The 115343-nt window shown below is 45.7% G+C and carries 110 protein-coding genes and 1 pseudogene (1 of these 111 running past the window's edge); 89 read left to right on the forward strand and 22 right to left on the reverse strand.

Annotated elements, in window-relative coordinates; genetic code table 11:
* Positions 1-626 precede the first annotated feature (626 nt).
* Complete coding sequence (locus D829_RS0103825) at positions 627-953, reverse strand: hypothetical protein (RefSeq protein ID WP_017687516.1); 327 nt, start codon at positions 951-953, stop codon at positions 627-629.
* A gap of 1140 nt (positions 954-2093) precedes the next feature.
* On the opposite strand from D829_RS0103825, the gene D829_RS0103840 reads away from it, so the two are divergent.
* The 11 genes from D829_RS0103840 to D829_RS0103885 all read left to right on the forward strand — a co-directional run bounded on the left by D829_RS0103840 (position 2094) and on the right by D829_RS0103885 (position 8526).
* A complete protein-coding gene (locus tag D829_RS0103840; RefSeq protein ID WP_017687519.1) occupies positions 2094-2522 on the forward strand; it encodes a hypothetical protein in 429 nt (142 codons plus the stop codon).
* 1 nt (position 2523) lies between these two features.
* A complete protein-coding gene (locus tag D829_RS0103845) occupies positions 2524-3261 on the forward strand; it encodes a DUF3800 domain-containing protein (RefSeq protein ID WP_017687520.1) in 738 nt (245 codons plus the stop codon).
* Between the two features lie 508 nt (positions 3262-3769).
* A complete protein-coding gene (locus D829_RS0103850; RefSeq protein ID WP_017687521.1) occupies positions 3770-4030 on the forward strand; it encodes a hypothetical protein in 261 nt (86 codons plus the stop codon).
* A 454-nt stretch (positions 4031-4484) separates the two neighbouring features.
* Positions 4485-4823: a hypothetical protein gene (locus D829_RS0103855; RefSeq protein WP_017687522.1), complete on the forward strand. Its 339-nt coding sequence runs from the start codon at positions 4485-4487 to the stop codon at positions 4821-4823.
* Positions 4824-4949: 126 nt separating this feature from the next.
* Complete coding sequence (locus D829_RS33625; protein WP_017687523.1) at positions 4950-5108, forward strand: hypothetical protein; 159 nt, start codon at positions 4950-4952, stop codon at positions 5106-5108.
* Between the two features lie 354 nt (positions 5109-5462).
* Positions 5463-5876 carry a hypothetical protein gene (locus D829_RS0103865; protein WP_017687524.1) on the forward strand — a complete coding sequence of 138 codons (414 nt, stop codon included), beginning with the start codon at positions 5463-5465 and terminating at the stop codon, positions 5874-5876.
* A 22-nt stretch (positions 5877-5898) separates the two neighbouring features.
* A complete protein-coding gene (locus D829_RS0103870; protein WP_017687525.1) occupies positions 5899-6432 on the forward strand; it encodes a hypothetical protein in 534 nt (177 codons plus the stop codon).
* Positions 6433-6562: 130 nt separating this feature from the next.
* Positions 6563-7024 (forward strand): ParB N-terminal domain-containing protein, encoded by a 462-nt coding sequence (locus tag D829_RS0103875; RefSeq protein ID WP_017687526.1) that lies wholly within the window; start codon positions 6563-6565, stop codon positions 7022-7024.
* 46 nt (positions 7025-7070) lie between these two features.
* Entirely contained in the window at positions 7071-7325 is a 255-nt protein-coding gene (locus tag D829_RS33970) for a hypothetical protein (RefSeq protein WP_241230732.1), read from the forward strand.
* 24 nt (positions 7326-7349) lie between these two features.
* Positions 7350-7673: a hypothetical protein gene (locus D829_RS33975; protein WP_241230733.1), complete on the forward strand. Its 324-nt coding sequence runs from the start codon at positions 7350-7352 to the stop codon at positions 7671-7673.
* Positions 7674-7962: 289 nt separating this feature from the next.
* Positions 7963-8526, forward strand: a complete 564-nt coding sequence (locus D829_RS0103885) for a GNAT family protein (protein WP_017687527.1) — start codon at positions 7963-7965, stop codon at positions 8524-8526.
* Positions 8527-8622: 96 nt separating this feature from the next.
* On the opposite strand, the pseudogene D829_RS32795 reads toward D829_RS0103885, so the two are convergent.
* Positions 8623-8769: pseudogene (locus D829_RS32795) on the reverse strand (IS3 family transposase); the annotation flags it as partial.
* Positions 8770-8858: 89 nt separating this feature from the next.
* Between D829_RS32795 and D829_RS0103890 the strand changes: the two are divergent.
* Positions 8859-9140, forward strand: a complete 282-nt coding sequence (locus tag D829_RS0103890; protein WP_017687528.1) for a DUF6809 family protein — start codon at positions 8859-8861, stop codon at positions 9138-9140.
* 139 nt (positions 9141-9279) lie between these two features.
* Here the strand turns inward: D829_RS0103890 and D829_RS0103895 are convergent, their stop codons facing one another.
* Positions 9280-10578, reverse strand: a complete 1299-nt coding sequence (locus D829_RS0103895) for a right-handed parallel beta-helix repeat-containing protein (RefSeq protein ID WP_081594939.1) — start codon at positions 10576-10578, stop codon at positions 9280-9282.
* A gap of 624 nt (positions 10579-11202) precedes the next feature.
* On the opposite strand from D829_RS0103895, the gene D829_RS0103905 reads away from it, so the two are divergent.
* Complete coding sequence (locus tag D829_RS0103905; protein WP_017687531.1) at positions 11203-13167, forward strand: ATP-dependent DNA helicase; 1965 nt, start codon at positions 11203-11205, stop codon at positions 13165-13167.
* A 511-nt stretch (positions 13168-13678) separates the two neighbouring features.
* Here D829_RS0103905 and cysK read toward each other — a convergent pair.
* Positions 13679-14635: a cysteine synthase A gene (gene cysK / locus D829_RS0103910; protein WP_017687532.1), complete on the reverse strand. Its 957-nt coding sequence runs from the start codon at positions 14633-14635 to the stop codon at positions 13679-13681.
* Positions 14636-14768: 133 nt separating this feature from the next.
* A complete protein-coding gene (locus D829_RS0103915) occupies positions 14769-15158 on the reverse strand; it encodes a hypothetical protein (protein WP_017687533.1) in 390 nt (129 codons plus the stop codon).
* A 442-nt stretch (positions 15159-15600) separates the two neighbouring features.
* Here D829_RS0103915 and D829_RS32320 point away from each other — a divergent pair, with 442 nt between their 5' ends.
* Positions 15601-19167: an S-layer homology domain-containing protein gene (locus D829_RS32320; RefSeq protein WP_017687535.1), complete on the forward strand. Its 3567-nt coding sequence runs from the start codon at positions 15601-15603 to the stop codon at positions 19165-19167.
* 604 nt (positions 19168-19771) lie between these two features.
* On the opposite strand, the gene D829_RS30370 is transcribed toward D829_RS32320, so the two are convergent.
* Both D829_RS30370 and D829_RS0103935 read right to left on the reverse strand, forming a co-directional pair.
* Complete coding sequence (locus tag D829_RS30370) at positions 19772-20005, reverse strand: hypothetical protein (protein WP_017687536.1); 234 nt, start codon at positions 20003-20005, stop codon at positions 19772-19774.
* A complete protein-coding gene (locus D829_RS0103935) occupies positions 20002-21039 on the reverse strand; it encodes a nucleotide-binding protein (RefSeq protein WP_017687537.1) in 1038 nt (345 codons plus the stop codon). Before D829_RS0103935 ends, D829_RS30370 begins: the two co-directional genes overlap by 4 nt.
* 949 nt (positions 21040-21988) lie before the next feature.
* Here D829_RS0103935 and D829_RS0103940 point away from each other — a divergent pair.
* Positions 21989-22723 (forward strand): YitT family protein, encoded by a 735-nt coding sequence (locus D829_RS0103940; RefSeq protein WP_017687538.1) that lies wholly within the window; start codon positions 21989-21991, stop codon positions 22721-22723.
* Positions 22724-22848: 125 nt separating this feature from the next.
* Here the strand turns inward: D829_RS0103940 and D829_RS0103950 are convergent, their stop codons facing one another.
* A complete protein-coding gene (locus D829_RS0103950) occupies positions 22849-23319 on the reverse strand; it encodes a DUF2188 domain-containing protein (RefSeq protein ID WP_017687540.1) in 471 nt (156 codons plus the stop codon).
* A 201-nt stretch (positions 23320-23520) separates the two neighbouring features.
* Here D829_RS0103950 and D829_RS0103955 point away from each other — a divergent pair, with 201 nt between their 5' ends.
* Positions 23521-24321 carry a lipid II flippase Amj family protein gene (locus D829_RS0103955; protein ID WP_017687541.1) on the forward strand — a complete coding sequence of 267 codons (801 nt, stop codon included), beginning with the start codon at positions 23521-23523 and terminating at the stop codon, positions 24319-24321.
* Positions 24322-24392: 71 nt separating this feature from the next.
* Here D829_RS0103955 and msrA read toward each other — a convergent pair whose 3' ends face one another.
* On the reverse strand, positions 24393-25355 hold the full coding sequence (msrA, locus tag D829_RS0103960; protein ID WP_017687542.1) for a peptide-methionine (S)-S-oxide reductase MsrA: 963 nt from the start codon (positions 25353-25355) through the stop codon (positions 24393-24395).
* Positions 25356-25537: 182 nt separating this feature from the next.
* Entirely contained in the window at positions 25538-26149 is a 612-nt protein-coding gene (locus tag D829_RS30375; RefSeq protein WP_017687543.1) for a VTT domain-containing protein, read from the reverse strand.
* Between the two features lie 199 nt (positions 26150-26348).
* On the opposite strand from D829_RS30375, the gene D829_RS0103970 reads away from it, so the two are divergent.
* Positions 26349-27287 carry a Gfo/Idh/MocA family oxidoreductase gene (locus D829_RS0103970; protein WP_017687544.1) on the forward strand — a complete coding sequence of 313 codons (939 nt, stop codon included), beginning with the start codon at positions 26349-26351 and terminating at the stop codon, positions 27285-27287.
* 32 nt (positions 27288-27319) lie between these two features.
* Positions 27320-27634, forward strand: coding sequence for a hypothetical protein (locus D829_RS0103975; RefSeq protein WP_017687545.1), 315 nt, complete (start codon positions 27320-27322; stop codon positions 27632-27634).
* 25 nt (positions 27635-27659) lie between these two features.
* Here D829_RS0103975 and D829_RS0103980 read toward each other — a convergent pair whose 3' ends face one another.
* Complete coding sequence (locus D829_RS0103980; RefSeq protein WP_017687546.1) at positions 27660-28478, reverse strand: AraC family transcriptional regulator; 819 nt, start codon at positions 28476-28478, stop codon at positions 27660-27662.
* A gap of 190 nt (positions 28479-28668) precedes the next feature.
* Here D829_RS0103980 and D829_RS0103985 point away from each other — a divergent pair, with 190 nt between their 5' ends.
* The 6 genes from D829_RS0103985 to D829_RS0104010 all read left to right on the forward strand — a co-directional run bounded on the left by D829_RS0103985 (position 28669) and on the right by D829_RS0104010 (position 34350).
* The gene (locus D829_RS0103985; RefSeq protein ID WP_017687547.1) at positions 28669-29781 is read left to right on the forward strand and encodes a Gfo/Idh/MocA family oxidoreductase; all 1113 of its coding nucleotides are present in this window, start codon (positions 28669-28671) and stop codon (positions 29779-29781) included.
* Positions 29782-29982: 201 nt separating this feature from the next.
* On the forward strand, positions 29983-30951 hold the full coding sequence (locus D829_RS0103990) for a sugar phosphate isomerase/epimerase (RefSeq protein ID WP_017687548.1): 969 nt from the start codon (positions 29983-29985) through the stop codon (positions 30949-30951).
* Between the two features lie 24 nt (positions 30952-30975).
* Entirely contained in the window at positions 30976-31704 is a 729-nt protein-coding gene (locus D829_RS0103995; RefSeq protein ID WP_017687549.1) for a trehalose utilization protein ThuA, read from the forward strand.
* A gap of 513 nt (positions 31705-32217) precedes the next feature.
* Positions 32218-32514: a helix-turn-helix domain-containing protein gene (locus tag D829_RS0104000; protein ID WP_074096966.1), complete on the forward strand. Its 297-nt coding sequence runs from the start codon at positions 32218-32220 to the stop codon at positions 32512-32514.
* A gap of 193 nt (positions 32515-32707) precedes the next feature.
* Positions 32708-33439, forward strand: a complete 732-nt coding sequence (locus tag D829_RS30380) for a hypothetical protein (protein WP_017687551.1) — start codon at positions 32708-32710, stop codon at positions 33437-33439.
* A gap of 197 nt (positions 33440-33636) precedes the next feature.
* Positions 33637-34350: a hypothetical protein gene (locus D829_RS0104010; protein ID WP_017687552.1), complete on the forward strand. Its 714-nt coding sequence runs from the start codon at positions 33637-33639 to the stop codon at positions 34348-34350.
* Between the two features lie 88 nt (positions 34351-34438).
* On the opposite strand, the gene D829_RS0104015 is transcribed toward D829_RS0104010, so the two are convergent.
* Positions 34439-35155, reverse strand: a complete 717-nt coding sequence (locus D829_RS0104015) for a Crp/Fnr family transcriptional regulator (protein WP_017687553.1) — start codon at positions 35153-35155, stop codon at positions 34439-34441.
* A 429-nt stretch (positions 35156-35584) separates the two neighbouring features.
* Between D829_RS0104015 and adhE the strand changes: the two genes are divergently transcribed.
* The 17 genes from adhE (at position 35585) to D829_RS0104100 (ending at position 60206) form a co-directional block, all read left to right on the forward strand.
* Entirely contained in the window at positions 35585-38197 is a 2613-nt protein-coding gene (gene adhE / locus D829_RS0104020; RefSeq protein WP_017687554.1) for a bifunctional acetaldehyde-CoA/alcohol dehydrogenase, read from the forward strand.
* Between the two features lie 639 nt (positions 38198-38836).
* Entirely contained in the window at positions 38837-41095 is a 2259-nt protein-coding gene (pflB, locus tag D829_RS0104025; RefSeq protein WP_017687555.1) for a formate C-acetyltransferase, read from the forward strand.
* 89 nt (positions 41096-41184) lie between these two features.
* Positions 41185-41937 carry a pyruvate formate-lyase-activating protein gene (gene pflA / locus D829_RS0104030; RefSeq protein WP_017687556.1) on the forward strand — a complete coding sequence of 251 codons (753 nt, stop codon included), beginning with the start codon at positions 41185-41187 and terminating at the stop codon, positions 41935-41937.
* A 191-nt stretch (positions 41938-42128) separates the two neighbouring features.
* Positions 42129-43496 carry an extracellular solute-binding protein gene (locus D829_RS0104035; RefSeq protein ID WP_017687557.1) on the forward strand — a complete coding sequence of 456 codons (1368 nt, stop codon included), beginning with the start codon at positions 42129-42131 and terminating at the stop codon, positions 43494-43496.
* 51 nt (positions 43497-43547) lie between these two features.
* Positions 43548-44432: a sugar ABC transporter permease gene (locus tag D829_RS0104040; RefSeq protein ID WP_017687558.1), complete on the forward strand. Its 885-nt coding sequence runs from the start codon at positions 43548-43550 to the stop codon at positions 44430-44432.
* Positions 44432-45262 carry a carbohydrate ABC transporter permease gene (locus D829_RS0104045; RefSeq protein WP_017687559.1) on the forward strand — a complete coding sequence of 277 codons (831 nt, stop codon included), beginning with the start codon at positions 44432-44434 and terminating at the stop codon, positions 45260-45262. Before D829_RS0104040 ends, D829_RS0104045 begins: the two co-directional genes overlap by 1 nt.
* Positions 45263-45294: 32 nt before the next feature.
* Entirely contained in the window at positions 45295-47130 is a 1836-nt protein-coding gene (locus D829_RS0104050) for a sensor histidine kinase (RefSeq protein WP_017687560.1), read from the forward strand.
* A complete protein-coding gene (locus tag D829_RS0104055) occupies positions 47127-48758 on the forward strand; it encodes a response regulator (protein ID WP_017687561.1) in 1632 nt (543 codons plus the stop codon). Before D829_RS0104050 ends, D829_RS0104055 begins: the two co-directional genes overlap by 4 nt.
* A 29-nt stretch (positions 48759-48787) precedes the next feature.
* Positions 48788-50434, forward strand: coding sequence for a beta-N-acetylhexosaminidase (gene nagZ / locus D829_RS0104060; RefSeq protein ID WP_017687562.1), 1647 nt, complete (start codon positions 48788-48790; stop codon positions 50432-50434).
* A 275-nt stretch (positions 50435-50709) separates the two neighbouring features.
* Positions 50710-52962 (forward strand): stalk domain-containing protein, encoded by a 2253-nt coding sequence (locus D829_RS0104065; RefSeq protein WP_017687563.1) that lies wholly within the window; start codon positions 50710-50712, stop codon positions 52960-52962.
* Between the two features lie 292 nt (positions 52963-53254).
* Complete coding sequence (locus D829_RS0104070) at positions 53255-53719, forward strand: Fur family transcriptional regulator (protein WP_017687564.1); 465 nt, start codon at positions 53255-53257, stop codon at positions 53717-53719.
* Between the two features lie 2 nt (positions 53720-53721).
* A complete protein-coding gene (yidD, locus tag D829_RS0104075) occupies positions 53722-53973 on the forward strand; it encodes a membrane protein insertion efficiency factor YidD (RefSeq protein ID WP_017687565.1) in 252 nt (83 codons plus the stop codon).
* A gap of 418 nt (positions 53974-54391) precedes the next feature.
* The gene (gene metG / locus D829_RS0104080) at positions 54392-56449 is read left to right on the forward strand and encodes a methionine--tRNA ligase (RefSeq protein WP_081594936.1); all 2058 of its coding nucleotides are present in this window, start codon (positions 54392-54394) and stop codon (positions 56447-56449) included.
* Positions 56450-56752: 303 nt separating this feature from the next.
* Positions 56753-57730, forward strand: a complete 978-nt coding sequence (locus D829_RS0104085) for a metal ABC transporter substrate-binding protein (RefSeq protein ID WP_026080989.1) — start codon at positions 56753-56755, stop codon at positions 57728-57730.
* 98 nt (positions 57731-57828) lie between these two features.
* A complete protein-coding gene (locus tag D829_RS0104090; RefSeq protein WP_026080990.1) occupies positions 57829-58587 on the forward strand; it encodes a metal ABC transporter ATP-binding protein in 759 nt (252 codons plus the stop codon).
* A 52-nt stretch (positions 58588-58639) separates the two neighbouring features.
* The gene (locus D829_RS0104095) at positions 58640-59443 is read left to right on the forward strand and encodes a metal ABC transporter permease (protein WP_017687569.1); all 804 of its coding nucleotides are present in this window, start codon (positions 58640-58642) and stop codon (positions 59441-59443) included.
* A 49-nt stretch (positions 59444-59492) separates the two neighbouring features.
* A complete protein-coding gene (locus D829_RS0104100; protein WP_017687570.1) occupies positions 59493-60206 on the forward strand; it encodes a cytochrome c biogenesis protein CcdA in 714 nt (237 codons plus the stop codon).
* Positions 60207-60355: 149 nt separating this feature from the next.
* Here the strand turns inward: D829_RS0104100 and splB are convergent, their stop codons facing one another.
* Entirely contained in the window at positions 60356-61426 is a 1071-nt protein-coding gene (splB, locus tag D829_RS0104105) for a spore photoproduct lyase (protein WP_017687571.1), read from the reverse strand.
* Positions 61427-61618: 192 nt separating this feature from the next.
* Here splB and mntR point away from each other — a divergent pair, with 192 nt between their 5' ends.
* From mntR to D829_RS0104120, 3 genes are all read left to right on the forward strand, one after another.
* Positions 61619-62047 carry a transcriptional regulator MntR gene (gene mntR / locus D829_RS0104110; protein ID WP_017687572.1) on the forward strand — a complete coding sequence of 143 codons (429 nt, stop codon included), beginning with the start codon at positions 61619-61621 and terminating at the stop codon, positions 62045-62047.
* A gap of 210 nt (positions 62048-62257) precedes the next feature.
* Positions 62258-63868, forward strand: a complete 1611-nt coding sequence (locus D829_RS0104115; RefSeq protein WP_017687573.1) for a family 10 glycosylhydrolase — start codon at positions 62258-62260, stop codon at positions 63866-63868.
* An 89-nt stretch (positions 63869-63957) separates the two neighbouring features.
* Complete coding sequence (locus D829_RS0104120) at positions 63958-64959, forward strand: patatin-like phospholipase family protein (RefSeq protein WP_017687574.1); 1002 nt, start codon at positions 63958-63960, stop codon at positions 64957-64959.
* Positions 64960-65021: 62 nt separating this feature from the next.
* Here D829_RS0104120 and D829_RS0104125 read toward each other — a convergent pair whose 3' ends face one another.
* Together D829_RS0104125 and D829_RS0104130 are read right to left on the reverse strand one after the other, a co-directional pair.
* On the reverse strand, positions 65022-65354 hold the full coding sequence (locus D829_RS0104125; protein ID WP_017687575.1) for a hypothetical protein: 333 nt from the start codon (positions 65352-65354) through the stop codon (positions 65022-65024).
* A 5-nt stretch (positions 65355-65359) separates the two neighbouring features.
* Positions 65360-66352, reverse strand: a complete 993-nt coding sequence (locus D829_RS0104130) for a DUF1385 domain-containing protein (RefSeq protein ID WP_017687576.1) — start codon at positions 66350-66352, stop codon at positions 65360-65362.
* A 213-nt stretch (positions 66353-66565) separates the two neighbouring features.
* Here D829_RS0104130 and D829_RS0104135 point away from each other — a divergent pair, with 213 nt between their 5' ends.
* From D829_RS0104135 to D829_RS0104155, 5 genes are all read left to right on the forward strand, one after another.
* The gene (locus D829_RS0104135; protein WP_017687577.1) at positions 66566-67144 is read left to right on the forward strand and encodes a YqhR family membrane protein; all 579 of its coding nucleotides are present in this window, start codon (positions 66566-66568) and stop codon (positions 67142-67144) included.
* A gap of 76 nt (positions 67145-67220) precedes the next feature.
* Positions 67221-67664, forward strand: a complete 444-nt coding sequence (gene aroQ, locus D829_RS0104140; protein WP_017687578.1) for a type II 3-dehydroquinate dehydratase — start codon at positions 67221-67223, stop codon at positions 67662-67664.
* Between the two features lie 39 nt (positions 67665-67703).
* Positions 67704-68777 (forward strand): Xaa-Pro peptidase family protein, encoded by a 1074-nt coding sequence (locus tag D829_RS0104145; RefSeq protein ID WP_017687579.1) that lies wholly within the window; start codon positions 67704-67706, stop codon positions 68775-68777.
* Between the two features lie 290 nt (positions 68778-69067).
* Entirely contained in the window at positions 69068-69625 is a 558-nt protein-coding gene (efp, locus tag D829_RS0104150; RefSeq protein ID WP_017687580.1) for an elongation factor P, read from the forward strand.
* 190 nt (positions 69626-69815) lie between these two features.
* A complete protein-coding gene (locus D829_RS0104155; RefSeq protein ID WP_017687581.1) occupies positions 69816-71069 on the forward strand; it encodes an aspartate kinase in 1254 nt (417 codons plus the stop codon).
* A gap of 86 nt (positions 71070-71155) precedes the next feature.
* Here D829_RS0104155 and D829_RS30385 read toward each other — a convergent pair whose 3' ends face one another.
* A complete protein-coding gene (locus D829_RS30385) occupies positions 71156-71905 on the reverse strand; it encodes a 2-phosphosulfolactate phosphatase (protein ID WP_017687582.1) in 750 nt (249 codons plus the stop codon).
* 263 nt (positions 71906-72168) lie between these two features.
* Between D829_RS30385 and spoIIIAA the strand changes: the two genes are divergently transcribed.
* From spoIIIAA to D829_RS0104290, 26 genes are all read left to right on the forward strand, one after another.
* A complete protein-coding gene (spoIIIAA, locus tag D829_RS0104165; protein WP_017687583.1) occupies positions 72169-73173 on the forward strand; it encodes a stage III sporulation protein AA in 1005 nt (334 codons plus the stop codon).
* Positions 73166-73684, forward strand: coding sequence for a stage III sporulation protein SpoIIIAB (gene spoIIIAB, locus D829_RS0104170; protein WP_017687584.1), 519 nt, complete (start codon positions 73166-73168; stop codon positions 73682-73684). The genes spoIIIAA and spoIIIAB overlap by 8 nt, the downstream gene beginning before the upstream one ends.
* A 29-nt stretch (positions 73685-73713) precedes the next feature.
* Positions 73714-73917, forward strand: coding sequence for a stage III sporulation protein AC (gene spoIIIAC / locus D829_RS0104175; protein WP_017687585.1), 204 nt, complete (start codon positions 73714-73716; stop codon positions 73915-73917).
* Between the two features lie 32 nt (positions 73918-73949).
* Positions 73950-74339 carry a stage III sporulation protein AD gene (gene spoIIIAD, locus D829_RS0104180; RefSeq protein ID WP_017687586.1) on the forward strand — a complete coding sequence of 130 codons (390 nt, stop codon included), beginning with the start codon at positions 73950-73952 and terminating at the stop codon, positions 74337-74339.
* A 20-nt stretch (positions 74340-74359) separates the two neighbouring features.
* A complete protein-coding gene (spoIIIAE, locus tag D829_RS0104185; protein ID WP_017687587.1) occupies positions 74360-75550 on the forward strand; it encodes a stage III sporulation protein AE in 1191 nt (396 codons plus the stop codon).
* A 31-nt stretch (positions 75551-75581) separates the two neighbouring features.
* On the forward strand, positions 75582-76412 hold the full coding sequence (gene spoIIIAF / locus D829_RS0104190) for a stage III sporulation protein AF (protein ID WP_017687588.1): 831 nt from the start codon (positions 75582-75584) through the stop codon (positions 76410-76412).
* 15 nt (positions 76413-76427) lie between these two features.
* Positions 76428-77066, forward strand: a complete 639-nt coding sequence (gene spoIIIAG / locus D829_RS0104195) for a stage III sporulation protein AG (RefSeq protein ID WP_017687589.1) — start codon at positions 76428-76430, stop codon at positions 77064-77066.
* Between the two features lie 66 nt (positions 77067-77132).
* Entirely contained in the window at positions 77133-77975 is an 843-nt protein-coding gene (locus tag D829_RS0104200; protein ID WP_017687590.1) for a SpoIIIAH-like family protein, read from the forward strand.
* A gap of 139 nt (positions 77976-78114) precedes the next feature.
* A complete protein-coding gene (accB, locus tag D829_RS0104205) occupies positions 78115-78579 on the forward strand; it encodes an acetyl-CoA carboxylase biotin carboxyl carrier protein (RefSeq protein ID WP_026080991.1) in 465 nt (154 codons plus the stop codon).
* A gap of 55 nt (positions 78580-78634) precedes the next feature.
* Positions 78635-79978 carry an acetyl-CoA carboxylase biotin carboxylase subunit gene (accC, locus tag D829_RS0104210; RefSeq protein WP_017687592.1) on the forward strand — a complete coding sequence of 448 codons (1344 nt, stop codon included), beginning with the start codon at positions 78635-78637 and terminating at the stop codon, positions 79976-79978.
* Positions 79979-80196: 218 nt separating this feature from the next.
* On the forward strand, positions 80197-80607 hold the full coding sequence (locus tag D829_RS0104215; protein ID WP_017687593.1) for an Asp23/Gls24 family envelope stress response protein: 411 nt from the start codon (positions 80197-80199) through the stop codon (positions 80605-80607).
* 146 nt (positions 80608-80753) lie between these two features.
* On the forward strand, positions 80754-81293 hold the full coding sequence (amaP, locus tag D829_RS0104220; RefSeq protein WP_017687594.1) for an alkaline shock response membrane anchor protein AmaP: 540 nt from the start codon (positions 80754-80756) through the stop codon (positions 81291-81293).
* Positions 81294-81307: 14 nt separating this feature from the next.
* A complete protein-coding gene (locus D829_RS0104225; RefSeq protein WP_017687595.1) occupies positions 81308-81541 on the forward strand; it encodes a DUF2273 domain-containing protein in 234 nt (77 codons plus the stop codon).
* A 223-nt stretch (positions 81542-81764) separates the two neighbouring features.
* Positions 81765-82217 carry a transcription antitermination factor NusB gene (gene nusB, locus D829_RS0104230; RefSeq protein ID WP_017687596.1) on the forward strand — a complete coding sequence of 151 codons (453 nt, stop codon included), beginning with the start codon at positions 81765-81767 and terminating at the stop codon, positions 82215-82217.
* 117 nt (positions 82218-82334) lie between these two features.
* The gene (folD, locus tag D829_RS0104235; protein WP_017687597.1) at positions 82335-83192 is read left to right on the forward strand and encodes a bifunctional methylenetetrahydrofolate dehydrogenase/methenyltetrahydrofolate cyclohydrolase FolD; all 858 of its coding nucleotides are present in this window, start codon (positions 82335-82337) and stop codon (positions 83190-83192) included.
* A 10-nt stretch (positions 83193-83202) separates the two neighbouring features.
* Positions 83203-84567, forward strand: a complete 1365-nt coding sequence (gene xseA, locus D829_RS0104240) for an exodeoxyribonuclease VII large subunit (protein WP_017687598.1) — start codon at positions 83203-83205, stop codon at positions 84565-84567.
* On the forward strand, positions 84557-84814 hold the full coding sequence (gene xseB / locus D829_RS0104245) for an exodeoxyribonuclease VII small subunit (RefSeq protein WP_017687599.1): 258 nt from the start codon (positions 84557-84559) through the stop codon (positions 84812-84814). Before xseA ends, xseB begins: the two co-directional genes overlap by 11 nt.
* Positions 84789-85712 (forward strand): polyprenyl synthetase family protein, encoded by a 924-nt coding sequence (locus tag D829_RS0104250; RefSeq protein ID WP_026080992.1) that lies wholly within the window; start codon positions 84789-84791, stop codon positions 85710-85712. The genes xseB and D829_RS0104250 overlap by 26 nt, the downstream gene beginning before the upstream one ends.
* A gap of 283 nt (positions 85713-85995) precedes the next feature.
* On the forward strand, positions 85996-87903 hold the full coding sequence (dxs, locus tag D829_RS0104255) for a 1-deoxy-D-xylulose-5-phosphate synthase (protein WP_017687601.1): 1908 nt from the start codon (positions 85996-85998) through the stop codon (positions 87901-87903).
* 22 nt (positions 87904-87925) lie between these two features.
* Positions 87926-88771 (forward strand): TlyA family RNA methyltransferase, encoded by an 846-nt coding sequence (locus D829_RS0104260; RefSeq protein ID WP_017687602.1) that lies wholly within the window; start codon positions 87926-87928, stop codon positions 88769-88771.
* Positions 88772-88855: 84 nt separating this feature from the next.
* Complete coding sequence (locus D829_RS0104265; RefSeq protein ID WP_017687603.1) at positions 88856-89341, forward strand: hypothetical protein; 486 nt, start codon at positions 88856-88858, stop codon at positions 89339-89341.
* A gap of 84 nt (positions 89342-89425) precedes the next feature.
* The gene (argR, locus tag D829_RS0104270) at positions 89426-89875 is read left to right on the forward strand and encodes a transcriptional regulator ArgR (RefSeq protein ID WP_017687604.1); all 450 of its coding nucleotides are present in this window, start codon (positions 89426-89428) and stop codon (positions 89873-89875) included.
* A gap of 238 nt (positions 89876-90113) precedes the next feature.
* Positions 90114-91832, forward strand: coding sequence for a DNA repair protein RecN (gene recN, locus D829_RS0104275; protein ID WP_017687605.1), 1719 nt, complete (start codon positions 90114-90116; stop codon positions 91830-91832).
* A 120-nt stretch (positions 91833-91952) separates the two neighbouring features.
* Positions 91953-93281: a SpoIVB peptidase gene (spoIVB, locus tag D829_RS0104280; protein ID WP_017687606.1), complete on the forward strand. Its 1329-nt coding sequence runs from the start codon at positions 91953-91955 to the stop codon at positions 93279-93281.
* 195 nt (positions 93282-93476) lie between these two features.
* Positions 93477-94283, forward strand: a complete 807-nt coding sequence (spo0A, locus tag D829_RS0104285) for a sporulation transcription factor Spo0A (protein WP_017687607.1) — start codon at positions 93477-93479, stop codon at positions 94281-94283.
* Between the two features lie 433 nt (positions 94284-94716).
* A complete protein-coding gene (locus tag D829_RS0104290; RefSeq protein WP_017687608.1) occupies positions 94717-95673 on the forward strand; it encodes a GGDEF domain-containing protein in 957 nt (318 codons plus the stop codon).
* Positions 95674-95858: 185 nt separating this feature from the next.
* Here the strand turns inward: D829_RS0104290 and D829_RS0104295 are convergent, their stop codons facing one another.
* Positions 95859-96662: a hypothetical protein gene (locus D829_RS0104295; protein WP_017687609.1), complete on the reverse strand. Its 804-nt coding sequence runs from the start codon at positions 96660-96662 to the stop codon at positions 95859-95861.
* Positions 96663-96866: 204 nt separating this feature from the next.
* Here D829_RS0104295 and D829_RS0104300 point away from each other — a divergent pair, with 204 nt between their 5' ends.
* From D829_RS0104300 to D829_RS0104320, 5 genes are all read left to right on the forward strand, one after another.
* Positions 96867-98828: an AraC family transcriptional regulator gene (locus tag D829_RS0104300; RefSeq protein WP_017687610.1), complete on the forward strand. Its 1962-nt coding sequence runs from the start codon at positions 96867-96869 to the stop codon at positions 98826-98828.
* A 195-nt stretch (positions 98829-99023) separates the two neighbouring features.
* Positions 99024-100997 (forward strand): AraC family transcriptional regulator, encoded by a 1974-nt coding sequence (locus D829_RS0104305; protein ID WP_017687611.1) that lies wholly within the window; start codon positions 99024-99026, stop codon positions 100995-100997.
* Between the two features lie 159 nt (positions 100998-101156).
* Positions 101157-102194 (forward strand): NAD(P)/FAD-dependent oxidoreductase, encoded by a 1038-nt coding sequence (locus D829_RS0104310; protein WP_017687612.1) that lies wholly within the window; start codon positions 101157-101159, stop codon positions 102192-102194.
* A 206-nt stretch (positions 102195-102400) separates the two neighbouring features.
* On the forward strand, positions 102401-103051 hold the full coding sequence (locus D829_RS0104315) for a hypothetical protein (RefSeq protein ID WP_017687613.1): 651 nt from the start codon (positions 102401-102403) through the stop codon (positions 103049-103051).
* 534 nt (positions 103052-103585) lie between these two features.
* The gene (locus D829_RS0104320; RefSeq protein ID WP_017687614.1) at positions 103586-104062 is read left to right on the forward strand and encodes a hypothetical protein; all 477 of its coding nucleotides are present in this window, start codon (positions 103586-103588) and stop codon (positions 104060-104062) included.
* 117 nt (positions 104063-104179) lie between these two features.
* Here the strand turns inward: D829_RS0104320 and D829_RS0104325 are convergent, their stop codons facing one another.
* A complete protein-coding gene (locus tag D829_RS0104325) occupies positions 104180-104779 on the reverse strand; it encodes a thymidine kinase (RefSeq protein WP_017687615.1) in 600 nt (199 codons plus the stop codon).
* A gap of 176 nt (positions 104780-104955) precedes the next feature.
* Between D829_RS0104325 and D829_RS0104330 the strand changes: the two genes are divergently transcribed.
* Positions 104956-105168 carry a hypothetical protein gene (locus tag D829_RS0104330; protein WP_017687616.1) on the forward strand — a complete coding sequence of 71 codons (213 nt, stop codon included), beginning with the start codon at positions 104956-104958 and terminating at the stop codon, positions 105166-105168.
* 8 nt (positions 105169-105176) lie between these two features.
* On the opposite strand, the gene D829_RS0104335 is transcribed toward D829_RS0104330, so the two are convergent.
* Together D829_RS0104335 and D829_RS0104340 are read right to left on the reverse strand one after the other, a co-directional pair.
* On the reverse strand, positions 105177-105524 hold the full coding sequence (locus D829_RS0104335; RefSeq protein WP_017687617.1) for a potassium channel family protein: 348 nt from the start codon (positions 105522-105524) through the stop codon (positions 105177-105179).
* Positions 105525-105587: 63 nt separating this feature from the next.
* Positions 105588-105899, reverse strand: coding sequence for a DUF2627 domain-containing protein (locus D829_RS0104340; protein WP_036607881.1), 312 nt, complete (start codon positions 105897-105899; stop codon positions 105588-105590).
* A gap of 230 nt (positions 105900-106129) precedes the next feature.
* Between D829_RS0104340 and lpdA the strand changes: the two genes are divergently transcribed.
* The 5 genes from lpdA (at position 106130) to lipB (ending at position 112023) form a co-directional block, all read left to right on the forward strand.
* Positions 106130-107554 carry a dihydrolipoyl dehydrogenase gene (gene lpdA / locus D829_RS0104345; RefSeq protein ID WP_017687619.1) on the forward strand — a complete coding sequence of 475 codons (1425 nt, stop codon included), beginning with the start codon at positions 106130-106132 and terminating at the stop codon, positions 107552-107554.
* Positions 107555-107693: 139 nt separating this feature from the next.
* Positions 107694-108722, forward strand: coding sequence for a thiamine pyrophosphate-dependent dehydrogenase E1 component subunit alpha (locus tag D829_RS0104350; protein WP_017687620.1), 1029 nt, complete (start codon positions 107694-107696; stop codon positions 108720-108722).
* Between the two features lie 2 nt (positions 108723-108724).
* A complete protein-coding gene (locus D829_RS0104355; protein ID WP_017687621.1) occupies positions 108725-109711 on the forward strand; it encodes an alpha-ketoacid dehydrogenase subunit beta in 987 nt (328 codons plus the stop codon).
* A gap of 47 nt (positions 109712-109758) precedes the next feature.
* Complete coding sequence (locus D829_RS0104360; protein ID WP_017687622.1) at positions 109759-111204, forward strand: dihydrolipoamide acetyltransferase family protein; 1446 nt, start codon at positions 109759-109761, stop codon at positions 111202-111204.
* A gap of 108 nt (positions 111205-111312) precedes the next feature.
* Positions 111313-112023: a lipoyl(octanoyl) transferase LipB gene (gene lipB / locus D829_RS0104365; protein ID WP_193748449.1), complete on the forward strand. Its 711-nt coding sequence runs from the start codon at positions 111313-111315 to the stop codon at positions 112021-112023.
* A 26-nt stretch (positions 112024-112049) separates the two neighbouring features.
* Here lipB and prli42 read toward each other — a convergent pair whose 3' ends face one another.
* Positions 112050-112151, reverse strand: a complete 102-nt coding sequence (gene prli42, locus D829_RS33200) for a stressosome-associated protein Prli42 (RefSeq protein WP_017687624.1) — start codon at positions 112149-112151, stop codon at positions 112050-112052.
* 82 nt (positions 112152-112233) lie between these two features.
* Here prli42 and D829_RS0104375 point away from each other — a divergent pair, with 82 nt between their 5' ends.
* Entirely contained in the window at positions 112234-113367 is a 1134-nt protein-coding gene (locus tag D829_RS0104375; RefSeq protein WP_017687625.1) for a M20/M25/M40 family metallo-hydrolase, read from the forward strand.
* Between the two features lie 144 nt (positions 113368-113511).
* Here D829_RS0104375 and mciZ read toward each other — a convergent pair whose 3' ends face one another.
* Complete coding sequence (gene mciZ, locus D829_RS32800) at positions 113512-113646, reverse strand: Z-ring formation inhibitor MciZ (RefSeq protein ID WP_017687626.1); 135 nt, start codon at positions 113644-113646, stop codon at positions 113512-113514.
* Positions 113647-113956: 310 nt separating this feature from the next.
* On the opposite strand from mciZ, the gene D829_RS0104385 reads away from it, so the two are divergent.
* Both D829_RS0104385 and D829_RS0104390 read left to right on the forward strand, forming a co-directional pair.
* Positions 113957-114550 carry an NUDIX hydrolase gene (locus D829_RS0104385; protein ID WP_017687627.1) on the forward strand — a complete coding sequence of 198 codons (594 nt, stop codon included), beginning with the start codon at positions 113957-113959 and terminating at the stop codon, positions 114548-114550.
* A gap of 2 nt (positions 114551-114552) precedes the next feature.
* On the forward strand, positions 114553-115343 hold the 5' portion of the coding sequence (locus D829_RS0104390; RefSeq protein ID WP_017687628.1) for an endonuclease Q family protein. Its footprint extends 430 nt past the window's final position; only the first 791 of its 1221 coding nucleotides appear in the window; its start codon is at positions 114553-114555; the stop codon falls past the right edge of the window.

The following is a 115343-nucleotide window of genomic DNA, read 5'->3' on the forward strand; positions in this document are numbered from 1 at the left end:
TATTTATTTCCAGTAGGTGTCGCACTTCATATTACAATCCGTCATATATTAAAAATATTGAATTTAAAGCAATTAAGTTTTTGTAAAGCAAGTATAACATTCCTGTTTCGTTATTTAACATTATGGGCGATTAATGGGTATTTGAAGTCCTGGTAAATTTGAGCAATTATTGGATGAACATTATGGAAACTTGGACGCTGGAATGTGGGCTTATATTAAGGGGCTTCTGGAACAAAACATGAGCAATTATATGAACGACGAATCTGCGGTTTTACAATTACCCGATGATGATGTACTGACTTCCCAATTCACTACAAGGAAATGGTCAATGACCAGTAAAGGGAAAATACTTCTTGAAAGCAAGAAGGACATGAAAAACGCGGTCTCAAGTCACCAGATAGAGCTGACGCGTATGTTCTGACTTTTGGCGAATATTTAACAGAAGTCCCTTAGTCTATAATGCTTTCGACCATAGCTGGATTGTCATTAAGAAGATAAAGTTCTTTGGATTCTTGAGTAGGGCGCTATAACTATAAAACAGAGATTGGTAGAAAAGCTGTCTTCTTACTAACCTAAAGAGAGGGCGGGGATTTTTCACATCCTCGCCCTTGCTGATCTTGTTAAATTTACATTTCCTTATAGATTGTTCCTTTGTACTGTGCCTCCCAGTATGACCCATCGGGATAATTTACTTTTATAACAGTACTAGATCTAGTAAGAACACCACCATAATCGCCTTCATAATAAGTAGCTCTAAGTGGAACCATATCTTTTGTATAACTAGAAGTTGGGAATTTGAGAAAAACTTCCACTTCTCTTTGGAGTAATCCTTGGATCTCGATTTTAGGATGCAGAGAATTAGTCGACACTGAGTTTCCAGTCTCTAAAGCAAAGGCTGACAAGGGTAAAGTGCAGAATGCGGCAATAGCGGCTAATAAGATTTTTTTCTTCATTTTTTTTATCTCCTCATTTATTTTGGATTACATTACAATTATATAATATATTTACATGTAAATATGTAACATATTTAACAATTTCATAGAATGGTATTTATTCTGATAAAAGTATTACTTCTACAGTATCCGGAAGTTGTTTATACGGGGATAAGGATACATGATACCGGTGAGTTGGGGTATGACAGATGGGTTGAATAAATTCATAGCAGAAGAAGGACTTCCATATAAAGACGTCGCTATAAACAATGGTTATCTTCGTTGGATGAGCATTACGGAAATTTGGGTGCAGAAATGTGGGCATCCATCAAAGGACAATTGGAACAGAGTATGAGCAATTTTGTGAACAGCGTCCCTTCTATACTGCAGTTGCCTGACGATGATGTACATCTTTCCCAATTGACTACAAGAAAATGGTCAATGACGAGCAAAGGCAAGATACTTCTTGAAGTAAGTAGGAGATGAAGAAGCTTGGATTAAAATCACCTGACCGAGCTGACGCATATGTTCTCACATTCGGTGAATATTTGATGGGAACCCCTCAGTCTATTATGCTTCCAACAATAGGCGGTGTATCAATAAAAAGATAACAAGAAACTTTGAAATCACATTAAGAGGGAGGGCGATTATAAATTAACTTGTATCTTCAATAAAAAAGATCTGCTACGGGCAAGACGACAAACGCTACGATTCTTATAGAGAAACAGCGTTGGGTGTACAAAAGATATGACTTCTGTACACACCAGTTGGAAAGAGCTCAGAGTTTAATCAAAGACGAGAATGCCCGCAAGGCGATTGATTACAGGTATATTAAAGGTTATTCTTACAAAGAAACCTTGTTGTATTTCCTACGTAGCCTCAGTGATAGTACAATTCGTCGAAAGCTTGTAGAGGGCACAGAAAGCATGGCCAATACCCTTAAACTAATGGTTTTTTTGAAAAAGATGAAATATAAAATAAAAAGACACACCTCCAGCTTTTTTTTAGCAGGTGTGTCTTTTTATTTGAGAAGCTAATGAAAATAACTATAAAAGTTATTAACAATTAGAACATTTGTTCTGATTGAAAGTTGTTGATAACTTTTATATTATATTCTCATAGGCAAATGGTTCCATTTGTCACATAGAAGGAGTGGAACATATGGGAACGAACTTTCCTCAAAATCAACAGCATGATGACACTATTCAATTAATTTCGGAAAGACTTCTTCATAGCGGATACTCAGTGTTAGCAGACCATATTAATTGGGCATATGGTAAACCATTGGCTGTTGAAGGAGTGGTTCCTGATATATTTGCTTTTAATCAACATGAAACAATTATATATGAAGTACAAACAAAAGACACTTTTCAAGATAGGTCATCGTTAGATAAATTGCGTGTATTCAGCAAGAAATCTGCGTATAAAACGATCTTAGTCATCCCGCTCTCTCTTTCAATTGGTTTGAACGAACACATTTCAAAAGCTCAAGAGTTGATAAAGAAATACAACTTAAATGTTCAGTTAGCTTCTTGTGACTTGAAACGTAAGGAAATTAACTTTATACAGAAGCTAGAGGGGGACATATAGAGTGAGGAGATTTACGCTTTACTTAGATGAGATTCATACAGGTGGACATTTTGATCATTTCAGCTTAATGGGCATTGTTATTGCCGAAGAAGAATATGAAAAAAATGTAATACCACATGTGAATAAATTGAAAATGAAATACTTTGGTGACGATAAAGTTATTATCCATGAAAAAGAAATACATGATCGAAAATCTGGAACTCCATTTAGTGTTTTTCAGAATAAGGATAAGCGAGAAGAGTTTTGGAAAGATATCTCGAAAACTTTTGAAGAGTTGCAGCTTCCTATCTTTGCAATAAGTATCCACGAGAATAACTGTGGAGAACTTTATAAAAACGGAAGAGATAAGTATTTCATAGCTCTACAAATGATTATAGAAAACTTTGTTCACTTTCTTGAGCAGAATGACGGTAAGGGGGCTATCTATTTAGAATCAACTGATTCAAACCCTGAGCAAAAAGATCAGCAACTTCAACATCATTTCCATTATCTTATGGCCCAAGGCACTCTCTTTTACAGTAATAAAATTCTACAAAAAAGGTTGAGTACTATTAGCTTCAGCATAAAGCCGGATAATGTTATCGGTCTTCAGTTGGCAGATCTTCTACCAAATTCATGGAATAGAAAGCTAAAGGGGAAACAGCAAAGGACTTTTGGTTTTATTAACGTTATCGAGAAACTAGCATACGATGGGGGTTGTGACAAGAAGGAAAGGTTCGGTTTAAAAGTTGTTCCATAAATTCGTTGATTTTCTCAAAGAAGAGAGATATACTATTTAGGTGGTGATTGTGAAAACCTTCATCACACCCGTTCTATATAAGAACTGCGAAAGCTCTTCTTACACTAAAAGACATGTATATTTTAAGCAAGTCAACAAATACTATTACTGTATGATACAAAAGACTGTGAAAACTCTCTTATGTATCAAAACTTGAAGAAACTGCGAAAGCTCTTTTTTCAAGACGAGGTGCCTCAACTGGGGCACCTTTTTTATGTTATAACTGTATATTTCATTTCTGAAATTCCCCTTTTTTTGAGTTCGAAATCTGACCGTTAACTGAATGTATTATGGACTTATATTGTACCACACATGACGATTTTTCCGTGATACATTAGGAGCATAGAAAAAGCGCAAATGAAACGTACGGCTGCACAATGCGGCATATGACCGGGGCGTTCCTCTTTTCGCTTTTTCTATTTGACCTTCTTCTAGTTTGAGATATATTTAAAACAAAGGAGATGGTCACATGACACTAGTGAGTTGGATAATTAATATGGTTGGAATATTGATTTCTGTAATAGGTTCCTGGTATGCCTATAGGGGAGCGCCGAGAGATACAATTGGATTAGAGAATAATTATTCATTTCCACATACCAGGGAAGAAGCAGGAGAAATGTTCAAAGATTTTAGTAATCGTCAGAAGTTCTCACAACGCGGATTTAAACTTTTGATTATAGGATTTGCACTTCTTGCAGTTGCTCAGTTATTTGTTTTCCCTTCTTACTGAAATTAATGAGTAAAACAGAGGATGGGGTAGAAAACGTTAAGAATTAGGGCAATGAGTTTAAGTTTTGAAGTTGACTACTGTTTGGAATGATAAGTAAAATGGTCTTGTTCTTCCTCTACAGTTACAAAGCACGTATGCATTTAAAGCAAAGAGCGCAGCGTTTTTGCGGCGACCGTTTCGGGCGCATGCTTTTAGGACGTAACACCAACTTCATACATAACACATAACACATTAAAGTCGTTCCTTCATTGGATCGGCTTTTTTTATTGGAGGAATTGAAGTGATCAGCAGAAGACGGAAGAAGATACGCATTCGCCCGAACAAGCAGCCAGAGAAGTGCAAAGGTTGTGTATGGGGGCGCTTCGACGGGGTTAAACAGTTCTGTAGTAGACCCATTTGTCCAAAAGAGGTAAAATATACCTGGAAGTCATCTTAGAGAGAGGGGGAAACTAGCATGAATACACCGCGTTTATTACCTGTTAGAGATTTGATTAAAGACGAGCTTGGAAATTATTACGATATTTTGTACGTTGATAATCAAAATAGCAAGGTTGTGCTTGTGAATGCAGTTGTTAAACTTTCGAGTAACCGTATTTTGACTGATGATTATTACCGAGAACATCAGCACGAGGTACTCACTCATGAAGCTACAAATATTCTTAAGGCAAAGATCAAAAACCTTAATGAAGGTAAAGTTCCAGGCGACATCTATTCGTTGGAAGAGTTGAAGTCAGATTTCGGTTTTGAATTCGTAGTTGAAGGACTGTACGATCCCAGTCCTAAAGTTAATTAAAAGTAAGCATCCTTCGGGGTGCTTTTTCTTTATCTCGAATGAATAAAAATAGTTTGCGACCAAAATGTTCCAAGGTCGTATATTATCTCTAGCACGTTTTAATAGTGTTAGAGGAGGTGTAAGCTGATGAAAAATAGCGTCAAAATTATTCACAATTCAAATATCGACTCACTTGAGAAGTTGGTTAATCAATGGCTTCACGCACACTTAATGGCTGATATCAAGTCTATTCAGTACCACAGAGAATCAAATAGTCATGTGGCAGTTATTTGGTATGAAGGATAGTTAAGAATTGCACCCATTGTGGTGCTTTTTCTTTTGCATTCATATGACGGAATGTGAGTCGTTCTGAGCTTCTTAACATGAGAACGTCCGTTTGCAGGGATCAGTCCATTGAAGAGCGGAGAACAGCAACTGAGTGAGCCTACGCATGCATATGATGATCACCCAAACGTTGAAACCAACTCAACACAAAAAAAATTAAAATCGTAAATTAAATAGTATAAAAGATATGTTTTGTTAAATAAGTGAATTAAATTCCATAAAGAAGGATTTATTACTTAAGAACTATATCAATAACCTAAAATATTCTATATGATTACAATATGTTACATAAAAGTGTTTGGGGAGGAATAAATAGTGATAATCAGAAAAAAATTATTTAAGGTATTCGGAGCTCTTGCTCTTGCGAGTACATGTATGTTAACTTCTGTAGCACCAGCATCTGCAGCAGGATTTGGTGCAAGCGCAAGCGCAGATATGGAGGTATGGAATGGTTATTTAGAAGGTGGACTTTATGTAAACGGAGGGCATAATTTTGTTTCATCTATAAGTGCTTATATGGAATTATACAGGGACGGTACTTATTTGGGATCAAAGCAAGGATACAGCGGAAATTGGTATCTTAGCCGATCTGCTACAGCATTGATTACAAGCAATACCCATAGTGCATCAGGATTGTACACTATGACATGGTCCGGACGAGTTACGGGATACACATTAACTGGTGGAGATTGGTCAGACGCTGGATCAACGACTTATTATAAAAATTAAATTTTAATAAGGAGAATTAACGATGAAAAAAATAAATAAAAAAGTTATTACCTTGGGGATTGCTTCCTTTATGCTGGTCGCTGGGGCAAGTGCTTATGCTAGTGGGACTATATCTGAGCTTTTTCCTACTGTAGAATCTGAACATCAGGTCCAAGCCAAACAAGTCGAAAATCGGTTAAATCAGTCTTGGGCTAAAGGTAAGGAAGTACTAGAAAGAAATACAAATGCTAATACATCTGCACTAAATAGTATGCGTGGCAGCGTTAATAATGATTTGTCTAATTGGACTTTCGGAGATATCACTAATCTTGATGAATTATTATCATCTTTCTCTGATCAAGAAAAATCTTCTTTCTTAGAAGCATTTTATGGTAAAGAAAGACAAGAAAATCTTGAACAAGGAGATTATATGTCTGCTGTCCTTTTGAGTCCCGATAAGGAGCAAGCCATAGTTTATTGGGAGAAAGCAAATGGGAATTTCATAACTCTCAATATGAAAGCTAAGTTTGATAAATCTTGGTTTGTTGATGAAGTCAAACTTCAACCAGCTCAATAAATATTAACAATTAAAACCCAACACCATCTGGTGTTGGGTTTTCTGTTGTACAAGATATTGCAAGCCATGCTAAAAGGAGAAAGAAACTAAAATTTTATTGATAACATTGTTTAAAGTGGAGGTAGAGAACATGAACATCAGAATCGTGCCAATCGATCAGATTAATGCAGCAGCCTACAACCCCCGTGTTGACCTTCAGCCTGGGGATCTTGAATACGAGAAGCTTCGCCGGAGCATAGAGGAATTCGGCTATGTTGAACCGATTGTCTGGAATGAACGCACAGGGCATATGGTCGGTGGCCATCAACGTTATAAGATCATGGTCAATGAGCTTGGCCACACTGAGCTGCAGGTTTCGGTTGTGGATCTCGACGATCAGCAGGAACGGCTCCTGAATATTGCTTTAAATAAGGTATCAGGTGATTGGAATGAAGATGCCCTATCGCAGTTGCTTGTTGAGCTGCAGCAGGAAGGAGTGGACATTTCCTTGTCCGGGTTTGACGATGTGGACCTGAAACAGATGCTTGATGATATTGAGATCCCGAACTTTGAAGCAGGTACTTTCGAAGACCAAGGCGATTTGGGGGTATAGAGCTCAAAGCTTGTGACTTGTCCACACTGTGGGGAGGGATTTGAGCATGATTGATTTAAAGGTGGATTGGGCGACGTATGCAGCCGCAAAGTTTGCTTGCGAGAACTTCCACTATAGCCGAAGCTTACCTGCTGGAAAGTCGGTGAAGGTGGGAGCATGGGAGGGTGGCCAGTTCGTCGGTGTTGTTATATTCAGCCGTGGAGCGACTCAGAATATCGGTTCTCCATATGGCCTGACGCAGCGTGAATGCTGTGAGTTGACACGGGTTGCCTTAACCATGCATCAATCATTTGTATCGTAGATCCTTGCCAAAGCGATCCGGTTCTTGAAGGAGCAATCCCCCAATGTGGAGTTGATCGTCAGTTATGCCGACTTTGAGCAAAAGCATCACGGTGGGATCTATCAGGCGACGAACTGGATCTATGAGGGAAAGACGGACGGGGAGCATTATTTCATCATACGGGGCAAGAAGACACATCCCAAATCGATTCACAGTAAGTGCGGTACCAGTGGTCAACGCATCGATTGGATCCTTGGATGCCAATGCCGAATTGTACCGGACAGAGGGGAAGCACAAGTACCTGATGCCGTTGAACAAGAAGATGTTGCCAAAGATCATGCCTTTGCACAAACCGTACCCAAAATATAAAAGGGAAGATTCCTGTTTTCCAGGACGATGGAGATTCATTCGAAGTTTTGCGAAGCGGCGAACCCATTTTAGTTAGATTGATCTTTTAGAGAGAAGGAAAAGTTATATAGATCGACTGATGAAAACTATTAACATGCATTTAAACTTGTGTTATAATTTACCAAATATCTGAAAGGAATGAGAACTATGTAGTCGCATTAATTTTTGGTCCTCGAGCAAGATCTCCACCTTCTTCTTTCTATTAATAATGTAAGAAGAAATCAGGATGAAAATTGAGGAGGATCAGTATATGAGTAATTACATTTGGGCTGGAATGAAAGTTAGATTGCGTCCGGTATCACCAACAGACGGGGAAAAGTTTCATTTCAATGATCAAGATTCGGAGAATGCAAGATTATGTGACGAGTTACAATTTCCAAGGTCAGAAGAAGGTACAATCAGTTGGGCAGAGCATCAATCCAAAAACACTTCTCATGGCGACAACGTTTTTTTGGCTATAGAAACGCTTGATGGAACACTTATCGGGAGCATTTCTACAAACAGTTGTAATCTTCGATGGGGTACATTTAAATATGGAGTTTCGATATTCCGTGAGCATTGGCGCAAAGGTTATGCATCTGATGCTATTAAAACTATACTTAAGTACTACTTTGAGGAATTAGGATATGTGAAGGTGAACGCTCATGTGTATGCATTTAATGAGGGTTCTGTAGCATTGCATGAAAATCTAGGCTTCATTCAAGAGGGAAGAATAAGAAACATGATTTTTACAAAAGGACGGCACTATGACGAATATATCTATGGTCTAACTAATAAAGAATTCGATGAAATTCACACGTTAGGGAAGATATAGCAGATTCTTTGTACAGTTTCGTCATATCATGAAACGATAGCTCACTAAAAACGACCTATCAATGAAATGCCCCGTAAAGTTATACAGATTATATCTTTAGGAAACTTGTTGGGCAAGAATCCGGTACCATACCGGACTCTTGTCTTTTAGTTTTGTCTTAATGCGTTTGTTGTTGTAATAATCAATGTATTTGGATAGCTCTTGTTTAGAATGTGAGATATTTTCAAATTCCTTTACTTTAATTTCGACTCAATAAAAAACTAGCGGATTTTCCGCTAAATTCCCATCTCACCTCATCCCTTGAGTTACAATCTCCCTGAGGTGACCATACCATGAAGGATAATATGTCAAACCTGATCGAAGATTTGTTTCACGGAAACCTGCGGTTGGACGAGTCGATTCATCCTGAACAAGCCGGATATCAAGAGATCAATCGCCAGATATCGGACCTGATGCAGGACTACAAAACACAGCTTACCAAGAACGAATACGATGCTTTGGAGCAACTGATAGACTTAATTGGACAATCCACATCTATGTATGTGGAAGCAGCGTTTGAGCAAGGTTTTCGCACAGGCGGCAGACTAATGATTGAGCTTCTAGTCAAACCGTGAGTATTTACCTACTTCATAAGCCAGCGGCAGACAATACACAGCAATTCAAAAGTCCCCTCCTCCATTACCACCGATTAGGCTGGCATTGGGGGAGGGGACTTGCTTTTAAATTATTCTTTTATCTTATTTACTCACATACCTACCGTGCCCCAATATTCTTACCCGCTGGCGTACCCGAGCCAATCAGATCACTACCACCCGCAAGCTTGAGGAAATTGCCCAGGACAGGCGTTCCGTCCGCGCTACGTGTTACCGAAGGCACGAGGGAGACAAAGTCGGCTGCGCTGGCGAGCAGGCCTTTGGCGTTCTCGCTTTTTTTGTTCTTCCACCAGACGTTGGTGCTGCTGACGTCGGTTCCACTTGTTTTGTCACTGGCGCCGCCTTGGAAGGACAGGTTGTTGGTGAAGATGTGAGTGCCTACATCAAAGGCAAAGTTGCTTTGCCCATTGTTCCAGGAGGTGTTATTTTTCATTTGGATCGAACCAGGATTGCTGTTGTAGGTGAAGCCGTGCTTTTTATTATTAAACGCGATGCTGTTCTCTACGATATGATTCACCGCAATTTTCTCGCCGCCCAGCTTGAAGCCGTTGCCATCGCTGTTGGAGGTGGAGGTACCGTCTGATGTTGCCCCGTTACCGTAGGCGATGCTGTTGCGGATCGTGACCGCACCAATGGCGCCTGTGTCCGTTTTGCTATACAGATCCCAGCCATCGTCCACGTTATAGGCCGCAATACAACCGTCGAAGACATTGCCCGGGCCAACGGTCAGTTTGGCTGCAAAACCGTCTGCATCCTCGCCGTCATCCGGGTCATAGTTGTTGTGGGAGTACGAACGAATGACTTCATTATATGCAGGCCATTCACTCTTGGCGGCTGTGGAAGCATAACGTCCCATTTGAATACCCGTATCCCGGTTGTGATGAGCCTCGATCTGCTCCAGGCGGTTGTAACTGCCTCCGATGAAGATGCCGTTGTCGCCCGCCCCCTTTACCTCAAGCCCTTTGACGAACCAGTAGTCACCGAACATTTGCAGTCCACGATTGGTGGAAGCGAAGGTTTGGGCTGAGAAATCCAAGACCGGTTTTTCCGATCCATACGCCACCAGGTTTTTACGTTGGCTCGATGTGCCGCTGTTTCCACGTTCAATGGTAATGGTCTGGGAGAAGTTATAGTTACCGCCGCGTAGATAGATCGTTTTGCCTGGTGCGATCTGGGTCAATGCGTTAGCCAGTGACGTTGGACTGTTGAGGGTGCCCGGATTGCTGGCTGAGCCGTTAGGGGCAACATAGAGATCACCCGCAGCAAGTGTCATACTTGAGGCAGCAGCGGCTTCTGATGGATTATTTTGCAAGCTACTCTCGATCAGTTCCGCCGCACTAACCGACCCACCACCAATCAATAATAGAGGGAACGCGGCACTCAGACAGATATGGGCCATTTTGGATTTGAGGGAGCGGTCCTTCAGAGAACGGGCAGATCGTGCAGATACATGAGTTGATGTGGATGGGAATAACTTCATTACGTAGACCTCCTTGGTTAATGGGAAATAGGATGCGTGAGCTGTTGTTGCTGTATGCCGGACAGGTGAATCAATGGGATGCGTCATTGCGGTTGGATGGAACCCATCTGTACAGCACAGATTTATGGTAAATGTTGTAAGAGTTATCATCAATAATCATTTGCTCAGATTGGTGCACAAGCTGGTGTGGCAGGCTTCTCCGGTTCTAACGCCATGCATTACACAGGTGGCACATAATCCTGCCATTGGTTCATCGCCCTCATTTAACAGTCCATCCTCCCAAATGAATGTACAAAGGCTTTGTTTTGTCCATAGATGACACCCAAACACACCCTTAATCCACCAAAATCAACCTCGGTATCAACCGATGACGATGGGGAAAAGGACATTGGTGACTGTAAAAATACGTCCTTCATCTATCGTGTCAAAAAAATGTTGTCATTCAGGTCATGACGTGAGATAATTAACTTTTGTCCAGCGGCCTTTTTGGAACGGAAAATTGAAATTGGACCGCTTTGTCTAAGAATGGAGGCTGACCTAGGATTGTCAACACAACGTTATCCTTTTGCATATGATCCGGCTGAACCTTTTGTATCCCGTCTCGGGGAATGGGTTGCCGATGTTTTTTACGATATTTTGCCAGAGTTCGGCTTCGAGGTACGGGATGAACAGATTTTTATGGCGTACCAGCTCGAACGGGCCTATGGAGATAAAAAGACCATTATGGCGGAGGCCGGTGTCGGAACAGGCAAGACGTTAGTCTATCTGCTCTACGCGGTCTGTTATGCACGTTATACGGGCAAACCGGCGGTGATCGCCTGTGCCGATGAGTCCTTGATTGAACAGCTTGTGAAGCCCGGTGGAGATATTGCGAAGCTGGCTGCACATCTGGACTTGGAAGTGGACGCACGTCTGGGCAAGTCGCCGGACCAATACCTCTGTCTGAACAAATTAAGTGCGATGCGATCCGCGGACGAGGACGCGCAGGTGATCGAAGAGGTGCATGAGAGCCTGCCGGATTTTGTGAATACGCCGGGTACACTTCAGGCTTTCCATCCGTATGGTGATCGCAAACAGTATCCACATCTCAATGATCGTCAGTGGAACAAAATTAACTGGGACCCGTTCCAGGATTGCTTTGTTTGTCCCAAAAGACAACGCTGTGGCCTGACGCTATCGCGTGACCATTACCGTCGTTCCAAAGACATCATCATCTGTTCCCATGATTACTACATGGAGCATGTGTGGACCTATGATGCGCGCAAACGCGAGGGACAATTGCCACTGCTGCCTGACCACAGCTCAGTTGTATTTGATGAAGGCCATTTGCTGGAAGAAGCAGCCCTGAACGCACTGAGCTACAAGCTGAAACACCGTATCTTTGAGGAACTCGTCACTCGCCTGTTAGAAGGAGAGATTCGTGAATCCCTCGCGGAGTGTGTGGATGAAGCGATTGAGAGCAGTGAGCGACTGTTTGCGTTGCTGGATACGTATACGGTGGCGATCCCTGGATCGGAACGGAAAGAAGTTCGGGTAGAGGCGCCACTGCTACGTGAGATTGAGCGCTTGACCAGTGTGCTGGATGCGATTGGTGAGGAATTGGTATTTGAGAGCGGATTGTTCTCGCTGGACGGTTACCAGATGCGTGTCGTGGAAGAACATCTCGATATGATTCAGTCTGCGCTTGCCTTGTTCCGCAAGGAAGATGGTTACATCTGTTGGGCGGAAGAGAGCGAGGATGAGACGACCTTATCGATCATGCCGCGCACCGTGAAGGAAATGCTGAACGAGCGTGTGTTCAACACAGGTATTCCAATTGTATTCTCCTCCGCCACGTTATCTGTGGACAGTTCATTCCGTTATGTGGCGGACAGCTTGGGCATTGAAGATTTTGTATCGTTCTCGGTGGCTTCCCCGTATGATTATGCGGACAAAATGAAGATGAAAATTACCAATGAAGCTATACCGGGTCACCCGGAGAACGAAAATCGCTTGCGTGATGCGGTGTCGTTGCTACAGGAGAGTGGAGGACGTGCGCTGATTCTGTTCCGTACGATGGAAGAACTACGCGCGTTCAAGCAGGACATTGTTCATGTACCTGAAGCAGAAGGTTTGCGCTTTATGTATGAGGGCGACCGGGAGATCAGTGATCTGATCGCGGCGTTCCAGCAGGATGAGGAAAGTGTGCTGTGCTCCGTTAATCTGTGGGAAGGACTGGACGTTCCAGGCCCGTCATTATCCAATGTCATGATCTGGTCGCTTCCGTATCCACCACAGGACCCTGTCTTTAATGCGAAACGCAGTGCGTCGGCAGCACCATACGAAGAGATCGATCTTCCGTATATGCTCTTGCGTGTGAAGCAAGGTCTCGGACGTCTGATTCGGACAAGCACGGACTCCGGTTCTGCGGTCATTCTCGATGAATCGCTGTATACCAAAAAGGAAGCCAAAGACCGCATTGCGGCCCTGCTTCCCGAAGGTGTGGAATGGACAACCCTGACACACTAACCAGCTTACGTTAAATGTTCTTGCTTTGTTTTTGATGATAAGGTTTCTTGCCAAAATAAGTTCTTGTTCTCTGCGGATTCACCATCCGTATGTGAGCAAGAGCTTATTTGTTTATTTTGATGGTTCCTCCAATGGACTTCTCTTCCCGTTTTTTCGAAGAATTTTCCCTCGCTCCCAATCGCTCCAAAATTCTAACGAACCTACCGCACCTTATTAGGGTGATAATGAAGTGATGTAAAGTCTAACGAATCTCAGTAACGTTATCCCGTCCTAAAATGCTTTTTAACCTGGAAATCGACCGAATTTGGAGAAATAACGTCGCTGTGATTCGTTACAAGTCAAACATGCGCAAATAGGAGCGAATAACGTGTGTCAGGTTCTTTAGAACAAATGAATGCTAAATGAACACTACATGAGCACTACATGAATGCTAATAAAGAAGAGCCTTTGTCATGCTCATGACTTATGGGACATGGAAGCCTCTTTTTGATGTGTACAGATTTTAGCTGTGTTAAAAAATACCCATGCTCAGATACCGTTCCCCGGTATCCGGCGCAATGCAGAGCACCCGGTGCCCCGGCCCCAGTTCCTTCGCGATGCGAAGGGAGGCCCACACCGAAGCGCCAGAGGAAGGGCCGAGCAACAGCCCTTCCCGGGCAGCAAGCTGCCGCATCGTATCCAGTGCGTCCTCATCGGACACCTGGATGATGGCATCCCACACGTCGGTATTCAGGATGTCCGGAATGAACCCCGGACTTGTACCGACGAGCTTGTGTGGTCCGGGCTCGCCACCGGACAACACCGGAGAACCTATGGGCTCCACCGCATAGATGCGGATATCAGGCAACTGCTTGCGCAGTTCTTCTCCCGTCCCGGTAATGGTTCCGCCAGTTCCCGCCGTAGCGATGAAGGCATCCAGCTTGCCATCCATCTGCTGCATAATCTCGGGAGCTGTCGTAATCCGGTGAATATCTGGGTTTGCCTGATTCTCGAACTGCTGCGGAATGAAACTTCCCGGAATGTCTGCCTGAAGTTCTTTCGCTTTGCGAATTGCACCAGGCATCCGCTCCGCAGCAGGGGTGAGCACCACATCTGCGCCGTAGGCTTTCAGAATGTTGATGCGTTCCTTGGACATATTGTCCGGCATGATCAGAATGGCTTTATATCCTTTGGCGGCGGCATTCATCGCAAGACCAATCCCGGTATTGCCACTGGTTGGTTCGATAATGGTTGCGCCGGGAAGTAAGTGTCCCGCAAGTTCAGCCTGAACGATCAGGTTGTAGGCGGCACGGTCTTTGACGCTGCCACTTGGGTTGAAGTATTCCAGTTTCACGTATACATCAGCGGAGTCGCTGCCTGTGAGTCGGTTCAGTTTAACGGCAGGTGTCTGGCCGATCAGTTCGGTTACATCTGCGACAATGCCTGTATGTGCGGGTGTTCGTTTAATCGAATGTGTATTCAAATCCATGAAGTACAGCTCCTTGATTGATAAGACGTTGAGAGTATATCCGGTTGAAATCATATCATGCCTTATTGGAATGGTTGGATATCTCTATTCCATCTTAATGAACACAGCTAGCGATGGTCAACCCGTTCAATTGTCAAACCTGTTGTGTCAGATCCATCTGCAGATGGCGACTCAGCTCTTTTTTGACCTCATTGCGTGCAAATGTCCAGAGCATATAGAACCGTTGCATGTATCCCCTGCACAAATAAACGGTCTCAATGCCATCCTTTCCCCGCGTTTCCTCCAGAACTTTTACTCCACGGGTTCTCATCTGTTTGCGCAGTCCCAGCATCTCCTTAAGTACTTCATTCTGAATGCGGGTGAGCGACAGGATATAGACCTCGGGCATTTTCAGAAGCAGCGTATCCAGAGTTCGAATATCCCGTTCCAGTACATCCAGCAAAAGCGTAAGCACAACCATCCCTTTGATCAGACGATGATCTTCATCCGCAGGAGTTGGGGCTGAAGTGGAAGAGGAGGCCATATGTTCACTTCCTTAGCCATAAATATATCGTTCTATTTAGGAACAAATGTTCCTGTTTATATTATAGTCAGCATAATCCTGAGCCATGCAGGTTTCAACCTGAAAATATTTACATTCTCTCTTAAAGGCAGCTTGAATCACTTGAAAACTCTTATGGGATAAGGAATATACGCAATTCCATATTGTCGAAATGCAGAACATGAAAGGAGAATTTACGCACAGTGTTTAGAGTTTGTTTATAGTAACTCGTTATAATATCTGTAAAATTTGAAACCACATCGAAAGGAGTTCTAACATTCAAGAATACATATTCCAATGAAGTACGTCTGATGGATATACGAGCATAGCAGTTGAGTAGCTCTGAAGTAGATTTGTAAGGTTGAGACGGAGATGAAGTCGCGAGGGACAAGGATTTTATATGATGAATGGAAGGGCGATAGTGATGAATAAAAGGTTACTGAGGTTTAAAAAAGTGATAACGATGCTGATTGTAGCTGCATTAATGTTTGGGGGAATTCCAGGATTTCAGGCGTTAGGTGTAGATCGTGCTTATGCGTCAAGTGGAACATGGGTAGATGTGGGTGGAGTTGGATTCACGGGTGGACAGGTAGAAAAAATTTCGTTAGTTTTCGATCGCCTAGGTACGGCTTACATCGTATATAAGGATAACGTTAATGGTAATAAAGCGACCGTGATGAAGCTAATTTCCGGGGAATGGCAACCTGTTGGGCTGCTCGGATTTACAACGGGACAAGCTGAGACTTTATCGCTCGCATTTGACTCTCAGAATACTCCATATGTAGCCTACCAAGATGTTGATAATGACAGCAAAGCTACTGTTATGAAATTCAACGGAAGTCATTGGGAAGTTGTGGGCAGTGCTGGTTTTACGGCTGGAGCTGCGGTGTACGTCACGCTTGCATTTAGCCCTAATGATACGCTCTATATTGGTTACCGGGATCACGCTGCCAATACTAAAGTGACGGTTAAAAGATTGAATGGAAACCAGTGGGAGACAGTTGGAACTGCCGGTTTTACGACAGGTGTTGCACTAGAGATGTCCAAACTGATTTTTGATGCTAATGGCATTCTTCATTTTGCTTTTAAAGATTCAACCAATAATAAATTGACTGTAATGCAGTATGCAGGTGGTTCATGGAAAAATGTAGGGAATGCGTCATTCACAACAGATGCAGCATCTTATCCGTCCCTAGCGTTTGGTCCGAACAATGTACCTTATGTTGCATTTCAAGACGGCTCCAATAGTTATAAAGCAACTGTAATGAAACTTAATGGCAGCCAGTGGAAAGTGGTAGGTAATGCTGGATTCTCATCAGGAACGTTAAATAGTATGTCTCTGGCCTTCGATCAGGAAGGGGTGCCTTACACGGCTTTTAAAAATCTTGTTAATTTTAGCATGGAACCACAAGGTGTAATGATGAAGCTGGATGGAAATCAATGGACTGTTGTCGGAGGAAAGCCATATTCTGCAGGTCAAATCAATGAATCTTCGCTTGCTTTTGGTCCGAACGGAATGCCTTATGTTGCTTATGCAGACAACACCAAAGGGAATAAAATGACTGTCATGACACTCTCTACGGAACATTCAGTGACTTACAATGCCAATGGTGCAACTACGGGTAGTGTTCCGGTAGATAATCAGAAATATGAAAAATATGCAACGGTGACAGTGCTAGATAACTCGGGAGTGCTTGAGAAAGAAGATTATCAGTTCATCGGATGGAATACATCCGCAGACGGCAGTGGAACCAGCTACAGCGCAGCAGATACATTCTCCATGAATGATAGTGATGCTACGTTGTATGCGCAGTGGCAACCGCTTTATGTAAATATTAGTTTTGAATCCAACGGTGGAACCGAGATTGACAATCAAAAGGTGAACTATAACAGCCCAGCAGTCGTTCCTGATGCTCCGCAAAAAGCAGGTTACACGTTCTCTGGCTGGTATCGGGATAGCCAGTTGCAACAGACTTTTGATTTTACGACGAATCTTACGCAAAATATTACACTGTACGCGAAGTGGAAATCATCGACAGCAACACTTTCCAGTCTGGTAGTGAGTTCGGGTCAGTTGACACCTGATTTCTCTGCAGATGAACTCGATTATCGCGTAGATGTGGAATCTGATGTGACAAGTCTAAACGTGTCCTTGGGCAAAGCAAATGACGGACAAGTAGTACAGGTAACAGGTGTTACAGATGAAACCGTCACGGATGGTATATACACATACACAGTTACGGATCTAGTATACGGCTCAAACCTTGTAAACATTAACGTTCAGGCGGAGGACGGCACTAGTAACGACTATAAACTTAACATCAATCGAATTGACATCACCAATGCCAAATTGAGTGAAATAGCTCTACCTTCGATCACATTATCTCCGAAATTCAGCCCGGAAGAAGAGATATATGAAGCGACAGTCAGCAGTTCTGTTAGCACGACTGAAATTAGCGTTAAACCGGATCAAACTGGAGCCGTAGTGAAAATTAATGGTATCAGCGGTAACAGTACAGTCGTACAATTAGTCAGTGGTATGAACACAATTACGATCGAAGTGACTGCACTGGATGGAGTAAGCAAGAAAACATATACGCTGAACATCAAGCGCAATACTGATAGTTCAGGCGGATCGGGTGGTAATGGAAACTCAGGTGGAGGATCTGGCAACTCTGGGGGAAGTAGTCCAGGTACACCAGTGACTAATCCCATCGTAACTCCGCCATCTACAGGTGCTCAGGTGCTAGTGAACGGTAAAGCCGAGAACGCTGGAAGCTTAGCCACTACTGAAGTGAACGGGCGAAAAGTTGTAACCCTTACAGTGAACGCAGTTCTCATTGCACAGAAACTTCAAATCGAGGGGAACAACGCCATTGTCACGATCCCTGTGACAGGTAATGGCCAAGGAGATCTGGTTATTGGTGAACTGACGGGCCAGACAGTCAAACTCATGGCTGACAAACAAGCCGTATTGGTGCTTCAAACGGATATTGCCTCTTACACGTTACCTGCACAGCAGGTTAATATTGAGAAGCTCGCGCAGCAACTGGGTGTGAATTCTGACAATTCCTTGGAGAACATCAAACTGCAAATCGAAATTTCACAGCCAACAGAAGCAGTGATACAGACAGCACAGTCAGCAGCTCAGCAAAATGGATATACTCTTCTGGGATCACCAGTTGATTTCAAAGTAACAGCCACTTTCGATGGCAAATCCGTTAGTGTGGATAAGTTCAATAGTTATGTATCACGTACGATTGCATTACCACCTACCGTTAATCCTAACCAAATCACCACAGGTGTTGTAGTGGATGCAGAAGGAACTGTGCGCCATGTACCCACAGAAATTACACAGGTTAATGGGGTATACCATGCACAGATTAACAGCTTGACCAACAGTGTGTATGCCGTTATCTGGCACCCTCATAGCTTCACTGATGTAGTCCAACACTGGGCCAAGACAGAAGTGAATGATATGGGTTCACGTATGGTTATCGAGGGAATCACGGACACAACCTTTGGACCGAACCGTGGAGTTACACGTGCAGAGTTCGCTGCTATTCTGGTACGTGGATTAGGATTAAAACCTGGAGAACGGGTTAACTTTTTCAAAGATGTGAATGGAAACGAATGGTACGCGGATGCTGTGAATACGGCAGCTAGCTATGGATTAATCGATGGTTATGAAGATGGAACATTCCGTCCACAGGCACAGATTACTCGTCAGGAAGCGATGGCGCTCATTGCACGAGCTACGACAGTGACTGGAATGGAAACAGTTGCTTCTGCCGGGAACGTTCAGCAATGGTCTGATTACGTAGACGCTGAGCAAGTAGCAAGTTGGGCGAAGGAAGCAGTAGCATCCAGCATCTCCATCGGACTGGTGTCAGGACGTGGAAAAGATACCATTGCTCCGAAACAATCGATTACCCGTGCCGAAACAGCTGTAATTATACGCAGATTGCTTCAACAGTCTGGTCTGATTTAGACAGCCGCAGCTTATAAGTACGAAATTACGAAATAATGACTAATGAAACAGGCAGCGCGAGGTTATGCGTTGCCTGTTTTGTTTTATGGAAGAAATTTAATTCTACTCAACTCTTATTGAACTTCTTATAGGTCAAAATATATTTTCCAAAAATGAATTTCAGAAAACTATATTTTTCTTTTTTTATTTACAGAACACATGTTCTTATATTATAATTGGAAATAGCAAGTAGTAGGGAAGAAGTAAGCTATAACGATCATTCCTCGTCTTCTTTCGTCTTCTTTAATTTACTGAAAGCAACAATCAGGACAAGCCTGCTCCAAAATAAGGTATAATTTATGGGTTTTGCAGGAAACCTAAGGCCATAAACCAAATAACCTTTATGCAATGCAGTCTGCTACAGAAGTAATTACAAGCAATGAATTGAAGCAGTGAATTACAATAAGGATTTCAGAATGACTTGCCGCAACACGATGATGCGAAGTCAACGAGAAGAAGCAGTAGTATTTTAGCGAAAATGAGCAACAAAAAAGCCCCTGCCTTGGGCGGCGGGGCCTATGGAATACTGCCGATTCAGCGGCAGGTTTGATGATATGTTTAGAAATTAAGCAAGATATTGAGGCTTTTCGTAGAACGCCTCTTTTTCAAGGATGACCTTATAAGGTCTTTCCTTGCCCTTCAGGGAGGGCCCAATGGTAGTTAGCGGTACGGCCGGCTTGTGGAAACGATCTTCTTCCTTGGGTTCCGGAACCGGTCGTGATGATTCGGGCGCAGAACTGAGGCGTACCTTTTTTTCGCTGCCCCAGCGCTTGCTTATTTTTTTCGTTTCCGGTTTCATTCCGGTTCGCCTCCTAACAAATCGTTGATGGCGTTGAACAGTTGACGATTCTGTAGGTCAATCTGCTGAAATACCGCCTCATCCGCTTCAATATGTCCAATAATGTGGACGGTGATTACATACCTCTTGGCTACAGGATAGCATAGCAGATACTCTTTCTCAAGGTAATCATCATACAGATTGATCTTGATTTTATTCTCCCGGTAAGAGTCAATCACCAGGATGCGCTTGGGATCATCCGGTTGTTTGTCGTCGTTAGCGGACAAGTCATACTTTCTCCCCGGTTCTCCAACATTACCACATAATTGCTCAATATAACCACTGTCATCTGTACGGTATATGGCTGTGCCACGTACAGCGAATGGAGGATGAGAGACAAAGGCAGTACGCAGGGCATCGCTCATTCGCTCCAATATCTTGGCATCTGCTTTGCGGGTACGCAGCAATTCCCTAAAGAACCGCAGCAACTTAAGCAGTTGTAACCTTGCTTCTCCTTCAGTGCGTTTATGCTTCTCAATGATGTTCTCCAATTCTGGATCACTCCAGCGTCCTTGTTCCTCAATACTGTCTGCGATTTTGGAACATGCCACGGACACGGCTGGTGCCCACTTTCCGTCAGAACGGATTTCATATACGAGTGGATTTAACCCCAGCAGATCTGTGGGCATACGCAATCCTTCAACCTTGGTTGTGTCCTTAATGTCTGTAATATCCTCAGGAAGAATGAAAAAAATACGTTTTCGTCCCAGACGACCCATAAACAGACCCATTTCCAGCATTGTATTATCCCGGACCGACGCGTAGTACTTCCCGCGAATTTTGGATATATCATCCGGATGAAAAATAAAAATGGCAAAGTCAGTCGTACGGACCTCTACTTCCAGATCGTCCATGGTATAGCTGCTTGGATTAAAAACCCCGGAATACCAAGGGGTAACTTCGGCTGAAAAACGTAAGTTTTCGTGTACTGCGGCTGCAATCGGCTTCGCTTCCAGCGAGCAGCCAATAAAGACTCTTGGCTTTAACGTTTTCATCAATCCGCCTCGCTTAAACGGTAGTGGGATTCAATTGTTATATTATACCATAAACAGCAGAGTAAGTCTGGAAACGTCTGAACTGGACAAAGAATAAGCCGATTACGTTTGCTATAGTGTATGTGTGAAAGGAAAATGATTCCTTTAAAAAGCGCAAGAAAATAAAAAAAGGCCCCAATTTGTCACAGTTGGGTGACTGACAGTTATTTTTGGAAGCTTTGGTCATAGAATAAAGGAGCAGGTTGCACCATTAGCAAGCATTGCTTATCCTGGTGTTGCCGTATGACTGCTGGAGCAGTCCAAAGGCTGCTTTATGCCTGTTTTTGAGGGATCTGCTGTTTAGACCCGGTCACGTTGGTGTTATATAATAGAAGAACAAGCAAGTTAGCTTTGGTGTTTAAACTGAATGAACTTGCAACTGCTGGAAGTTGGATTTACAATTTACACAGGAACGAAGAGTGCAGAACCCATCTGTAGAAGCGAAGCGTTCGCCTGAAAGCTTTTTGAATGAAAGCAGCTTCGGAAGCATAAGCTATCACCGGATTTTCCCCAGAGGGAAAATGGAATTCCAAAAATCCGGGGATAACCGCGATCGAAAGAGGGTACTGTAATCCAAGTGTAAGTGTATAATTAAATGTTCAAGCTTATGCATTGTAGTTATTTTTCAGTTTAACTGAGCACAGCTAACCACAACAGAACAGAAAGGATCAGGATACCATGAGTTCCCGAAGGACAATCTCCCCAAGGACGATCTGGAAACGTTACGATCTCTCATACACATAGCGCCCCTTGTAGAGTACACCAACCGGTTCAAAAAAACGGCTGACTCTGCGAAAGAGGGGATTGGAATGAATATTCGAAGGACGTACACGATGATTTCTTCCAGGCTTACCTTTTGCAGGGTACGGTCGGTCTAAAAAACCAACCTACAAACTGCGAGGGAACCTGAATGAAGAGAACATCGTTAACCTTACAACACGTTAAAACAGAGGCGATCAAATTCGCCATTATGCTACTCGGTACATTTATTTTAGCTTTTGCTTATTATCACATTAACTTTCAGAATCATTTATCGGAGGGCGGATTTGTTGGTCTGGCCCTGCTCGGAAAATACGCAACAGGCTTATCACCTGCTATCGGTATGTTGTTACTGGACATTCCGGTCATGATCCTGGCTTGGTTCCTCAAAGGCTGGAAATTCATGATTCAGGCATTGCTTGGCGTCGGTGCATTTTCCCTATTCTATGACGGCTTTGAACGATACTCCACACTGGTATTGTCGTTTAACGGAAATCTGTGGATTCCGGCAGTTCTATCCGGTATATTGACAGGGGTAGGCGCTGGGATCGTGCTTCGATTCGGTGGAGCGACAGGCGGAGACGATATTCTCGCCGTGCTGGTTAGCCGCTGGAAGGGATGGAAGCTGGGAACAGTTTTCTTTGTCAGTGATGCTTTTGTATTGGGATTGTCGCTTTTCTTTCTTCCGGTAAAAGAAACTTTATATACGATTCTGGCCGTATGGATTGCCAGTAAAGTCATCACGTACGTCGTCAGTGTTCCGGCTCGCGGAACCGTGGTTACAACTTCGGCTGTGAAATTGCCGATGCCATCGGTTGCAGCCAAGGCAGTTAACGCTGCTGCTATTTCACAACGGACTACGGTGGCTAGAGGGGTATCCAATTAACCATACGTTTCAGAACAACCATAACCTGTATGCATCATATTCAGGTCTTGATAGTTAAAGTTCATACAAAATCCCTTTTGACTGCTCTTCAGCAGCAAAAGGGATTTTGTTGTTTTGCGATTCATTCAGGGCTTGATCGAAGAAGCAATCTGACCATCCTGATTATGGATAATCGCTCGAATATTTTGTTTGCTACTCAGTTCTTTGGCCTTATCTACAGCTTCTGCCTTCGTATCAAATGTCGACAGATAGGTAGACTTTCCTTCTTCCTTGATCGCCCAGCCAGAGTCGGTAGGCACTACATGGATGTTGTCATGACTTTTGGACGAAGAAACGGGCTCGGAATGACGACGATCTGTGGAGGACGACTTTTTAGGGTTGGAATTATCGGAAGAAGATGTGGAGTCCGATTTCGAACTTTCCGGTGCGGGATGATTTTCATCCCATTCTTCCGCCTTAGCTGTCGCTATGGCAATCGAGCGGCCTTCCTCATACCCGTCATCGAGCATGGCATTGGCAATCTCAATTGCTTTATGTCTGACACGTGGTTCCAGGTTCTTCATGGATACCGGATAATCCTGTTTATTCCAAGGCATATGAACCCCTCCTGTACAATAATGGATTAGTTGTATATTACCCTGTGAGGGAAGGGATAAACGATAAACAGGTGAGGTCGTGAGTGTAATTAACGATGATCCAGAAGGATCCCGTTCCTATACTTTTGCAAGACAGAGGAGTATAATGCTGTCCATGAAAGAAATAAGTTCAATAACAGGAATATAAAGGAGTACATACATATGTTTAGTCTTAGCCTGGCAATCCCTATGCTGTTCACCATGCTGATTCATGCCGCAGATAGCTTGTCATACGCGCTCCGCCTTGGTGGTTTACGCACCCGCAGAATAGCGCTAGCCATTTCATTGGCAGGTATCTTGCTGCTGGTCTCTCGAACCTCGAATATGGCCCAGGGTCCGATGGTAGGTAATCTGGTGGATACTGCAACACGTGGAGCCAATCCACACTTTGCGGCGCAGCTACACTGGTTAATGGGTGCGGCAACAATAGGAACGGCATTAGCCATATTGTGTTTTCCAACCATGGTGAAGCTCTCATCGAGAATGGTTGTACATTTTGAAGCAGCCGGTTCCATCCCTGCGATGGTTCGCAGTATGCTGAAGCGAAGCAAGATTAGAAATGCAACGTATTACATCACCCCGCCATCCTGGAAGATGGCCAAACGATTGGTACAACATGGGATGCCAAGACGGTTAATGATGCTGAATGTAGCGGTAACCGCAATCTACACCACGGGTGTCCTGTCCAGCTTGTACGCAGCGTACCTTTACCCAGGGCAGGCTGTAGCTGCATCCCAATCGACCGGGTTAATTAACGGAATAGCGACTATTTTGCTAACCATCCTGATTGATCCACGGATTTCCCTGCTCAGTGACCGATCATTACGTGGCGAGATCCGTTTGGATCGCATGAATCAGATTTATGGTTGCATGCTCGTATCCCGTTTATTCGGTACACTGTTGGCACAGTTGTTATTAATTCCATTTGCGTATTGGATCGGTTGGATCGTAAGTATGATGTAATTGTAATGTGCAACAAAAAGAGCAGCGGGATCATCATCATCCCACTGCTTTTTTTGTATTTGTATTATAACTTATTGGAAAAGGACGGCGTACTCACCGTATCCTTCTTTTTGCAAGTCTTCTTTGGGTACAAAACGAAGTGCCGCAGAGTTGATGCAATAACGCATTCCACCTGCTTCGGCAGGACCATCGTTGAACAGGTGACCCAGATGGGAATCACCCTCACGACTTCTCACTTCGGTACGAATCATGAAGTGGCTGAGATCGGTTTTTTCCTTCACGTTGTGGTCACGCAATGGACGTGTGAAGCTCGGCCAGCCGCAACCGGAATCGTATTTGTCAGTAGAACTGAATAATGGTTCGCCGGATACGATATCTACATAGATGCCGTCACCGTGGTGATCCCAGAATTCGTTATGGAATGCAGGCTCTGTCGCGCTCTTCTGCGTAACTTCATATTGAAGCGGCGTCAGACGCTCTTTCAGCCCGTCTTTGTCCACGTTGCCAGACCAGTTGCGTTCGATGAAATCTACGCGTCCAGAACCTTTGCTGTACCGTTTGTAGTGGGCAGGGTTCTTACGGTGGTAGCCTTGGTGATGTTCTTCCGCTTCATAGAACGGTTTGGCTGGCAAGATCGGCGTAAAGATTGGTTTGTCAAAACGCCCGCTTTGTCCCAGCTCCGCTTTGGAAGCTTCCGCAATCTGGCGCTGCTCTTCGCTGTGATAGAAGATGGCCGTCTGATAGGAAGATCCGCGGTCATGGAATTGCCCGCCTGTATCCGTAGGGTCAATCTGCTGCCAGAACAGTTCAACCAGTTTCTTATAAGGGAAGATGGCAGGGTCGAACGTAATTTGTACAGCCTCTACATGTCCTGTTGTCTCCGAGCAGACCTCTTCATATGTTGGATTCTCGGTATGTCCTCCTGTATAACCCGATACGATCTTGTGAATACCGGGCAGTTCTTCAAAGGGGGATACCATACACCAGAAGCATCCGCCTGCAAAAGTTGCTAACTCACTTGAATGTTGTTCCATGCTATAGTCACTCCATTTCTGATGAAGATTTAGCGCTCGTGTTCGAGCTCCAGCAATCTACTGTTTTATTGAAACTTGTTACCACAAGCATTGTGCTTGCTCTTCTATTATATCCTGAATTGGCAAGCCAACCAAGCCGCAATGAAAACAAGCTAAATCTGAATGGCTTAAGAATTCTGAATTCAGGCTTTGTTGCGTGACCGAAAGCGAAATAAGAGCAATACAATGGTCATGAACACCAGATATCCGGCAAGGATTCCCAGGCTCAGCCAGATTGAGGTTTCAGCCTGTGCACCTGCATAGGCAAATACAAAAATCGCGGGCATTTTGCCAATTGCCGTGGCGACCATGAAGACCCAGAATGGCGTATACGTTATACCTGCGTAGATATTTACGGCCATCTGAGGCACGATCGGCAACAGTCGCATCGACATGACACCCATGAACGGATGTGCTTCCATCCATGTGGTAAAACGATTCAAACCCCGAATACGTTCGAGGTACGATCTCGCCTGATGTCTGAAGATGGTTCTTGCTCCGCCATAAACGAGCATGGCTGCAAGTGTGGTGCCAAGCCAGCATATCCAGGCTGCCGTGGTGGTACCGTAACTGTAACCAAAGGCGATAATAACAAACTTATAAGGGATCACAGGCACAAGAGCAAACAATGTTGCCATGGCGAGTAACAGCGGGATGGACTGATGAAGATCCGTCCAGGCCAGCAGTTCATATCTGTAAATAAACGTGACTCCTGCAAGTAAAACATATAACAGGAGCCATAACCATTTTCGCAAAATCCCAAACGCTCCTTTCAGATCAGGCAGGTCTAGTCGTGTCCCGATCTGTACTGCTATTCCTCATAAGTTTACCACGTTCGCCCATTGTCTGAACAATTCGTGCGAAGTCTGCTGCAATCACTGGCAAGTTGCTGTCCGAAGGGTTACACTATAGGACGTGGAAATATAGAACCGAACTGAAGGTGGAATGATCATCATGGAAACAACCCAACGTAAACGAGTTGCAATTATCGGCCTCGGCGATATTGCACGTAAAGTATATTTGCCGCTGTTAACAGCTCATCCGAACGTGGAGATTGTAGGCATTATGAACCGATCTCCGGAGCCGGTCAAAGCCGTTCAGGAGGCGTATCGATTAGAACGGGGAACAACGGATCTGAAAGAACTGTTGTCCTGGGACTTGGATGCGGTGTTTGTACATACAGCAACGGAAGCGCACTTTGACATTGTCATGCAATGTCTGGAACAGGGATTAGCCGTGTACGTAGACAAGCCGTTATCCTATACGATTCGGGAGTCGGAAGAGATGACTGCTTTTGCCGAGGCACAAGGGCTGCTACTGGCAGTGGGCTTCAACCGCAGATTCGCACCGATGTACCAAAAAGCGAAAGAATGGATGCAGGGTGGAAAAGGCTTCGAGTCCCTGACAGTGACCAAACATCGTACAGGCACTCAGGATCGTCCTGCGGCAGAAACCATCTATGATGATCTCATCCATATGCTGGATCTGGTGTTGTGGTACTCGGATCATAATGTGGAGTTGCTTCATCAATGGATTCGGAAGAATGATCTGGACAGACTGCTGCATGCAACCGGAACGGCCAAGCTGGGCAGAACAGCCTACGGTCGATTTGATATGGTGCGTGAAGCTGGGGCAGATCTGGAGAAGATCGAATTGCATGGTGGTGGACGATCTGTTGAAGTGGTGAACATGGACACGATCAGCTGCATGGAACAGGGGAGTCTGGAAACCAAAGAAACGTTCGGGAGCTGGGACACCGTGTTAGCACGCAGAGGTTTTAGCGGAGCAGTTGACAATTTCCTGGTTTGTCTGGACTCACCTGATGATTGCCTGATCAGTGCAAGTCTTGTCATGGACAGTCATGAACTGGCGGAACAATTGATTCGCAAATAATTGCAGAATACACATACGGAGGAATACAATTCATGGATGAATATGAAAAGGAACGTAATAAACAGATCGAGGAAACTGTTATTGAAACTTATAAACAGGAAGAAGAGATGATGATCCTCGTATTTGCCCAGTGGTGTGTCAATAATGGTTTGGACCCGGAAGAGATGTACCGGCAAGCCTACCCGGATCAGCAGAGCAACGAGCGTTTGCAGCAGGTGCAGAAGCTGATTGTATCCAAGGAGGAAGCCGGTGAGATCCCGGATGATACGGTACTTGGCGTGTTGTCCATGTTTGGCAATGAAGATCTGGCGATGGTTGTATCCGAGGCGATAGCCGCGCGCAAATAAGTTCAACTTACGTATACTGGTATGATTACATCTGTTCCCGGTGAATGACGCGGAATTCCTTCGGAGACATGCCGAACCGGGAACGGAATACCCGATGAAAATAGGTATAGTTATTAAAGCCGGAAGACTCAGACACTTGCTCCAGGGTCATTGGACTGAAAATAATCCGTTCCCTGGCCATGTTCAGCCGTACGTCAAGCGTGTATTGCATGATGCTTTTGCCAAACGCTTCTTTGAAGAGATGAACACCACGTGAGACACTGATGCCAATATGTGTTGCCACATCATCCAGCTTGAATAAAGAGGAAGCGTTCTCTTCAATGTAGTTTTTGATCTCATAAGCCACATAATTGGTGTTGGTTATCGTTGGATGCTCCGCGAGCAGACGATCCACTTCGAGACATAAAATTCGCATATAATAACTTGAAATTTCCGGATAAGGATTGGAGATGCGGCGTTGCTCCAGTACGAGCTGTCGAAACAGGACCAAGAGGCTTTCTGTCAGTTCGACTTTAATTCGGGTCGGCCGTTTGTGACGCTTCCACCACTCATCCACCCAGGAACCATTAAAGAAGATGTGATAGTCGCCACTCTCCACCAGTCGTTCTCCCATCGGATTGGTTTCATTGTCTATTCTCAGCTCATAGGGCTCGTCAGGATCAAAAAGAAGCAGATCGCCCGCATCCACCAGGGACATGTCCCCGTCAATACGTGCACGGCAACGTCCGTCTGTTTGCAGTCTTAACAGGTAGTTCTTCACACCTTCAGGCTGCACCATAGCGTAGGGTTTACGATGAAATGAAAAGCCTGCTGTAAGAACTTGGCAGGATTGATCTGTCGGCATGGGCATACTCCTTGCAATTTGAAAATTATGACCAGATAGTTCATGTTTCAATCATATTATTCATTTTAATTGAAGCTGAAACGGAATACCATAGTATTAGATTTAAGGAACAGGAAACATCCAACAAAACATATGTATCTCAACCATTCAAACGCGGATTTTCACCATGCGTAAGGAGATGAACGTCACAGTGGAGAAAATGAAAGCAGGCATCATCGGGTGTGGTAACATCAGCTCCATCTACTTGGAAAATCTCAAAAACAACCCGGTCATTGAAGTCGTGGCTGTTGCGGATTTGATTCGTGAACGCGCTCAGGAACGGGCAGATGAATTTAATATCGCAAACGTTTACAATGTAGATGAGTTGCTGCAAAATAACGAAATTGAACTTGTGTTGAACCTTACGGTTCCTGGCAGTCATGCCATGACCGATCTGGCCGCACTCGAAGCAGGCAAACATGTGTATGCCGAGAAGCCGCTGGCAATTTCTCTTGAGGATGGTCGCAAGGTTGTTGAGCTGGCTGAGGAAAAGGGATTGTATGTTGGTTCTGCACCGGATACCTTCCTTGGTTCAGGCATAAAGACAGCTCGTAAAGCCATTGAGGATGGGCTGATTGGCAAGCCGGTTGCAGCGACTTCATTCTTCATGGGTGGAGGACCAGAAGCTTGGCATCCTAATCCGGAGTTCTTTTATGTTGCAGGTGGCGGACCGATGTTTGATATGGGACCTTACTATCTGACCGCTCTGATTACGCTGCTTGGACCGATACGCAGAATCAGCGCCTCGGCTGGAATACAGATTGCAGATCGCAAGATTGGCTCTGGGCCAAAGGAAGGTACAGCACTGCAAGTAGAGACGCCTACCCACTTGGCAGGAACCATTGATTTTGCAGAAGGTGCCATTGCAACCATGATCACAAGTTTCGATATTCGCGGAGCTTCGGATCTGCCACGTATTGAAATCTATGGTACAGAAGGTACGCTTAGTGTACCGGACCCCAATTATTTTAACGGGGAAGTGAAGGTTCGCAGATACGGTCAAGACACTTGGGAGACGGTCAAACCAGTCTTCGAAAGTGGACAAAACGAACGAGGCATCGGCGTAACGGAAATGGTTGAATCCATTCGTGCCGGACGGGAACACAAGGCCAGTGGCAAGCTTGCTTATCACGTACTGGAAGCCATGCACTCATTCCAGCGTTCTTCACTTGAAGGCAAGCACATACATCTGGAGAGCAGCTATGATTCTTTTGCAGTAACTCGCACAGTTCAAACTGAGATTGAAACCGTGGAATCCCACTAGTCTGAGTAACAAGTGTTCGAAGCTTGATGCTCTTACGAGTGAAGCAGAATAACCAGTATTCTTACGTTCAATTTCAGGATAGAAACACTCTCGATTTTCCACACTAATCAAACAGGCATGTGATCTGAACGGTAATGGTATACAGTTCAATATTCATGAATTCAGCAATCATACGATATCTAATCCAGGGAGGAATCGCACTTGAAACTCGGCGTATTTTTGGTACTATTCGGAGGACGTAAATTGGAGGATGCTCTTGATTATGTAGCATCCAAGGGATTAAAAGCAGTAGAGATCGGAACAGGCGGACATCCAGGCAATGCACATTGTAAGCCAGATGAGTTGTTAAGCAATCCTACAGCATTGAAAAACTTTAAAAATGCAGTGGAATCACGCGGTTTGACGATCAGTGCACTCAGCTGTCACGGTAACCCGCTACATCCGCAAAAGGATATTGCCAAAGGATTTCACGATGATTTTGTTAAATCGGTAGAACTGGCTGAGAAGCTGGAAGTACCTGTAGTGAATACATTCTCCGGTTGTCCGGGAGACCATGAGGATGCCAAATATCCGAACTGGCCTGTTGCACCATGGCCAAATGACTTCCAGGAGATCCTGAAGTGGCAGTGGGAGAACAAAGTTATCCCTTACTGGACAGAGTGGGGTAAATTTGCAGCAGATCGTAACGTAAAAGTTGGATTGGAACTGCACGGTGGATTCTCCGTTCATACTCCAGCAACGTTGCTGAGACTGCGTGAAGCAGCAGGTGAAGTGATCGGAGCCAATCTGGACCCAAGTCACATGTGGTGGCAAGGTATTGATCCGGTTCAGGCAATTCACATCTTGGGACGTGAAGGAGCCATCCATCACTTCCACGCAAAAGATACAACGATTGATCCGGTAAACGTGAACAAACACGGTGTAACGGATATGCAGGACTATACCAATATGCTGGATCGGGCTTGGCAGTTCCGCTCGGTCGGTTATGGACATGATAACAAGACATGGGCAGACATTATGAGTGCCTTGCGTCTGGTCGGATATGATTATGTAGTAAGTATTGAGCACGAAGACGGTCTGATGTCGGTTGAAGAAGGATTCTCTAAAGCTGTGCAAAATCTCCAGCAAGTATTGATTGAAGAACCGCTGGGCGATATGTGGTGGGTTTAGAGCTACACTAGGGGGAAATTGAATATGATCAACGTCACCATTTGGAATGAATTTGTCCATGAGAAAATTCACGATGAAGTAAGGGAAGTCTACCCGGATGGTCTGCATCGAGCACTGGCTGACGGACTTGGCGGCGAAGGCTTTGCTATTCGTACAGCTACACTGGATCAGCCTGAACACGGATTAAGTGATGAAGTGCTGAATTCCACAGATGTGCTTATATGGTGGGGACATATGGCACATGATCGCGTAAGCGATGAGATCTCACAGAAGGTCGCGCAGCGAGTGCTGAACGGGATGGGAATGATTGTGCTCCATTCAGGTCATTTCTCCAAACCATTCAAAGCGCTGATGGGAACCAGCTGCGATCTGAAGTGGCGTGTAGCTGACGAGCAGGAAATTGTATGGTGTGTTAACCCATCTCATCCGATTGCGGATGGCATCGAAGGCAAGATTGTATTGGAAAAAGAAGAGATGTACGGCGAATTCTTCGATATTCCAGTACCGGATGAACTGGTGTTTGTGAGCAACTTCCAGGGTGGAGAAGTATTCCGGAGTGGATGCACGTTCCGGCGTGGTGAAGGTAAAATCTTTTATTTCCGACCAGGTCATGAGACGTATCCGACCTATTACAAACCGGAAATATTGAGAGTGATCAGCAACGCAGTGAAATGGGCATATCCTGCCCGCAGCTTTAAGCCGGAATTTGGCAAGAGTGAACCTGTAAGACCATTTGGTGGCGTGCTGGTTTAATTTACTAATTGCTTCGTGAAAGATATATAAGTTTAACTAACATTTACACATTAACGGAGAGGGCAGAAATAACTTGAAGAAGCGGAGCGTGCGCCTTTATCCCCGGATTTTCCCTTTTAGAAGGGAATTAAAAAAATCTGGGGATAACAGCGATCGGAAAGTTGTTCTGACGTCGGAGTGGTAGTGTAAATATGCTTTAGTTGAACTTATACAGATAATGTATACGAAGGAACCCTTCTGCAAGTCAATGATGACTGTGGCAGTTGGGTTCTTTTTGGGTAAGATAGTAGTACGGGGAAGTTATACGATATTTCCCATGGTTACGACGCAGCGTGTAATGTATACTGGGATGTATAATCCATTTTGGATGTTATGCTTCTAAATTTTAAACTTTTTAGTTGCAGGCGTTTTCTTTGAAGCTTAAATATGTTATTATGAAATATACTAACAAAATGTAAGTTGATTTGAGTGATCTCTAAAGAGGTGATTAATGTGGAAGGTCAAGAATTGCGGATGTGTCCGCGTTTTGAGACGGCGTTTTCTTTTTTGGGCAAGCGCTGGAATGGTTTAATTATTCAAACGTTGATGAGTGGTTCGAAGCGATTCAAGGATATCTCCAATCTCATTCCATCCATGAGTGATAAGATGTTATCCGAACGGATGAAAGATCTGGAGAGTGAAGGTATTCTGGTTCGTCACGTCTATCCCGAGACGCCGGTCCGTATTGAATATGAGCTGACGGATAAAGGTAGAGCGCTCCAGCCTGTCATGAATCAAATTCAAGACTGGGCTGAGCAGTGGGTTGACTAACGTATAAGCATATCACCCACTTTCGTTGCATGAATGACATAGACTCCTGATTTCCGTGGAAATCAGGAGTTTTTGTCTTAATTATTAGGTGGATCGGCGTTTTTCTCTTAGGCTATGCACATGTTGTCATGAGTTGTAGTATAATCTATAGAAAATGGCCACAGACGGCCGGAGCGAAGGAGGCCCACTTGTCATGAGAGAAGAAAGCTTATCCCGTGAAGTACGCTACGGCAAAAAAGATATTGCGGAACTTGAGAGCGCATCCATTCAGGTACATCTAATCTACAAAAAAGCTGCGGAGTTGTTTAAGCGCACAGCATATTCGCGTTCGGTTAAAGATGATTTTGCCGAAGTAAATACGCATTCTGTGAACAGCGATGGTCCGAAATTAGCTCCGGCGGTGCTGCAAAAATGGATTCAAACGTCCAGGGGCTGGAAGTGTATCGGATGTGAGCTGGGACAACCTGATTCAACGATGTCTCAGATGGAAGAAACCATCCATGGAAAGCAATTGGTTCTGGATGTGGGAGAAGGTCGATTGGTTCAGGCAGAAATGCTGATTCAGGCGGTTGTTTGGTCTCAATATGAGAAGATTCGAATGTTTGCACCATGGCTTGGTGATGAACCCTTTTATAGCGTTCAGGAACTGGATGTCATTGCCCGTTATATTGTGCCTACCTATTTCTCGGAACGGCCTTTGCATGAGCAAGGGAAGGTATTCAAGGTACATCAACAATATGGGCAGATTCCGTTGTATCAGGAGTATGTAGACGCACCTCCATGTTGCGTGCAGGTGGACGGTGGATTGCTTGAAGGGCGATTGCTGACAGGTGTATATGTATCTGAGGAGCAGTTCTTCGGGCTTAATCCATATCTGAAAGATGGAGATGGAGGACGGACATACATGCAGGCTAGTGTCCAATGATAACGTAACCAATTAGAACATAAAAATGATATAGATTGGAGAGCCTGTATGCAGGCTCTCTTTCTTGTACAAGCCCTATTTGGAGGGGAAACCCTATAAAAGTAACGGCTTTGACACTTTTTTTTGCCGAAAGTTGTGCCATAATAGAGGTTATGGACAACAGGGTGAATGATTTTACGCAGGGTGGTGTTACCTACATGATGAAGAAAATCCCCGGTTACATAGGTGTATGTTTGCTCCTACTGGCGATCTTGGCTGGTTGTAGTGAGACACAGCCTTCTGAGCAGCCAATTGTCAAAGAGACAGAAACAGCGAATACGATCACAGTGGCTGTAGATGGCAGTACGTTTTTGCCTGATGCAACAAAGTCCATTAAGCGAGATTTTAGTGAGGGCTTGACACTCAAAAAGGCATTACTCAATAGCGGACTGGTTGATTTTACGGCAGATGGCAAACGGATTCAATCCGTCGGTGAAGTTTCTCTGGATTCTTCGCTTAGCTGGGCTGTCAAATTGAATGGCAAGGATATTGAACAGGAAGATTGGGACATGGAGCTTCATGCCAAAGATGAAGTGATCATTTACGTGAAAGCCGCTGACAGTGGGGGGGATGGCGTTGCATATCAGACAACGTTACTCAAGGTTAGCGGTGGAAACATTATGCCAACCCTCAATCGTCAATATGCTGGCGTCTACGTTCAAGAGTGCACAGTTCGTGATGTGTTAAAGTCCAGCGGCATTGTAAGAATGTCGGAGAATAACAAATTTGTCGTTTCGGTCGAGAATGTCACGCCTCGTATGAATGAGCGGTGGGTCATTATGGTGAATGACAAAGAATTAATGGAAAATGGTCTGGACATGAAATTAAATCCACGTGATGCGGTAAAGCTTGAATTGACCAATGCATCCTAAGTATACCAAGAAGCCCAATCTCTTTTTAGAGAACTGGGCTTTTTTTCATTAATTTATATATAGCAATATCCGATTAGAATAGTAAACATTAAATACGACAGATCTCGTTCGGGCAAAGTTCACAATGACAGATCCCTTGCAGCATCTTCAGATCTTTGATGACGATCATGCCATTGTCATATTCAATCGCATCTTTCTTGCGCAGGTCGCTTAACATGCGGTTTACACTTTCACGAGTGGCTCCAATCATATTGGACAGGTCCGTGTGGGTAATTTTTTTGTGAATAATGACATGCTCTCCATGAGGCTCACCATACGAATTCGACAACCGAATGAGGGTGGAGCAAAGTGCACCCGGTTTGCCATATAACATGAGATCCCGGAATTTGGTCTGTGTCAACCGGTGGTGGATGCCCATCCATTTCATAAAATCGATCGCGAAGTCACAATGCTGGCAGATTAACATCTCCAGGTCTTTATGCTCCAGCACACCGATCTCACTATCCTCCAGCACTTCCGCTGAGAAGCTGTGTTTAGAGCCAAAAAAGGGATCAGCCTGCCCAATCATATCACCGGATTGATACATGTACATGATCAGTTCTTTGCCTTCATCCGTGGATTTGGTGATCTGGGCACGGCCCCGTTTCATATAATAAAGTTTGTCAGAGACGTCGCCTTCCCAGTACAGATGTGTACCTTCCGGATAGGTTCTATCTTTCATGGTAACCAGCAGATGGTTGAAATTTGCTTCCGTGAAACAATTGGTATTGCCGCGCTTTTCCAGTACAGTTGTTAGTTCTCTCATAAGTCTATCTCCCCTTTATGTCCATCGGACGACCTTCTGTAGTAAGCAGTAGCCTCCGAGGTTCGCCGCAAACCGTTGCCGTCCTGATCAGGGTCATCTCGGCCGGGAGGAAGGACGGTACAAATTGCGGTGGTTCAATTTTTAAGTTCAGTATATACCTTATCTTGCCGTTTGAGGGGCGTGGAAAGGGGGCAAAAATGGCGAAATTTCAAACATTGTGATTAAATTCACTTTTGATGGAGAGGATGAATTTTACAGCCCTATATTTTAAATAGGAAGTGAAATGGTCGTATGAAGGACACTACAAAACTTAAATTAAATTTGTTATACTTTGTGAAAAAAATCACATAATTAAGTTTATTGTCATGTTACGATGTGAATGTAAACGAGAGAGACAAACTAATACGAACCTTTAGGAGGATGAGGGAGATGGCTGTAAAGAACGAAGTCGCCCCAGCAAAAGAACCGACAGCAGGTCAGTATATCCAAACGTTAATTGACAAAGCGAATAAAGCACACGCTGCATTCATGAAGATGGACCAGAAGCAGATTGACCGGATTGTGCAAGCGATGGCGCTTGCGGGTCTGGATAAACACATGATGCTCGCCAAGATGGCCGTAGAAGAAACAGGCCGCGGAGTATATGAGGATAAAATCACCAAAAATATATTTGCAACTGAATATGTGTACCACAGCATCAAGTATGACAAAACCGTAGGTGTGATTGAAGATAACGAATATGAGAGCTTCCAGAAAATTGCGGAGCCGGTCGGCATTATTATGGGGATTACACCCGTCACGAATCCAACATCAACGACGATGTTTAAAGCACTGATCTCCATCAAGACGCGTAACCCGATCATCTTTGGTTTCCACCCATCTGCACAGAATTGTAGCCGGGAAGCTGCCAAAATCCTGCTGGAAGCGGCTGTGAAACATGGTGCACCAGCAGATTGTATCCAGTGGATCGATGATCCTTCCATGGATCGTACAAATGCGCTGATGAATCACAATGATGTAGCTCTCATTCTGGCAACAGGCGGATCAGGCATGGTACGAGCAGCGTACAGCTGTGGTAAACCTGCACTGGGCGTAGGACCGGGTAACGTACCTTGCTTTATCGAGAAAAGCGCGGATATCAATCAGGCAGTAACGGATTTGATCCTATCCAAGTCTTTCGATAACGGCATGATCTGTGCTTCCGAACAAGCGGTCATCATTGAAGAACCGATCTTTGATCAAGTGAAGAAAAAAATGATTGCAAATGGCTGTTACTTTGTTAACAAAGATGAAGCAGCAAAATTGACAGCAGGTGCGATTAATGCCGAGAAATGTGCAGTGAACCCGGCGATTGTTGGTCAATCTGCGGTGAGCATTGCGAAATTGTGCGGCATTGAAGTTCCAGCGGGAACCAAAATTCTCGTGGCCGAGATTGAAGGGGTAGGTACCAAATTCCCATTGTCGGCTGAGAAGTTAAGCCCGGTACTGGCTTGTTACAAAGTTAAAACAGCAGCAGAGGGAATTGAACGTGCAGCAGAAGTGGTTGCTTTTGGCGGCATGGGTCACTCCTCGGTTATCCACTCGAATAACGAAGAAGTGATCAGCAAGTTCGCAGATCGCCTGCAAACTGGACGTATTATTGTGAATTCCCCATCCACACACGGCGCAATCGGTGACATCTACAACACTAACATGCCTTCGTTGACACTGGGATGCGGATCATATGGACGTAACTCGACTTCTTCCAACGTAACCGCTGTGAACTTAATCAATGTGAAAAGGGTGGCTCGCCGTACCGTGAATATGCAATGGTTCAAAGTGCCGAACAAAGTCTACTTCGAAAAAGGCGCAACGCAGTATCTTGCCAAAATGCCTGACATCACACGTGTTGCGATTATTACGGATGCCATGATGGTGAAACTAGGTTATGTGGAAAAGGTAGAACATTATCTGCGTCAACGCCAAATTCCGGTAGCGATCGAAGTGTTCTCCGATGTAGAGCCTGATCCGTCCACAACGACAGTAGATCGCGGAACGGAAATGATGCGCCGCTTCCAACCAGACTGCATTATCGCACTCGGCGGTGGATCACCGATGGATGCTGCAAAAGCCATGTGGTTGTTCTATGAATATCCGGACACGGACTTCAACGATCTGAAACAAAAATTCATGGATATTCGCAAACGGATCTACAAATATCCACGTCTCGGCGTAAAAGCGAAATTTGTAGCGATTCCAACAACTTCTGGTACAGGTTCTGAAGTGACATCGTTCGCGGTTATCACAGATAAAAATCAAGGTAACACCAAATATCCATTGGCCGATTATGAGCTGACACCAGACGTAGCGATTGTCGATCCGGAGTTTGTATACTCCCTGCCTAAAACGGCTGTAGCGGATACAGGTATGGACGTACTGACTCATGCGATTGAAGCTTATGTGTCTGTTATGGCAAATGACTACACAGATGGACTTGCGATCAAAGCAATTCAACTGGTGTTCCAATACCTGGAGCAATCTGCACTGCAAGGCGACAAACTGGCACGTGAAAAAATGCATAATGCTTCCACGATTGCCGGTATGGCGTTTGCCAACGCATTCCTGGGCATTAACCACAGCTTGGCGCATAAATGGGGCGGTCAGTATCACACCGCACACGGACGCACCAATGCGATCCTGATGCCGCACGTTATTCGTTACAACGCGAAAAAACCGACCAAATTCGCATCGTTCCCGAAATATTCGCACTTTGTAGCCGATGAGCGATATGCCGAAATTGCCCGTATCTTGGGATTGCCTGCTCGCACAACAGAAGAAGGGGTAACCAGTCTCATCAATGCCATCCGTAATCTGAACAAAACACTGGGAATTGAAGAATCGTTCCAGGAAATCGGATTTGATGCCAAAGACTTTGAAGCACATGTCGATTATCTGGCAGACCGTGCCTTCGAAGACCAATGTACAACCGCTAATCCGAAGTTGCCTCTGGTAACTGAACTGGCTGATGTATACCGCAACGCTTTCTACGGAAAGTTTGAATAATAAATCTAGAACGAAGAGAATGCATTACGGCAAGAAGATCAGGGTTCCCCGAAAGGGGAGCCCCGATTGCCGTCTTTCACACAATAACGAGAGGGCAGAAAGACAGAAGAGCGAAGCATCTGTTTTTCAGGATTTATTCTAAGATTTGATGTGCTCCGAGCCTAGAGGAGCAATGGCTCTTAAAGAGGTTACACGGAATCCGTGATGTGGCCGATTGAGCCAGATGTTCACACAATAACGGAGTGGGCAGAAAAAACTGAAGAAGCGGAGCGTTCGCCTTTATCCCCGGATTTCACCCTTTGAAAAATAAAATTGAAAAAATCCGGGGATAACAGCGATCGGAAGTTGTTCTGCCCGCGCAGTGGCTAAGTGTGAATTTACAGGGTTCAATGGGACACAGCGCAGGTGGAGTGAGTTAGTTCACTGACTTTGTGACAAAAATCACAGATGATGAAAGCCCCAAGTCGTATACTGAAAATGTAAGAAAAACATTCATCCCGCGGTTCCGGTTCCCAAGTAGAGAGAACATGTTCCGGTTTATGTGAAACAATTCACATTAATCGCGGCTCTGGGCACACAATGCTACGAATGAAGCAAGATGTTATGTGTCCAGAAATCCAAATTAGTGGAGGGATTAAGATGTCGGTGATTGAAAAAGATGTCAAACAACAAACAGGCTGGAGAAACTTTACCAAAGGAACATGGACCAAATCCGTAGATGTGAATGATTTTCTGGCACACAACTTGTCTCCGTATTACGGCGACGAAGCATTTCTCGCAGGTGCAACCCAGAATACCAAAGAATTGTGGGATATCGTATCTGATCTGACCAAAAAAGAACGGGATAACGGCGGTGTCCTTGACGTTGACGTGAACACACCAGGGACTATTATTTCTCACCAACCCGGTTATCTGGATCAATCCAAAGAGCAGATTGTCGGCGTTCAGACCGATGCTCCGTTCAAACGTTCCATTCAACCAACAGGCGGAATCCGCATGATGATTGACGCATGTGAGGCATATGGCTTTGAAATGCCACAGGGCGTCATTGATATATTTACAAACATTCGCAAAACACACAACCAAGGTGTATTCGATGCTTATACTTCCGATATGCGTGCAGCGCGTAAAGCAGGGATTATTACAGGTCTTCCAGATGCTTACGGCCGTGGCCGGATCATCGGTGACTATCGTCGTGTAGCTTTGTACGGGGTAGATTTCCTGATTCGTAACAAAAAAGGTGAACTGAATGCACTCGAAGTTGATGTTATTGATGAAGATGTCATTCGTCTGCGGGAAGAATTGTCTGAACAGATTCGTGCATTGCAAGAATTGAAGCAATTGGGCGATATGCACGGGTTCGATATTTCCTTGCCAGCGACAACAGCAAAAGAAGCGTTCCAATGGTTGTACTTTGGTTATCTCGCTGCGATCAAAGAACAGAACGGTGCTGCGATGTCACTGGGACGTGTATCTTCTTTCCTGGATATCTACATTGAACGTGACCTGCAAGAAGGTATTTTGTCCGAAGAACAGGCTCAGGAATTGGTTGACCATTTCGTAATGAAACTGCGGATTGTCAAATTCCTGCGTACACCGGATTACAACGAACTGTTCAGTGGAGATCCAACATGGGTGACTGAGTCCATCGGTGGTATGTCTGTGAATGGTGAAACACGTGTAACCAAAAACAGCTTCCGTTTCCTGCATACGCTGCACAACTTGGGTCCTGCACCAGAACCGAACCTGACTGTTCTCTGGTCCACGAAACTTCCAGAAGCTTTCAAAGATTATTGCAGCAAAGTATCCATCGAAACCAGCTCAATCCAGTATGAAAATGATGATCTGATGCGTCCAATCTACGGTGACGATTACGGTATTGCATGCTGTGTGTCGGCTATGAAGATCGGGAAACAAATGCAATTCTTCGGCGCTCGTGCCAACCTGGCTAAAGCTCTCCTGTATGCGATCAACGGTGGTCGTGATGAGAAATCCGGAGCACAAGTTGGACCTGAGTATCCTGCCATCACTAGCGAAGTACTGGATTACAATGAGGTTATGAAACGCTTCAAACCAATGATGGAGTGGCTCGCGAAGCTGTATATGAACACCCTGAACGTCATTCACTACATGCACGATAAATACAGCTATGAGCGTATCGAAATGGCATTGCATGACCGTGACATTGTACGTACGATGGCTTGCGGTATCGCTGGTCTGTCGGTTACAGCAGATTCACTGAGTGCGATCAAATATGCCAAAGTAAAACCAATTCGTAACGAACAAGGCATCGCTGTTGATTTCGAAATCGAAGGAGACTTCCCTTGTTACGGTAACAATGAAGACAGCGTAGACAGCATTGCTGTTGAACTGGTCGAGAACTTCATGGGTATGATTCGCAAGCACAAAGCTTACCGTAACGCAGTGCCAACGCAATCCGTTCTGACGATCACTTCCAACGTGGTATATGGTAAGAAAACAGGGACTACACCGGATGGTCGTAAAGCAGGTGAACCATTTGCTCCAGGTGCGAACCCAATGCATGGTCGTGACAAAAAAGGTGCACTGGCATCCCTTGGCTCTGTAGCCAAATTGCCTTATGAACACAGTCTTGACGGTATTTCCAATACCTTCTCCATCGTGCCAAAAGCATTGGGTAAAGAGGAGACTACACGTAAATCCAATCTGACTGCGATGATGGATGGTTACTTCGGTCAAAACGCTCATCACCTGAACGTTAACGTATTTGATCGTCAGCAACTGATTGATGCGATGGATCACCCGGAAAACTATCCACAACTGACTATACGGGTATCCGGATATGCCGTTAACTTCATTAAATTGACTCGTGAACAACAGTTGGATGTCATCAACCGTACGTTCCATGGTTCGATGTAAGTAATTTGCAAGTATAAGACCGCTAGAGCAAGGCATTCCAAATCATATTAAACGCACAGCGGATGCGGATACAGAAAGGAAGAGGCAGCATGGTTAAAGGACATATTCATTCACTCGAAACTTTCGGGACGGTTGACGGCCCAGGCATCCGCTTCGTGCTTTTTATGCAAGGATGTCTACTCAAGTGTCAATATTGCCACAACCCTGATACATGGGCGCTGGATGGTGGAAAAGAAATGACGCTTGAGGAGGTACTGGCTGAAATTGAGCCTTACCTGTCTTACTACCGCAGCTCCGGAGGCGGGCTCACGATATCTGGTGGAGAACCAACGTTACAGGCTCACTTTGTAGCCGAAATCTTCAAGGAAGTGAAGCGGCGCTGGGGATTGCATACGACACTAGACAGCAACGGATTCAACGAACCGGAACGGATTCACGATCTGTTGGATCACACAGACCTGGTTCTGCTGGACCTCAAACATATTGATGATGAGAAACACATCAAGTTGACAGGAAAATCCAACGAGAGAACGTTGAAAACGGCCAAGTGGTTATCGGAGCAAGGTCGGAAAATGTGGATACGCCACGTGTATGTGCCTGGTATTCATAACGAGGAAGAGGATCTGCTTAACCTCGGACGGTTTATTGGAACATTAAATGGCGTCGAGAAGTTCGAAATTCTTCCATACCATCAGATGGGGATCTACAAATGGGAGGCGCTCGGCAAAGTATATCCACTGGATGGTGTTCCTTCGCCAAGTGAAGAAGAAGTGGAGCGGGCGTATCGCCTGATCGAACAAGGTCGCCAGGAAACGGCTGGCGTGGCTTGTTCCGGTAAGTGATCTAACCTTTATATATAGTAAAAACAATCAACCAAGCAGTCCTTGCGAACATGTTTCGCAGGGGCTGTTTTTTGTCCAGTGAAGGATTTTATCCCTCCATTGATGAATTGTCAGCCTTACAATGTAAGCTCCGGCTTTTTATAATCAGAGTGTAAAGCCAAATGCTCAATATCTTGAGGAGGGTCAACCAGATGAAAAAAGGAATGACATTACTGCTTTCATTATTGCTTATCACTTCATGGACTTTGGCGGGATGTGCAAGCTCAAGTAACGAGCCACAGCAAGGTGCAAGCAATACACCTGTGGAGGAAACAAGTAAGGAACCGGTTGAAATGCTTCTCCGCCACACACAGGTGGGAGCCGACAAACAGAAAAGACTGGCCATTCTCCAGGATGTAGTGGACAAAGTTGAGGGAGAGGTACCCAATCTGACCTTTACGCTGGATGGTGTCGAATCCGATGTGAATCGTAAGGAAAAGCTTCGGGGAGAGATGGCGGCAGGTAACCCGCCGGATATATTTGAACTGTTCGGTAGCCCGGATTCCAAAGTTTATGCCAAGGAAGGTATGCTGCTTGATCTGACCCCAATCCTGCAAGAGTTGGGCATTCAAGACCAGTTTACATCCCTTGAACCGTTTACGTATGAAGGCAAAGTATATGGACTGCCGATTGGCGGTTCGGGCGAAGGCTTTTTCTATAATAAAGAGTACTTCGAACAAAAAGGATGGAAAGCACCAACTACCATGGCTGAACTGGACAATATACTGGCAGAGATCAAGGCCGATGGCAAAGTGCCGCTTGCTTCCGCATCCAAGGCAGGCTGGGTGCCGCTCATGTTAACCAACCACCTGTGGTCCCGATATGCCGGGCCGGAGATTACCGCAAAGTTTGCAACAGGTGAAGCGAAGTGGACCGACCCGGGTGTTGTGCAAGGTTTTGCCAAACATAAGGAATGGGTTGATAAGGGTTATTTCAAAAAAGGTGAACTGGGCTTCGAGTATGCCGAATATACCACGCAATTTACAAGCGGAGAAGCGGTATTAATGTATGACGGAACATGGAAATCATCTGTATTCAAAGAAGGTCAGAGCGGTGAATCGCTCATTGGCAAGGTTGGATTCTTCAATATGCCTCCGGTAGAGAACGGCGCAGGTGATCAGACGTCTTTGATGCGGGATGTGAACAATGGATACGGATTCTCGGCAGCGGTGGCGGATGACCCGCAGAAGCTGGAAGCAGTTAAGGCCTTTATCAAAAATTTCTACAATGAAGATATGCAGATCCGTGGTCTTGTGGAAGATGGCGTGTTGCCTGCGATGAAGCTGGATGAGAAAGTGCTGACCGACAGTATTACCGATGATCTGATGAAAGAAATTGTGGCCGTGCTTAATGCGTCCAAGACATCGTTCCCGGCATTTGATGCACTCGTTCAGGCTTATGTGACGACAGAAATCAGCAATTTGCAAATCCAGAAGTTGATTGGTGGGCAGACCACGCCAGAGAAAATGGCAGAAGAGCTGCAAAAGGTGCAGGAGGAAGCAAACGCTTCCGTGGAATAAATCAATCCAAGTTGAAACTGCGATCGTTGAAGTGACTGAAGGAGGCTGACCATGAATACTTCACTCCGCAGCCCGTTAATCTATACGCTGTTTGTAATGCCGGCCCTAATTCTGTTTGTGATGTTCTTCCTATATCCTATTGGCAGCTCCTTATATTACAGTCTGACGAGTTGGAATGGGGTATCCGCTGAGCCACGTTTTGTGGGCTTATCCAACTATGTGAAGGCACTGACCGATGAACGATTTTGGATTTCCACACGGAATAACGGCTTTTTCATCGGATTTTCGGTACTGATTCAGGTACCCCTGATCGTCCTGTTCTCGCTTCTGATTGCCAATGTGAAAAGGCTAAAAGGTCTGTATAAAACCGCTGTTTTTTTACCATCCATCATGTCGACAGCCGTTATCGGTATTTTATGGGGATTCATCTATGAGCCCAATATCGGGCTATTAAACAAAATGCTTCATGTGCTGGGCATCGATCCAATCTACTGGTTATCGGATAATCGATTTGCCATGTTGTCCATTTTGGTGACCAATGCCTGGCAGTGGACGGGATTCTACATTGTCATGGTGCTGGCGGCCATACTGGCGATTCCCCGTGATCTGGATGAAGCGGCTGCGATTGATGGGGCAACGGCGGTACAACGTGCAATGCGAATTACGTTGCCGCTGATCCTACCGATCATTTCAGTGGTGATCATGTTGTCCATTGCAGGTGCCATGAAAGCAGCTGACATCGTGATTGTCATGACCAAAGGTGGGCCCGCTGGGTCCACCGAGGTTCTGGCCACATACATGATTAAATACGCGATTACCAACTTCAAATATGGCTATGGCAATACCATTGCAGTGCTGATCTTTGCTCTGACGCTTGTGCTCACTGCGGTGTATCAACTGCTGGTAGCGAGGCGGAGCGAGAAGGTGGAATATTGATGCCGAAAAGCATAAAAAGTAGTATACCTCATGTGTTGTTAATGTTGTACTTGATCGCGATTTTGTTTCCCTTTTTATTTGTAATTTTCTCTTCATTTAAGCAGGATAACAATGAAATCGCCTTGAATCCATTCGGTTTACCTACAACATGGGAGTTTAACAATTACGTGGAGGCTTGGGTGAATGCCAAGATTGGCACGTATTTCTGGAATAGCCTGTACATTTCGGTTCTATCCTCGGCGTGTACGATTGTGCTCGGTGCCATGTTTGCTTTTGCGGTAACCCGGATGAGACACCGGAGATGGAGCCTGTTTCTGTACAGCCTGATTCTGGCAGGCATGCTTATTCCCAACAATGCACTTATGCTGCCGATCTATCTGCTTGTACGCAAAATGGGCATATTGGATACACATCTGGCATTGATCGTGCCCTATGTGGCCAATGCGATCCCGTTTACAATTATTATACTGGCGGCTTTTATGCGTTCTCTGCCTGGAGAAATTGAGGAAGCGGCGGTCATGGACGGCTTGAGGGCCTCGGGTATCTTTGCTAAAATAGTGATACCTCTTACAGTTCCAGCCATCGTTACGGTTTTTATCGTTAATTTCCTCGGCAACTGGAACGAATTTTTACTCGCCAACTATTTCTTATCCACCGATAAATTGCGTACGCTGCCAGTGGGCATGGTCCAGTTTCGGGATCAATATCAGATGAACTATGCCCAGATGTCGGCAGGTATTGTATACAGTGTTGTACCTGTACTTGTGATCTACGCTATACTCCAGGAGAAAATTATAGAAGGAGTAACTGCAGGTGGTGTCAAAGGTTAATACCATGAACCAGTGAATAGGGAGAACGGGATATGAACTTGCGAATGAAGCTGGCCTTGGCATTTCTGTTGCTGATTATTGTACCGATGTGTGCGCTGGGCATTGGCATGTTTCTGGTCACATCACATACGATTGAGAAAAAATACAATCAACAGGCCGAGTATGCGCTTCAGGCCATCAGCTACAATATCGAGAATGTATTTCAGCAGATCAACAATGTGACCGACAACGGGATAGCTACATCGGTTTTTCAAATGGCGTTGAACGCCAAAGATCCGACCAAGCAGGATCTGGGAACCGGTAATCAGTTATCCCTGAATGCCAGCCAGCGCAATTTTCGTTCCCTTCTATATAACTATCCGTTCATCAGTTATGCCTTTTTATATGATTTGCGTTCGTCCGAGAACAACCAGATTGTCTCCATTTTCACCAAAGAAAACTTTCAAGCCCTTCCTTTTCAGCAATTCAAAGTGCATCCCTTGTTTAACGAAATTCAGCAACTCAATGGCGTGCCTAAATGGCTCGCACCTCTGGAATATCCCGAATTAACCGGGGTAGAACCTGTCTTTACCCAGATCAGACTGGTCAAAGAACTCAGTTATTTTCAAAATATCGGCGTGCTTGTTGTTCAGATCAAAAAAGGAGAGATCGACCGGATCTTCCGTCACCTGCAAATCAGCGATTCGGCACAGGATACGTCGTTCCTGTTAATTAACGAAGAAGGGCTGATCGTTTATGATCCTGCAGGGATATATAACGGTGAGAACATGCAAAATCTTGGTGCTGAATCGGGCAGGTACGGTCCCGGTTTTAGCAGTGTCAGAACGGTCTTTGACGGCAAAGAGAGCATCATTTCGCAATATCATCTAAAGAACTATAACTGGAGTCTCGTCAGTGTGACTTCATGGGAAGCCTTATCTGCGGAAACGAATGCCTTCGCGGGTTGGTCCGTCATTATTATTCTGTCATGCCTGCTCGCAGCGATGATCTTTAATCTTTTTTTCATGAATCGCATTACGGGTAACATTGCTGTACTTGTAAGGTTTATGCGTCGTGTGGATGATGGTGACTTTAATGCGAGGGTGGAAGGAAAAGGATTCGATGAAATGCAGCTGCTTGCGCAAGGGTTCAATGAACTATTGGATCGGATCGGGGGATTATTCCGTCGTGTTCGGGCAGAGCAAGAGCAGAAGGCCCAAGCGGAACTGCGTGTACTACAGGCCCAGATCAAACCTCATTTTCTGTTTAACACATTGGAATCCATTAATGGATTAGCGCTGCGAGGGGAGGGCCGCAAAGTAAGCGAGATGGTGACCAGACTTGGCAATATGCTTCGTATCAGCATTCAGGATCAGGAGGAGATTCCGCTGGGTGAGGAAATCAGGCATTTGCAGAGTTATCTGGAGATTCAACAGTACAGATTCAGTGATTTGTTCACCTATGAGATTGACATTGCACCCCATCTATACAGCTCAATTCTGCTTAAGCTTACCCTCCAGCCTCTGGTGGAAAATAGTATTCAACATGGGTTTGAGGCGATCACCTATCCAGGTGTACTGCGGATAAGCGCATATGCAGAACGGGATTATCTGGTGTTATGTGTTGAGGATAATGGGATCGGTATTCCCCAGGAAATGCTCGCACGATTTGAGTATATGGCAGAAGATCCGCCGGAAGATATGCTCGTTGAAGGGGCGGAATCATTATCGTCCATAACGGAACGCAGGGGATTGGGATTACGAAGTGTGGCAGATCGAATCCGTATTCAATACGGGGCCGGGTATGGCATATTTATATGTTCAGCACCGGGGTATGGCACAGTTATTCGATGCATCATTCCATTATATGAGCAGGAGGAAGTCGTATGAATCTGACTGCAATGCTGGTTGACGATGAGCTGCCGATTCTGGAGAATCTGAACTTCATTTTACCCTGGGAAGAGATGGGGATTGAAATCACAGGTACAGCGAGAAGCGGTGTAGAAGCGCTGGGGAAAGTAACAGAAAGTCATCCAGACATTCTCTTGTGCGATATTCGGATGCCGTCTATGGATGGATTGGAACTTATTCGTTTACTGCGTGAGCAGGGTGAAACGTGTGAAATTATTTTGCTGACCGGGTATCAGCAATTTGAATATGCTCGAACCGCTATCAAATATAATGTACATGAATACATATGTAAGCCAATTGATTATTTGAATCTGGAACATAAACTGCGTGAGCTTGCCGGGCAGATCCAGAAGAGACGTCTGGAAAACGAATCGCAACGTTATCGCAGCCAAGAGATGGAAAGCTGGATCAGACACAAACAGTTGATTGACCTGTTGCGAGGAGAAGCACCGTTGAAGATTGCCTATCCTGCCTCTATTCCTGAATTCATAACAACTTCTGCACCGTATACGTTGTGTCTGGTGGATGCGGTCGGTTATTTTCGCCATTCTATCGGCTGGGCCGAGCTTCAGCATCAACGATGGCATGAGACCGTAAGTTCCGGACTTAGGGAAGTGACAGAGAGAACTATGGATGACTGTCAGATTCTTTCGACCCGCAAAGGGGAGTGGTGCATCCTGCTGGAGGCATCAGGTGAGTGGAAACGTCGCTCAGAGGAACTGGCCCATCAACTGTGTCTCGAATTAAATGCGATATTGTCCTTGGATTCAAGTGTGAAGGTCAGGGTTGTTCAGGATGATGTGCCCGTGAACCTGGAAAGTCAAATTCTGGAGCGATACCGGCATTGTCAAAAAATACTGATGTCCCATTCGGAGAGTGAAGACAAGGTGCTGAAGGCGAGTTGTCCCGAAACCACCTTATCGCATGATCATACGGCCTCCAAAGGGGCTAACTCATGGATTACAAGAGAAGATCTGGAGCTTGTCACTCGGTGGATTCGGCAAGGGAACAAGCAGGGGTTACGCGATGTATTGGATCGGTTTAAACAGCAAATGGGGAATTCAGGGCAATCCTTCAGCAAGATAGATGAAACCAATCTTCGGTTTATGCTTGTACACATGCTTCGGGAACTGCGTGAAGTACAGGCCATCGCTGAAGAGCACGAAGTGAGTTATTGGAATGCACTGCAAGGGGCCGTATCCATGAGGGAACTCCTTGAACTTGCAGAGGTCGTTACCCATGCCTGTCAGGGCAAACAAACGCAGCCACGTCCTTCTGTATCGGAACTGATTCTGTCTGCATGTGAGTATATGGATGCACGACTGCAACAGGACTTGGGAATAGATGAAGTCTCCGATTGGCTCGGAATCAGCCCGGGATACTTCTGCCAGCTATTTAAAACTCAAATGGGTGTTACTTTTGTAGAATACATGACGCAGAAACGGATGGAAAGTGCCGCTTTATTGTTGAGTACAACCGAATGGAGCATTACAGCGATTGGGGAAGCAACAGGTTTCAAGGAGCGCCGTTACTTCTCCAAGGTGTTTCATAAACACTTCCACATGAAACCCTCCGAGTACAGGCAGAGTAAACGATTGGGTTCGTAGTGGCAAGGGAAACGGGGAGGAGAGGTCGAATGAAACCCTTGAATGATCTGACATTGGAGCAAAAGGTAGGCCAATTGTTGATGTGTGGATTTCACGGTCAGCACGCAGATGAACAGATTACTCGCTTAATCCGTGACTATCACGTCGGAGGTGTCATTTATTTCCGGCGCAATGTCGAAAGTGTAGATCAATTGACACGGCTGTCCGCCGAACTGCAAGATATGGCGGCTGAAGCGGGGGCCCTACCACTCATGATTTCGGTGGACCAGGAAGGTGGCATGGTTGCACGGATTGACCAAGAGGGAATGACCCAAGTGCCGGGTAATATGGCACTTGGTGCGACAGGCAATCCGGAATATACCCTGGAGTGTGCTCAAATTCTGGGTCGTGAGTTAAAAAGCATCGGTATTGATATGAACCTTGCGCCGGTAGTCGACGTGAATAACAACCCGCTTAACCCGGTGATCGGTGTGCGTTCGTATGGTGAACATGCTGAAAGTGTGGCCGCTCATGGCGTAGCAGCCATCACTGGATATCAATCACAGGGCATAGCTGCTACTGCCAAACATTTTCCGGGACACGGAGATACCGCCGTAGATTCTCATCTTGGTATGGTTACGGTACCTCATGATCGAAACAGGCTGGAACAGATGGAGTTGTTACCGTTCCGCAAGGCGATTGAGGCCGGAGTTGATGCTATTATGACAGCTCATGTGATGTTCCCTTCGATTGAGCCCGAGCCCATTCCGGCAACGTTGTCGCATAAGGTGTTAACGGGTCTGCTACGTGAGGAAATGGGTTTTGAAGGCATTATTATTACAGACTGTCTTGAAATGCATGCAATATCCAAGCCATATGGGGTAGCTGAAGCTGCCGTTCGTGCTGTGGAAGCAGGAGCAGATCTGATTCTGGTGAGTCATACCTTGCAAGATCAGGTTGCTGCGCTGGAAGCCATTGTGGATGCAGTTCGAACGGGGCGCATTCCGGAAGAGGTTATTCATCAAGCGGTGGAACGCATTATGACATGGAAAAGAAAGCGCTGCGGGCAGCAGAAAGATCATCTTGTTTCGCCAAAAACGAGTGAAACGGTCGAAGCAGGAGATGTTGAACCTGTTGATTGTACTGAATCCACTGAACCTAGTGATCCCGGTGAACCAAACGAATCGACGCTGTTCAAGATTGCATCAAGCAGTATTACCATCGTTCATAATGATGGGCTGCTGCCGTTGGACCCAGAGAAGGACGTGTATGTCATCTGGCCTGAGGTTGTGCAACGGACAGAGGTGGATGAACCGTGGTCTCATACAGAATCGCTGGGTATTGCGCTATCGCAGTTGCGAGGCAGAGTTCGTGAGCACATCATTACAACTCAGCCCACTTATGATGAAGCAGATCGGATATTGGCTGATGTGTCAGATAGTGAACAAGTTATCGTATGTACGTACACATCGGCAGGTCATCTTCCGAAAGGGCAACAGTATTTGGTTGAAAAGCTTAGTAAGAATCATTCGCTGATTGTAATTGCTCTGCGCAATCCATATGATCTGCTGGAGATTTCGAGGCCGGGAAGTTATGTGTGTACGTATGAGAATACACCTGCAGTTGTTCGGGTACTGTCCCATGTGTTAACCGGTGGACTGCAGCCAACCGGAAGTCTGCCTGTCCGTTTGCGCTAGACCTATTCAATCCTTACATCTCTCTGCGATATGGTGCTGATTGACCATCTCCCGGAGAGATTTTTTTGTTGGAATTTTCTATTGGTTAATTTTGGGATATGAATGCTAAAAAGATAATTGATAGATAACTATTTTCATAGTATTTTCCTTCTATTAAAAGTTTACAATTCTCCTCTTAACTTTTTAGCAACTTTTCCCGGTTCCAAGCGTCTAATAATATGACTTTTTGAGGGGGATATTTATAAAATGGGAGCAGAAGGAGCCAAAGACAAAGAATGAATTTGAAGAAGAAATTGTCCATACTTACCGCTTTTGCTGTGTTTCAGGCGTTTGCAGTGATTCCTGCCAATGCACAATCAGCAGATCAGAGCGATACTACATCAGTGAATACAGCCAAAGTTAAATCCGTGGAGGTTGTGAAGAAAGAACAGACCATCGCGGAATCCGAAGTGAAATCCGGAACAAACACTCCAACATCAAATAATGAAACAACTGAAGAAGTGAACCCTGAGACAGATGTTCCTACAGGAACAGACGCGACTCCTGTTGAGCCGGTAATTGAACCTACGGACGAAGAAGGTACGGCTGAGGAAACACCAGCACCTGCACCAGTAGAAGTGGAGCAACCATCTACAGGCGGTTCATCTGTTGCTGGAGGCAGGGGTGGAGACCTCACTCTTTATATGAACAGTAATAAAATGATGCAAGATGGCAAGACGTATCTTGCTGGACAGCCGATGGCTGTTAAAAATGGTGTATCCTATGTAGCGATCCGTGCTCTCGTTGATCGGGTTGGCTATGATGTCAAATATGATAACACAACTAAAGAAACGATCATTATTAGTGGTGAAGATGAGCTGCGTTTCAAAACAAACAGCAAGATCTATACCGTTAATGGTGTGTCCAGAACGATGAAGGGCGCGGCTTATCAACAAAAAAATACGTTCATGGTGCCGTTGACTTCAATTACACAGGCTCTGGACATTACGTATAAAGTAAATCAATCTGCCAAAACGGTTGTATTGAATCTGAGTACCAAACCGGTGGCAAGCTTCACGGTACAAAAAGAGGTCTTTGCCGGAGACCAGGTAACCTACACAACCAGATCCAGCTCTCCCAAGGGACTCAGCATTGTAGATGAGCGTTGGACAGGCCGTCAGGATTCATTCGACCAACCAGGTGTATACACAGTAACCTATGCGGTCCAGGATTCAAGTGGTCAGTGGAGCGATCCGTATTCGGTTACGATTAAGGTTGAAAGACCGAATCTGCCACCTGTCGCGATGTTTACGACAGATAAAGAAGAATACAAAATGGGTGAGAAAATCACTTATATTGATCAAAGCACAGATGATGAGAATGCAATTGTAAAAACAGAATGGGATAACAATGCACTTGCATTCTTTGTTCCAGGACCGAAGACCGTAACGATTACAGTTACCGATAAACATGGTGCTAGCGATAGCTATACCAAGATGATCAATATTACGGGAGAAACACTTTATAGTGTGACTGACTTCAATCAATTGTTCACACCAGTCGGTGAAAAGTTCACTTTTGACGGTGGTGGAGTACCGGCATTGGAGAAAGTACCTTTCACTTATTATGATGAACCAAGTCTGCTGATCCGCAGTAACAGCCCGGAAACCGTGAATACGGAAGGCATTGTGTACAAGGAATCTTCCTTTGGACAGACACGCTTCATGATTCACCATGTGAACAACACGGGCAAAAGCGTAAAAATGTATGTTGTAGCGACAAACAACAATGCATACACGGCGTCCATTGACCAGCAAAACATGGGTTTTGCAGGACCGTCTCCTTTTGCAACGGTAGCTGGAAAGTTGTCGATTGACCGTTGGTTCCAGTCCATGCAGAATGGTACCGGACAAAAGAAAGTGTACATCCAGCCAGGAGAAAGCAAGCTGATTCTTAATGATCTGAGCGTTCTTCCGATGAAACAGGGACAAGTCATTTCCTTGTATTCGGATGTATTCAGTGACTATGAATTGGATTACAACGTTATCATGATCGAAGAAAACAAGGACCCGATGGAAGTGTTATCGAGCCTGCCGGTTCTGGATCGTGATGGAGTTCACAACCGTGGTACCTATCCAAATGCAACACGGATCATTACGTATGATCAAGAAGTAGGGTCGAAACCTGCACGTCTTCCACTTGGAGACAATGCAAGTGATCCAAACCTTGTAGGAACGGACCCTATGGCTTTCACTGAAGCGTCCAACGCAGGTAACTTCGGTGTATTGTACAAAATTACATTGAATAATGTTGCTCCGCGCACGTTGATTTCATTCAACCCTCGTGGAGGCAGATATTCAGGTGTGGCACTCGTGAATGGACAGGTCGTTCAGATTTCCACAGGTAAATCTGTAACTGCACCTAATGAGCAAAGCGTAATGTATCGCACAGGTTCGTACGGCGAGAGTGTAACCATTCTCTTCTCGGCGGCACCAGGAAGTAACTTGCCTGTTAACCTGCTGTTCACGCCGCTTCCGGCTGAAAAGTAATACCATGAACATGCACGGACGGTTTGGAGTGAAAGCTTATATCATATATACCCGTTCACCCCAAAAGTCGCCCGAACGATTGATCATCTGAACCGTCAGGAAGGGACTCCATCAAAATGTAATGTCATTAGCTCAAGCTAGACTAATGGCAATGCATGTGCATGGAGTCCTTTTTATGTGATGTTGGAATGACCTAACCCGGTGTCTTCGTTGACTCTAATCGTAATTTGATGCATTATTAGATGTATACAGAAGAGGCAAAATGCTCGTATGACAGGAGGTGCTTTAGATCATGCTGTCGACAGAACAGATTATTTCGACCATGTCCTCACAGGGGCTTCGCATTACCGATCAGCGGAAAACACTGGCCCGGTTATTTGCCGAGTCTCCGGGGTATCTTACACCCAAGGACGTCTATGAATATATGGGTAAGACTTACAGCGGACTGAGTTTTGACACAGTATATCGGAATTTGCGGGTGATGCAGGAACTGGGTGTACTGGAACAGGTCATCTTCGAAGATGGCGTTAAATTCAAAGCGCACTGTAGTGAAGATCATCATCACCATCATATGATCTGTCTGAAGTGTCAGAAGACATATCCTATTATTTTTTGCCCGATGCAGCTTGCGGATGCGCCTGAGCAATTTCAGGTTGTAGACCACAAGTTCGAGGTGTTTGGATATTGTAAGGACTGTGCAGAGCATGCTCCGGCCAAAGCGGCATCGGGACATACACACGCTCATGGGAAGCACTGACCATGAAGTTATCGCGCAGAATTGCTCAGGCACCCATTCGGGTGTACCGCAACTATATCTCTCCATTAACACCGCCAACATGTCGGTTCTATCCGAGCTGTTCGGCTTACGCCATGGAGGCGATTGAAGTGCACGGTGCGCTCAAAGGTTCGTTGTTAACAGCGAAACGTATTGCCAAATGTCACCCGTTTCATCCAGGCGGTGTAGATCTGGTGCCACCAAAGGCGGAGAAATCCATGATGGTATCAGAGTAACCATGTAGCCTGAAGTATTCGGGTGGCCTGGAAGCAGGCCGGGATTGACTTGAGGATGCTGTCCACTTGACAAAGGGGTCCGCATTTCAGTATATTTTTCCTATATGATTTTCCAGTGAAGGGATAAGTACAGACACACCCCCAGTGCAGAGAGCCGGATGAGCTGAGAACCGGTCTGGGAGGAGGATGGAATATGGTCCCGGAGGAACCTCTTTCGAGCGTGCAGACAGTGATTTCAGAGCTGCTGTCGTAAGGCTGAGGCGTGATCCAGCGTTAATGGGCGGTCGAAGGACCGACAGAGCCTGTGTTTTGCGAAAAACATGGGGAATTTGGGTGGTAACACGTGAGAGCAACTCTCGTCCCATAGGGGCGGGAGTTTTTTGTGTTCTTTTTTAGTTGTTTTGGACGAAGGGATCACATGAAGCAGGAACATTTGAAGGAGGAGAAATCATTCATGGCTGACCAAAAAACATTTTATCTGACAACCCCGATTTATTATCCGAGTGACAAATTGCACATTGGGCATGCGTATACAACTGTGGCGGGAGATGCGATGGTTCGTTACAAGCGTCTACGCGGTTATGATGCTCATTATCTGACGGGAACCGATGAACATGGCCAGAAGATTGAGCGCAAGGCACAAGAGAAAGGACAGACACCGCAAGCGTTTATTGACGATATCGTTGTGGGGATCAAGGAACTGTGGAACAAGTTGGACATTTCCAATGACGACTTTATCCGTACAACCGAAGAACGTCACAAAACCATTGTTCAGGATATCTTTGACCGTTTGCTGAAACAGGGAGATATCTACAAAGGTGAGTACGAAGGCTGGTACAGCATTCCGGATGAGACGTATTACACAGAGACTCAACTGGTGGATGTGGAGAAGAATGAGAAGGGTGAGATTATCTCGGCCAAGAGCCCGGATAGCGGACACCCGGTTGAATTGGTCAAAGAAGAATCTTATTTCTTCCGTATGAGCAAATATGCAGATCGTTTGTTGAAATATTATGAAGAGAACCCGGGCTTTATTCAGCCGGAATCCCGTAAGAACGAGATGATCAACAACTTCATCAAGCCAGGTCTTGAAGATTTGGCCGTATCGCGGACTACATTTGAATGGGGCGTCAAAGTTAAAGGCGATCCAAAACATGTAGTTTACGTGTGGATTGATGCGTTGTCCAACTATATTACAGCACTGGGCTACGGTTCATCCGATGCATCCCTGTATAACAAGTTCTGGCCTGCGGATGTTCATCTGGTAGGGAAAGAAATTGTTCGTTTCCATACGATCTACTGGCCAATTATGTTGATGGCGCTGGACTTGCCTTTGCCGAAGAAAGTGTTTGCACACGGCTGGTTGTTGATGAAGGATGGCAAGATGTCCAAATCAAAAGGCAATGTCGTTGATCCGGTTACCCTGATTGACCGTTACGGTCTCGATGCACTGCGTTATTACCTGTTGCGTGAAGTGCCATTTGGTTCCGATGGTACATTCACACCGGAGAGCTTCGTAGAGCGTGTCAACTCTGACCTCGCGAACGATCTGGGTAACCTGTTGAACCGTACAGTTGCGATGGTAGACAAATATTTTGAAGGCAAAGCCCCGGCGTTTGCTTCGAATGTAACGGAGTTTGATGCTTTGCTGGAAGAAGCAGGCCATGCTACAGTGGAAAAAGTGGAACAGGCGATGGAAAACCTGCAGTTTTCCGTAGCACTGACAGCGATCAGCCAGTTTGTCAGCCGCACCAACAAATATATTGATGAGACGCAGCCATGGGCGCTGGCTCGTGATGAAGCAAAACGCGATGAATTGGCATCCGTTATGGCTCACCTGATCGAAAGTTTGCGAATTGCTTCCATCTTGTTGCAACCGTTCCTGACACGTGCTCCTCATAAAATCTGGGCACAACTCGGCATTCAGGAAGGCGAACTCACGGCTTGGGATTCAGCCAAGCAATGGGGTCTGGTTCCAGCTGGAAACGCCTTGCAAAAAGGTGATCCAATCTTCCCGCGTTTGGATTCCGAACAGGAAATTGCTTATATCTCCGAAGCCATGACTGGCGGCCAAAAAGCACAACCTGAAGCAAGTCAAGCAGATGCTGGAGCTTCGGCAGCTGTTGAACCGGTAACTGCACCTGAGGGCACGGAAGAGATCGGGATTGACGATTTTGCCAAAGTTGAACTGCGTGTCGCGCAAGTCATTGCCTGTGAACCGGTCAAAAAAGCGGATAAGTTGCTGAAATTGCAGCTCGATCTGGGTTATGAGCAGCGCCAGGTCGTATCTGGAATTGCGAAGTTCTATTCGCCAGAAGAGATGGTTGGACGCAAAGTCATCTGTGTGACCAACCTCAAACCGGTGAAACTTCGTGGTGAACTGTCCCAGGGTATGATCCTTGCAGCATCGCATGGCGACCAGCTTACACTTGCTACAGTACCAGACAACATGCCTAATGGCGCACAAGTGAAATAAAAATATAAATATATAAATACTGTCGTAATTATGACTCAAGGTGGCCCGATGTAATTCGGGTCCCTTTTTTTGTTGATATAAATCGCATCTTAAGGGAAGAGAACAAGCATATACTGTTATGAACTTCGTACTTCGGGAGAGAATGAATAGGACGAGATAGCTTGACAACTGGGTTCAGGTTACCTATAATTCTTTCAGTAATGTTTACGATTAAGAGATGCGGAGTGAATCATAATGACATTTTATAAAGTGCAACATCAAGTTCAGGATAACCGGAAAGAAAAGACGAGCAAAAGAGGCAACATGAAGTTACTGTGGATGGGTTTGCTTATTCTCACTTTGCTGGTATTGTCAGCGTGTGGGCAGGATAGTTCCAATAGTGCGAAGATTGTGGAAGGCAAGGTAAACGTTGTGACGACATTTTATCCTGTATATGCTTTTACGACTGCAATCGGTGGTGAGGATGCCAATGTTATTAACCTGCTGCCAACGGGAGTAGAGCCACATGACTGGACTCCGAAGAGTCAGGATATTGTTAATACGTCTAAGGCACAGCTGTTTTTCTATAATGGAGCTGGACTGGAAGGATGGGTGCCAAATTTCCTGAAGTCGCTGAATAGTGATACACAGGTAAAGTCTGTTGCTGTCAGTGAAGGTGTTAAGCTGTTAACCGCTGAGGGTGATGATGGGCATGGTCACGGCGAAGAGCATGCGGATGAACACACAGATGAGGCTACCAGTGAAGATGTGGCTGATCATCATATTGATCCACATACGTGGGTTAGTCCGAAATCAGCCATGATCATGGCTGAAAACATCAAAAATAGTCTGGTCGAGGCAGATCCTGATCACAAAGCAGGTTACGAACAACGTTATGAAGCGCTTCGTACGAAGCTTGAGACGCTGGATCAGCGTTTTACAGATGAGTTGGCTACCGTACCGAACAAGGAAATTGTTGTCTCGCACCAAGCGTTCGGCTACCTTGCGCGTGATTATGGACTAAGCCAGCATGCCATTATGGGACTCTCCCCGGATGCTGAACCGACAGGACAGGATATTGTGAAGCTTGCGAAACTGGTTAAAGATGAAGGCATTAAGTACATTTTCTTCGAAGAGCTGGTATCTGACAAATTGGCGAAAACACTGGCAAGTGAAGCAGGAGTGGAGACCATGGTCCTTAATCCGGTTGAGGGATTAACCAAGGAGCAGGCAACAAACGGGGATGATTATTTCACCCTGATGGAGAAAAATTTGCAAAATCTGCTGATCGCATTAAAATAAGATAGAATGAAGGATTCAGCTCGAAGAGTCTTTACCGTTCGCGGTGAAGGCTCTTAGGACCTATGCAATCCTTATATATAATGAAGGGCGGCTTTGCCATGCAGCAAATCATGCCACTATGTCATGATCCAATTATAGAGATCGAGAAACTATCATTTTCCTACGGGGACCAGCGAGTGATTGAGAATCTTGATTTTATGGCACAGGAACGGGACTTTGTCGGGATTATCGGTTCCAATGGGGCGGGTAAAACGACATTGCTGCGCATGCTGGTAGGACTTCTTCCTCCTGCGCAGGGAGATATCAAACTATTCGGACAGTCGATCCACAGGTTCAAGGACTGGGATCGAATCGGGTATGTTCCACAAAAGAATGCATTTAACCCATTGTTCCCTGCGACCGTTCGTGAAGTGGTCATGTCAGGCTTGTACAATAACAAAAACATGTTCCGTCGTATGTCTCGCAAATGTCAGCAACAGTGCACGGATGCGATGCAGGTCATGCGGATCGAGGATCTGGCGAACAAACGAATTGGTCAATTGTCCGGCGGACAGCAGCAGCGTGTATTTTTGGCACGAGCGCTTATCAATCACCCGGATCTGTTGATTCTGGATGAACCCACCGTAGGTATTGATGCTGAATCACAGGCCAGTTTCTTTGAACTGATTACCCATATGCATGAACATCACCGCATGACTTTCCTGATGGTGTCTCATGATATGGATCGGATGGAGAGTTATCTGGGTTCTGAAGCTGCGGTAACGAATGGCAAAATTAATTTCCATGTCCGTCATTCGCATGAGGTACAGGATTGTGCTGAGACCAATCTGCAACATACCACTGCACAGGTACGCTAGCCGTATTTATGGCCCAATAGATTAGAGTAAGGCCGAAGGAGTCGTGTTTGTTTTGGAAATATTAATGAGTGATTTTTTTCAGCGTGCGCTGGCGGGGGGGTTGCTAATTGGCATTACCGCTCCGCTAATCGGACTGTTCCTGGTCTTACGGCGGTTATCCATGATCGGAGACACCTTGTCTCATGTGACCATTGCCGGAGTTGCACTTGGATTCCTGATTGAAGTGTATCCCATTGCGGTGGGCTTGATATTTGCCGTGCTTGCTTCATTTGCGATTGAGAAGTTGCGCAAAGCGTACAAGAGTTACGCCGAATTATCGATTGCCATTATCATGTCTGGTGGCGTGGCTCTTGCTTCCTTGTTCTTCACGCTGGGCAAAGGATATAATGCAGATGTCATGAGTTATTTGTTCGGCAGTATATATACATTAGACGCTACGGATCTGAAGCTGGTAGGTGTGGTTACGCTGATCGTGGTGATTGTAGTGGCATTGTTACATAAGGAATTTTTCCTGCTCAGCTTTGAGGAAGATGCGGCAGCGGTTACAGGGTTGCCTGTGAGAATTCTGAACATGTTAATCACTGTGATGACAGCACTTGTCATCAGCACAGCGATCAAGATTGTCGGTGCGCTTCTGGTGTCAGCGCTATTGACCATTCCGGTAGCGGTCAGCCTATTGATGGCCCGAAGTTTCAAATCCGCCATTATTTTGTCTGTGGTGATCGGCGAAATTGCCGTAGTCCTTGGACTGGTCGTAGCAGGCATCTGGAACCTCGCACCAGGAGCAACGATTGTATTATTGCTGATCATGATGCTGATTCTAACGATGATTGGAAAAAAAGGGTTCCGAGCCTGACGATTGAACGAGCAAGCACGTGAGCCCGGGGAAGGGAGACATCCGCTTCATGCCTGATGTTAATGTATGGATGGCTTTTGTAGCAGGTTTAGTCTCATTTATATCACCATGTTGTCTTCCGCTGTATCCATCATACCTCTCCTACATTACAGGTATGACGGTGCAACAATTGAAGGATGACCGCAATCAGCGCGAAGTCCGCTTTAAGACCATGACGCATACGCTGGCGTTTATTTTAGGCTTCTCGGCTGTATTTTATTCGCTTGGCCTGGGTGCCGGACTGTTTGGCCAATTTTTCAATGATAACCGTGAATTGATTCGTCAATTGTCTGCGATTTTGATTATGCTTATGGGGTTATTTTTGCTTGGTGTGTTTAAGCCACAGTTTCTGATGAAGGAACGCAAGTTGGATATGAAATGGAAACCAGCAGGCTATCTGGGCTCTTTTATATTTGGCATCGGTTTCTCAGCAGGCTGGTCACCGTGTATTGGCCCTATTCTGGCAACAATCATTGCTATGGCTGCAAGTGAGCCCACAACCTGGTTGGCGTTAATTACAGGTTATACCGCAGGGTTTGCAATCCCGTTTTTCATTTTGGCCTTTTTCATTGGTTCGACACGCTGGATTTTACGGTATTCCAATGTCATGATGAAAGTTGGGGGAGCATTAATGTTGTTCCTTGGGGTATTGCTTTTTACAGATCAGATGACGAAGATTACGATCTGGTTGCAGCAGATTACACCAGACTGGATGATTATTTAAACGGATGAACTGAATTCAAGTATTCTTATTATGTATGGCAAAGCAGGCTACATGTTACCAGAGACGTTCTGGGTCATGTAACCTGCTTTTTAATCGTTTGTTAGGAATGCCTATCCGAGCATATCATTACGGGCAGTCGCGTTTTTCGTTTAGGTGAAGTAATCAATATTGGATAGTGGAAAATGTTCAAAGATCCGTTCCGTAATGAATTCGCGCAGCGCATCTTGCTGGTCATCCTTATACACATACTTGTACTGACCCCAGCGGCCCCATTTCATCTTACGTTTCTCAATATCCATCTCCAGCTTGGTTTTGGGATAACGTTTCTCAATGGTTGCTTTGGCCGTTTTGGTAAAACGGTGCTGGATCATCTCAAAGGTAAGATCCTTGGTTGCTTCCTCTGGAAGCGTATCTGCCAGCTTCTGCAACAGATCCGAGTATCCTTCTTCCCAGCCTTCATACCACATAATCGGAGCGATAATGAATCCCAGGGGATAACCGGCGTGTGCAATTTTGCCAGCAGCTTCAATGCGTTCCTCAAATCTGGAGGTAGCCGGTTCAAAGTTTTTGATGACGTAATCCGAATTGACACTAAACCGGATACGGGTGTGGCCGTTATGCTTAATGTTCAGCAACGGATCAACGTGATGATATTTGGTTACGAATCGCAAGCGTCCATATTCTTCTTCCGCCATAAAACGAATCAGGTCACTTAAATTTTCCGTGATATGCTCGAGTCCTACGGGATCAGACGTACAGGCAGCTTCAAATCGTGTGATTTCAGGCGCGCGTTCTTCAATGTATCCTTTTGCAGCCTGAATGATCTCCTCGGTATTGACATAGACACGGACATAAGGTTTCGCACCAAGTGTAGTCTGAAGATAACAATAATGGCAGTGCCCCATACAGCCTGTAGAGATGGGAATGGCATATTCCGCTGAAGGTTTCGACTGGTCAAACTTGAGTGTTTTGCGCACACCGACGACCAGAGTACGCTTTGCCATCCGATATTTTTCTTGTTCGGTTTCACCCGGCAAGTTTGTGATTCGGTTATGGGATGTGGTCATCTGATAAGGGATGTTTTTGGATGTCACCCATTCCATAATCCGTTTGCCTTTATCATATTCCAACGCACCGGGTTCAAAATACACCAAATCGGGAATAAAGGGTTTAGTACCTTTTGCTTTACGAACTGGCGTTGAGGCTACACTTGTACTCACGAAATCACTCCTTTCGATGCGGAACTTTGCTTAGTTTGCCTCGTTTGGGGAGAAGTCACGCCTGCCAATTACTTGTGTAACAGCGCGCCCCGAACTGTGCAGGACTTGCCAATGCGTATTGATAACATGTATCATTATAAGATAGGGACCAGGCACGAATAGGGGCCGGTCAGAGAGAAAAGAGGGAAGCAGATGCCAACGCCCAGTATGGAAGATTATTTGGAGCGTATATACAAATTAATTGATGAAAAGGGCTATGCTCGTGTGTCTGATATAGCTGAAGGACTGGAAGTACATCCTTCATCGGTGACGAAGATGATCCAAAAGCTGGACAAAGACGAGTACCTGATCTATGAGAAGTACCGCGGACTGGTGCTTACGCCAAAAGGCAAAAAGATGGGCAAACGTTTGATGGAGCGCCATCATCTGCTTGAACAATTTTTGGCAACGATTGGTGTTCAGGAAGAAAATATCTACAATGATGTTGAAGGCATTGAACATCATCTGAGCTGGGATTCCATTACATGCATTGAGTCCTTGGTTGAATACTTCCGTCAGGATGAGAGCCGGTTGCGTGACCTCAAAAATCTTCAGGACGTCATGAGTAATACGGAGTCTTAAGTTTCAGCAGCGGAATACACATGGTGATATACAATGAATCGTATTCCTGTGATCAAAGGATGCTTCTTGCCGTTTCAATGGCAGGAAGCATTTTTTTGTGTGCAATCACACCATAATTTGGTGATTTTCGCAACTAAACGAACGGTAAGAGCGTCTATTAAACTAGTAGAATTTACCGCAAATTTATAATGATTTTGGAGGACTGCACTAATGAACGTTCGTAAAGGATTGATGCTGCTGCTCATTTTTGTACTTGGATTACAGACAGCAGGCATGACGGCACAAGCAGCCGGGCAGAAGGAAATTGCTATTTTTTTAGACGGAAACCGTTTGGAATCGGATGTATCACCCTACATCTTGCCCAAAGTAAATGTAACGATGGTACCTCTGCGTGTTATTAGCGAAGGACTGGGTGCATCTGTTCTGTGGTCTCAGGCTACGCGTACCGTGACCATTCAGAAATCTGATTCGGTCATCTCTATGACGAGCGGACGCCAGCAGGCGACCGTGGATAACGCTGTAGTTGGTCTGGATGCATCGGTAGAATTAAAGCAAGGTCGGGTCATGGTACCCATTCGATTCGTCAGTGAGAACCTTGGTATTCGGGTGAACTGGAATCAGGCGGCCCAGACTATTGATCTGTACACAGGAGACGAATCAGTCCCAACTCCTGAACCAACCCCGGTAACCCCAGCGGAGCCTGGGGGCACGGGCACTGTACCAGCTTCTGAAGAGATGCGGGGAGCCTGGATTTCCACTGTGAATGGAGACTGGCCTACATCCGGTGCCAAGGGAAATGTAGAGAAGCAAAAACAGGAGTATACGAAACAGCTAGATACGTTGCAAGGTATGGGCATTAATGCCGTATTTGTCCAAGTGAGAGCCAATGGGGATGCCATCTATCCTTCAGGTCTGGTACCTTGGAACAGCGTATTGACAGGAACACAAGGTAAAGATCCAGGTTATGATCCCCTCGCGTTTATGGTTGAGGAAGCACACAAACGGGGCCTGGAGTTCCACGCCTGGTTTAATCCGTTTAGAGCAACGAACTCCGCAAGTACATCGAACTTGGCTGCAAACCACATCTCCAAGCTTCATCCCGACTGGATTGTGAATGCATCCGGCAAAATGTACATTAACCCGGGTATCCCGGAAGCCAGACAGCATATTATCGATACAATCATGGAAGTGGTCAATCAGTATGATATTGATGGTGTACATCTGGATGATTATTTCTATCCATCCAACGTGACCTTTAATGATGATGCAGCTTTCAAAACCTATAACACATTAAACACTAAAGACCGTGCAGAATGGCGTCGGGACAATATCAATCAGTTCGTTAAGCAGCTTGGTCAGAGCATTCACAGCGTGAAAGCTAACGTTGAATATGGAATTAGTCCATTTGGTGTATGGCGTAACAAATCCGTTGATCTGACAGGTTCTGATACCAAAGCAGGAGTAACCGCGTATGACAGCATGAATGCAGATGTGCGGACATGGATTAATCAGGAGTGGATCGACTATGTCGCTCCGCAGGTGTATTGGAGTATGACACTGAGCGTAGCTCGATACGACAAAGTCGTGGACTGGTGGGCGAATGAAGTGGCTAACACGAATGTAAAATTGTATATCGGTCACTCTCCTTACAAGTTAGGTACGCCGGAGATTGGCTGGCAGACATCTCAGGAGATCATCGATCAGCTGAACTACAACAAGAAGTATGCTTCTGTTAAAGGGGATATTTTCTTTAGTTCACAATACCTGACGAAGAATCCTCTCGGCTTGATTGCCAAATTAAAAGCCTACTATGGTCTATAAAACATTTTAACAATACAGTGATAAGACAAACCCTTGTTCTCATAGAGTGGCAGTAGAAACGTGGCTGCCTGGAGAACGGGGGTTTTGTTGTGTTAATTAACGCGGTGTTTGAAGGTGGAGGCGTCAAGGGAATATCGCTTGCGGGTGCTGTACAGGGTGCTCAAGACTGCGGCATTCAGTTTAATCGAGTGGCAGGCACATCATCCGGTTCCATTGTAGCTGCTCTGCTAGCGGCCGGTTACAGGGCCGAGGAGATGAAAGTCATTATTGAGAATACCCCCTTTGTTTCATTGCTGCGTCGTTCCCCCATATTTAATACCCGATGGATCGGACCTGCGGCAAGGCTGTTCTTGAAGAAAGGCTTGTATTCGGGGGAGGCGCTGGAATCATGGATTCGCAAGATGCTGGAGCAGAAAGGGATTCGCACATTTGCTGACTTGCCACAAGGTAAGTTGCTTATTACCGCATCTGATATATCCAATGGGACCATTCTGGTGCTACCAGACGATATTCGGAGGTTCGGCATTGACCCTGCGAAGCTGGATGTTGCAAAGGCGGTACGTATGAGTTGCAGTATCCCGTATTTTTTCGATCCGGTAGTCATACGAAAATCACCAGTATTCTCCAAAGGACTTCCTTTTCAAGATCAGTTTGTGTATGTCGTGGATGGTGGATTGCTTAGCAATTTTCCGTTGTGGCTCTTCGATGGTGATCGTTCGGAACGAGGAGGAGACGTTATTCCGGTTGTCGGGTTCAAAATGGTAGGTAAGACGGAAGTGGAACCTGCCCGGATTAAAGGACCGCTAAGCATGCTTCAGGCCCTTGTAGAGACGATGCTCACAGCACATGATGAACGTTACATCGAACAGATTAACCGGTTTCGTACAGTGAAGATACCAACGCTTGGGATTAAACCAACGCAATTTCATTTATCGGTACAGGACAGCACAGCCTTATATCGATCAGGCGCAACCGCAGGGAGCGAATTTTTCAATGGGTGGAATACGAAAATGTATGGTGAACAGCTGGACAAACAAAGAAAAGAACTGCGCAAGAAACAGGCAGAAGCTCCCCCTCTGATTCCTGTATAAACGCGAAAAAAGCAATTCTCCGCATGTTGGGAGAACTGCTTTTTTGTATGTTTCAGTAGCTTTTAGTGAAATTTCGGTATATCTTCATCGCTTTTCCCTTTTTGTCCCTGAATCACTTGGAAAGGATAATCCTTGCGTTTCTTTGAAGAGCCGCTGCTCTTTCTGGCACTGGACTGTGCATTGACTTTCGCCATGGTTCGTGCCGATGGCTTAATCTTTGGTGATTTGGCTTTTTGTGCCCAGCGACGAGGCGGATATTTGTACAGCAGGAATACGGCTCCGAACACGACCAGAGGAATTATGATCCTAGATGGACTAGCGTTCCCCAGCCAAGTCAAGACTCCAACAGCAGCTAGTGCGATGAACGTCCAAAATAAGATTGCCTGCTTGTTCATATCATTCACCCTTTCACAGGATCGAGTGTTGCAACAGGTACTTCTGACATAGCAGAGACATTGGCAAGCTTGGCATCCAACTCACGCATACGGTTAAACGAAGCAATGGATACTTCTACCTGTTCGTTGGTCGGTTCTTTTGTTGTCAGCAATTGCAGCCACAATCCCGGGTATCCAAGATAACGCAGTACAGGAATATCACGTACTGAATTCGTGAGCTTTAACAGCTCAAAAGAAATGCCCAGTACAACAGGCAACAACAGCAAACGCTGGCCCATCCGTTCCCAGAGGTTATCGTACGTGAAGAGGGAGTATAGAAACACTCCAATAATGACAGTCAACATAATGAAGCTGCTTCCGCAGCGGTAGTGCAGTCGGCTGTACTTTTGCACGTTCTCCGGTGTCAGTTCTTCACCAGCTTCATGTGCGCTGATTACTTTGTGTTCCGCTCCATGATACTGGAAGAGACGTTTGATCATCGGCGTCTGTGAGATTAACCACAGATAGGCGAGTAACAGGATCAGCTTAATGCCGCCTTCCAGTAAATTATGCAAAAACTGATTGTCGAATGCATTTTTGAATAGAAAATTCTCGATAACAACAGGAAGCAATGTGAGCACAACTTTACCAAAAAGGAATGAAAGGATGGCGACGGCGGTCACACCAATGATCATGCTTAGGCTCCAGCCCGAACCTTCTTTCTCTTTTTGCTTGGCTTTCTCTTCCGGTTCCAGTTCATCATCAGCATAGGCGTCAGCAGAATAATTGAGATGTCTGCTACCTTTGACACTTGAATCTATAATGCTGACAATTCCGCGTAATAAAGGAATCCGCCGCAATTTCGTGACCCAGGACTTGTCTTGCTTGGGAACTTCCAGATACGTAATTTCGCCGTCTTTTCTACGAACAGCTGTAACGTTGACATGTTTCCCACCGAACATTACGCCTTCAATGACAGCTTGCCCCCCATAGCTGACAGGCTTGGATTGTTGAGGCAAATTATTCACCTTCCTATTCTGTTCTAGGCCTTCGCGATCAAAGGCAGTTTAATAACCCTATTGTATCGAATTTTAAGACCAATTTCTAGTTTGTGAGTCAAACCTTGAAGGATGTTGTTAAGATTGTCCTGTTTTGAACATACTACCTCGTAGAATCGGAGCGGAAATTAGAGGCATAATGCGGGATTATCAACGGAATGAAGGAGAATATCGATGACAGAACGTAAGCATGAAAATACATCACAAGATGAAGGTCAACGTCCCAATGAGCGGCAGCAAAAAGACAAGGGCAGGCGCCCTACCCAGAGGCAAGGTCAAGCACACTACTACACGAAGCCATTTTCCTTTGCGTTAGAGCTTGGCTTTTTTGCCGGTTTTATCTGGGGTGGGCTACATTGGCTATTCTATCTGTTGCATTTTACGATTGTACCTGTCGGATTTCTGGCCGAGCCTTTTTTCAAACATGAATATATATATACCGCAGCAGGACATTTGACAGGCTGGCTGTTTTTTATCGTCTTTTCCATCTTGGCATCCTTGCTATACACGTTCACGATTAGAAAACTGAAAGGGCCGTTACCCGGCATGGTTTATGGAATCGTCTGGTGGCTGATTCTCTTTATACTTGTAGGACCAAAACTGGGGATGATGAAACCTTTGAACGGTTTAACGTGGGATTCAATCATCACGGAACTCTGTTTCTTTTTGCTATGGGGGCTGTTCATTGGTTACACGGTAGCCATGGAGTACACGGACGAACGCAAACGCGAGCCGGAGCAAGCGGGGGCATAGCGCAAAAAAGCTTCTCAATCCGGCAATGCCTGTGTTAAAATAGCAGATGGTTATTTGCAGAGAGGGTGGAGCAGCGATGAAACGAATTATTGTGATCAATGGTCCGAACCTGAACATGCTTGGTGTACGCGAACCGGGCATCTATGGAACGCTTAGTCTGAAGGATATTGAGGACAAAATTCGCAGACAGGCTGATGAAATTGGCGTCTCCATCGCTTTTTATCAATCGAACCATGAAGGGGACATCATTGACCGCATTCATGCAGCGTTGGGTGAGGCAGACGGAATAATACTGAATGCCGGAGCATTTACCCATTATAGCTATGCTATACGTGATGCAATCAATGCTGTAAAAGTCCCTACAGTGGAAGTACATCTATCCAACATTCATGCACGCGAAGCGTTCAGACATCATTCAGTGATTGCAGCGGAAACAATCGGGCAGATTGCCGGATTTGGCGAAGTAAGCTATGAACTGGGATTGCTGGCTCTTGTGCGTCATCTGGACAAACAAACCTGAGCCGGGAACCCGGGAATGTGAGAGAAAGAAGGGTTACCGATGGAAAACAAACGAGTAAATAAGTTGCGTGAAGCCATGCGTGAGCATGAACTCACTGCAATGCTGATTACAAACCCGATTAACCGTCGTTATATGACGGGTTTTACAGGCTCGGCGGGATATGTGCTGATTACGGAACAGGATGCATATCTGCTGACTGATTTCCGTTATATGTCACAAGCACCTCAGCAAGCCAAAGGATTCACCGTAGTTGAGCATGGAGCTAAGCCAATGGATTCGGTGCGCGAACTGCTGGCATCGGCGAATATCAAAGAAGTTGGCTTCGAGCAGGATAGTGTTACATTCGGCACACATGCTGCTTATGCTGAAGCACTTCAATCTATCGAACTGAAAGCTGTATCCGGGATCGTGGAACAACTTCGTATGTTCAAGGATGAAGATGAGATTGCGGTCATGCAGAGAGCAGCAGATCTGGCGGATGCCACGTTCAGCCACGTTTTGCAGTTTGCAAAACCAGGTATGACGGAGCGTGAAGTGGATCTGGAGATGGAGTTTTTCATGCGCAAGCATGGAGCAACGTCCTCTTCGTTTGACACCATTGTAGCATCGGGTGAACGTTCTGCTATGCCTCACGGTGTAGCGAGCAGCAAGGTCATCGGACAGAATGAGTTAATTACATTTGACTTTGGTGCACTTTTGGACGGATACTGTTCAGATCTGACACGTACCATTGCAACAGGTTCACCTGTACCTGAACTGCGCAAAATTTATGACATTGTACTGGAAGCTCAGTTACATACGCTGGAGAACCTGAAACCGGGTATGACCGGACGGGAAGCAGATGCATTGGCTCGTGATATCATTGCAGGTCACGGATATGGAGATCAATTCGGACACAGCACAGGCCACGGTCTGGGTATGGAAGTTCATGAAGCTCCTCGCTTGTCCAAGCTTAGCGACGATGTGTTGAAACCGGGTATGGTTGTTACTGTTGAACCGGGTATATATATTGACGGGCTTGGCGGCGTGCGTATCGAGGATGACGTAGTGATTACCGAGACGGGTATTCATATTCTCACGAAGTCGGACAAAAAGTTCACCGTAATCGGCTAAATTACAGCCACAGGGATATAAGACGATTTTTAATGTGTTATTTAAATTGAAAATAAGAAATTTCACCATAACGGAGAGTGCAGAACCAATCTGAAGAAGCGAAGCGTTCGCCTTTATCACCGGATTTTCCCATTGATGATGGGATCAAAAAAATCTGGGGATAACAGCGATCGGAGGATGGTACTGCAATCGAATTGAACGAGGTGGCCTTTCTTGGACTCATTTTACATATAACATTAACCCATCGTCTTATATCACCTACTTTTTAACCATATCAGGAGGGATTTTTTGTGATTTCAGTAAACGATTTTAAAACAGGCTTGACCGTGCAAGTAGATAACGATATCTATACCGTGCTTGATTTCCAACACGTTAAACCAGGTAAAGGCGCTGCCTTTGTACGTTCCAAATTGAAAAACCTGCGTAACGGTAACACCGTTGAAAAAACATTCCGTGCAGGCGAAACGATTGGTCGTGCCATCATCGAAAACCGCGGCGTATCCTACCTGTATGCAAGCGGTACAGAGCACACGTTCATGGATAACGAAACATATGATCAGTTCACATTGACTAGTGATCAACTGGAATGGGAATTGAACTTCCTGAAAGAAAACATGGTCGTTAAGATTGTTAGCTACCAAGGTGAAATTCTCGGAATTGACTTGCCAACAAGCGTTGAGTTGAAAGTCATCGAGACTGAGCCAAGTGTTAAAGGTAACACTGCACAAGGCGCTACCAAAAATGCAAAAGTGGAAACAGGCTTGAATGTACAGGTTCCTTTGTTCATTAACGAAGGTGACGTTCTCCTGATTGACACACGTGAAGGTAAATACTCTTCCCGTGCGTAACTTTCACAAGCTGTAAGCTAATAAACGGTATTAACAACCCTTTGCCAATCCTTTGGCGGAGGGTTTTTTCGAAAAAAGATTAGCCTATAAGACGCTTTCGTAATATACTGGGTTAAAGTCATTTCTCGTAGAGAATAATGACGATGGACATTAATTATGCATACTGCACAAGGTAGGGAGTGGATTTGCGTTGTCATTGTACGTCATGAAATTTGGGGGCAGCTCGGTCGGAGATACAGAACGCATGAAGCGTGTAGCCGGACGTGTTGTAAAAAAAGCTGATGAAGGACATCGGTGTGTAGTCGTGGTTTCGGCCATGGGGGATACAACAGATGATTTGATTGATCAGGCAAAACAACTGAATAGTGATTTGCCTGCTCGTGAGATGGATATGCTCTTAACGACAGGAGAACAGATTTCGATCTCTTTGTTATCGATGGCTATTCAAGCGCTTGGACGTAAGGCAGTATCGTTTACGGGCTGGCAAGCGGGATTCCGCACAGAGCCGGTTCACGGAAAAGCACGTATTCATGATATTCAACCTGACCGTGTGAATGCAGCACTTGCCGAGGGCAACATTGTTATTGTTGCAGGCTTCCAGGGCATGACGGAAGACGGCGAGATCACAACGCTGGGTCGTGGTGGTTCGGATACAACAGCTGTAGCGCTGGCGGCAGCAATTAAGGCTGATGCGTGTGAGATCTATACGGATGTAGACGGAATATACTCTACGGACCCGCGGATCGTTAAGGTTGCGCGCAAGCTGAAGGAAATATCCTATGACGAAATGCTGGAACTTGCTAATTTGGGAGCAGCGGTGCTGCATCCGCGTGCAGTAGAGTACGCGAAGCATTCCGGTGTACCTTTAATCGTAAGATCCAGCTTTAACCATAATGAAGGAACGGTTGTGAAGGAGGAAGCAGCAATGGAACAAGGCGTAGTGGTTAGTGGTATTGCCTATGACAAAAATGTGGCTCGCATCAGTATCCTGGGTGTGCCGGACGTACCAGGAGTTCTGGCCGAAGTGTTTGGCTCTCTTGCATCCGAACAGCTGGATGTGGACATTATCGTTCAGAGCGGAGTGATGGATGGCAAAGCGGACTTCTCGTTCTCTGTGGCGCTGTCTGATCGTGAGAACGCATTACGTGTCATTGAAGGCCTTCACAGCCGCTTGCCTTACCGTGAAGTCACATCTGAGGAGAACCTCGTTAAAATCTCCATTGTTGGCGCAGGCATGGTCAGTCACCCAGGTGTAGCTGCGAAGATGTTCAAAGTCATTTCCGCTGAAGGCGTGAGTATCAAGATGGTGAGCACTTCCGAGATCAAAGTATCTTGTGTCATTGACGGAGATAAGCTGCATGACGTCATTAAGGCATTGCATACAGCATATGATCTCGACACTGCCGAACAAGCCGTTATCGGTGGACCTCAAGATCGCAGATAAGTATTTTCTATGTATGTAAATTAGCAAAGGTGTACTGTTGCCAACGGGCAGCAGTACACCTTTTTTTGTTTTTCTCATAGTAATTCTCACATCAACTTAAACATCTTTCCGCCGCGTATGCCTTTATAAGGTTGCATGAGGTTCCCCTCCCCCATCTCGGGAACACAATCCAGCAAGTTTAATTGAGAACAATACGAAATATCATGAACTCTGCCTAACTTTTCAAGCCTACGCCCGCTAACAGATCCCTGCACCAGCTCCGGGATGCTCTCCTGACATTGGGATACCGTCTGATGAAGTACTATGCCGAGATCGTTTAGTTGGAGGGGAGAACAGGATTGACGGTGCAGTTCGTCGATGATACATCCAGCACACAAGGCGTCCTCCAGTGCAAATTCATCCTGATTCCCCGCACATAACAGCAATACATCTCGTTGAAGTTGGCAAAGAACTGCTGCGACAGCCCTGACATTGAGAAATGATCCAGCTAGTACATGTTTCGCCCTGGAAGCTTTAATCAAAGCTCGGGTTCCATCGGTTGTGGTTAGAATGATTGTTTTATCTGCAATGCCTGCAGTCATATATTCATAGGGGGAATTCCCCACTTCGAATCCGGTGATTTTTTTGTCAAAACGCTCCCCGCCTCGAATGCAATCTTTCACTTCCATTTGTTTGGCTTGAGGAACGGTCTCTACGGCAATCACAGCCGAAGCGTCATACGCCAGAGCCGTAACAATCGTACTGGTCGTACATAATACATCAATGACAACTGCACTTCGCCCTGCAATATCAATGGTACGTACTTCATTCACATTGCCAACGACATCAACTCGCACTCCCCACAACTCCTTTCTGTATCTGGGGATCGGTAGTTCTGTTTTGAACCGAAATGGAACTTACCTATCTGCAATTACTATATGCATGCACATCTAGACGGGTGCCTAGAACAGAAGGTGGATCTATGGTTTCAACTCTCAACCGTATTCTGAAGAATTGATAGATTTCAGCGTCATAAATTAAATGTACAGGCATAAACTTGAGATATGAACAAGCGCCAGAAGTGTGAACCATATGATCTCAAGGTTGGAGGAGCCTACTCATGAAGGTGAACTGGAGGGAACTTTTTCCGGAACCGATCCGAACCATTCTTGGAAGAATGCCACCCGCTCTATTGGAACAAGTGGAGGAAGTACGTATTCGTGAAGGCAGACCCCTGGAGATTAATGCAGGCAACACATACCACTTCCTGACACCTCAAGGTTGTCCGACCGGGAATCCTGAAGAAGCGTATGTTCCTCAAAAAGAAGTGACGCACAGGTTGCTGGACCTGATCAGTAACCATTCACTTTATACATTGGAAGAGGAACTGCGCAAAGGGTTCATCACCATACCTGGGGGACATCGAATCGGGCTTGCTGGAAGAACCGTACTGAGCGGTGGGCGTGTCGAATACCTGCGTGACATCAACGGGTTTAACGTTCGGGTAGCCCGTGAGGTACATGGAGTGGCTGATCGTATCCTTCCTTATCTTCTCGATATGAAGAGCGGACAGGTCCTCCACACGTTGATCCTATCACCACCACAACAAGGGAAAACGACGTTGCTGCGAGATCTGGCGAGACAACTTAGCAGTGGTACAAAGCTTACAGGCGGAACTGAACTGGTTCAGGGAATACGTCCGCGTCTGAAAGTGGGCATTGTGGATGAAAGGTCCGAAATCGCTGGTAGCTACAAAGGAGTACCTGGCTTCGACGTAGGTCCCCGAACAGATGTGATGGACGGTTGTCCGAAGGCTGAGGGCATGATGATGATGCTTCGCTCCATGTCGCCCGATGTCCTGATTGTGGACGAGATCGGTCGTCCGGAGGATGCCGAGGCGGTGATGGAAGCCCTGCATGCAGGAGTCTCAGTGATTGCGACTGCGCATGGCCGTGACCTATCAGAGCTGTCGGCCAGACCCGCCCTCAGAACCTTAATTACGGAGCAGATGTTTCAACGTTATGTCCAGCTGCAACGGACGAGCCGGGGCATGATCTTTCGGCTGGCTGATGGCAAAATGCGTGGGTTGCAGCAGACCGGGGCAGGAGGTGAAGCCTTTGGTTAACATGTTTGGTGCGGTAATTATTCTGTTAGCCAGCACCCTCGCCGGTTTTTACAAGGCCAGACAGTATGCATTAAGACCGAGACAGTTGCGAGAACTCATTGCAGCCCTCCAGCGACTAATGACGGAGATTAACTATGGGCTCACTCCCCTTCCTGATGCCATGAGCAAGATGGGAGCACAGACCAAAGAACCTGTAAAGACGCTTTTCCTTCATGCAGCCACACAGATGGAACCTCCTCATGGACTCACTGCCCGGGAAAGTCTACAGTCAGGCGTGGATCTGGCGTGGGGAAGATCGGCCATGAAGGCTGACGAGCGGGAAGTCATGCTGCAATTAAGCTTCAGCCTTGGCACAAGTGACCGTCAGGATCAGACCAAACATATATCGTTAGCCATTCAACAACTAATGCATGAGGAATCCCGTGCCCAGGCCGATCAAATGAAATATGAACGAATGAGCCGAAGCCTCGGGATGCTTGTCGGAGCGTTAATCGTCATTCTGATCTTCTGAAATAGCCGGGATAGTGAGGTGCCAAGGTCATGAATCTAGAAGTGAACGCAATCTTTCAAATTGCGGGTATCGGAATCATCATCGCCATGATTCACACGGTACTGAAACAAATGGGAAAGGAAGATATGGCTCACTGGGTGACCGTAATCGGATTTGTCGTTGTATTGTTCATGGTGGTCCGTATGCTGGACAGCCTGCTACAAGAGATCAAATCGATATTTCTTTTTCAATGAAAAACGGTCATGAAGCCGGATGGTGGTGACCTGTGGAAATTATCCAAGTTGTAGGTTTGGCGCTGATCGCAACAGTGCTCATTCTGGTCATTAAGGAACAGAAACCGATGTTTGCCTTTCTGATTGCCGCCGCGACCGGCATTGTCATCTTCATGTTGTTGATTGGTAAGATCGGTGCAGTCATCGAGGTGTTGAAGCGGCTTGCCGAGAATTCAGGCATGGAAAGTATTTATCTGAAAACGGTGCTGAAAATTATTGGCATAGCGTACATCGCTGAATTTGGCGCACAGATTGTCAGGGATGCAGGCCAGGAAAGCATCGCGTCCAAGATCGAACTGGCTGGTAAGGTGCTGATCCTTGTACTTGCTATACCGATCATCAGCATTATTATCGAAACCGTCATGAAGCTGATGCCGGTGTAGAAAGGGCGTGCGGACTTCATATGAAATCAATGCATCATAAGCCGCAGTGGCGCCTTACGGTTGTGCTGATGCTCTGTTTTCTGTTTGGTATCCTGGGACAGGTTACTGCAAGCTCGCCTTCCGGTGAGTGGATGCAGCAGCAGGCCGATCAGCTTCCCAAGGATCAGGTGGAGAAATACTGGGATCAACTGATGCAACAATACGGTGGTTTCTTCCCGGATGGGAAGACCCCTTCCTTCATGGATATGTTAATCCCCGGCAATGAAGGGTTCAGCCTGAAATCGGTGTTTGTAGCGATAGGAACCTTCATGCTGCATGAAATTTTATATAATGGCAAACTTCTGGTCACGATTGTGATGTTAAGTGTACTCAGCATGATTCTGGAGACACTTCAGACTGCATTTGAGAAAAATAATATTAGTAAAATCGCCTATTCCATCTGTTATATGGTCATCATCATCATTGCAATCAACAGCTTCAGTGTGGCGATTGGATACGCCAAGGATGCTATAACCGGCATGATCAACTTCATGATGGCCATGGTTCCCTTGTTATTCACACTGCTTGCGTCCATGGGTAATGTCATCACCGTCTCGGTTACACATCCACTCATCATTTTCATGATTCATCTGGTGAGTACTTTGATTCACTTGCTGGTATTCCCGTTACTCTTCTTCTCAGCTGTTTTGCATCTCGTCAGTTCATTGTCTGACAAGTACAAGCTGACACAGCTGGCAGACCTCCTGCGCAATATTAGTGTGGCACTGCTGGGTATCCTGCTGACGATGTTTTTGGGTGTAATCTCGGTTCAGGGAGCATCGGGATCGGTAGCGGATGGAGTCAGCCTGAAGGCAGCTAAATACATCGCAGGCAACTTTGTTCCTGTCGTGGGCAGAACTTTTGCGGATGCGACGGATACGGTAATTACAGCTTCTTTACTTGTCAAAAATGCAATTGGACTCACCGGGGTGATCATCATTTTGTTTCTATGTGCCTTTCCGGCACTCAAGATCCTGGCTCTTGCCTTGATATACAACATTACCGGTGCCATTATGCAACCGCTAGGAGACACCCCGATTGTAGGATGCCTGCAAGCCATCGGCAAGAGCATGATCTACGTATTTGCGGCGCTCGCAGCCGTCGGGCTGATGTTTTTCCTGGCAATCACCATCCTGCTGACCGCGGGCAATCTGACGGTCATGATGCGCTGAATGTATGTTGGCAAGAAAGGGGATGGAAAGGATGGGGTGGCTGAGCAACTGGCTCCAGGAATTGATTATGATCGTTCTGCTGGCGACTTTTGTGGATATGCTGTTGCCCAATCGATCCATGGAACGTTATGCCAAGCTTGTGCTGAGCCTTCTCATCCTGCTGACCCTTTTATCACCCATAACCAAGCTCCTCAAAAGTGATCCGGTTGGCGAACTGAAACGGGCAATGTCGGCAATGGATGCCCCAGCGGATGGGAATGCAACACTCGAACAGATATTGGCTCAGGGCAAGCGGTTGCAATCCAATGAACAGGAACAATCCTTACAATGGACAGCGAAAGAACTGGCTAATGTCATGAAAGGCCAGATTGAAGAAACAACCGGAGCGAGGGTGCGGTCCGTAGAGGTACAGCTGACCATGAGTAAATATGAAACCGAGATGGAAGCTGCCTCATCAGTCGAACTGCCTGTGATCCAGCGTGTGTTGGTCGAGATGGCCGGAGAGGGTGCAGAAGGAGAAGTGAAGGCAGGGCAGCAAGAAGTTCCTGCAAATACACAACCCATTTTTGGAACGGACACAGAAGCGGAGAAGGATAAATCACCTCAAACACAACAGCCCATCCAGGTTGGGCAGATTGAAGTGCCTGATGTACAGATTGATGTGAGTAAAGGGCAGCGTGATGGGAATGAAGCGTCTTCCGAGCCTGTTATACGTGATCAGGCAGATAAGACGAAGCAGCAAGGCGAGACATCCACAAGGTCCGAACATGCGGTACAGATTATTACATTGTTGACTGCAAAGTGGGATGTTGATGCAAACAACGTTCAAGTCACAGAACCAAAAAGTGCTGAAGTGCTCTGAGAAGGAGGGGGTCCGATGAAACAATGGTTCAAAAAGATGGAAACCTGGATGGGTGGCGGAGAGGGTGGGGCAAGGCGAAGTCAAACCTTCCGCTGGCTCATTATCCTGGGTTTGATCGGGGTGGGAATCATGCTGTTCAATTCCTTCGTCAATGTCAAAAAAATTGATTCCGAAAATATCGGTCGGGAACCACCGGACCCGGCAACATCCATGGCATCCATACAGAGTGATCCGTCAGAACAGAATCCTTTTCAGGCCATCGAAATTGCATTTGAAGACAAAATCAAAGGTGTGCTGGAAAACATTGTTGGTGTGGGAACGGTTGATGTGATGGTTACCGTGGATTCCACAGAAGAATTGGTCGTTCAGCGGAATGTGAAGGATTCTCAGCAACTTACCGAAGAAACGGATGCTAGCGGGGGCAAGCGACATATGACGCAATATACCCGTGATGGCGAGATTATTACGTACGAAATATCAGGGGATCAGACACCTATAGTGACCAAAAAGCTCAAACCGCAGATCCGTGGGGTGCTTGTAGTTGCGAGGGGTGCAGAGAACAAGGTTGTGAAGGACCTGATAACCGATGCTGTGGAAAAAGGACTGAATGTAGCAGCCTACCGGATCTCGGTTGTACCGCGCAAACAAGACTAATTTGGTATGTTGAATCACAAGATTCAATTCTCATAAGATTGAAGCCAATTTGAGGAGGAAGTTCTAATGAATAACAAACGTCAAACGGTATGGCTCGTTTCCATGCTGAGTCTGATGGTCATTTTGTCCGCGTATTATCTGTTCACTGAGGATTCTGGTCCAGTCAACGCACCGGTGGCTGACAGTCAGCAAGTGGATGGAATCAAGCAAGGGGAAGCAAAGGAGACGGCAGGCATTCTTGATCCTACAGAAGGTTTGGTTGTGAATGAAGTAGTGAATAGCGGCGAAGTTGAAAGTGATCCAAGTGCGGCTGGCGCTGTGGAAGAACCGGCGGCTACGGAAGGTAAAGAAGCTGGAAATACAGAGAAAACACCTGCTGTCGAACCAGGCGAGAATAAGGGTGAAGCAGGAAAAGAAGCTGACAAAGAAACTGACAAAGAAACCGACAAAGGGGCAGCAACCACACCAGAGACGGACGGTCAGACAGGAGGCACTGCAACCAAGACGGACGAGGAAGTCCTCAAGGAAATGGAAGAGCAGAATACGACAGCATCTGCGAGCAGCCAGTTCCAGAATTACCAGTGGCAGCGTGAGGAAAGCAACAATCGCAAGTATGAGGAACTGATGACCGTGGCAGGTGACTTGGGTAAAACACCAGAGGAGAATGCCAAAGCAACGGAGCAGCTCCGTACACTGGAAGAAAAAGAAGCCAAAATCACTGGCATCGAGGAGACGCTCTCTCAACAGTTCGCTAATGCGATCGTTCAAGAAGATGCCGACAAGTATAAAGTTGTGGTCCTCAGTGACAAACTGGATGTAAAACAGGCGGTATCCATTGTGGATCTGGTGATGAAAGAATTGGCCGTTTCACAGAACAAAATCAGCGTGCAATACGTCACAGAGCAGTAATCCAAATCATGGAAAAGCAGTCCCGAGAGCTGGTTCCTCTCTCGGGCTCTTTCCATTTTTAACGATTATGATATAATACATAAAGCCATATGACCGTCCTAGTGAGACTGGCATGATGCCGAAGGAGTGAATAATGGAAATGTTTAAATTGAGTGAAATCAAAGAACTGATTAAACTGGTAGATGAAAGTTCCGTTCAAGAGTTGGAAATTGAAAATGAAGGATCACGGTTATCGATCCGCAAACCGGGCAAAACGGAGTATGTTCAAGCAGCTGCTGTGCAACCGCAAATGATTGCTGCTCCGCAAGTACAGCCGGCAGCAGTGGTAAGTGAAGCTGCTCCGCAGGTCGATACTACAAGTCATTTACATAAAATTGTATCTCCGATGGTAGGTACTTTTTACAGAGCTTCTTCGCCGGAAACGGGTCCTTTTGTAAGCGCTGGTGATAAAGTTGTTGAGAAAACAACGGTATGCATCATCGAAGCGATGAAGCTGATGAACGAGCTTGATGCTGACATCAAGGGAGAAATCGTTGAAGTGCTGGTTGAAAACGGACAGCTGGTCGAGTATGGGCAGCCCCTGTTCTTGGTGAAACCGGAATAACCGTTATAGCTGGTAAACAGCTAACCGCATGAGCTTCGAAGGAGGACAAAAGGAAATGAAATTTCAAAAAATACTGATTGCGAACCGTGGAGAGATTGCGGTGCGTATTATTCGTGCCTGCCGGGAGATCGGCATATCGACGGTAGCCGTCTATTCGGAAGCGGATAAGGACTCTTTGCATGTTCGTCTTGCAGACGAGGCGTACTGTATCGGACCGACACTGTCCAAGGACAGTTACCTGAACTTTACCAATCTCATGAGTGTAGCAACGCTTACAGATTGTGATGCAATCCACCCGGGATACGGTTTTTTGGCGGAGAATGCTGATTTTGCGGAAATTTGTGAGTCTTGCAATATTACGTTTATTGGACCTTCTCCTGAAGCCATCACCAAAATGGGTGACAAGGCTGTTGCCAAACAGACGATGAAAGATGCTGGAGTACCTGTTATTCCAGGATCAGATGGTCTCGTGGAAAGCGCGGAAGAAGCGATTATGATTAGCCGGGATATTGGCTACCCGATCATTATCAAAGCTACTGCTGGTGGCGGAGGAAAGGGGATTCGTATTGCTGAAGACGAAGAAACACTGGTGAAGCAGATTACGGCAGCTCAGCAGGAAGCACAGAAGAATTTCGGCAATGCTGGTGTTTATCTGGAGAAGTTACTGACGGGCATGAAACATGTGGAAATTCAGATTATTGCCGACAAACATGGGAATGCCGTACATTTGGGCGAACGTGATTGTTCGGTTCAGCGCCGTCGTCAGAAATTGGTAGAAGAAGCTCCGTGTCCGATACTCTCCGAAGAAGTACGTACACTGATGGGTGAAGCCGCAGTACGGGCAGCACTTGCTGTGGATTACTCCGGAGCGGGTACGCTGGAATTCCTGCTCAGCCCAAATGGCGAGTTCTATTTCATGGAGATGAACACGCGTATTCAGGTAGAGCACCCGGTAACTGAGATGGTTACTGGCGTGGATCTGATCCGTGAGATGATCTCGGTAGCTGAAGGCAACCCACTTTCATTCCGTCAGGAAGACGTGGTTATCAATGGCTGGTCCATTGAATGTCGTATAAATGCAGAAGATCCGGACCGTAACTTTATGCCATCACCAGGCAAAATCGGATTCTACCTTGCACCGGGAGGACCTGGCGTTCGTGTAGATAGTGCTGCTTATCCGGGTTATACCATTTCACCTTTCTATGACTCCATGATCGCAAAATTGATTGTGTGGGGAGCGAATCGTGAAGAAGCGATTGCGAAGATGAAGCGTGCGCTTGGGGAATTTGCGATTGAAGGCATATCCACAACCATTCCTTTTCATCAGAAATTGCTGGAGCACCCAACGTTCATTCGTGGTGACTTTGATATCAAATTTCTTGAGGAAAACGAGATTTAAAAGGTATATTGGACTTGTTTGTCATAATGTAGCCCAAATGATATAGTATGTAATAATAAGAGCGCATGTCTCCTGCAAAGGATAAGCCCGCACCTCGCGGATGTTTGCAGGAGTTCCGGTAAAGCCGGACCGGAAGGGTTCTGAAGGTTGATTAACCTGAGTCCAGCGCCCTGACGGATGGCCGCAAACTTATCTCGCGAAAGGTGTGTTGAACAGTTATGAGTACACTACCGACTGAATTTGAACGAACGGATATCGGTGAAATCCAGATCGCACCTGAAGTTATCGAAGTGATTGCTGGATTGGCAACGCTTGAAGTGAAAGGTGTTGCAGGCATGAGCGGCGGATTTGCTGGCGGATTTGCTGAATTGCTTGGTCGCAAAAACCTCTCCAAAGGCGTTAAAGTTGAAGTGGGCCAACGTGAAGCTGCAGTTGATGTTTCCGTAATTATCGAGTACGGATATCGTCTGCCACAGGTGGCTACGGAGATTCAACAGAACGTGAAACGTTCCATCGAGAACATGACTGGATTGAATGTGAATGAAGTGAATGTGCATATTCATGACGTTCAGTTCAAGAGCACCGAGAAAGTGGAAGAGATCGACCTGAACAGTCAGCGCGTAAAATAAAAGAAGACAGATTCCCCCGGCATCATCTGCCGGGGGTTATCCCGTCTTGGACAGGTCTTCATTATAGCGAAAGCTAGATGAGGATCTGATTTTTTGCTAGTGAACAGGTTAAGTAATGTTAGTGAGCAAGGGAGGCTGTGCAGTTCGTGGCTAAAATACTGGATCGGCTTCTGTTGTTTATATACAGCATAAGCGTTGGAGCAATATCGGCAGCCGTCATTCTTCTGATTAGCGGTGTGCTGCCTTACGAATTGAATTACCAGCAGGAACAAAACGTTATTGTTGCGTCGGTTATTGCAGCAGCGATTTTGTTTATCCTGAGTTTGCGATTTTTCTACATCTCGGTTCGGCGTGAGCGTGCATCGTTGCCGTCTGTAGATCAACGTACTGAGTTTGGTGATGTACAGATTTCGATGGAGACGATTGAGAATCTCTGTTTGAAGGCGACTTCCCGTTTCCGGGGAGTACGTGATGTCAAGGCACGTATACGGGTAGTTGAGTCAGGACTGGAGATTATGATCCGTGCGGTAGTGGATGGCGAGACACCTATTCCAGCGCTGACTTCTGATCTGCAAAAGGCGATACATGATCATGTACAAGAGATTACGGGCATCCCGGTTTCTTTTGTCACGGTGTATATCGCTAATGTAACCCAGTCGCCTAACTACAAGAGTCGAGTGGAATGAGGTGAGTTTCACTGATGCTGTGGAAAGAGATTTGGGATAGTCACAGAGGCCGAATTACCGGAATTATCGGCGGCATCTTTTTTGGATTTCTTTATGTATGGATCGGTTTTTGGGATATGTTGTTCTTTGCACTCTTGGTGTTCATCGGTTATACGTTAGGCAGACGAAGCGATTCGAAGTTGGGTTCGTCCATTCCCTGGAGGGAGTGGGGACAATGGCTTGGCGATCGCTGGCGTCCGTTTAAGTGATCTGCCTGAACCCTGCAATATGTTTCTTCCGAAAATAGAGCTGTAGTTTAGGTTGCCCGTTTTTTGGAGGAAATGTATTGCAGGTTTTTTTGTGGAAAGGGATAACAATAACAATACCGTGGAAACCATCTCATCAAATCCAAAGCAGGATTTGATGAGATGGTTTCAGGATTTTAAAATAAGCATGATGATGCTCCAGACGGAGCGTTGCAGGAGGCAGGACATGAAAAGACGTTTGGCAAGGGAAATTGCAGTACAAAGTCTGTATCAGATGGAAATGAATGAGGTAGGCGCAGCAGAAGCTGTGAACATGTTGATCAATGAAGCTGCTGAAGATAATGAAACTGAAGTGGTCATTCGCGATGCAGATGTAATGCGTACCTATGTTACTGAAATTGTACAGGGAGCCTGGAATAATAAAGAAGCGATTGACGGGTTGCTCGTGGATTATTTGAAAGGTTGGCAGATCAGCCGTCTGTCACGCGTAGATCGCCAGATTCTACGACTGTCTACGTATGAAATGGTGTTCCGTGATGACATTCCGGCAAAGGTATCTGTCAATGAAGCGATTGAACTGTCCAAATATTTTGGTACAGAAGAATCCGGTAAGTTCGTCAATGGCGTACTTGGACGCATGATTCAGGAAGTTGACGCCATTAAAGCAAAATTATCTTAAGTTATGATTAATTATAGTGTGTGTTCAAAAAGACCGGTTTTCAGTATCCTTCGTAATCAAAAGCGGGCTTTTTGAACAACCTCTAAATTTATATTCACATAAGGGAGAGAGAGTACAATGACAGCATCTATTATTAACGGTAAAGAAGTATCCCAAGAGATCCGCGCAAGCATGACAACAGAAGTAAAACAGCTTAGCGAACAGGGGGTAGTACCTGGTCTGGCTGTTGTGCTCGTCGGGGAAGATCCGGCATCCCAAGTATATGTGCGTAATAAAGAAAAAGCATGTCACGACCTCGGTTTCTACTCCGAAGTGCATCGCTTGGATGCAGATACGTCCCAAGAAGATCTGCTTGCGCTGGTGGACAAGCTGAACAATCAACAATCCATTAACGGAATTTTGGTTCAACTCCCACTACCGAAACATATCGAAGAGAAAGCGGTCATTGATGCGATAGCCGTGGATAAAGATGTAGACGGATTCCATCCAGTCAATGTTGGTAATCTCGTAATTGGAGACGATAGTCTGCTTCCATGTACCCCGGCTGGTGTAATTGAACTGATCAAACGTACTGGACTGGAAATGTCCGGTAAACATGCAGTGGTCATCGGAAGAAGCAACATCGTTGGCAAACCGGTATCGCTGTTGCTACAACGTGAGAATGCGACGGTAACGATGTGTCATTCCCGTACAGCCAACATGAAAGAAATCACGCGTCAGGCGGATATTTTGGTTGTAGCCATCGGCCGTGCCAATTTTGTGGACGCTGATTTTGTGAAACCGGGTGCTGTTGTTATTGATGTCGGCATGAACCGTTTGGAGAATGGCAAACTGGCAGGAGACGTTGATTTCGAGAGCGTGAAAGAAGTTTCTGGTCCAATTACACCCGTTCCTGGTGGTGTTGGTCCGATGACAATCACAATGCTGATGCAAAATACATTGATCGCTGCCAAGCGCGCTCACGGATTGGCCTAGGGTTTTGTCTGTGGCAGATCAAAAGATCTACTCCATCAAAGACCTGAACCGATACATCCGGATGAAACTGGAATCGGATCAGGTCCTGTCGGACGTTTGGCTACGCGGGGAGATTTCGAACTTCACACATCACTCCAGCGGCCATATGTATTTTACATTGAAGGACAAGGACAGCCGGATTAAGTCGATTATGTTCGCGTCCCATAACCAGCGATTACCCTTTGTACCGAAGGAGGGTGCAAGGGTTATTGCCCGTGGTAATGTCTCGGTGTATGAACGGGATGGGCAGTATCAATTCTACGCTACCCATATGCAACCGGACGGAATTGGAAGTCTGTATCTGGCTTACGAACAGCTGAAGAAAAAGCTTGAGGATGAAGGGTTATTTTCACCTTCGCGAAAAAGACAGATCCCTCGTTATCCACAGACCATCGGGGTTGTAACTTCACCGACGGGAGCGGCGGTGCGAGACATTATGATCACACTCCAGCGCAGATACCCTTCTGCCAAAGTTGTTTTGTATCCTGTTCTGGTTCAAGGCAAGGGTGCAGCACCTTCCATTGTCAAAGCGATTGGCAACCTGAACCGGATGGGAGAAGCCGATGTACTTATCGTTGGACGCGGAGGCGGTTCACTGGAGGAGTTGTGGGCCTTTAATGAGGAGATTGTGGCAAGAGCAATAGTCGCTTCGGATATTCCTGTCATTTCTGCGGTTGGGCACGAAACGGACTTTACTATTGCTGATTTTGCAGCCGATTTGCGTGCGGCTACACCTACAGCAGCTGCTGAATTAGCTGTACCTAATCGAGCTGAGTTGCTTGATCAGATCGGACAACGTCAGCGCCAGTTACAGCACAGCTTACGTCAGCGTGCTGTACATAATCGTGAACGGCTCGCAAGATTACAGCGTTCGCCAGTACTGGTGCATCCAAGGCGTACCTTGATGCAGCATACGGAACGACTGGATATGATGCACCAACGTCTTTTGAGAACAGTGGATACACGTATGAAATGGACAGGAGAGAAGCAGGAACGTCTGCGGGCAGCACTGCAACGATTCAATCCTCGTGAGCAGGTCAATGCAGCACGCCGTGAGAATGCGGCAGCACGCAGACAACTGGAACTTGCGATCAGGTCTATAGCCAGATCGAAGCAGCAGCAGTGGAAATCATCTGTGCGGCATCTGGATGCGCTTAGCCCGCTTAAAGTCATGTCACGGGGATACAGCCTTGTCTATGACGAGCAAGAACAGCGATTGATCAAGTCGACGAAGGATGTACAGCCTGGAGATTCAATTAAGATTAAATTAACAGACGGACAGCTGGACTGTCAGGTTTGGGGAATGAAGGAGGACGACAATACCCATGGCGAATGAACCGGAATTGAATTTTGAAGAGGCAATGGCGGCATTGGAAGACATCGTAGGTCAGCTGGAACATGGTGATGTTCCGTTGGAACAGGCTATCGATCTGTTTCAGCGCGGGATGAAACTTTCGCAACTTTGCGGTCTGAAGCTGGAACAAGTGGAACGCAAGATCGAGATGATCGTAGAAGAAGATGGAGAGCTTCGCAAGAAGCCTTTCGGAACTGCTGACGATGAGAGCGGTGAAGTCCATGAGTAATCGTCCTTCGTTTCAAGCATATCTCGAAGAGGTCACAGCTGAGGTGACAGAAGCGTTGAAACACACGCTTCCTGATCACTGGGATGTACCCCAGTCGCTGACGGATGCGATGCAGTACTCACTCATGGCCGGAGGCAAACGCCTTCGTCCTCTGCTGGTCGTTGCTGCGGCGGAAGCCTTCGGTGCACAGCGTACAGCTGCAATGCCGGTAGCCTGCGCCGTGGAGATGGTTCATACGTATTCACTGATCCACGACGACCTGCCTGCTATGGATAATGATGATTACCGTAGGGGGAAATTAACGAATCATAAGGTATATGGTGAAGCAACAGCCATATTGGCGGGCGATGCGTTGCTAACTCATGCTTTTTACAGCATTGTTCAAGCGGGTCGTCGCAGCGGTGTGACGGCAGATGCATTGCTGTCCATCGTAGAGGACATGTCCGAACTTGCTGGAGCAAGAGGCATGGTCGGCGGCCAAGTTGCGGATATGGAAGGCGAGCAAGGCATGACTGATCTTTCACAGCTCCAATATATTCATTTGCACAAAACAGGTGACCTGATTGTTTTCTCACTCATTGCTGGAGCACGAATTGGTGGAGCTACGGAAGGACAATTGGAAGCCTTACGTGTGTTTGGCCGTGATCTGGGGCTGGCGTTCCAGATTCAGGATGATATTCTCGATCTGACGGGCGACGAGCAGAAGATGGGCAAGAAAACACAGAGCGATGTGAATCAGCAGAAGGTAACATATCCTTATTTTATTGGCATGGAGGCTTCTGTAGATGAAGTGAAATCCCTTACCCAATCTGCAAAAGATGCACTCGAAAGAGCGGAGTTACCTGATGCATCCAGATTGCTGGAAATTGCAGATTATCTGATGAGTCGAGACCATTAGATTCTGATAAAACGCGCTGTTTCAAAACCTGTATAACCGTGTAATGAATGTAATGTCCTTTTTCCGAGTGGATGGAAAAAGTCTGTCCCGAGTGGATGCGCGAATACATATGGAGAAGAATTTTAAATAACTTGCTGGCGAGAATGCTCGTTATCGGGAGTATAGTGCAGTAAATTATGATTCTTGTTCTTTTATGTTATAATGATTTAATGTCATTTGATTCATAATGTATATATCGATTTACAACAATAAATAAACAATCTAGGAAAGCGGGGAGATTCTCGTGCTGCTTCCACAAATTAAACAACCCAGTGATCTAAAGTCGATGTCTCAGGATGATCTTGCCCTTTTGTCAGCAGAGATCCGGCAGTTTCTGATTGAGAAACTGTCTGTTACAGGTGGGCATCTCGCACCCAACTTAGGCGTGGTTGAGCTCACGGTAGCCCTGCATTACTGCTATAACAGTCCAGCAGACAAAATGATTTTTGATGTAGGGCATCAGGCTTATGTGCATAAAGTTCTGACAGGGCGTATGGATCGCTTTGATACATTGCGTCAACATAACGGTCTGTGCGGGTTTGTCAAACGCAACGAAAGTGAACATGATGTATGGGAAGCTGGACACAGCAGTACTTCATTGTCCGCTGCGATGGGGATGGCCCTTGCACGTGATCTCAAGGGTGAGGACAATCAAGTCATTGCGATGATTGGTGATGGAGCGCTTACAGGTGGTATGGCTTTTGAGGCTCTCAATCATATCGGTCATGAGCAGAGAAAACTGATGGTTATTCTGAATGATAATGAAATGTCCATTGCTCCAAATGTTGGGGCCATGCATAAATATTTGAGCAAGATTCGTTCGGATCGTCATTATCTGAAAGCGAAAGATGATGTCGAGGGGATGCTTAAAAAAATTCCAGCTATTGGGGACCGTTTGGCCAAATCGGCAAGCTGGATCAAAGATAGTGTCAAATATATGATGGTACCAGGTGTTCTTTTCGAAGAACTGGGCTTCACGTATTTGGGACCGATTGATGGGCACGATATTCCCAAATTGATCGAAACCTTCAAACAGGCAGATAACGTTGATGGTCCTGTGCTCGTTCACGTGCTCACGACCAAAGGCAAAGGTTATCAGCCAGCAGAAGCCGATTCGCACAAGTGGCACGGGATTTCTCCGTACAAAATTGAATCCGGTCAAGTGCTGAAGGCAGTCGGAAAACCGATGTACACGGAAGTGTTCGGTCAAACGTTAATTGATCTTGCGAAGCAGGATAAGCGGGTCGTAGCTGTAACGCCAGCAATGCCTACAGGATCAGGTCTCATTCCTTTTAGTAAGGAATTTCCTGAGCGCATGATTGACGTAGGTATCGCAGAACAGCATGCGGCAACCATGTGTGCTGCACTGGCTATGGAAGGCTTGAAGCCGGTCTTTGCCGTGTATTCTACGTTTATGCAACGTGCATATGATCAGATTGTACATGATATTTGCCGTCATAACGCCAACGTGATGTTTGCTATTGACCGTGCCGGGTTTGTTGGTCCGGATGGGGAAACACATCAAGGGGTATATGATGTGGCATTTATGCGCCATATTCCAAATATCGTTCTGATGATGCCAAAAGACGAAAATGAATTGCGCCACATGATGAAAACGGCGCTTGATTATAATGAAGGTCCAATTGCTTACCGTTATCCACGAAACAATGTGGTCGGTGTACCTTTGGATGATGTACTTGTTCCGATTCCGATTGGATCATGGGAGCAACTGCGTCCATCGGAAGGATATGCTGTCATCGCTTCAGGTTCGATGGTCCAGCTTGCAGAAGAAGCAGCAGAGATGGTGAAGCGGGAAGGGATCACAGCAGGCGTAATCAACGCTCGCTTCCTGAAACCTCTTGACGAGCAAATGTTGCGTGATTTAGCTGTTCGAGGCACCAAATTGATAGTACTTGAAGAAACATCCCAAGCAGGCAGCATGGGTAGTGCAGTGCTGGAGTTTTATGCAGAACAGGGACTGCATGATGTTCATGTACAATTGATGGGGATTCCGGATCGCTTCATCGAGCATGGCAGTATTAAGGAACAACGTGAGGAAGTGGGTCTTACCGTTGAAAATGTATGTGCTGAACTGCGCAAGATGGCTGTTCAATCATCTTACGGCATACCCAAAACACGTTTTCCTTCGTAAATTTACATGATAGGAGACAGACATGTCACTCCCGAAAGAACGAATTGATGTTTTGCTGGTTGAGCAGGGCTATTATGAAAGTCGTGAGAAGGCAAAAGCTGCAATCATGGCTGGACTGGTATATGCCAATAATGAGCCGATCGAAAAGGCGGGCATGAAAATTCCAAGGGAAGCCGAGCTGAAAGTTAAAGGCTCGGTACATCCCTATGTCGGCAGAGGCGGATTGAAGCTCGAAAAAGCGATCCGTCATTTCGGCCTTGATATGAATGGACTTGTCATGCTCGACATCGGTTCATCCACCGGCGGTTTTACGGATTGTGCACTACAGCATGGTGCGTCTCACGTCTACGCTATTGATGTGGGCTATAATCAGCTCGACTGGTCTTTGCGTAATGATGAGCGGGTTACTGTTATGGAACGAACTAATTTCCGCTATGTGACTCCTGAAGATCTGGTGGGACCCGTGCCGAACTTTGCAAGCATTGATGTGTCGTTCATTTCATTGCGAATCATATTGCCGCCACTTCTGGCTCTTTTGAAACAACCTGCAGATATCGTTGCATTGATTAAACCTCAATTTGAGGCAGGGCGTGAAAAAGTAGGCAAGTCCGGTGTGGTACGTGATACGAAGGTACACAAGGATGTATTGCAGACGATGCTTCATTTTGCCAGTCAACTTGGTTTGCATCTACAGAGTTTAACTTTTTCACCGATAACCGGTGGAGAAGGTAATATAGAATTTCTCGCACATTGGCGTCTGGAAGCACCAGAGACCACACAACCAGAGATCGATCCAGCTTCACTTGATGCACTTGCGGAGCAAGTTGCGAAGGAAGCAGCTCATACATTTACGGGAAACTCATCATAAGATGGGTTTCTTTTCGCTGCAAAGGTGATTGATGTAAAGGGAAATCGTTACTGAACCTCGAATATGTCTTCGAGGTGAGCGATAATGGATGGTCAATATGACACAATCGTTATAGTTGTACTTGCTGTCTGTTTGATCTTGTGGCTGTTCTTTGGCTTGCGTAATTGGGTGAACCGACCGATGCCGGTAAGCTTGTCTGGAATGCAACTGAACGTGAAGATTCAGGATTCGCCGGCCTTGGATTTGCTAGAAGCACAGGGTTACGAAGTCATCGGTGGCAAAATGAAAGTCCCTCTGGCTTTTGAGGCCAATGAATCCGTTTATTACAGCAGATTATTCATTGATTATGTTGCAGAACGTGAGGATCTCAGATACTTGGTGAAAACGTCTCGTCGTAGGCAGCCAATTGAAATGACCGGCCCTGCGCTAAGGGATCGCTTCCTCAATTATCTGTTGTTATATCCTGGCTGTGAAGGATTGCTGTATATTGACTTGGAGGATTCCGATATTAAGTTAATCAGGCTCATGGACTATCAGGAAGATGTGTATGATGGGGATGATCTGGACTAATATAAAAGAATGAACATTGCAGGGCAAAGTCTGCGGCGAATTACAAATGCTGCTTTATTGCAATACATTTAACTGGAGGCATGTATGAAAGGACAAAGGCACATCAAGATTCGTGAAATCATTAGTCAAAATGAAATTGAGACCCAGGATGATCTGGTTGAAGCACTACGCAAATCAGGATTTCAGGTGACTCAGGCGACGGTATCCCGGGATATCAAGGAACTTCTGTTAATCAAGATTCCGATGGATGACGGAAGATACAAGTACTCTTTACCGACAGATCAACGATATAATCCGATTCAAAAGTTGAAGCGTGCACTCGTTGACAACTTCTTGCACATTGATCACACAAACAATCTGGTTGTGATGAAATGTTTGCCAGGAACAGCCAACTCCATTGCAGCTTTGCTTGATAATATTGAGTGGAATGAAGTCATGGGCACGATCTGTGGGGATGACACCATTCTGATTATCTGCCGGACTGAAGGTAACAGTGTGACCGTTATTGAACGCATCATGGGTTATATTGCTTAAAGTGCGTGTTCAAAAAGAGCGGTTTTCAGTACCGAGAAGATGGGATGAAGCTAGAAATGGAGTAGCGGAGCGTAGGGAAACTACGTGAGCAACGGACATTTCGGCTGAATTCCATCTTCGATGCTGATGATGCCACCAGGCATCCTTCGTAATCAAAAACGGACTTTTTGAACAACCTCTTGAATCAATGTTTCAAAAACATAATATCTGAGTTAGTCATCCGGAGGTGTTTTTGCAGATGTTAGTTACCTTATCGATTCGTAATCTGGCTGTGGTGGAAGAAGTGGATGTTGTATTCCACCCGGGATTCCATGTACTTTCTGGGGAAACGGGTGCAGGGAAGTCGATTATTATAGATGCACTTGGTTTAATTGCTGGTGGACGCAGTTCAGCAGATCTGATCCGGTACGGTTGTGATAAGGCAGAGATGGAAGCCCTATTCGAGATGGAGCAAAGTCATCCGGTATGGCTGACGTTGGAGAAGCTGGGTATCCACTGTGAGCCTGAAGAGCATTTGGTTATTCGACGTGAGTTGAATACTCAGGGGAAGAGTACGTCCCGCATTAATGGGCAATTGGTCAATCTGACCATGCTGCGGGAAGTAGGCGAGAAGCTGATCAATATTCATGGACAACATGAACATCAGAGTTTGCTGCGTGCAGAGAGCCATCTGGGCCTTCTCGATACTTATGGCTCGGAAGTAATCGGACCGATCAAAGCGAAGTACCAGGAGCGCTACAGCAAGTTTATCACGGCGGAAAAGGAACTGCGTGCGCTTCAGGAGTCTAGTCAGCGTGCATATCAACTCTTGGACATGTATCGCTTTCAGCTTGAGGAGATCGCAGCAGCAAGCCTTACACGAGGTGAGGATGAATTACTCGGGGAAGAACGGGTCAAACTATCCCATAGTGAGAAAATGATGGACAGTGTTGCTGGTGCATATGATCTGCTCAGTGGTCAACGCGGGCTTGAAGCTGTGAGCATTGCTCTTTCAAGAATTGAAGACATTTCTGGATATGATAACAAAGGACTGCAACCAATCGTAGAGCAGCTGCAATCTGCATTTTATCAATTGGAAGATGCGACATTTCAGTTAAGGGATTACCGGGAGAAGATTGAATTTAATCCGGCAAGGCTGGAAGAAGTGGAGCAAAGGCTGAATCTGATTTCTGGCCTCAGACGGAAATACGGGGACAGTGTTGAACTTATTCTGAGTTATTATGATCAGATTAGCCATGAAACCGACCAACTGGAGAACAAGGACGAACGGCTGGAGAAATTGCGAGCTGAACGTGACAAAATGCTTAACCTTGTGATGGAGTCTGCCGAGGAACTCAGCAAGGTTCGCAAACAATGCGCCGAGGAACTTGCTGCACAGGTGGAAAGCGAGCTCAAGGATCTGCAAATGGAGCGGACTACACTGCGTGTTCAGATAACTCCATTCGAAGATCCGAAGGGCATTGAATGGAATGGACGCCGTATTCGTCTGAATCGTCATGGTGCGGACAACGCGGAATTCCTGATCTCACCTAACCCGGGTGAGCCATTACGACCACTTGGCAAGATTGCTTCGGGTGGTGAGTTGTCGAGAATGATGCTGGCGATGAAGAGTATCTTTGCGCGACATGACCGGATACCTGTGTTGATTTTTGATGAAGTTGATACCGGAGTTAGCGGTAGAGCAGCTCAATCCATTGCGGAAAAACTGTTCCGCTTGTCTTCGACTTGTCAGGTTTTCTCAATAACTCACTTACCACAAGTGGCTTGTATGGCAGATCATCAGTATCTCATTGAGAAACATGTCTACGATGGACGAACGATGACGCAGGTCGAATCGCTGTCAGACGAAGGCAGAGTGAAGGAATTGGCACGTATGCTGGGCGGCGTGGAAATTACAGAAAAAACGCTGCATCACGCACAGGAAATGCTGAATTTGGCGGAAGCCAAAAAAGGGTGAAACGAACGGCTGGCGTAATGATTGACAGTAATAAAAGCCTGGGGGCGAGGTTATCTTATAGGTACGCAATTGGCGACCACCTTTCGTCAAGCGAAAGAAGCAAAGGGAGTGTGACAGCCATTGAATTCCCCCCTCAGGAAGAAATTGCTAGGTCTTTTATTTGCCTTCTTTCTTTGTGTGATTAGCCAGGCCATTCAGCCTGTGCAAAGTTATGCTTCACTGCCGGATGAATTGCAGGTGTTTGCTGGCAGGCAAGCGGATGTCCGGCTCGCTGTTCCTGCTGCTTCAAGCGCCGTTGTAGATCGTCCTGATATCGTTGGTTTGGATGATCAGGCAGCGATGCATGTTACAAGGCAACAACCTTTGCATCTTCACCCTCAACAGACGGGACATGCCAAATTAACGTTGAAGTTGTGGGGTAAAATTCCGGTCAAAACAGTCCATGTGAATGTGATTCCGGATTTGCGTGTTGTACCCGGGGGACAAACCATTGGCGTCAAGGTTAAATCGGCAGGCATTCTGGTGGTTGGACATCATCTGGTCCGTACCGGTCAGGATGAGCGTGTATCGCCCGGAGAAACAGCGGGCATTAAGCTGGGAGATCTGATTACGCATATGGATGGTAAACGTCTTGATGGCGTGGCAGGTGTCTCCGAAGCCGTTGAACTCGCAGGTAAAAGTAAAAAAGGTATTGATGTTGTGTTAAAACGTGGTAAGGAAACGGTGAAGACACGATTAACTCCGGCCTATGACTCCGAGGATCAAGCGTGGAGGCTTGGATTGTACATTCGTGATTCCGCAGCCGGTGTGGGCACACTTACCTTCTATGCTCCCGATCAGGGCGTATACGGCGCACTGGGCCATGTCATTACAGATATGAACACACAAACAACTATTGTTGTAGGTAGTGGTCAGATCGTTCAATCCAATGTGACGTCCATTTCTAAAAGCGAGACCGGTGATCCGGGTGAAAAACGTGCTCATTTCCTCAAGGAAAGCAAAATTTTGGGCAATATTGAACGTAATACGGCTTTTGGCATCTTTGGTAAAATGTCCGGAAATCCTGAGCACAGTTTGTATTCGAAAGGCATTCCCGTCGCTTTTTCTCATGAAGTAAAGGAAGGACCGGCCGAAATACTTACCGTGGTTGACGGTCAACAAGTTGAACGCTTCTCCATTGACATTGTTCATGTGGCAGATCAAACTGAACCAGCAACAAAAGGTCTGGTACTTCGAATTACGGACCCGAAACTGCTGGATAAGACCGGAGGTATCGTTCAAGGGATGAGTGGCAGCCCCATTGTACAAAATGGTAAGTTGATCGGTGCAGTTACTCATGTATTCGTGAATGATCCAAAATCGGGTTACGGTTGCTTCATTGAATGGATGTTACAAGATGCTGGCGTTATGATGAAAAAGGAAAACGATAAGAACCTCAAGGCTGGTTAAACAGCCCTGAGGTTCTTTTTTGTCGAAAGCAAACATAATATATCGGATAATGAAATAAATTATTTATTATATAGGATCAAGAAAAAAAAATAAAGAAAAATAATTTTCGACAGGAGGAATTTAACTCGCTGTGTCGAAAATTAAACGTGTAAGGAAATGTACGAAACGATGTTTAATTTAAAGGAGGATACCGTTTTGCAAAAAATTGAGGTATTGCTGGCCGATGATAATCGTGAATTTACGAATTTGCTTGCCGAATATATATCTGAGCAGGAAGATATGGAAGTAACCGGTATTGCATACAATGGAGAAGAAGTACTGCAATTGCTGGAGCAAACTCGCGATGTGCCGGATGTATTGATTCTGGATATTATCATGCCTCACCTGGACGGACTGGGTGTGCTTGAGCGCTTGCGCGACCTGAACCTGTCTCCACAGCCTAAAGTCATTATGCTTACGGCATTCGGACAAGAGAATATCACACAGCGTGCCGTGCAACTCGGAGCTTCTTATTACATTCTCAAGCCGTTTGACATGGAAGTGCTTGCGAATCGTGTGCGTCAACTGGTGGGAACACAGACCGCGATGTCCACAAGCAGTGGATCATCCATGTTCATGAAATCCAATGTTGTGCCAATGGGCAAACACAAAAATCTGGATGCAAATATTACGTCCATCATACATGAAATCGGCGTTCCTGCGCATATTAAAGGATATCAGTATTTGCGCGAAGCGATTACGATGGTGTATAACAATATCGAAATTTTGGGAGCCATCACCAAAACACTGTATCCGGCGATTGCCGAAAAATTCAAAACCACGCCGTCCCGCGTCGAACGTGCCATCCGGCATGCGATTGAAGTGGCATGGACTCGTGGTAACATCGACAGCATCAGCCACTTGTTTGGCTACACGATCAACATCAGCAAGTCTAAGCCAACAAATAGCGAGTTCATCGCGATGGTTGCTGACAAGCTGAGAATTGAGCACAAGGTAAGCTGAAAGGGTCAGGAGTAGTGAGCTGGCAAGTATAGTTTGGATTCAGATTAGATTCTTAGATTCTAGCCAAATGGTTTTTGGCGGTCTATATCTGAATTCGTTCATTTCAGGTCCATAAACTTCTGTGAATTATGCCAACGAATACCGTCATTTATTGGATTAAAGATATCCAGTAAATGACGGTATTTTTGCATAACGAAATAACACAGAACATGATGATGAAATTTAGTTTTGCATGATTGTTTCTGAATTTTGAGATCAAGTATTAAAGTAAGCTCCCTATAGCAAAATTCAGATAAAAATTATCTTTCATAAACTTTTACCCTCAGTTAACGCTTTTTCAAGTAGAAAGTGGTACGATGTGACCATTGACAAAGACCTACATATATATTTGAAAAGTTCGGATTAGATGCTACGAACAGAGGAGTAGAATAGTATGTTTACGCAAATAGGCGAGATTGCTGAACCAATTCCTGTAGTACAATCTGATACAAAATGTGATATCGTCTATCATCTTTTCAAGTCCAATCCTAGTCTGGAAGGTATAGCTGTTATGGGGGAGAAGGGGGTGTCATTAATGATGCGGCCCCGATTCTTTCAGCAGATTGGCACCCAGTATGGCTATAATCTGTATATGGGACGTCCTGTAGAACTGGTAATGAACACGCAGGCACTGGTCGTGGATTATTCGGAACAGATTACAGATGTCAGTGTTCTAGCCATGGACCGAGATGAAGGGGAAATATATGATCTTGTGTTGGTCACGTCAGTGGAAAGTTTCTTTGGAGCTGTGAGTATTCGACGTTTGCTACTCGCAGTTGCTGATGTACGGGCTGAAATGGCGATTTTTATGAACCCGCTGACTGGTCTTCCAGGTAATCATATCATAGATGAAAGGCTGTCTCAGGCTCTTCAGATGGACCATTTTAGCGTACTGTACGTTGATCTCGATCAATTCAAATCCTACAATGATAGCTACGGCTTCAAAATGGGGGATCAGCTTATTCAGGCGACAGCTAACTTGCTTCGCAAGCTATTTGTTCTCCCTGAAGCCTTTCTTGGACATATCGGTGGTGATGATTTTATTACAATCCTGAATCACCATGATTACAAACATATTAGTGAGGAAGTCATCTCAGGTTTTGAGAAAATGAAAAAGACATTTTACAACGAACATGATTGGCATCATCAATATGTTCTGGGGGAAGGACGTTCCGGGCTAAATCGGCCCATTCCTCTTGTGTCGGTATCCATCGCCGTTGTAACCAATAGCAAGCGAAAATATGAAAACATAGATCAGATAATTGATGAGGCCACACGCATCAAAAAAGTTTGTAAAGCGATTGCTGGCAGTATCATCTGTGCAAATGATACCGCCAGTACTCTGTGCTAGAGATAAGAAATACTCATAGTAGCTACAACTACTAACGTTAAAGATACAAGAAAAACCGCTACTTATCAGGAGTTAGTCACCTGTAATAGCGGTTTATCTATTATGTGATGCGAGTCAAGTGCTGTGTTGCGAAAACACTTCAACCTCATTATGTATACATATAAGTATGTTAGAGCAAAGGGTACTCAGATTCGAATATCGACGGATGGATATGAAGCAGCAGGAGATGTAGAAGCCGTAGTTTGCGGACCATTTCCTGATTCCTGATCTGTGGTTCCGCCATCTGATGGGTGCTCCTTACTTCCCGTTTTCTTTCCTTCATTTACTTCCTGATCTTCTTCTCCAGATGTTGCAGAGATAGGTGGTTGTACTCCCTTTTTAGGTGCGGGCTGATGGATCTCTTCCACCAGTTCCCCAATCTTCTGATTGACCTTGTTTAACTGGGAGTTGATGTCCTGAACAACCTCTCGCTTTGCCTGAAAGACAGTGCGCTCTGAGTTTTCCAGCATCATTGATTTGCCTATATCTTTGTCTGCATTGATCTCCAGAACAAGTCGGTCGAAGCGGGTCTCTCCTTCGGTAGTCTGAATGGAGCCCTGCATGCGATCCCGCAAACCGACCAGCTTACCCAATTGATCATAAGTCTGACTATGTTTAATTAGATGATCCAGTGAAGGGGCTTGTGCCTCGTCGGTTGGTTTGGGTTGTTGCTGTTGAGCCTTTTCGGGCTGTCTTAATTTGTTCTTTTCTTGCAATTCTTCAGCTTTAATTTGGGCAATCTGACTGTCGATCTGGGAAATGGAGCTTGTTAGGGATTTGATTCGCTGAGCTTTGGTTTTGGTATCCAACTCGTCATTGGTTTTTACACCTTGCATTTCTTCATTGAGCCGGATCTTCTGCTGCATGAGTCCCTGAATTTCTTTATCCCGACTGGAGACTTGATTCCCGGGAGTGAAACTGCTTTTGGTTGCAGATGAGATTGAATTCATATCCTCTGTTCTCCTTCTACTCTTTATCATGGTTCTATTTACATATATCGGATGTTAAGAGAAGGATTTGAATAGCTCTTTTTTCTTCTAAATGATTCATTTACATCGGTTGTATTGCGTACTTTATCATAATAATTGATAATGGTTATCAATAAGTGAGTAGAGTACAGACACAAACTATGTATACGGAGATGGGTTAGCAAAATGTGGAATGATTATTATATCCTCTGGAACTATGCTGCGGTGAGTATAACAGATATCCGTTACATGGAATTAGAGGCATATGAAGAGATGAAATACAAATTTCCGACAAGTACCTTTGTACTCACCATTCAGGGTGACGCTGGAGTTACGATTGACAATCAAACGTATGAAGTGAGTCGCTTTTATGTTTTCCATGGGGGAAAAGGGAGTAAGTTGGTGATTCAAGCAGGCGAATCCGGATTACGCTTATATTACTTGATGTACAAAGCAAACCTGCCTAGTGGAGGAAGAAACGATCTGGGAAGGTTAATGGAGCGAATCAATCCGTTCCAAATGAACTATGGCTTTACCCCCGATACGCCAACCATTCTATATGAGCAATTGAAAAAGATGCACTTTTTGTGGGATCAAAAGAACCCTATTCAGCACTTTCAGGCCAAGAGTTTGTTCTATGCATTTGTGGAGCAGGTCTCATCACAGATTCCTCGTGTATCCAATCGCTATCCGAGTATTGTGGATCAGGTCAGCGAAGTCATTGAAATTATAGAGTCTTCATACACCGAGCCGCTTACGCTGCATGCTTTGGCAGAAATGATCGGCTCCAGCCCAAGAAGTTTGTCACGCAAGTTCAAGCAGTCGACTGGAACCAGTCCCATCGATTATTTGATTCAGTTTCGTTTGTTCAAAGCCAAAGAGATGTTGCTGCAAACGGATGCCACGTTGGATGAGATCGCTGTAGGAATCGGTTATCCGGATGGATATTATTTGGGACGTATGTTCAAGAAACATACAGGTCTTTCTCCTCTGCAATTTAAAGAAAAGACCTCAGCCCCCCTATATTGGCCTGATCTGACATCAGGTGTGGCGCGAAATGACATTTTCAGAGGTGGAAGTGGAAGGTATGTTTATACTGATGGTGATAATCATTATCAATATAAGCATGGAGGGTCAAACAATATGAACAGACAGACAAGAACGGGAATGCTGCTTAGTATTTTATTAAGTCTTACGTTACTGCTAAGTGCCTGCTCAACAGGTGTTGCCAGTAATTCAAGCGGGGATGCATCCGGAAGCAATAATACGTCAAGTTCCACGAAGACAGTAACAGCGGAGAATCAAAGCAAATCATCGGAACCCCGCACAGTCTCAACGGTTAAGGGAGATATTACAATCCCGGCTGAACCTAAACGGATTGTGGTTGACTTGTATCTGGGAAGTCTGATCGCCCTGGGGATCAAACCTGTGGGTACACCCGAGATGAACCTCAAGAATCCTTATTTTATCGAATCACTTGAGGGTGTGCAAAATATTGGTGAATATGAAACCATTTCTCTCGAAAAGGTGTTGGAACTTGAACCGGATCTCATTGTGACAGGTAATCCTGATTTATTTGATTCCTTTAGCAAAATTGCACCTACCCTGGTTGTTCCATATGGCGAATTGAAAAACACCCATGAAGAGATTGCCTACTTTGGAGAAGTGCTGAATAAAGAAAAAGAATCCGAGGCATGGTTAGCTGATTATGACGCAAGAATTGCAGATGCCAAGAAACGTGTTGGTGAGGCGATTGATCCAGCAGCCGAGGTGTCGGTCATGCAGTTTTATGATAAAGGACCGTTGGCCTTTGGTGATAATTTTGGTCGGGGAGGTCAGGCAGTCTACAGCGCGCTTGGCTTGAATCCTCCTGCAGATAAAAAAGAGATTTTAATGAAGGACCAACTGGTTGAAGTTTCATCGGAAGCGATTCCTGAGTTTGCCAGAGATTACATTATTCTAACAGCGGACAATCTGACCCTGGAAGAGTTGAAATCGAAACCGGTCTGGAGTTCACTGGATGCGGTTAAAAATGATCGTGTGTTTATCTGGAGCCCGGATCGTTCATGGTACTTTGACCCGATTGCAACATTGGATCAAACAGAGGAATTGGCCGCGTGGTTTACGAAGATCTCTGAACCAAAATAAGTCTAACAAGTGATGGATGAGATGAAATCCAATTCCACTCTAAATTTCAGTTGATAATGAAAATTATTATCATCTATAATAAAAGGAATATTAGTGAACCTCTGCTACGCATATGTTATAAGGATTTGCGGCAGAATGATGACCTTTACCTTGTAAGGTCTTTGTTACGGGTGTGCTGGGATTGGAGAGTATTCGATGCAATTAGACGAACAGATGAAATGCTGGAATCATGCCGCTGTTAAGGTTCTGGATATACGCCGAATCGTTATGGAGGCAGGGGCACAACTGAGTTCCTACACACTTCCGGCAAATGGTTTTATATATACGATTCGAGGATCGGGTGTGCTTCAGTTAGATGGACAAACATACAAGGCAGAGCGGTTCTACATGCTTCATGGGGCCAAAGGATCTTCACTGGATATACAAACCAACGAAGATTTCGAATATATTCTGCTCTATTACAGAGCATTTCTTGCCTTTCCTGGTTATCGTAAAAAGTGGTTATTGGCACAGCCGGAAGTTACACCATTCTCTTTGCAATATGGATTTGCACCGAGTAGTCCGCTGGGGCTGTTACGTTACCTTGATGAGCTCGAGGGTGCATGGATACAATCTGGCAGTTTGGATCTGCTTCATACAAAAAGTTTATTTTACCAATTCATTCATGAAATGATGGTTCAGTTGGAAGAGCAGGAGATCAAAACAGAGCTTGCTGACCCGGTGAAACAAACACTTCGTTATATACAGAATCATTATAGGGAACAGGTCACGCTTGATTTCCTGGCTGAACAGTTCAACTACAGCTCCCGACATTTATCCATGCAATTCAAACGACAGACGGGTTACAGTCCTATTGATTATTTAATTCAGACTCGAATCGCTAAGGCTCGCAATCTGCTTTTGCGATCTGATGCAACGCTGAGTGAAATTGCAGCAGAAGTAGGATATTCGGATGTGTATTATTTTAGTCGTATCTTCAAAAAACATGTGGGGATATCTCCGATACAGTATCAACGAAAGATAAGAGAAGAAGTGAGAACAGAGGATCGTCCATTGGTAATCTCTGAATCGTCCATTGGCCGAAGATGGAAGTCGGGATATATTGATTATGATAATCATTATCAATATATAGACGGAGGGTCTACACTAATGAAAAGAAGAAAAACAAGTTCCAGTATGATTATGGTTGCATTATTGAGCATAACGATGCTCCTCGCAGCCTGCTCTTCAGGTACAGCAACAACACCAGCAGCTGGCGAAGGAACGGGTGCCAGTTCCAATAACAGCAGTACGGCAGTGTCCACGGACGCGGGAAGTCAGACGAACAAAGACAATGAAACACGTACGGTCTCAACAGTTAAGGGTGACGTAGTTGTTCCAGCTAATCCGAAACGGGTTGTTGTATTGTATCTCCAGGGGGATGTCGTCGCACTTGGAGTTAAGCCAATCGCTACCTCAGATGTATATGACGGAGCTGCATACAAGAGTGAGCTAGAGGGTGTAAACGCATTGGGGACCTGGTTTGAACCGAATCCTGAAGCTGTCATTGATCTTGATCCAGATCTGATCATTGTTCCTTCAGAAGAGACGTATACGTTATTAAAAGATATTGCACCTACGGTATATATTCCGTATGAGAAACTGACTACAGAAGAGAGACTTCATGATATAGCAAGTATCTTTGGCAAAGAGAAGGAAGCCGAGACGTTAATCACCAATCTCAACAATAAAGTCGAAGAGAGTAAGAAATCTCTTGCAGATGCAGGCATACTGGACAAAACAATCTCCATTGTGGAGGGCGGTTTGAAAGGTATGGTTATTGTAGAGAGCAAACAATTTGGCCGTGGATCTCAGGCGGTATATGAGTACTTGGGAATGAAAGCACCTGAAGTCGTACAGAAAAAAATCGACGTGGTTTCGGACGCGGCTGGCTCTACGATCTCCATGGAAGTCCTTCCTGAATATATCGGAGACTATGTGTTTCGCTCGGTATATGAAGGGGCAGATAACTTGACAGATAATCCAATATGGAGCAGTATCCCAGCGATCAAGGAAGGTCGTCTGATTGAGATTGATTTCGATTTCTTCTATTATTCGGATATCTATTCAATTAATAAACAACTTGATTTTGTCGTTGAAAAGCTGATGGCGGCTCCAAGAGCGCAATAGTAAAGAGCGGATTTGTTCGTAGAATTTTTGTACAAGAAATGTTTGTTTTTTAGCCATTGTATTTTGATAAGATTACCATTACACTAGGATTTAAGTGATAATGATAATCGATATCAAATACTCGATGTTCTGGATCGAATTAACGGAGGTATTTTTAATATGAATCAGCAGTTGGAACTTTATGATGTAACCATTATCGGCGGTGGCCCTGCGGGCATGTACTCTGCCTTTTATAGCGGCATGCGGGATATGAAGACCAAGTTGATTGAGGCACGTGACAGATTGGGAGGTCGCATGCTCTTTTATCCGGAGAAAATGATCTGGGATGTCGGGGGTGTGACGCCAATTCTGTGTGAAGATCTGATCAAACAATTGGAAGAACAGGCAAGGACTTTTGAGCCAACCCTCGTATTTGAACAACAGATCGAAGGATTCGAGCGTCAACCTGATGGCACGATTCTGTTAACTTCTGCAACAGGTGAACAACACTGGACACGTACCGTCATTATGGCAATCGGATATGGTATATATAAAATGGCCAAGCTGGAGCTTGAAGGTGCAGACCGCTATGAGGTTAGCAATCTGCACTATACCGTGCAGGAACTAGAGCCATTCCGTGGTAAACGCGTGTTGATCTCGGGTGGAGGCGACTCTGCTGTAGACTGGGCGAATGAACTGGAAGCACTGGCAGAGCAAGTTACGGTTGTGCATCGTCGTGACCGCTTTGGCGGGTTGGAGCGTAATGTACTGCGTATGAGAGAATCCTCTGTAGATGTCCGTACACCATATGCGGTAGAGACACTGCATAGTATGAGTGGTGATGTGATTGAACAGGTGACCATCTCACACGTGGACACTGGTGAAACTGAACTGCTTGAAGTCGATGCTGTCATTGTAAACCATGGCATGAAGAGTGACTTTGGTCCAATCCGGGATTGGGGACTTGATCTTGGCGAATGGCATGTCACTACAACGGAGAGATTGCAAACCAATATTCCTGGTGTTTTTGCCGCAGGTGATTTTGTAGATTATGGTAGCAAACTGTACCTGATTGCTGGTACTTTCACTGATGCAGCCCTCGCGGTAAACAGTGCGAAGCTTTACATGGACCCTGAAGCGGAGAAAGTGGCTTATGTTTCTTCCCATAACAGTCGCTTTAAGGAGAAAAATAAAGCTCTTGGCGTTGTAGAAGAATAAAGGTATGCATTTGCATACGATTAAGATGACTTTGGGTTCATTCCGAAGTCATCTTTTTTTGCATAAAATGGGTATTGTAAAGGCATAATTTCACCAGACACAACGGCTATCGAATTGAATATACACTACCAAATGTCTATAATTAGCCTGAGAAACATTAGAATAACATCAAGATACAATAACTAGATCAGAGTGGAGTGCAGCGTATGAAAAAGGGGTCACAGCCACAACGAGGTTTCACCTTCATCCAGCGGTGGTTCAAACGATCTGATAAAAAAAAGATCAAATGGTCTGAAATGTATCTCGCACTTGCTGGTGCGCTTCATCGCTTGTTGGTTGAAGGGCGGCGTGAACGTTCAGCAGCCAAACGGCTGCATCAGGACTTACCTATTAACGCGTTGGGCGAAATGAAGCTAGAGCCAGGGGATATTGTGTACACGCCAAGCTCGGAATCTACGTATTACGCCGGGCATATGGGCATTATTGGTCTCGACGGCAAGGTGTATCATGTGCACCCTTATGGGCCTGTATTTGCTGATTCATTAGAGTGGTATCTCACGCGGTTTTATGAAGGAGATCGCTTCATTGTATTCCGTTCCAGATTGAATGAGGCAGGAATGAAAGCAGCCGGGTGGGTACATGACCATTACAAGCAGGTGAAATTCTACCGTTTGCAGACCAATCTGCGCAGTATTGAGCGCAATTACTGCTCTAAGTTTATATATCAGGCCTATCAGTTCACATCGGGACTGGATCTGTGGAGTCGCAAATTTACCCGAATGAATCAGGGTTATATCTATCCATTTCGAATTGAGCGCTCATCAGAGCTGGACGTTCTGGGAACTTTTTATAAATAAGGCTGGAACCGACTAAAATACTGTTCTTCCGAAAATAAGGAGAGCAGGTTCTGTCGGTTTTTTTTATATGTGTAGAGATTAAAAACAGGAAAAACGCTCAAAACGTCGAATAGATTATGAGATAGGCACGCACAACTTGGAATCGTATACATAAAAAAAGGCGAGATGATTTTTAGCCCAGAGCAAAAAAATGACTACGAAGTAGACGAAAAAGAAAGAGTGAAGCGAGATGAAATGGCCGGGCTTCTTACAACGATTCCGACCGAACAAAAACGTGGTTAAGTTATCGGACTATATCCCAAAAAAGGAAAGGAGGCACTACTGTTCCATATGCAAGAAAAACGTTAAATCGGTCGTGCATTATGCGGCCCCACAGGGAAATGTTTCAGGTGTATGCAGTTCTTGTAAGTCTTTGGCGGATGAACGTGGAATGTTTCCCATTTAATAAGAAGAGATGCGCTCAGGAAATAAGAATTTTTTGATTTATGCGCGTTTTTGTAGTACATTAGCAAATGTATTCGAAGGAGGATTCTAATGTACTCAGGTAGACAAGACGATACTTTATACATCATGACCTACACCTTAAACAGCGGTATCAAGGGTACGGTTCCACTGTCTAATAAGCAGATTATTGAGTGGCTGGATTGCTACAGAAATGAGAAGCGCTTCGTGACCGAAATCGGCAAGGAGTTTTTTGGATTGAATGCAGGATTGGTAGCAGACTTCAAGGTTCAAAATCATTTATCGGATTATCAGCAGACCATTATGCCTACACAGCAGCAGGATAACCTGGAACGCTTGTCCAGTGCTTATAAATCAACCGAGTTATTAATGAAGATTGATTGTAAATGTGGCACGGCTTATGTGACGGAATCCCCATACAAGCGCACAAAATGGTACTGTACAAAGTGTAAAGAGATTGTATTTTTGGATGCCAAAAAAGGAATGGTGGAAACGTCGCGTGGTGACGCTTACTACATGACCAACAAATATTTTGTTTCCCGGGACTAGCGGGAAGTGACTCTGGAAGCATCGCTGCGAAGCGGTGCTTTTTTGTGCGAATGTTTGCTCTATAACAAAAAAAGCCCCAAGGGGCCTTTTTGGAAGATATCTAAGATCTTTTAGGAATTATGATGAGCATTCAACTTTGTGAGGAGGAATGAAGCAGCAACGACAGCGTGGCTCGTAAGCTTCTGAATCGCCAATCATGACAACCGGACCCAAGGTAACAGGCTCCCCATTGACGATACGTTGCGTAAAGGCTGCATCCGGGCTGCCACATACCGCGCAGAAAGCCGAGAGTTTCTCAATGTCATCTGCCATGGCAAGCAAACCACCGACATATCCGAATTCCTTACCACGGTAATCCATATTAAGTCCGTCCACAATGACATGTTTGCCACAATACGCTAACTCCGAGACAAGTTCCATAATGGCACTGCTGAAAAATTGTACTTCATCAAATGCAACAACATCAGCATCTATGGTTTGGTTCAAGATCATTTCTACGGATTCCGGGGTTAATTGCCGGGGGATGGAATGGGCAGGGAGTCGATAACCAATTCGGCTTACGATCTCGTCCTGGGCAAACCGATTATCCTCGGCTGGTTTGTAGGCCACAACCTTTTTACGGCCAAATTGTATTAATTTCTGACAACGGCGAATGAGTTCACCGGATTTTTCACTGAACATGGGTCCAGTAATTACGGTAATACGTCCTGTTTGCACGGTGCTGCTACTCCTCTCACATACGGGATTCAACAAAAAAAGCGACCTTTACAGAGTACCACAAAATCTTTGGAAAGAGCCAGAACTAATCTGCGCAGCTTTGTGTTACTATATGGATTGTTAAGGTATTGGTTACGGCAGCTAGTTAACAGGAGTTGTGAAAAGAGGTGTTTAGTATGAGTGAAGCATTAACATCACTTCAAGAGCGATATGAAAGCCTGAAAGAGCAGGCATCCCTGGATGAAGCGGCGCAGTCGTTATTTGCAGAACTGTTCGCAGAAGCGGAGAGACTGCAGGCAAGTAACCTTGCCTTGCGTAGAACGATCTTGAAGTCTTCTTCCAAAGAATCGCGTATGTCTACCAAACTGCGGGATGCCTTATACGAATGACCCGGAGATTACTCCGGGTCCTCTTCTGTCTTTAATTTGCGAGGGAATAGAATACCTGCTGTAATTCGGGCAATCATGGCAAAGGTGAGACCAATGCCTGCAAACATGTAGATTACGGTAAAGGCTTTGCTGAATCCGGTGGTTGGCACAAATTCAGGATGTCCCACCGTAGTCAGAGTAACCGCACAGAAGTATAACGCATCGATCCAGTGCAGACCTTCAACACGAGTGTAAAATAAAGTGCCTGACAGCAACGTTGCTGCCGTTAATGTAAACAAAGCCAGAAACTTGGGGTCTTTGAACGCATGGAAAATGCCTTTGAGCAATCGTTGTAACGTGATTAGAAATGATACCATGATGAACCATCCTGTCTATGTAAAGTAGGCGGTGTGTTGTATAAACACACAAAAAGCCCGGACTCATGGAGTCCTTCCGGGCGTCTCTGCTTTTTCAGGTACACTTTTGGACCGGAAACGGGGACCTACATAATTACGCTTGCGGTCACGGAACAGGATCCAGCCTCCCAGAAAACTCATACCTGCGGCAAAAAGGACAAGTCCACCGCCAAAGGAAAGCCACTGGAACCCTGGTGAAATCAGTTCGTTCCCGTGCTCGGCATAATATAGGAACAGGGCATCTTTCATCATCAGAAAACCCTTCATTGCCATTAAACCGGGAATGACCAGAACAACAATCGCCAAAAATCGCGCAAAGACCAATCTTGTATTCATGAGCATTATACCCTTTCTGCCAAAGTCGACATTAAATAAAGGTTACGCTTACAGATCATACCTGTTTCCATCATAGCTTGGAATGCATGGGCTGTCCATGTGTGATTGCTTCAAACTTTGAGTTGACCGCTCAAGGAGAGTACAATGGCATATAGAGGGTATAAGCTAAACCATGATTCAAGCCATCATAAATTATATCGAAATTTGATTCATAGAGGAGAGCATGAGAGATGCCAATTACATGTGATGTTGCAATTCTTGGAGGAGGGACCGGTGGATATGTAGCCGCGATCCGGGCTGCACAGCTGGGAAAACAGGTCGTTATCATTGAAAAGGACAAGCTTGGCGGTACCTGTCTGCATCGTGGCTGTATCCCGAGTAAGGCTTTGCTGAAAAGTGCGGAAGTATACGCCGAGATCCAGGAGAGCGAGACGTATGGTATCGAGACAGCTGGAGCTACACTTGTATTTCCCAAAGTACAGGCGCGCAAGGATGCAATTGTCGAACAGCTCCATCAGGGCGTTCAATATTTGATGAAAAAAAATAAAATCCAGGTTGTACACGCGAAAGGTCGCGTCATCGGACCATCCATCTTCTCACCGCAGAGCGGAGCAGTCGCTGTGGAGTTTGAAGATGGAGAGATGGATACGGTAGTTCCAACCAATCTCATCATTGCCACTGGTTCCCGTCCACGTGTGCTGCCAGGCCTGGAACCGGATGGAAAATTCATAATGAGTAGCGACGAAGCCCTGCGTATGGATGAACTTCCTGCATCACTCATCATTGTCGGTGGGGGTGTGATTGGACTGGAGTGGGCATCCATGCTGAATGACTTTGGCGTAGACATCACAGTAGTAGAAGCAGCTGCTCATGTGTTGCCTGCCGAGGATGAGGATGTTGCCAGAGAAATGCAGCGATTGCTCGGCAAACGAGGTGTTCGTTTCCTGACAGGTGCCACCGTTCTAACGGAAACATATAGCACGGATCAAGAGGGCATCCAGATTGATGTGCAGCTTGGTGAAGATAAGCAGGAAACGCTGAGAGCGGAGAAAATGCTCGTGTCGGTTGGACGTCAAGCTAATGTCGAAAATATCGGACTCGAAAATACAGATATCAAACTGGAGCGTGGGTTCATCGCTGTGAACAAACAGTTACAGACCGGTGAAGGTCACATCTACGCCATTGGTGACTGCATTGGCGGTTTGCAGCTTGCACATGCCGCAAGTCATGAAGGTATTCTCGCTGTCGATCATCTGGCGGGCGAAACGGTACATGCCGTAGAATCCCACCGCATCCCGCGCTGTGTGTACACACGTCCGGAAGCAGCAAGCATCGGATTCACCGAGCGTGAAGCCAAAGAACGTGGCTATGACATTAAAACAGGGAAGTTCCCATTTTCGGCCATTGGAAAATCGCTTATTCACGGAAGTCGGGATGGATTCGTGAAGGTGATCGCAGATGCCAAGACGAATGATATATTGGGGGTACATATGATTGGCACCCATGTGACGGAATTAATCGCTGAGGCTTCTCTGGCTCAGATGCTGGATGCCACACCTTGGGAAGTCGGACAAACCATTCATCCGCACCCTTCTCTGTCGGAAATTATGGGTGAAGCCATGTTGGCGGTCGATGGAAAGGCCATTGGGATGTAAGCCAAACAAGCTTATGAGAAAGGTCCTTTCCTTTTTTGGGTAAAAGGGATTATAATAAGGTTAAGCCAAGTCTTAGTACCAGGTTATAAGATCGGGTAGTAAGTATGGCACAGGCTCTGATTAAAAGGAGGTACCTCATATGAGTTCACAAGGTACTGCAGACGCGGTCCACCGGCATCAACAGCTGGGACTTAGCGATGGTGAAGTATTGGATATGTACAAATACATGCTGCTCGCGCGCAAGTTTGACGAGCGTTGCTTGCTCTTGCAACGGGCTGGCAAAATTAACTTTCACGTATCCGGTGTAGGACAGGAAGCTGCGCAAGTAGGCGCTGCTTTTGGTCTGGATCGGGATCACGATTATTATTTACCTTATTACCGCGATTACGGCTTTGTACTGGCGGTAGGCATGACTCCGCGTGAGTTGATGCTGTCTGCTTTTGCGAAGGCAGAAGATCCGAATAGTGGCGGTCGGCAAATGCCCGGTCACTTCGGTCACAAAAAGCTGCGGATTGTGACGGGTTCCAGCCCGGTTACAACACAGGTTCCGCACGCTGTTGGATTTGCACTGGCTGCCAAAATGAAGAAGCAAGAATTTGTTTCTTTTGTTACGTTTGGCGAAGGATCAAGCAATCAGGGTGACTTCCACGAGGGAGCCAACTTTGCAGGTGTGCATAAATTGCCTGTCATTATTATGTGTGAGAACAATCAATATGCAATTTCGGTACCGATTCACAAACAGTTGAGCGGCAAAATATCCGATCGAGCACAAGGATATGGGTTCCCCGGACTGCGTGTAGATGGTAACGATGCATTAGAAGTATATGCTGCAGTGAAGGAAGCGCGTCGCCGTGCTATAGCCGGGGAAGGCCCGACACTGATTGAAGCGATGATGTATCGGTTGTCACCTCATTCCACCTCCGATAATGATCTGGCTTACCGGACCAAAGAGGAAGTTGAGGAGAACTGGAAGAAAGATGGCGTTCCTCGCATGAAAAACTACTTGATCGATTGTGGCATCTGGGACGAAGCTCGGGATGCGGATCTGGCTTCCCAGCTTGCGCTGGAAATGAAAGAAGCAACTGAATATGCAGACAACGCGCCATATCCTAAACCTGAGGACACTCTGACGCACGTTTATGCGGACAGCGAAGAAGGGGGACGGTAAGTATGGCAGTGATGGAATATATTGATGCAATCCGTCTCGCGATGAAAGAAGAGATGGAACGGGATGAAAATGTTTTTATCCTTGGTGAAGACGTAGGTCTCAAAGGTGGTGTGTTTACCACAACTAAAGGGCTGCAAGATCAGTTTGGCGAAATGCGAGTGATGGACACACCATTGTCTGAATCCGCTATTGCAGGTGTTGCCATTGGTGCAGCGATGTATGGCATGAAGCCGATTGCCGAAATGCAATATTCGGACTTCATGTTACCGGCAACCAACCAGATCATTAGTGAAGCGGCGAAAATTCGCTATCGTTCCAACAATGACTGGAGCTGTCCGATTGTTATCCGTGCGCCGATTGGTGGCGGGATCTTCGGTGGGTTGTATCACTCCCAATGTCCGGAATCGATTTTCTTTGGTACACCTGGTCTGAAAATTATAGCTCCCTACTCGGCATACGATGCTAAGGGACTGCTTAAGGCCGCTATTCGCGACCCGGACCCGGTACTCTTTTTTGAAAATAAAAAATGCTACAAACTTATCAAGGAAGATGTGCCTGAAGATGATTACATCGTTCCGATTGGTAAAGCCAACGTACTTCGTGAGGGTGCGGATATTACGGTGATCGGTTACAGTCAGCCATTGCATTTTGTGATGCAGGCTGCTGAGGAGCTGGAACGGGAAGAAGGCATTACAGCACACGTTCTGGATCTGCGCACATTGCAACCGTTGGATCGTGAAGCGATTATTGCTTCCGCTCGTCTGACAGGCAAGGTGTTGATCGTACACGAAGATAACAAAACGGGTGGTGTAGGTGCTGAAGTTGCCGCGATTATTAGTGAGGAATGTCTATTTGAACTGGATGCACCGATTCAGCGTCTCTGCGGACCTGACGTGCCGGCCATGCCAATTAGCCCAACATTGGAGAAATTCTACATGCTGAGCAAAGACAAAGCCAAAGCAGCAATGCGTACACTTGCAGAGTTTTAATTTCGTTTTTTGGATCGTTTAAAAGTAAAGTTTGGAGTGATAATCAAATGGCTGAACGTATGAAATGGATCGAGGTCATTATGCCGCAATTGGCGGAATCGCTGGTCTCGGCTACCATAGGCAAATGGTTGAAAAAACCGGGCGACCGTGTGGAACAGTACGAGCCGATCTGTGAAGTAATCACGGATAAAGTTAATGCCGAGATTCCATCCACTGTGGATGGAATTATGGGTGACCTTTTGGTTGAAGAGGGCACAACGATTGCTGTTGGTGAAGCAATCTGCCGCATGCAGGTCGCAGCTTCTGACGAAGAAGCGGCTGAGCAAGTAACACAAGTATCGCAGCAACAGGAGCAAGTGCAGCAACATGCTAGCCACACTCCTGTTGCCGCCTCAAATACAGCAGCACATGACCCGAACCAGCCGATGCGCAATCGGTATTCCCCGGCAGTGCAATCCTTGGCAGCAGAGCATGGCTTGAACTTGCAAAGCATCCAAGGCACTGGGACCGGTGGTCGTATTACTCGCAAAGATGTGCTGGCATTTGTTGCACAGGGAGGTAACGCGGCTGGATCGTCTGCACAAGCATCATCTGCTTCATTACAGCATGCGCCTTCTGGCTTGTCGTCTGCTTCTCCATTCAGCGGAGTGAATCGTGGAAATGGAGAAATGGGTTTAACATCCAGAGACGCGATCTCAGCAAGAGATGCAGGTGTTCCAGTGAGGCATTCTGGCATTCATCTAACCGAAAGTCCGAAAATTCCCCAGATCGAAGTGGAAGGTGGCGGCCAGGGAAGATCGGAGTATTTCATCGATGTTACCCCTGTGCGTAATGCCATTGCCCGGAATATGCGTCAAAGTGTATCGGAAATCCCGCATGCATGGACGATGATCGAAGTGGACGTAACAAATCTCGTGATGCTGCGCAATAAACTCAAGGATGAGTTCAAGCGTAAGGAAGGCATCAATCTGACATATCTGTCCTTCATGATGAAGGGAGTCGTTAACGCGATTAAAGACTACCCAATCATGAACTCGGTATGGGCAGTGGACAAAATTATCGTCAAACGGGACATTAACTTGTCCATGGCGGTAGGAACCGAAGATTCTGTACTTACACCCGTAATCAAACATGCTGATCAGCGAAATATTGCAGGTCTGGCCCGTGAAGTGGATGAACTGGCTCGCAAAACACGTGAAGGTACGTTAAAGCTGGACCATATGCAAGGTGGTACGTTCACGGTGAACAACACAGGTTCATTTGGTTCGATCCTGTCCCAGCCAATCATTAACTACCCGCAGGCAGCAATTCTTACATTTGAGTCGATTGTCAAGAAGCCAGTGGTTATTAATGATATGATCGCTGTTCGCTCGATGGCTAACCTGTGTCTGTCGCTGGATCACCGAATCCTGGATGGTGTAATCAGCGGACGTTTCTTGCAACGTGTCAAAGAAAACCTTGAAGGATATACCATGGAGAGCAAGGTGTATTAAGTAAATAGTTGACGGGAAAGTGTATGTGCCGGAGGCCGTGCACTTTTCCTGCTGTTTATGGACATGTGCTCAATTGTACATTGAACCTGGAGCAGAAGGGTGTGGGGAATCATGAGCAAGCCGTTGGATGTTGCATACATACCGATGCTTGATTATGAAGAGGCTTGGAACCGCCAGAAAGCGATTGTGCAGCGATTGGACGAGGGCGAGGGAGCGGAGCAAATGTTGCTTTTACAGCACCCGCCAACGTATACGATCGGCTCACAAAATCATCCGGAGCATCTGCTTCTCAGTCCGGAAGAGTTGCGTGAGCAAGGAATCTCATTGTTTCAAATTGACCGTGGCGGTGATATTACTTATCATGGTCCGGGCCAGTTGGTAGGCTACCCTTTATTGGTTCTTGGTCGGGATGAAGACCTGGATTTACACGGCTATTTACGGAAACTTGAGCAGGTGCTTATGGATTATCTCGCAGACCAGGGCATCGAAGCCGGACGCAAAGAGGGTTACACGGGTGTGTGGATTGGCGATATGAAGATTGCTGCGATCGGAATCAAGTTTAATCGTTGCAAACACCGCCGCGGTTTCGTGACCAGTCACGGATTTGCATTTAACATCAGCTCAGGCATTCAACATGCTGGTTTTCAGGGGATTGTTCCTTGTGGGATTGAGCAGTATGGCGTTACCTCATTGGAGGATATAACGGGTAAGTCCTATGCAGTGGAACAGGTAGCGCAGGAGATTGTTCCATACTTTAATCGTATTTTTCCATATGAGATTAATTGGGTCACCGAAAAAGAAGCCCTTCAACGTCTGTAAACAGACCGTCGAAAGGCTTTAGGTTGCTATCCGAACAGCAACGGTTCGAGAGCTATGAAAAGGGTGGACCCGATCATGGCGATCAGCATGAGATAGATAATGATTTTGAACCATTTCTTTTTTTGCATGATGAGAGAACTCCTTTCAACATAAAGTAAACAAGCCATAGTAATTGTATTGTACCGTATCCACGAGAGGGAGGAAAGTCCTATGATTAAACAACAACGTGTTATCGATCAGTTCATGGAACTGGTGCAGATTGATAGTGAAACGAAAAATGAACAGAACATCTCGAAGGTGTTAAAAGAACAGTTTGCAGATCTCGGTCTTCATGTCTATGAGGATGATACCTTGGAGCAAACCGGACATGGCGCCGGAAACCTCGTCATTACCTGGGAAGCCGAAGGAACTGAAGGGGTTGCACCGATCTTTTTCACATGTCATATGGACACCGTGACGCCGGGACAGGGAATCAAGCCTGAACTGGGTGAAGATGGCTGGATTCGCAGTGATGGAACAACGATCCTGGGAGCAGATGACAAAGCAGGGATTGCGGCATTGTTCGAAGCGATTCGTGTGATCCAGGAAAACAAAATTCCACATGGTAAAATTCAATTCGTCATTACGGTCGGCGAAGAGTCTGGCCTGGTGGGCGCACGTGCCATGAATCCGAAGGATATCGATGCCGAGTTCGGTTATGCGCTGGATTCTAATGGAGCTGTAGGCACGATCTGTGTAGCTGCACCGGCCAGAGCTGAAATTCAAATGAGCATCTATGGTAAGTCTGCCCATGCGGGTGTGAATCCGGAAGACGGGATCAGCGCCATTCAGGTAGCAGCCAAAGCGATTGCTGCGATGACACTGGGCAGAATTGATGATGAGACGACAGCGAACATTGGTAAATTCCAGGGTGGATCAGCACTCAACGTGGTGTGTGACTTTGTACAGCTTGAAGCGGAAGCTCGCAGTATTGTGCAGGAAAAAGTTGAATTGCAGGTTGCACAGATGCGTGACGCGTTGGAAACGACATGTCGCAAATACGGTGCAACAGCTGAATTCAGAAGTGAGATCCTGTATCCCGCATTTGGTTTCCATGATGAACATGAAGTTGTACAGCTTGCACAGCGTGCCATCCGCAGTATTGGGCTGGAGACAAGTACGTTTGCTTCCGGTGGTGGCAGTGATGCCAATATCTTTAACGGATTCGACATTCCAACAGTGAATCTGGCGGTAGGATATGAGGATATTCATACAACCAAAGAACGTATTCGTGCCGAAGATATTGTGAAGTTGTCTCAGGTAGTCGTAGCTATTATTCAGGAAACGGCAGCTGACAAGAAATAATATAGAGCACATGTACCTAATATGCAGTTCGTAGACAAAAGTCCGAACCCGGTCTGTATCGGATTCGGACTTTTTGCGAATTCATGTTATATTTCATGGGAGTTAATTTAGGGTCAAAAATGAAACAATGGATCGATTACCCATTCATTTACGTCCAGCGAGCAGATCGATTAACTTGGCATCCGGGCCCCACTCGCGCAACCATTGTTTGAGTATGAGCTGTACTTGCCGGGCTTGTCCTACCACGTGTACGGATTGAGGCGTCATATAACTATTCATCGAAAGTCCCCCTGATTCGTTTATATTTGCTGTGAGAATTCTATACGCTCACCATATGCCCAAAATCAGAGATATATACATTAACCGAATATATAAATTGAGCTAATCCTTTACACAAGAACGGAGAGGACAGAAATAACCAAGAGAAGCGGAGCGTTCGCCTTTATCACCAAATTTTATCTATTAGTTAAAGAAATCAAAAAAATCTGGGGATAACAGCGATCGAAGGGTTGTTCTGTCATTGGAGTGGTTAGTGTAAATATCTTTAGTCCATTTATATATAATCCTACGATATGGAGTTGAAGAACAAATGAAACCAAACCAATCTGCCCAATCCATCCATGCAGCCCAACCTGCCAATCCGAAGCTGGATGAAGTGACCGTATCCACCAAGCCAATCTTCGAGGGAAAAGTCATTTCACTTCAGGTCGATACGGTTAAGCTCCCGAACGGCCAGACAGCTACACGTGAGATTATCCGGCACCCTGGAGCGGTAGCTGTCCTCGCTCTGAAAGGGGATCGTATGCTTGTAGTGGATCAGTATCGTCAGGCAATGGGACGCACCGAAGTGGAGATTCCTGCGGGGAAACTGGACCCGGGAGAAGAGCCGGAAGCTGCTGCTGCACGTGAATTGCGAGAAGAGACGGGATATGTAGCCAAGTCGCTGCGTCATTTGCGTTCGTTCTACACGTCACCGGGGTTCGCAGATGAGATCATTCATCTCTACATCGCCGAAGAGCTGGAAGCCGGAGACATGGAACTGGACGAGGATGAATTCCTCGAAGTATCCGAGATCACACTGGAGGAAGCCTACGCACTCATGGACGAGAACCGGATTAGTGATGCCAAAACGATGATGGCTGTGTACGCGTGGGACCTCTACAGAACGACAGGACGGTTCTAAGGATGCAAGACGAACTGGAAACGTGCACGACGTGGGAGCCCTGTTACACAGACCTGCATATTCACATCGGACGAACGTCTCGCGGCGAGGCTGTTAAAATTAGTGGCAGTCGGGATCTGACATTTGAGAATATTGCCCGGGAAGCTTCGGAACGTAAAGGAATTCATTTGCTTGGTGTTATTGATTGTCATTCTCCGGTTGTACAGATGGATATTGAACAATTGCTGGAGAGTGGTACCATGTCCGAGATTGAGGGAGGCGGCATTGCCTATCAGGACACCACCATTCTTCTGGGTACAGAGATTGAACTGCGTGAGCCTGGAATGCGTGAGTTCCATATGCTGGCGTACTTCCGTGATCTGAAAACGATGAAGTCCTTCACGGACTGGATGAAACGTTATATGAAAAATGTGAATCTCAGTTCTCAGCGGGTATACGTGCCCGCTCTAGAGATGCAAGCAGAGATTAAGGCACGTGGTGGGCTTATTGTGCCTGCACATGTGTTTACACCGCATAAAGGCATCTATGGCAGTACTGCACCCCGTATGGGCGATGTACTGGATACCTGCCTTGTGGATGCGGTAGAGCTGGGGTTAAGCTCGGACTCATCCATGGCCAGTTATATTCGGGAATTGGATCATGTACCGTTTCTAACCAATTCGGATGCTCATTCACTCGGTAAGATTGGACGGGAGTATAATGAACTGCAAGTGGCTGCCCCTTCTTTTGATGAATTCCGTATGGCACTTCAAGGAGAAGCCGGCAGGAAGATTGCTGCCAATTATGGACTGAA

The sequence above is a fragment of the Paenibacillus sp. PAMC 26794 genome (assembly GCF_000316035.1).
GTDB lineage: Bacteria > Bacillota > Bacilli > Paenibacillales > Paenibacillaceae > Paenibacillus.

Bases quoted from the DNA above. Each gene is read 5' to 3' on its own strand.
- D829_RS0103915 (WP_017687533.1), bottom strand. From the start codon at position 15,158: ATGGCCTCCTCTTCCACTTCAGCCCCAACTCCTGCGGATGAAGATCAT.
- D829_RS0103995 (WP_017687549.1), top strand. From the start codon at position 30,976: ATGATCAACGTCACCATTTGGAATGAATTTGTCCATGAGAAAATTCAC.
- D829_RS0104010 (WP_017687552.1), top strand. From the start codon at position 33,637: ATGATGAAGAAAATCCCCGGTTACATAGGTGTATGTTTGCTCCTACTG.
- D829_RS0104200 (WP_017687590.1), top strand. From the start codon at position 77,133: ATGAATAACAAACGTCAAACGGTATGGCTCGTTTCCATGCTGAGTCTG.
- D829_RS0104340 (WP_036607881.1), bottom strand. From the start codon at position 105,899: ATGAATACAAGATTGGTCTTTGCGCGATTTTTGGCGATTGTTGTTCTG.
- D829_RS0104100 (WP_017687570.1), top strand. From the start codon at position 59,493: ATGCCTGATGTTAATGTATGGATGGCTTTTGTAGCAGGTTTAGTCTCA.
- D829_RS0104135 (WP_017687577.1), top strand. From the start codon at position 66,566: ATGACAGAACGTAAGCATGAAAATACATCACAAGATGAAGGTCAACGT.
- D829_RS0104040 (WP_017687558.1), top strand. From the start codon at position 43,548: ATGAATACTTCACTCCGCAGCCCGTTAATCTATACGCTGTTTGTAATG.
- D829_RS0103870 (WP_017687525.1), top strand. From the start codon at position 5,899: ATGAAAAAAATAAATAAAAAAGTTATTACCTTGGGGATTGCTTCCTTT.
- D829_RS0104290 (WP_017687608.1), top strand. From the start codon at position 94,717: ATGTTTACGCAAATAGGCGAGATTGCTGAACCAATTCCTGTAGTACAA.
- D829_RS0104115 (WP_017687573.1), top strand. From the start codon at position 62,258: ATGAACGTTCGTAAAGGATTGATGCTGCTGCTCATTTTTGTACTTGGA.
- D829_RS0103885 (WP_017687527.1), top strand. From the start codon at position 7,963: ATGAGTAATTACATTTGGGCTGGAATGAAAGTTAGATTGCGTCCGGTA.
- D829_RS33625 (WP_017687523.1), top strand. From the start codon at position 4,950: ATGAAAAATAGCGTCAAAATTATTCACAATTCAAATATCGACTCACTT.
- D829_RS0104015 (WP_017687553.1), bottom strand. From the start codon at position 35,155: ATGAGAGAACTAACAACTGTACTGGAAAAGCGCGGCAATACCAATTGT.
- D829_RS30380 (WP_017687551.1), top strand. From the start codon at position 32,708: ATGAGAGAAGAAAGCTTATCCCGTGAAGTACGCTACGGCAAAAAAGAT.
- D829_RS0104300 (WP_017687610.1), top strand. From the start codon at position 96,867: ATGTGGAATGATTATTATATCCTCTGGAACTATGCTGCGGTGAGTATA.
- D829_RS0103935 (WP_017687537.1), bottom strand. From the start codon at position 21,039: ATGAAAACGTTAAAGCCAAGAGTCTTTATTGGCTGCTCGCTGGAAGCG.
- D829_RS0103875 (WP_017687526.1), top strand. From the start codon at position 6,563: ATGAACATCAGAATCGTGCCAATCGATCAGATTAATGCAGCAGCCTAC.
- D829_RS0104295 (WP_017687609.1), bottom strand. From the start codon at position 96,662: ATGAATTCAATCTCATCTGCAACCAAAAGCAGTTTCACTCCCGGGAAT.
- D829_RS0104375 (WP_017687625.1), top strand. From the start codon at position 112,234: ATGATTAAACAACAACGTGTTATCGATCAGTTCATGGAACTGGTGCAG.
- D829_RS0104070 (WP_017687564.1), top strand. From the start codon at position 53,255: ATGCTGTCGACAGAACAGATTATTTCGACCATGTCCTCACAGGGGCTT.
- argR (WP_017687604.1), top strand. From the start codon at position 89,426: ATGAAAGGACAAAGGCACATCAAGATTCGTGAAATCATTAGTCAAAAT.
- D829_RS0103855 (WP_017687522.1), top strand. From the start codon at position 4,485: ATGAATACACCGCGTTTATTACCTGTTAGAGATTTGATTAAAGACGAG.
- D829_RS0103975 (WP_017687545.1), top strand. From the start codon at position 27,320: ATGGATGAATATGAAAAGGAACGTAATAAACAGATCGAGGAAACTGTT.
- D829_RS0104215 (WP_017687593.1), top strand. From the start codon at position 80,197: ATGAGTACACTACCGACTGAATTTGAACGAACGGATATCGGTGAAATC.
- D829_RS0104310 (WP_017687612.1), top strand. From the start codon at position 101,157: ATGAATCAGCAGTTGGAACTTTATGATGTAACCATTATCGGCGGTGGC.
- msrA (WP_017687542.1), bottom strand. From the start codon at position 25,355: ATGGAACAACATTCAAGTGAGTTAGCAACTTTTGCAGGCGGATGCTTC.
- D829_RS0103840 (WP_017687519.1), top strand. From the start codon at position 2,094: ATGGGAACGAACTTTCCTCAAAATCAACAGCATGATGACACTATTCAA.
- D829_RS0104355 (WP_017687621.1), top strand. From the start codon at position 108,725: ATGGCAGTGATGGAATATATTGATGCAATCCGTCTCGCGATGAAAGAA.
- D829_RS0104045 (WP_017687559.1), top strand. From the start codon at position 44,432: ATGCCGAAAAGCATAAAAAGTAGTATACCTCATGTGTTGTTAATGTTG.
- D829_RS0104305 (WP_017687611.1), top strand. From the start codon at position 99,024: ATGCAATTAGACGAACAGATGAAATGCTGGAATCATGCCGCTGTTAAG.
- D829_RS0103970 (WP_017687544.1), top strand. From the start codon at position 26,349: ATGGAAACAACCCAACGTAAACGAGTTGCAATTATCGGCCTCGGCGAT.
- mciZ (WP_017687626.1), bottom strand. From the start codon at position 113,646: ATGAATAGTTATATGACGCCTCAATCCGTACACGTGGTAGGACAAGCC.
- D829_RS0103895 (WP_081594939.1), bottom strand. From the start codon at position 10,578: ATGGCCCATATCTGTCTGAGTGCCGCGTTCCCTCTATTATTGATTGGT.
- D829_RS0103890 (WP_017687528.1), top strand. From the start codon at position 8,859: ATGAAGGATAATATGTCAAACCTGATCGAAGATTTGTTTCACGGAAAC.
- D829_RS0104315 (WP_017687613.1), top strand. From the start codon at position 102,401: ATGAAAAAGGGGTCACAGCCACAACGAGGTTTCACCTTCATCCAGCGG.
- D829_RS0104385 (WP_017687627.1), top strand. From the start codon at position 113,957: ATGAAACCAAACCAATCTGCCCAATCCATCCATGCAGCCCAACCTGCC.
- D829_RS0103940 (WP_017687538.1), top strand. From the start codon at position 21,989: ATGAAGAGAACATCGTTAACCTTACAACACGTTAAAACAGAGGCGATC.
- mntR (WP_017687572.1), top strand. From the start codon at position 61,619: ATGCCAACGCCCAGTATGGAAGATTATTTGGAGCGTATATACAAATTA.
- folD (WP_017687597.1), top strand. From the start codon at position 82,335: ATGACAGCATCTATTATTAACGGTAAAGAAGTATCCCAAGAGATCCGC.
- spoIIIAG (WP_017687589.1), top strand. From the start codon at position 76,428: ATGAAACAATGGTTCAAAAAGATGGAAACCTGGATGGGTGGCGGAGAG.
- pflA (WP_017687556.1), top strand. From the start codon at position 41,185: ATGGTTAAAGGACATATTCATTCACTCGAAACTTTCGGGACGGTTGAC.
- D829_RS0103955 (WP_017687541.1), top strand. From the start codon at position 23,521: ATGTTTAGTCTTAGCCTGGCAATCCCTATGCTGTTCACCATGCTGATT.
- D829_RS0104335 (WP_017687617.1), bottom strand. From the start codon at position 105,524: ATGGTATCATTTCTAATCACGTTACAACGATTGCTCAAAGGCATTTTC.
- cysK (WP_017687532.1), bottom strand. From the start codon at position 14,635: ATGGATTTGAATACACATTCGATTAAACGAACACCCGCACATACAGGC.
- D829_RS33970 (WP_241230732.1), top strand. From the start codon at position 7,071: ATGATTGATTTAAAGGTGGATTGGGCGACGTATGCAGCCGCAAAGTTT.
- D829_RS0103950 (WP_017687540.1), bottom strand. From the start codon at position 23,319: ATGCCTTGGAATAAACAGGATTATCCGGTATCCATGAAGAACCTGGAA.
- D829_RS0104145 (WP_017687579.1), top strand. From the start codon at position 67,704: ATGGAAAACAAACGAGTAAATAAGTTGCGTGAAGCCATGCGTGAGCAT.
- prli42 (WP_017687624.1), bottom strand. From the start codon at position 112,151: ATGCAAAAAAAGAAATGGTTCAAAATCATTATCTATCTCATGCTGATC.
- D829_RS0104055 (WP_017687561.1), top strand. From the start codon at position 47,127: ATGAATCTGACTGCAATGCTGGTTGACGATGAGCTGCCGATTCTGGAG.
- D829_RS0104330 (WP_017687616.1), top strand. From the start codon at position 104,956: ATGAGTGAAGCATTAACATCACTTCAAGAGCGATATGAAAGCCTGAAA.
- xseB (WP_017687599.1), top strand. From the start codon at position 84,557: ATGGCGAATGAACCGGAATTGAATTTTGAAGAGGCAATGGCGGCATTG.
- D829_RS0104265 (WP_017687603.1), top strand. From the start codon at position 88,856: ATGGATGGTCAATATGACACAATCGTTATAGTTGTACTTGCTGTCTGT.
- metG (WP_081594936.1), top strand. From the start codon at position 54,392: ATGAAGCAGGAACATTTGAAGGAGGAGAAATCATTCATGGCTGACCAA.
- D829_RS0103825 (WP_017687516.1), bottom strand. From the start codon at position 953: ATGAAGAAAAAAATCTTATTAGCCGCTATTGCCGCATTCTGCACTTTA.
- lpdA (WP_017687619.1), top strand. From the start codon at position 106,130: ATGCCAATTACATGTGATGTTGCAATTCTTGGAGGAGGGACCGGTGGA.
- D829_RS0104090 (WP_026080990.1), top strand. From the start codon at position 57,829: ATGCAGCAAATCATGCCACTATGTCATGATCCAATTATAGAGATCGAG.
- D829_RS0104350 (WP_017687620.1), top strand. From the start codon at position 107,694: ATGAGTTCACAAGGTACTGCAGACGCGGTCCACCGGCATCAACAGCTG.
- D829_RS0104320 (WP_017687614.1), top strand. From the start codon at position 103,586: ATGTACTCAGGTAGACAAGACGATACTTTATACATCATGACCTACACC.
- recN (WP_017687605.1), top strand. From the start codon at position 90,114: ATGTTAGTTACCTTATCGATTCGTAATCTGGCTGTGGTGGAAGAAGTG.
- D829_RS0103850 (WP_017687521.1), top strand. From the start codon at position 3,770: ATGACACTAGTGAGTTGGATAATTAATATGGTTGGAATATTGATTTCT.
- yidD (WP_017687565.1), top strand. From the start codon at position 53,722: ATGAAGTTATCGCGCAGAATTGCTCAGGCACCCATTCGGGTGTACCGC.
- D829_RS0104035 (WP_017687557.1), top strand. From the start codon at position 42,129: ATGAAAAAAGGAATGACATTACTGCTTTCATTATTGCTTATCACTTCA.
- D829_RS0104360 (WP_017687622.1), top strand. From the start codon at position 109,759: ATGGCTGAACGTATGAAATGGATCGAGGTCATTATGCCGCAATTGGCG.
- D829_RS32320 (WP_017687535.1), top strand. From the start codon at position 15,601: ATGAATAAAAGGTTACTGAGGTTTAAAAAAGTGATAACGATGCTGATT.
- D829_RS0104065 (WP_017687563.1), top strand. From the start codon at position 50,710: ATGAATTTGAAGAAGAAATTGTCCATACTTACCGCTTTTGCTGTGTTT.
- spoIIIAA (WP_017687583.1), top strand. From the start codon at position 72,169: ATGAAGGTGAACTGGAGGGAACTTTTTCCGGAACCGATCCGAACCATT.
- D829_RS0104085 (WP_026080989.1), top strand. From the start codon at position 56,753: ATGAAGTTACTGTGGATGGGTTTGCTTATTCTCACTTTGCTGGTATTG.
- D829_RS0104050 (WP_017687560.1), top strand. From the start codon at position 45,295: ATGAACTTGCGAATGAAGCTGGCCTTGGCATTTCTGTTGCTGATTATT.
- accC (WP_017687592.1), top strand. From the start codon at position 78,635: ATGAAATTTCAAAAAATACTGATTGCGAACCGTGGAGAGATTGCGGTG.
- D829_RS0104000 (WP_074096966.1), top strand. From the start codon at position 32,218: ATGTGTCCGCGTTTTGAGACGGCGTTTTCTTTTTTGGGCAAGCGCTGG.
- D829_RS0104250 (WP_026080992.1), top strand. From the start codon at position 84,789: ATGAGAGCGGTGAAGTCCATGAGTAATCGTCCTTCGTTTCAAGCATAT.
- D829_RS0103980 (WP_017687546.1), bottom strand. From the start codon at position 28,478: ATGCCGACAGATCAATCCTGCCAAGTTCTTACAGCAGGCTTTTCATTT.
- pflB (WP_017687555.1), top strand. From the start codon at position 38,837: ATGTCGGTGATTGAAAAAGATGTCAAACAACAAACAGGCTGGAGAAAC.
- adhE (WP_017687554.1), top strand. From the start codon at position 35,585: ATGGCTGTAAAGAACGAAGTCGCCCCAGCAAAAGAACCGACAGCAGGT.
- accB (WP_026080991.1), top strand. From the start codon at position 78,115: ATGTTTAAATTGAGTGAAATCAAAGAACTGATTAAACTGGTAGATGAA.
- D829_RS0104260 (WP_017687602.1), top strand. From the start codon at position 87,926: ATGTCACTCCCGAAAGAACGAATTGATGTTTTGCTGGTTGAGCAGGGC.
- aroQ (WP_017687578.1), top strand. From the start codon at position 67,221: ATGAAACGAATTATTGTGATCAATGGTCCGAACCTGAACATGCTTGGT.
- spoIIIAF (WP_017687588.1), top strand. From the start codon at position 75,582: ATGGGGTGGCTGAGCAACTGGCTCCAGGAATTGATTATGATCGTTCTG.
- D829_RS0104225 (WP_017687595.1), top strand. From the start codon at position 81,308: ATGCTGTGGAAAGAGATTTGGGATAGTCACAGAGGCCGAATTACCGGA.
- spoIIIAE (WP_017687587.1), top strand. From the start codon at position 74,360: ATGAAATCAATGCATCATAAGCCGCAGTGGCGCCTTACGGTTGTGCTG.
- spoIIIAC (WP_017687585.1), top strand. From the start codon at position 73,714: ATGAATCTAGAAGTGAACGCAATCTTTCAAATTGCGGGTATCGGAATC.
- nagZ (WP_017687562.1), top strand. From the start codon at position 48,788: ATGAAACCCTTGAATGATCTGACATTGGAGCAAAAGGTAGGCCAATTG.
- D829_RS30370 (WP_017687536.1), bottom strand. From the start codon at position 20,005: ATGAAACCGGAAACGAAAAAAATAAGCAAGCGCTGGGGCAGCGAAAAA.
- D829_RS0104125 (WP_017687575.1), bottom strand. From the start codon at position 65,354: ATGAACAAGCAGGCAATCTTATTTTGGACGTTCATCGCACTAGCTGCT.
- nusB (WP_017687596.1), top strand. From the start codon at position 81,765: ATGAAAAGACGTTTGGCAAGGGAAATTGCAGTACAAAGTCTGTATCAG.